General features: G+C 71.8%; 99 protein-coding genes, 1 tRNA gene and 1 pseudogene (1 of these 101 only partly in view). 53 read left to right on the top strand and 48 right to left on the bottom strand.

Annotation, left to right across the window (positions count from 1 at the left end):
• The first annotated feature begins 93 nt into the window (after positions 1–93).
• From EIM47_RS05065 to zupT, 3 genes are read left to right on the top strand one after another with little or no spacing between them, the layout of a single operon-like run.
• Positions 94–438 (top strand): 4a-hydroxytetrahydrobiopterin dehydratase, encoded by a 345-nt coding sequence (locus EIM47_RS05065; RefSeq protein ID WP_125076296.1) that lies wholly within the window; start codon positions 94–96, stop codon positions 436–438.
• Between the two features lie 2 nt (positions 439–440).
• Entirely contained in the window at positions 441–857 is a 417-nt protein-coding gene (locus tag EIM47_RS05060; RefSeq protein WP_019397833.1) for an energy transducer TonB, read from the top strand.
• 32 nt (positions 858–889) lie between these two features.
• On the top strand, positions 890–1,699 hold the full coding sequence (gene zupT, locus EIM47_RS05055) for a zinc transporter ZupT (protein ID WP_019397832.1): 810 nt from the start codon (positions 890–892) through the stop codon (positions 1,697–1,699).
• Positions 1,700–1,715: 16 nt separating this feature from the next.
• Here the strand turns inward: zupT and EIM47_RS05050 are convergent, their stop codons facing one another.
• Entirely contained in the window at positions 1,716–2,675 is a 960-nt protein-coding gene (locus EIM47_RS05050) for an RluA family pseudouridine synthase (RefSeq protein ID WP_026010355.1), read from the bottom strand.
• 426 nt (positions 2,676–3,101) lie between these two features.
• Between EIM47_RS05050 and EIM47_RS05045 the strand changes: the two genes are divergently transcribed.
• On the top strand, positions 3,102–6,341 hold the full coding sequence (locus EIM47_RS05045) for an Rne/Rng family ribonuclease (RefSeq protein ID WP_240626167.1): 3,240 nt from the start codon (positions 3,102–3,104) through the stop codon (positions 6,339–6,341).
• 292 nt (positions 6,342–6,633) lie between these two features.
• Here EIM47_RS05045 and EIM47_RS05040 read toward each other — a convergent pair whose 3' ends face one another.
• From EIM47_RS05040 to EIM47_RS05030, 3 genes are all read right to left on the bottom strand, one after another.
• Positions 6,634–7,287 carry a response regulator gene (locus EIM47_RS05040; RefSeq protein ID WP_026010356.1) on the bottom strand — a complete coding sequence of 218 codons (654 nt, stop codon included), beginning with the start codon at positions 7,285–7,287 and terminating at the stop codon, positions 6,634–6,636.
• A gap of 127 nt (positions 7,288–7,414) precedes the next feature.
• Positions 7,415–7,504: transfer RNA gene (locus EIM47_RS05035), tRNA-Ser, on the bottom strand.
• Between the two features lie 537 nt (positions 7,505–8,041).
• Positions 8,042–9,031, bottom strand: a complete 990-nt coding sequence (locus EIM47_RS05030) for a LysR family transcriptional regulator (protein WP_019399922.1) — start codon at positions 9,029–9,031, stop codon at positions 8,042–8,044.
• 129 nt (positions 9,032–9,160) lie between these two features.
• On the opposite strand from EIM47_RS05030, the gene EIM47_RS05025 reads away from it, so the two are divergent.
• Positions 9,161–9,748, top strand: a complete 588-nt coding sequence (locus EIM47_RS05025; RefSeq protein WP_026010791.1) for an FMN-dependent NADH-azoreductase — start codon at positions 9,161–9,163, stop codon at positions 9,746–9,748.
• Between the two features lie 39 nt (positions 9,749–9,787).
• Here EIM47_RS05025 and serS read toward each other — a convergent pair whose 3' ends face one another.
• On the bottom strand, positions 9,788–11,065 hold the full coding sequence (gene serS, locus EIM47_RS05020) for a serine--tRNA ligase (RefSeq protein ID WP_028914645.1): 1,278 nt from the start codon (positions 11,063–11,065) through the stop codon (positions 9,788–9,790).
• A gap of 117 nt (positions 11,066–11,182) precedes the next feature.
• On the opposite strand from serS, the gene EIM47_RS05015 reads away from it, so the two are divergent.
• Together EIM47_RS05015 and EIM47_RS05010 are read left to right on the top strand one after the other, a co-directional pair.
• Entirely contained in the window at positions 11,183–11,821 is a 639-nt protein-coding gene (locus EIM47_RS05015) for an energy transducer TonB (RefSeq protein WP_019399919.1), read from the top strand.
• 117 nt (positions 11,822–11,938) lie between these two features.
• A complete protein-coding gene (locus tag EIM47_RS05010; RefSeq protein ID WP_051403633.1) occupies positions 11,939–12,427 on the top strand; it encodes an energy transducer TonB in 489 nt (162 codons plus the stop codon).
• A 12-nt stretch (positions 12,428–12,439) separates the two neighbouring features.
• Here EIM47_RS05010 and aroA read toward each other — a convergent pair whose 3' ends face one another.
• The 3 genes from aroA to serC form a co-directional block, all read right to left on the bottom strand.
• Positions 12,440–13,753: a 3-phosphoshikimate 1-carboxyvinyltransferase gene (gene aroA / locus EIM47_RS05005; RefSeq protein ID WP_028914646.1), complete on the bottom strand. Its 1,314-nt coding sequence runs from the start codon at positions 13,751–13,753 to the stop codon at positions 12,440–12,442.
• Positions 13,754–13,825: 72 nt separating this feature from the next.
• A complete protein-coding gene (gene pheA, locus EIM47_RS05000) occupies positions 13,826–15,007 on the bottom strand; it encodes a prephenate dehydratase (RefSeq protein WP_019399917.1) in 1,182 nt (393 codons plus the stop codon).
• Between the two features lie 53 nt (positions 15,008–15,060).
• Positions 15,061–16,146, bottom strand: a complete 1,086-nt coding sequence (serC, locus tag EIM47_RS04995) for a phosphoserine transaminase (protein WP_028914647.1) — start codon at positions 16,144–16,146, stop codon at positions 15,061–15,063.
• A 139-nt stretch (positions 16,147–16,285) separates the two neighbouring features.
• Between serC and msrP the strand changes: the two genes are divergently transcribed.
• Entirely contained in the window at positions 16,286–17,254 is a 969-nt protein-coding gene (msrP, locus tag EIM47_RS04990; protein WP_028914648.1) for a protein-methionine-sulfoxide reductase catalytic subunit MsrP, read from the top strand.
• Positions 17,255–17,304: 50 nt separating this feature from the next.
• Positions 17,305–17,913, top strand: a complete 609-nt coding sequence (msrQ, locus tag EIM47_RS04985; protein ID WP_125076336.1) for a protein-methionine-sulfoxide reductase heme-binding subunit MsrQ — start codon at positions 17,305–17,307, stop codon at positions 17,911–17,913.
• On the opposite strand, the gene EIM47_RS04980 is transcribed toward msrQ, so the two are convergent.
• On the bottom strand, positions 17,882–18,673 hold the full coding sequence (locus tag EIM47_RS04980) for an FHA domain-containing protein (RefSeq protein ID WP_028914649.1): 792 nt from the start codon (positions 18,671–18,673) through the stop codon (positions 17,882–17,884). The genes msrQ and EIM47_RS04980 overlap by 32 nt on opposite strands.
• Before the next feature lie 86 nt (positions 18,674–18,759).
• Between EIM47_RS04980 and EIM47_RS04975 the strand changes: the two genes are divergently transcribed.
• From EIM47_RS04975 to EIM47_RS04965, 3 genes are all read left to right on the top strand, one after another.
• Complete coding sequence (locus EIM47_RS04975) at positions 18,760–19,035, top strand: polyhydroxyalkanoic acid system family protein (protein WP_125076294.1); 276 nt, start codon at positions 18,760–18,762, stop codon at positions 19,033–19,035.
• A gap of 68 nt (positions 19,036–19,103) precedes the next feature.
• Positions 19,104–19,631, top strand: coding sequence for a phasin family protein (locus tag EIM47_RS04970; protein WP_019399911.1), 528 nt, complete (start codon positions 19,104–19,106; stop codon positions 19,629–19,631).
• A 206-nt stretch (positions 19,632–19,837) separates the two neighbouring features.
• A complete protein-coding gene (locus tag EIM47_RS04965; RefSeq protein ID WP_019399910.1) occupies positions 19,838–20,830 on the top strand; it encodes a restriction endonuclease in 993 nt (330 codons plus the stop codon).
• A gap of 84 nt (positions 20,831–20,914) precedes the next feature.
• Here EIM47_RS04965 and gyrA read toward each other — a convergent pair whose 3' ends face one another.
• From gyrA to ligA, 5 genes are all read right to left on the bottom strand, one after another.
• Positions 20,915–23,512 carry a DNA gyrase subunit A gene (gene gyrA / locus EIM47_RS04960; protein WP_026010788.1) on the bottom strand — a complete coding sequence of 866 codons (2,598 nt, stop codon included), beginning with the start codon at positions 23,510–23,512 and terminating at the stop codon, positions 20,915–20,917.
• Between the two features lie 438 nt (positions 23,513–23,950).
• Entirely contained in the window at positions 23,951–25,009 is a 1,059-nt protein-coding gene (gene mtnA / locus EIM47_RS04955) for an S-methyl-5-thioribose-1-phosphate isomerase (protein ID WP_019399908.1), read from the bottom strand.
• A gap of 25 nt (positions 25,010–25,034) precedes the next feature.
• Positions 25,035–25,733, bottom strand: a complete 699-nt coding sequence (locus EIM47_RS04950) for a DUF3011 domain-containing protein (RefSeq protein WP_186828177.1) — start codon at positions 25,731–25,733, stop codon at positions 25,035–25,037.
• 82 nt (positions 25,734–25,815) lie between these two features.
• Positions 25,816–26,793, bottom strand: a complete 978-nt coding sequence (gene epmA / locus EIM47_RS04945; protein ID WP_125076293.1) for an EF-P lysine aminoacylase EpmA — start codon at positions 26,791–26,793, stop codon at positions 25,816–25,818.
• A complete protein-coding gene (ligA, locus tag EIM47_RS04940) occupies positions 26,790–29,261 on the bottom strand; it encodes an NAD-dependent DNA ligase LigA (protein ID WP_125076335.1) in 2,472 nt (823 codons plus the stop codon). Before ligA ends, epmA begins: the two co-directional genes overlap by 4 nt.
• 120 nt (positions 29,262–29,381) lie before the next feature.
• On the opposite strand from ligA, the gene EIM47_RS04935 reads away from it, so the two are divergent.
• Positions 29,382–30,503, top strand: coding sequence for a pyridoxal phosphate-dependent aminotransferase (locus EIM47_RS04935; protein WP_125076292.1), 1,122 nt, complete (start codon positions 29,382–29,384; stop codon positions 30,501–30,503).
• A 313-nt stretch (positions 30,504–30,816) separates the two neighbouring features.
• Here EIM47_RS04935 and zipA read toward each other — a convergent pair whose 3' ends face one another.
• The gene (gene zipA, locus EIM47_RS04930; RefSeq protein WP_125076291.1) at positions 30,817–31,548 is read right to left on the bottom strand and encodes a cell division protein ZipA; all 732 of its coding nucleotides are present in this window, start codon (positions 31,546–31,548) and stop codon (positions 30,817–30,819) included.
• An 83-nt stretch (positions 31,549–31,631) separates the two neighbouring features.
• Positions 31,632–35,135 (bottom strand): chromosome segregation protein SMC, encoded by a 3,504-nt coding sequence (gene smc, locus EIM47_RS04925; RefSeq protein WP_125076290.1) that lies wholly within the window; start codon positions 35,133–35,135, stop codon positions 31,632–31,634.
• A gap of 246 nt (positions 35,136–35,381) precedes the next feature.
• On the opposite strand from smc, the gene ubiM reads away from it, so the two are divergent.
• Positions 35,382–36,611, top strand: a complete 1,230-nt coding sequence (gene ubiM, locus EIM47_RS04920; protein ID WP_125076289.1) for a 5-demethoxyubiquinol-8 5-hydroxylase UbiM — start codon at positions 35,382–35,384, stop codon at positions 36,609–36,611.
• A gap of 3 nt (positions 36,612–36,614) precedes the next feature.
• Here ubiM and EIM47_RS04915 read toward each other — a convergent pair whose 3' ends face one another.
• The 7 genes from EIM47_RS04915 to EIM47_RS04885 form a co-directional block, all read right to left on the bottom strand.
• Positions 36,615–37,172 (bottom strand): NAD(P)H-dependent oxidoreductase, encoded by a 558-nt coding sequence (locus EIM47_RS04915; protein ID WP_125076288.1) that lies wholly within the window; start codon positions 37,170–37,172, stop codon positions 36,615–36,617.
• A 78-nt stretch (positions 37,173–37,250) separates the two neighbouring features.
• The gene (asnB, locus tag EIM47_RS04910) at positions 37,251–39,182 is read right to left on the bottom strand and encodes an asparagine synthase (glutamine-hydrolyzing) (RefSeq protein WP_125076287.1); all 1,932 of its coding nucleotides are present in this window, start codon (positions 39,180–39,182) and stop codon (positions 37,251–37,253) included.
• A 1-nt stretch (position 39,183) separates the two neighbouring features.
• Positions 39,184–41,448, bottom strand: a complete 2,265-nt coding sequence (locus EIM47_RS04905; protein ID WP_028914657.1) for a thiamine pyrophosphate-dependent enzyme — start codon at positions 41,446–41,448, stop codon at positions 39,184–39,186.
• A 178-nt stretch (positions 41,449–41,626) separates the two neighbouring features.
• Positions 41,627–42,175: a GNAT family N-acetyltransferase gene (locus EIM47_RS04900; RefSeq protein WP_026010185.1), complete on the bottom strand. Its 549-nt coding sequence runs from the start codon at positions 42,173–42,175 to the stop codon at positions 41,627–41,629.
• 50 nt (positions 42,176–42,225) lie between these two features.
• Complete coding sequence (locus EIM47_RS04895) at positions 42,226–42,774, bottom strand: GNAT family N-acetyltransferase (protein ID WP_125076286.1); 549 nt, start codon at positions 42,772–42,774, stop codon at positions 42,226–42,228.
• Positions 42,775–42,779: 5 nt separating this feature from the next.
• Positions 42,780–43,943 (bottom strand): acyl-CoA dehydrogenase family protein, encoded by a 1,164-nt coding sequence (locus EIM47_RS04890; protein ID WP_019397093.1) that lies wholly within the window; start codon positions 43,941–43,943, stop codon positions 42,780–42,782.
• A 129-nt stretch (positions 43,944–44,072) separates the two neighbouring features.
• The gene (locus tag EIM47_RS04885; protein WP_019397092.1) at positions 44,073–44,879 is read right to left on the bottom strand and encodes a glycine zipper 2TM domain-containing protein; all 807 of its coding nucleotides are present in this window, start codon (positions 44,877–44,879) and stop codon (positions 44,073–44,075) included.
• A 154-nt stretch (positions 44,880–45,033) separates the two neighbouring features.
• Between EIM47_RS04885 and EIM47_RS04880 the strand changes: the two genes are divergently transcribed.
• Positions 45,034–45,261: a DUF6116 family protein gene (locus EIM47_RS04880; protein ID WP_019397091.1), complete on the top strand. Its 228-nt coding sequence runs from the start codon at positions 45,034–45,036 to the stop codon at positions 45,259–45,261.
• A complete protein-coding gene (locus EIM47_RS04875) occupies positions 45,261–46,055 on the top strand; it encodes a TatD family hydrolase (RefSeq protein WP_125076285.1) in 795 nt (264 codons plus the stop codon). Before EIM47_RS04880 ends, EIM47_RS04875 begins: the two co-directional genes overlap by 1 nt.
• Here EIM47_RS04875 and EIM47_RS04870 read toward each other — a convergent pair whose 3' ends face one another.
• Positions 46,056–46,889 carry a tRNA threonylcarbamoyladenosine dehydratase gene (locus EIM47_RS04870; RefSeq protein ID WP_125076284.1) on the bottom strand — a complete coding sequence of 278 codons (834 nt, stop codon included), beginning with the start codon at positions 46,887–46,889 and terminating at the stop codon, positions 46,056–46,058. It abuts the gene before it with no gap.
• Between the two features lie 80 nt (positions 46,890–46,969).
• On the opposite strand from EIM47_RS04870, the gene EIM47_RS04865 reads away from it, so the two are divergent.
• On the top strand, positions 46,970–47,401 hold the full coding sequence (locus tag EIM47_RS04865) for a cytochrome c (protein ID WP_028914661.1): 432 nt from the start codon (positions 46,970–46,972) through the stop codon (positions 47,399–47,401).
• A gap of 137 nt (positions 47,402–47,538) precedes the next feature.
• Positions 47,539–48,015 (top strand): glycine zipper 2TM domain-containing protein, encoded by a 477-nt coding sequence (locus EIM47_RS04860; protein WP_125076283.1) that lies wholly within the window; start codon positions 47,539–47,541, stop codon positions 48,013–48,015.
• Positions 48,016–48,087: 72 nt separating this feature from the next.
• Here the strand turns inward: EIM47_RS04860 and EIM47_RS04855 are convergent, their stop codons facing one another.
• The gene (locus tag EIM47_RS04855; RefSeq protein WP_019397805.1) at positions 48,088–48,297 is read right to left on the bottom strand and encodes a cold-shock protein; all 210 of its coding nucleotides are present in this window, start codon (positions 48,295–48,297) and stop codon (positions 48,088–48,090) included.
• A 226-nt stretch (positions 48,298–48,523) separates the two neighbouring features.
• Between EIM47_RS04855 and EIM47_RS04850 the strand changes: the two genes are divergently transcribed.
• From EIM47_RS04850 to arsC, 3 genes are read left to right on the top strand one after another with little or no spacing between them, the layout of a single operon-like run.
• Positions 48,524–49,009 carry a DUF456 family protein gene (locus EIM47_RS04850; RefSeq protein WP_125076282.1) on the top strand — a complete coding sequence of 162 codons (486 nt, stop codon included), beginning with the start codon at positions 48,524–48,526 and terminating at the stop codon, positions 49,007–49,009.
• 36 nt (positions 49,010–49,045) lie between these two features.
• Complete coding sequence (locus EIM47_RS04845) at positions 49,046–50,164, top strand: phospholipase A (RefSeq protein ID WP_125076281.1); 1,119 nt, start codon at positions 49,046–49,048, stop codon at positions 50,162–50,164.
• Positions 50,164–50,508, top strand: coding sequence for an arsenate reductase (glutaredoxin) (gene arsC / locus EIM47_RS04840; RefSeq protein ID WP_125076280.1), 345 nt, complete (start codon positions 50,164–50,166; stop codon positions 50,506–50,508). The genes EIM47_RS04845 and arsC overlap by 1 nt, the downstream gene beginning before the upstream one ends.
• An 8-nt stretch (positions 50,509–50,516) precedes the next feature.
• On the opposite strand, the gene EIM47_RS04835 is transcribed toward arsC, so the two are convergent.
• A complete protein-coding gene (locus EIM47_RS04835; RefSeq protein ID WP_125076279.1) occupies positions 50,517–51,155 on the bottom strand; it encodes a glutathione S-transferase family protein in 639 nt (212 codons plus the stop codon).
• A 107-nt stretch (positions 51,156–51,262) separates the two neighbouring features.
• The gene (locus EIM47_RS04830) at positions 51,263–52,777 is read right to left on the bottom strand and encodes a fumarate hydratase (RefSeq protein WP_125076334.1); all 1,515 of its coding nucleotides are present in this window, start codon (positions 52,775–52,777) and stop codon (positions 51,263–51,265) included.
• Between the two features lie 141 nt (positions 52,778–52,918).
• On the opposite strand from EIM47_RS04830, the gene EIM47_RS04825 reads away from it, so the two are divergent.
• Together EIM47_RS04825 and EIM47_RS04820 are read left to right on the top strand one after the other, a co-directional pair.
• A complete protein-coding gene (locus EIM47_RS04825; protein WP_125076278.1) occupies positions 52,919–53,842 on the top strand; it encodes an RNA polymerase sigma-70 factor in 924 nt (307 codons plus the stop codon).
• Positions 53,843–53,876: 34 nt separating this feature from the next.
• On the top strand, positions 53,877–54,317 hold the full coding sequence (locus EIM47_RS04820) for a carboxymuconolactone decarboxylase family protein (protein ID WP_019397812.1): 441 nt from the start codon (positions 53,877–53,879) through the stop codon (positions 54,315–54,317).
• A 7-nt stretch (positions 54,318–54,324) separates the two neighbouring features.
• Here EIM47_RS04820 and EIM47_RS04815 read toward each other — a convergent pair whose 3' ends face one another.
• A complete protein-coding gene (locus tag EIM47_RS04815; protein WP_125076277.1) occupies positions 54,325–55,215 on the bottom strand; it encodes a LytTR family DNA-binding domain-containing protein in 891 nt (296 codons plus the stop codon).
• Positions 55,216–55,369: 154 nt separating this feature from the next.
• Here EIM47_RS04815 and EIM47_RS04810 point away from each other — a divergent pair, with 154 nt between their 5' ends.
• The gene (locus EIM47_RS04810; protein ID WP_125076276.1) at positions 55,370–56,644 is read left to right on the top strand and encodes an acyltransferase family protein; all 1,275 of its coding nucleotides are present in this window, start codon (positions 55,370–55,372) and stop codon (positions 56,642–56,644) included.
• Here EIM47_RS04810 and recJ read toward each other — a convergent pair.
• From recJ to EIM47_RS04760, 10 genes and pseudogenes are all read right to left on the bottom strand, one after another.
• Positions 56,590–58,317, bottom strand: coding sequence for a single-stranded-DNA-specific exonuclease RecJ (gene recJ, locus EIM47_RS04805; protein WP_125076275.1), 1,728 nt, complete (start codon positions 58,315–58,317; stop codon positions 56,590–56,592). The genes EIM47_RS04810 and recJ overlap by 55 nt on opposite strands.
• A gap of 19 nt (positions 58,318–58,336) precedes the next feature.
• Positions 58,337–59,290: a hypothetical protein gene (locus EIM47_RS04800; RefSeq protein WP_019397816.1), complete on the bottom strand. Its 954-nt coding sequence runs from the start codon at positions 59,288–59,290 to the stop codon at positions 58,337–58,339.
• Positions 59,291–59,300: 10 nt separating this feature from the next.
• A complete protein-coding gene (gene greA / locus EIM47_RS04795) occupies positions 59,301–59,777 on the bottom strand; it encodes a transcription elongation factor GreA (RefSeq protein ID WP_026010350.1) in 477 nt (158 codons plus the stop codon).
• Complete coding sequence (carB, locus tag EIM47_RS04790) at positions 59,774–63,016, bottom strand: carbamoyl-phosphate synthase large subunit (protein WP_125076274.1); 3,243 nt, start codon at positions 63,014–63,016, stop codon at positions 59,774–59,776. Before carB ends, greA begins: the two co-directional genes overlap by 4 nt.
• A gap of 73 nt (positions 63,017–63,089) precedes the next feature.
• The gene (gene carA, locus EIM47_RS04785; protein WP_125076273.1) at positions 63,090–64,211 is read right to left on the bottom strand and encodes a glutamine-hydrolyzing carbamoyl-phosphate synthase small subunit; all 1,122 of its coding nucleotides are present in this window, start codon (positions 64,209–64,211) and stop codon (positions 63,090–63,092) included.
• A gap of 180 nt (positions 64,212–64,391) precedes the next feature.
• Positions 64,392–65,117, bottom strand: coding sequence for a 4-hydroxy-tetrahydrodipicolinate reductase (dapB, locus tag EIM47_RS04780; RefSeq protein ID WP_083852389.1), 726 nt, complete (start codon positions 65,115–65,117; stop codon positions 64,392–64,394).
• Positions 65,118–65,202: 85 nt separating this feature from the next.
• A complete protein-coding gene (locus EIM47_RS04775) occupies positions 65,203–65,805 on the bottom strand; it encodes a DUF2058 family protein (protein ID WP_019397821.1) in 603 nt (200 codons plus the stop codon).
• Between the two features lie 55 nt (positions 65,806–65,860).
• Positions 65,861–66,085, bottom strand: coding sequence for a SlyX family protein (locus EIM47_RS04770; protein WP_019397822.1), 225 nt, complete (start codon positions 66,083–66,085; stop codon positions 65,861–65,863).
• An 84-nt stretch (positions 66,086–66,169) separates the two neighbouring features.
• The gene (locus tag EIM47_RS04765) at positions 66,170–67,102 is read right to left on the bottom strand and encodes an FKBP-type peptidyl-prolyl cis-trans isomerase (protein ID WP_019397823.1); all 933 of its coding nucleotides are present in this window, start codon (positions 67,100–67,102) and stop codon (positions 66,170–66,172) included.
• A 102-nt stretch (positions 67,103–67,204) separates the two neighbouring features.
• Positions 67,205–67,747, bottom strand: a pseudogene (locus EIM47_RS04760) (glutathione peroxidase); the annotation flags it as partial.
• Between the two features lie 117 nt (positions 67,748–67,864).
• Between EIM47_RS04760 and EIM47_RS04755 the strand changes: the two are divergent.
• The 7 genes from EIM47_RS04755 to EIM47_RS04725 are packed head-to-tail and all read left to right on the top strand — an operon-like array spanning position 67,865 to position 72,699.
• Entirely contained in the window at positions 67,865–68,113 is a 249-nt protein-coding gene (locus tag EIM47_RS04755; protein WP_019397825.1) for a hypothetical protein, read from the top strand.
• 4 nt (positions 68,114–68,117) lie between these two features.
• Positions 68,118–68,480, top strand: coding sequence for a GntR family transcriptional regulator (locus EIM47_RS04750; protein ID WP_026010354.1), 363 nt, complete (start codon positions 68,118–68,120; stop codon positions 68,478–68,480).
• 1 nt (position 68,481) lies between these two features.
• Entirely contained in the window at positions 68,482–69,369 is an 888-nt protein-coding gene (locus EIM47_RS04745) for an ABC transporter ATP-binding protein (protein WP_028914675.1), read from the top strand.
• On the top strand, positions 69,366–70,370 hold the full coding sequence (locus EIM47_RS04740; RefSeq protein ID WP_019397828.1) for a hypothetical protein: 1,005 nt from the start codon (positions 69,366–69,368) through the stop codon (positions 70,368–70,370). Before EIM47_RS04745 ends, EIM47_RS04740 begins: the two co-directional genes overlap by 4 nt.
• Positions 70,371–70,385: 15 nt before the next feature.
• Positions 70,386–71,210, top strand: a complete 825-nt coding sequence (locus EIM47_RS04735) for a hypothetical protein (RefSeq protein WP_125076271.1) — start codon at positions 70,386–70,388, stop codon at positions 71,208–71,210.
• 14 nt (positions 71,211–71,224) lie between these two features.
• Entirely contained in the window at positions 71,225–71,905 is a 681-nt protein-coding gene (locus EIM47_RS04730; protein ID WP_125076270.1) for a hypothetical protein, read from the top strand.
• Between the two features lie 11 nt (positions 71,906–71,916).
• On the top strand, positions 71,917–72,699 hold the full coding sequence (locus EIM47_RS04725) for a hypothetical protein (protein ID WP_125076269.1): 783 nt from the start codon (positions 71,917–71,919) through the stop codon (positions 72,697–72,699).
• A 59-nt stretch (positions 72,700–72,758) separates the two neighbouring features.
• Here the strand turns inward: EIM47_RS04725 and EIM47_RS04720 are convergent, their stop codons facing one another.
• Positions 72,759–74,240 (bottom strand): class II fumarate hydratase, encoded by a 1,482-nt coding sequence (locus tag EIM47_RS04720; RefSeq protein WP_125076268.1) that lies wholly within the window; start codon positions 74,238–74,240, stop codon positions 72,759–72,761.
• A 781-nt stretch (positions 74,241–75,021) separates the two neighbouring features.
• Here EIM47_RS04720 and purB point away from each other — a divergent pair.
• The 9 genes from purB to EIM47_RS04675 all read left to right on the top strand — a co-directional run bounded on the left by purB (position 75,022) and on the right by EIM47_RS04675 (position 87,257).
• On the top strand, positions 75,022–76,389 hold the full coding sequence (gene purB / locus EIM47_RS04715; protein ID WP_125076267.1) for an adenylosuccinate lyase: 1,368 nt from the start codon (positions 75,022–75,024) through the stop codon (positions 76,387–76,389).
• Positions 76,390–76,635: 246 nt separating this feature from the next.
• Complete coding sequence (locus tag EIM47_RS04710; RefSeq protein ID WP_125076266.1) at positions 76,636–78,042, top strand: cupin domain-containing protein; 1,407 nt, start codon at positions 76,636–76,638, stop codon at positions 78,040–78,042.
• Positions 78,039–78,938, top strand: a complete 900-nt coding sequence (locus EIM47_RS04705) for a GNAT family N-acetyltransferase (RefSeq protein WP_125076265.1) — start codon at positions 78,039–78,041, stop codon at positions 78,936–78,938. The genes EIM47_RS04710 and EIM47_RS04705 overlap by 4 nt, the downstream gene beginning before the upstream one ends.
• A gap of 250 nt (positions 78,939–79,188) precedes the next feature.
• Complete coding sequence (locus EIM47_RS04700) at positions 79,189–82,017, top strand: 2-oxoglutarate dehydrogenase E1 component (protein WP_028914682.1); 2,829 nt, start codon at positions 79,189–79,191, stop codon at positions 82,015–82,017.
• A gap of 60 nt (positions 82,018–82,077) precedes the next feature.
• A complete protein-coding gene (gene sucB / locus EIM47_RS04695; protein WP_028914683.1) occupies positions 82,078–83,283 on the top strand; it encodes a dihydrolipoyllysine-residue succinyltransferase in 1,206 nt (401 codons plus the stop codon).
• 105 nt (positions 83,284–83,388) lie between these two features.
• Complete coding sequence (gene lpdA / locus EIM47_RS04690; RefSeq protein ID WP_019399743.1) at positions 83,389–84,825, top strand: dihydrolipoyl dehydrogenase; 1,437 nt, start codon at positions 83,389–83,391, stop codon at positions 84,823–84,825.
• Between the two features lie 229 nt (positions 84,826–85,054).
• Positions 85,055–85,228 carry a hypothetical protein gene (locus EIM47_RS04685; protein ID WP_019399742.1) on the top strand — a complete coding sequence of 58 codons (174 nt, stop codon included), beginning with the start codon at positions 85,055–85,057 and terminating at the stop codon, positions 85,226–85,228.
• A 55-nt stretch (positions 85,229–85,283) separates the two neighbouring features.
• The gene (locus EIM47_RS04680) at positions 85,284–85,877 is read left to right on the top strand and encodes a TIGR00730 family Rossman fold protein (protein WP_125076264.1); all 594 of its coding nucleotides are present in this window, start codon (positions 85,284–85,286) and stop codon (positions 85,875–85,877) included.
• Positions 85,878–86,258: 381 nt separating this feature from the next.
• Positions 86,259–87,257, top strand: coding sequence for a YhdH/YhfP family quinone oxidoreductase (locus EIM47_RS04675; protein ID WP_019399740.1), 999 nt, complete (start codon positions 86,259–86,261; stop codon positions 87,255–87,257).
• A 97-nt stretch (positions 87,258–87,354) separates the two neighbouring features.
• On the opposite strand, the gene EIM47_RS04670 is transcribed toward EIM47_RS04675, so the two are convergent.
• The gene (locus EIM47_RS04670; RefSeq protein WP_028914684.1) at positions 87,355–88,209 is read right to left on the bottom strand and encodes a glycoside hydrolase family 16 protein; all 855 of its coding nucleotides are present in this window, start codon (positions 88,207–88,209) and stop codon (positions 87,355–87,357) included.
• Between the two features lie 159 nt (positions 88,210–88,368).
• On the opposite strand from EIM47_RS04670, the gene pilH reads away from it, so the two are divergent.
• Positions 88,369–88,773 carry a twitching motility response regulator PilH gene (gene pilH / locus EIM47_RS04665; protein WP_019399738.1) on the top strand — a complete coding sequence of 135 codons (405 nt, stop codon included), beginning with the start codon at positions 88,369–88,371 and terminating at the stop codon, positions 88,771–88,773.
• 213 nt (positions 88,774–88,986) lie between these two features.
• On the opposite strand, the gene EIM47_RS04660 is transcribed toward pilH, so the two are convergent.
• Positions 88,987–89,868 (bottom strand): DnaJ C-terminal domain-containing protein, encoded by an 882-nt coding sequence (locus EIM47_RS04660; protein WP_125076263.1) that lies wholly within the window; start codon positions 89,866–89,868, stop codon positions 88,987–88,989.
• Positions 89,869–90,040: 172 nt separating this feature from the next.
• On the bottom strand, positions 90,041–90,490 hold the full coding sequence (locus EIM47_RS04655) for an Hsp20/alpha crystallin family protein (RefSeq protein ID WP_019399736.1): 450 nt from the start codon (positions 90,488–90,490) through the stop codon (positions 90,041–90,043).
• A 151-nt stretch (positions 90,491–90,641) separates the two neighbouring features.
• Between EIM47_RS04655 and EIM47_RS04650 the strand changes: the two genes are divergently transcribed.
• Positions 90,642–91,124 carry a peroxiredoxin gene (locus tag EIM47_RS04650; protein WP_019399735.1) on the top strand — a complete coding sequence of 161 codons (483 nt, stop codon included), beginning with the start codon at positions 90,642–90,644 and terminating at the stop codon, positions 91,122–91,124.
• Between the two features lie 9 nt (positions 91,125–91,133).
• Here the strand turns inward: EIM47_RS04650 and pbpC are convergent, their stop codons facing one another.
• Both pbpC and EIM47_RS04640 read right to left on the bottom strand, forming a co-directional pair.
• Positions 91,134–93,548, bottom strand: a complete 2,415-nt coding sequence (gene pbpC / locus EIM47_RS04645; protein WP_125076262.1) for a penicillin-binding protein 1C — start codon at positions 93,546–93,548, stop codon at positions 91,134–91,136.
• A gap of 129 nt (positions 93,549–93,677) precedes the next feature.
• Positions 93,678–94,826: an acyl-CoA dehydrogenase family protein gene (locus EIM47_RS04640; protein ID WP_028914687.1), complete on the bottom strand. Its 1,149-nt coding sequence runs from the start codon at positions 94,824–94,826 to the stop codon at positions 93,678–93,680.
• A gap of 156 nt (positions 94,827–94,982) precedes the next feature.
• Here EIM47_RS04640 and EIM47_RS04635 point away from each other — a divergent pair, with 156 nt between their 5' ends.
• The 5 genes from EIM47_RS04635 (at position 94,983) to yeiP (ending at position 101,410) form a co-directional block, all read left to right on the top strand.
• The gene (locus EIM47_RS04635; RefSeq protein ID WP_028914688.1) at positions 94,983–95,912 is read left to right on the top strand and encodes a metalloregulator ArsR/SmtB family transcription factor; all 930 of its coding nucleotides are present in this window, start codon (positions 94,983–94,985) and stop codon (positions 95,910–95,912) included.
• An 8-nt stretch (positions 95,913–95,920) separates the two neighbouring features.
• Positions 95,921–97,018 (top strand): homocysteine S-methyltransferase family protein, encoded by a 1,098-nt coding sequence (locus EIM47_RS04630; RefSeq protein WP_125076261.1) that lies wholly within the window; start codon positions 95,921–95,923, stop codon positions 97,016–97,018.
• Between the two features lie 66 nt (positions 97,019–97,084).
• Entirely contained in the window at positions 97,085–99,772 is a 2,688-nt protein-coding gene (metH, locus tag EIM47_RS04625) for a methionine synthase (RefSeq protein WP_028914690.1), read from the top strand.
• 160 nt (positions 99,773–99,932) lie between these two features.
• Positions 99,933–100,703 (top strand): SDR family NAD(P)-dependent oxidoreductase, encoded by a 771-nt coding sequence (locus tag EIM47_RS04620; RefSeq protein WP_019399729.1) that lies wholly within the window; start codon positions 99,933–99,935, stop codon positions 100,701–100,703.
• Positions 100,704–100,843: 140 nt separating this feature from the next.
• Positions 100,844–101,410 (top strand): elongation factor P-like protein YeiP, encoded by a 567-nt coding sequence (gene yeiP / locus EIM47_RS04615; RefSeq protein ID WP_019399728.1) that lies wholly within the window; start codon positions 100,844–100,846, stop codon positions 101,408–101,410.
• Positions 101,411–101,613: 203 nt separating this feature from the next.
• Here the strand turns inward: yeiP and EIM47_RS04610 are convergent, their stop codons facing one another.
• From EIM47_RS04610 to EIM47_RS04600, 3 genes are all read right to left on the bottom strand, one after another.
• Entirely contained in the window at positions 101,614–103,407 is a 1,794-nt protein-coding gene (locus EIM47_RS04610) for a DUF4105 domain-containing protein (RefSeq protein ID WP_125076260.1), read from the bottom strand.
• On the bottom strand, positions 103,404–103,712 hold the full coding sequence (locus tag EIM47_RS04605; protein ID WP_019399726.1) for a DUF2388 domain-containing protein: 309 nt from the start codon (positions 103,710–103,712) through the stop codon (positions 103,404–103,406). The genes EIM47_RS04610 and EIM47_RS04605 overlap by 4 nt, the downstream gene beginning before the upstream one ends.
• 80 nt (positions 103,713–103,792) lie before the next feature.
• Positions 103,793–105,181 carry an FAD-binding oxidoreductase gene (locus tag EIM47_RS04600; protein WP_125076259.1) on the bottom strand — a complete coding sequence of 463 codons (1,389 nt, stop codon included), beginning with the start codon at positions 105,179–105,181 and terminating at the stop codon, positions 103,793–103,795.
• A 272-nt stretch (positions 105,182–105,453) separates the two neighbouring features.
• On the opposite strand from EIM47_RS04600, the gene serA reads away from it, so the two are divergent.
• The gene (serA, locus tag EIM47_RS04595) at positions 105,454–106,695 is read left to right on the top strand and encodes a phosphoglycerate dehydrogenase (protein WP_019399724.1); all 1,242 of its coding nucleotides are present in this window, start codon (positions 105,454–105,456) and stop codon (positions 106,693–106,695) included.
• A 66-nt stretch (positions 106,696–106,761) separates the two neighbouring features.
• Here the strand turns inward: serA and EIM47_RS04590 are convergent, their stop codons facing one another.
• On the bottom strand, positions 106,762–107,313 hold the full coding sequence (locus tag EIM47_RS04590) for an NUDIX hydrolase (RefSeq protein WP_019399723.1): 552 nt from the start codon (positions 107,311–107,313) through the stop codon (positions 106,762–106,764).
• A gap of 167 nt (positions 107,314–107,480) precedes the next feature.
• Here EIM47_RS04590 and EIM47_RS04585 point away from each other — a divergent pair, with 167 nt between their 5' ends.
• The 5 genes from EIM47_RS04585 to mtnC form a co-directional block, all read left to right on the top strand.
• Complete coding sequence (locus EIM47_RS04585) at positions 107,481–108,971, top strand: amino acid permease (RefSeq protein ID WP_026010748.1); 1,491 nt, start codon at positions 107,481–107,483, stop codon at positions 108,969–108,971.
• A 64-nt stretch (positions 108,972–109,035) separates the two neighbouring features.
• Positions 109,036–110,337 carry an amino acid permease gene (locus EIM47_RS04580; protein WP_125076258.1) on the top strand — a complete coding sequence of 434 codons (1,302 nt, stop codon included), beginning with the start codon at positions 109,036–109,038 and terminating at the stop codon, positions 110,335–110,337.
• A 9-nt stretch (positions 110,338–110,346) separates the two neighbouring features.
• Complete coding sequence (locus EIM47_RS04575) at positions 110,347–110,988, top strand: methylthioribulose 1-phosphate dehydratase (protein WP_125076257.1); 642 nt, start codon at positions 110,347–110,349, stop codon at positions 110,986–110,988.
• Between the two features lie 115 nt (positions 110,989–111,103).
• Positions 111,104–111,658, top strand: a complete 555-nt coding sequence (locus EIM47_RS04570) for an acireductone dioxygenase (RefSeq protein ID WP_019399719.1) — start codon at positions 111,104–111,106, stop codon at positions 111,656–111,658.
• 65 nt (positions 111,659–111,723) lie between these two features.
• A protein-coding gene (gene mtnC / locus EIM47_RS04565) for an acireductone synthase (protein ID WP_019399718.1) crosses the window boundary here: on the top strand, positions 111,724–111,810 show its start. The gene runs 612 nt beyond the window's last position; only the first 87 of its 699 coding nucleotides appear in the window; the start codon lies at positions 111,724–111,726; its stop codon lies beyond the right edge, outside the window.

Raw genomic sequence — 111,810 nt, 5'->3', positions numbered from 1 at the left:
CCGGCCCCCTCCCGCAGCCGGTGTGCCACGCCAGGCTGCAACGCTGCGTGCACGCCGCCACGGGGATCATCGGCCGGCAGATGGAGACCCGGCATGCCAGACCTGATTCCGCTGTCGCGGGCGCACTGCATCCCCCGCAAGGGCATCGAGCACCGCCTTACCCAGGCGCGCCTGGCCGAGCTGCTGCCGGAGGTGCCCGGCTGGGAGCTGGCCGAGGAAGGCCGCGCCCTGGTGCGCACCTTCCGCTTCCGCGACTACCACCACACCATGGCCTTCGTGAACGCGCTGGCCTGGATCGCGCACCGGGAGGACCACCACCCGGACCTGGGCGTGCACTACGACCGCTGCGTGGTGCGCTTCTCGACCCACGACGTCGGCGGCCTGAGCGAGAACGACTTCATCTGCGCCGCCAAGGCTTCCGCCCTGCTCGAGGACTGAACATGACCCGCGCCCTGCCCGTTTCCGCCGCCCTGCTCGGCACGCTGCTGCTGGCCGCTTGCGGCCGCGACGACGCCACCCCGGCCGCGCCGGTGCCGCCGCCGACCGAGATCGCGGCGATCGACACCCCGCCGCCGCAGTACCCGGCCGAGCTGGGCTGCGCCGGGATCGGCGGGCAGAGCGTGCTGCAGGTGGAAGTGGGCACCGAGGGCACGCCTACCCGCATCACCCTGCTGCGCAGCAGCGGCAACGACGAGCTGGACCGCCTGGCACAGGAGGCCGTGCAGGGCTGGAAGTTCCGCCCGGCCACCCGCGGCGGCCAGCCGATCGCGCGGACCATCCAGGTGCCGGTGAACTTCACCCCGCCGCAGGTGCGCCCGGACGAGTGCTTCGCCCTGGACGCCGGCCGCCGCCCCTGAGTCCCCCGCCCCACCTCCCAAGGCCTGCCTGAATGCCCGAGATCGCCCTCTCCCAGGTGCTGGTCGCACTTGGCGTGACCCTGGCCGCCGGCCTGGCCACCGGCCTGGGCAGCCTGCTGGTGATCTTCGCCCGCAACCCGAATCCGCGCCTGCTGGCCTTCGGCCTGGCCTTCGCCGGCGGCGCGATGGTCTATGTCTCACTGTCGGAGATCCTCAACAAGTCGATCGCCTCCTTCAGCCTGGCCTATGGCGACAAGGCCGGCTTCGCCGGGGCGACCTGCGCCTTCCTGGCCGGGCTGGTGGCGATCATGCTGATCGACCGGCTGATCCCCAATCCGCACGACAGCCTCACCAGCGACGACCCGGCGCTGCGCGAGCACAACCGCGAGTACATCCGCCGGGTGGGCCTGATGACCGCGGTGGCGATCACCGCGCACAACTTCCCCGAAGGCCTGGCGACCTTCTTCGCGACCCTGGAGAGCCCGGCCCTGGGCCTGCCGCTGGCCTTCGCCATCGCCATCCACAACATCCCCGAGGGCATCGCCATCGCGGTGCCGGTGTACTACGCCACCGGCAACAAGCGTTACGCCTTCATCGCCAGCCTGCTGTCCGGCCTGGCCGAGCCGATCGGCGCCGGCGTGGGCTACGCCCTGCTGTCGCAGGTGATGACCGACGCGGTGTTCGGCGCGGTGTTCGGGATCATCGCCGGGGTCATGGTGTTCCTGGCGATCGACGAGCTGCTGCCGGCGGCCAAGCGCTACGGCAAGGGCCACGAGACCGTGTACGGCCTGGTCAGCGGCATGGCGGTGCTGGCCGTGAGCCTGGTCCTGTTCAAGCTGTGAACGCCGCGGCGGCGGCCTAGTCGAGCCGGTCCAGCACCTCGCGCAGCTCCGGCGGCAGCGGCGCATTGAGGGTGTACGGGGTGCGGCCGGCGTCCAGGGCGAACTCCAGCGAAGCCGCGTGCAGGAACAGCCGGCGCAACCCGGCCTTGTCGCGCAGGCGGCGGTTGACCTCCGGGTCCCCGTACTTGTCGTCGCCGGCCACCGGGTGGCCGAGGTGGCGGGCATGGACCCGGATCTGGTGGGTGCGGCCGGTCTCGATCCGCACCTCGCAGTAGGAATGCCCGCCGCGCCGCTCCAGCACCCGGAAGTGGCTCAGCGAGGGCTTGCCCGCCGGGGCCACCTGCACGTGGCGCTCGCCGCCCTGGCGCAGGCCCACATGCAGCGGGGCGTCCACGCTCATGGTGCCGTCGGGCATGCGCCCGGCCAGCAGGGCCAGGTAGCGCTTGCGGATGCCGCCGCCGGCGCCGCCCTCGCGCATCAGTGCCTGCAGCTCGGCCAGGGCCGAGCGCTTCTTGGCCACCACCAGGATGCCGGAGGTGTCCCGGTCCAGGCGGTGGGCCAGTTCCAGGGTCTGGCCCGGGCGCAGGGCGCGCAGGGTCTCGATGGCGCCGAAGCTGATCCCGCTGCCGCCGTGGCTGGCCACGCCGGAAGGCTTGTCCACCACGAGGATGCGCGCATCTTCGAAGACGATCGCCGCTTCCATGCGCTGCAGCAGGCCCGGCGCCGGGGTCCCGCGCTCGCCCTCCGGCTCGATCCGCACCGGCGGGATGCGCACCTCGTCGCCGCCGGCCAGCTTGCGCTCGGCCTTGGCGCGGCCGCCGTTCACCCGCACCTGGCCGCTGCGCACCAGCTTGTACACCAGGCTGCGCGGGGCGCCCTTGAGCTGGCCCAGCAGGAAGTTGTCCAGGCGCTGCCCGTCACGGTCTTCTGGCACCGTAACGGTGCGGGCTCCTGCCCGGGGGGATGGGTCGGTCATTGGCGGCTAATTCTGTTAGACTCGGGTGGCGATGTAAGGGTTTGATTCCGCTGGAAGAAGTCACGGGGCCGAAAGCCCGGACTTCCCGCGACCCCGGCACAGTACGCGACCACCGCCCCCGGGGCGGCCATGTTAGCGGCTTGCAGGCAGACCCGGCCATGGCCCGGTGGGTCAGAGCACCGGTAGCTGAACATGTCCCGCGTGGCGTCCGCGCCACCGGCCCGCTGTACCTAAAACCAGACAAGCAGAGCGCTCCCGCGGACCGCCGTGGTGTTGCAGCGCTGGAAACCAGGATCCGCCCGGACGCGCTGTTGCGCGAGGGCGGCGAAGCCCGCCCCGCCGGAACACGGCGGGGCGGGATTCCAGTACGGCGAACGCCCGGCGTTCCGCGCGTCAGAGCGCGATAAGGAACGCACCATGAAGCGAATGCTCATCAACGCCACGCAGGCAGAGGAACTGCGCGTGGCCATCGTGGACGGCCAGACCCTCTACGACATCGACATCGAACAGCCGTCCAAGGAACAGAAGAAGTCCAACATCTACAAGGGCCGCATCACCCGGCTGGAGCCCTCGCTGGAAGCGGCCTTCGTCGACTACGGCGCCGAGCGCCACGGCTTCCTGCCGCTGAAGGAAATCTCCCGCGACTACTTCCAGGCCGGCGTGGACCCGAACAAGGCCGGCATCCGCGAGCTGCTGCGCGAGGGCCAGGAAGTCGTCGTCCAAGTGGACAAGGACGAGCGCGGCAACAAGGGCGCCGCCCTGACCACGTTCATCTCGCTGGCCGGTCGCTACATGGTGCTGATGCCCAACTCCCCGACCGCCGGCGGCGTCTCGCGCCGGATCGAGGGCGAGGACCGGGCCGAGCTCAAGCGCGCCATGGACGCCCTGAACATCCCGGACGACATGGGCGTGATCATCCGCACCGCAGGCGTGGGCCGCGACGCGGAAGAACTGCAGTGGGACCTGGACTACCTGCTGGCGGTCTGGCGCGCGATCGCCGAGGCGGCCCTGAGCAAGCCGGCGCCGTTCCTGATCTACCAGGAGTCGCGGCTGATCATCCGTGCCCTGCGCGACTACCTGCGCAACGACATCGGCGAGATCCTGGTCGACACCGAGGAGATGTACAACGACGCGCGGCAGTTCATCGAGCAGGTGATGCCGCACAACCTGCGCAAGCTCAAGCACTACACCGACGACATCCCGCTGTTCAACCGCTTCCAGATCGAGTCGCAGATCGAGAACGCCTACGAGCGCACCGTGCGCCTGCCCTCCGGCGGCGCCCTGGTGATCGACCAGACCGAGGCGCTGACCGCGATCGACGTCAACTCGGCCCGCGCCACCAAGGGCGGCGACATCGAGGAGACCGCGTTCCAGACCAACCTGGAGGCCGCCGACGAGGTGGCCCGCCAGCTGCGCCTGCGCGACCTGGGCGGCCTGGTGGTGATCGACTTCATCGACATGTCCTCGTCCAAGCACCAGCGCGCGGTCGAGGAGCGGCTGCAGGCGGCGCTCAAGTACGACCGCGCCCGCGTCCAGATCGGCCGCATCAGCCGCTTCGGCCTGCTGGAGATGAGCCGCCAGCGCCTGCGCACCAGCCTGGGCGAGGCCAGCCAGATCGTCTGCCCGCGCTGCGAGGGCCACGGCCGCATGCGCAGCATCGAGTCGCTGTCGCTGTCCATCATCCGCGTCGCCGAGGAGCACGCGATGAAGGAGAACACCGGGCAGGTGCTGGTCCAGGCCCCGGTGGAGATCGCCAACTTCCTGCTCAACGAGAAGCGCAGCGCGCTGCGCGAGATCGAGACCCGCCACGACGCGCCGATCATCATCGTCGCCGACGAGCAGCTGCAGACCCCGCACTACGAGGTCACCCGCCTGCGCGAGAACGAGCTGGGCGAGGAAAGCAGCAAGCCTTCCTACCAGCGCGGCACCCCGCGCAAGCTGCCGGTGCACGCCCTGACCAAGGCCCAGCTGAACATCCCGCCGGCCCCGGCGGTGACCCGCGTGGCCCCGCCGCGCCCGGCACCGGTGCGCGAGGAGCGCGAGGAAGCGCCGGTGCAGCCGGCGGCGCCCGCACCTGCCCCGGCGCCTGCCCCGTCCACTGGCGGCGGCGTGGTCGGCTTCCTCAAGCGCCTGTTTGGCGCGGCGCTGGATCCGGCCCCGGCCCCGGCCCCGGCCAAGCCCGAGCGCACCGCGGCCGCCGGCCAGGGCGAAGGCCGCGGCAACCGCAACGAGCGCCCGCGCCGCGAACGCGGCGAGGCGGCCGGCAGCGGCCAGGCGCAGGGCCAGGGACGCAAGCGCGGCCAGGGCAAGGGCGGCAATGGCCAGGCCCAGCCGAAGCAGGAACGCCAGGACAAGCAGGACAAGCAGGACAAGGCGCAGCAGCAGGGCCGCAATGGCCAGCAGGCCGGCGGCAACAAGCAGCAGCCGCAGAAGCAGCGCCAGCCGAAGCCGGCCGAGGCCACCAGCGCCCCCGCCGCCGAAACCGCTGCCCGTCCGGCGCAGCCGCAGCGCCCGCGCACCGAAGAGCCGGCCCAGGCGGCAGCCGCCGAGCCCGTGCAGCCCGGCACCGCGGCCGTGGCTGCCGCGGCAGCTGCCGCGGTCGCCGCCCCGCTCGACGACACCAGCAATGTCCCCTCGCCCGCTCCGGCCGAGGCCACCGGCAAGGCGACCGCCGTCGCCGAGGCCGCGGCGCCTGGCGAGGAAGGCGCGACCGCGGAGGGCGGCAGCCGCCGTCGGCGCGGCCGTCGCGGTGGCCGTCGCCGCCGTCGCGGTGGTGCCGCGGCCGAGGGTGCCAGCGCCGAGGGCGCGCAGGAACTGGGCGAAGGCCTCGAGGGCGATGACGACGCCGAGGGCGAGGCCGCGGCACAGGTCGCCCCGGCCAGCCAGCCGGAGTTCGACTTCGACGACCTGCCGGCCCCGGTGAGCGCGGCCCCGGCCGCAGACGTGGAATCCCATGGCCCTGCGGCTCCGGTTGCCGCCCCGACGGCCGGGCCGGTCGCCGCTGAGCCGGGTGCCGCCGAAACCGCGGCTGCCCAGCAGGCCGTGCCCGCGACCGAGGCTGTCGCCGAGACCCCTGCCGAGCCCGCGCCGGTGGAGCAGGCGCCCACCGCCACGCCGGATCCGGTGCCGGCGGTCGAACCTGCCGCGCCGGTCGAAGCCGTGGCCGCGGAACAGGCCTCCGCGCCGGTGACGCCTGCCGAGGCCGCCGCCACGGCCGCCGCCACGGCCGCCGCGCCGGAAGCCGCGCCGCAGCCGGCCGAGGCGACCCCGGCCGATGCCGCTGCCGTCGCCCCGGTCAGCGTGGCCGAAGCGGCGCCGGACGCCCCGGCCTCCGAGGCCAAGGCGGAGACGCCGGCGGCCGGGGAAGTTCCGGCTCCGGCCGTGGCAGAAGCGCCGGCCGCGGAAGAGCCGGCAGCCGCCGAGGCGGAGCAGCCTGCCAACCCGGACCCGTTCACCACCGCCGGCCTGTTTGACCAGCTGCCGGAAAGCGGGCAGGTGCCTGCGCCGCAGGCCGATGCGAGCCAGGCTGATGCCGCCCAGGCCGAGCCTGGCGAGGCCGGTGGCGAGGAAGCCACCCGGGCCCCGGAAACCGGTGCGGCCGATGCCGCCGCCGGGGAAGAGGCGAGCGGCGAGGAACAGGCCGATACGCCGCGCCAGCAGGACTGAGTCCGCCGGCCGGCAGCGACGAAGGCCCGCCGTATGGCGGGCCTTCGTCGTTTCAGGGAAGTTTGTTGGCTCCCCGCCCGGGTTCGCGCCAGACATCGACTGTCTGCCTGCAGTGGCCCGCGGACGGCCGAGGTGCTCTGGCGCCAGGTTCACGGCGCGGCCCGAGCCCGCGTCGCACGGCCCGTCCCCTGCTCCTCCGCTGTCCACTGCAGCAACGAGACCCGTGCGCCGCACGGTGGCGGCGCAACGCCAGCCCCATCCGCGGTGCATGGCTGCGACCGGGCGGCGCGGCTTACAGCGAGCGGCCGGGATCCATCAGCCCGTAGCGGGCCGCCAGTCGTGCCAGCGCGATGCTGTCCTGCACGCCGACCTTCTCGAACAGGCGCGACTTGTGCGTGTTGACGGTCTTGGCGCTGAGCTTGAGCCGGCGCGCGATCATTTCCTGGCGCAGCCCCTGGACCAGCAGCATGGCCACTTCCAGTTCGCGCGGCGAGAGCGTGTCGAACGGCGACTCCACCCGTTCCACGCCAGCCAGCGCCATGTTCTGCGCCACGCTGCTGCCAAGGTAGCGCTTGCCTGCGGCGACGTCGCGCACCGCGCGCAGCAGTTCGCGCGCATCGTTGCCCTTGCCGATGTAGCCGTAGGCGCCCACGTCGAGCAGGCGCTTGGGCAGCGGCCCGTCCTCGAGCACGGACACGATCAGCACGTGCCCGTGCACGCCTTCGCGCACGATGCGCTCGGTCACTTCCAGCCCGCTGATGCCCGGCAGGTGCAGGTCGCACAGGACCACGTCCACCGGAGGCGAAAGTGCGCGTAGCTGGCGCAGCGCGTCCTCGCCGCTCTCCGCTTCGCCGGCGACCTGGATGTCCGCTTCGGCGCCCAGGATCATGCGCAGGCCGGTCCTGACCAGCGCATGGTCGTCGATCAGAAATACACGGATGGCCATGCCGTTCCCTCGGTATGCCCCGCGCCGCAGCCTATCGCTCCCTCCATGGCGCGACAAGCGGCGCAAGGAATGTTTGCATAACCCTCGGGTGCAACCAGGCCGTGCCCGGGAACCCCTGTCCTGAAGGTGGCGGAGAGAGTGGGATTCGAACCCACGGTAGTGTCGCCACTACGCCGGTTTTCAAGACCGGTGCCTTAAACCGCTCGGCCATCTCTCCGTTTTACGTTGCATCGCGCCGCTTGCGCGGCGTCGCCGGTTTTGCATCGACTGCGTCGATGCGCCCTCCGGCCTTCGGCCTGCGGGTCAAGACCGGTGCCTTAAACCGCTCGGCCATCTCTCCGTTTTACGTTGCATCGCGCCGCTTGCGCGGCGTCGCCGGTTTTGCATCGACTGCGTCGATGCGCCCCCCGGCCTTCGGCCTGCGGGTCAAGACCGGTGCCTTGAACCGCTCGGCCATCTCTCCGTTTTACGTTGCATCGCGCCGCTTTCGCGGCGCCGCCGTGCGGACCAGGACCACGCACCGCAGTGCCCGGTCCGCGCGCAAGCCAATGCACTGGCGCTGCTACGGACATGGCCGGGCGCGACATGCGTGCCGCCTCGCCCCACCGCACCCCACCGACGTCCATGCCGGGTCCGGCGGCAGCCATGCTGCCGCCGAAGCGCCAGGCAAGGTTGCACACCGTGCAGCGCGGACGGCAATGCGGCGGCAGGCCGCTGGCCGGCCGCCGATTGTCGCATGCCGGTGGGCGCCGAATCAGCCGGCCAGGGCGATTTCGCTGCCGGCCGCGGCCACCGCGCCGCCATCCTTGCGCCCGCAGTTGCCGCAGTCCAGGCGCGAGGCCTCGATCTGCTTCGGCAGGTGCTCGGCCAGGAAGTCGATGAACACCCGCACCGCCGGCAGCAGGCCGCGGCGCGAGGCGAACACCGCGTGGCAGATGCCCTGCGGCAGCGACCACTCGGGCAGCACCACCTCCAGCTCGCCGTTGCGCACGGCCTCGGCGCACACGGTCTCCGGCAGCATGGTGATGCCGAAACCGTCCTTGACCATCGCCAGCAGCAGCGGGAAGTCGAACCCGGCCACCCGCGGCTGCAGGTCGTCCACGCGGCGCACCTCGCCGTTGGGACCGTGCAGTTCCCAGCGCTGGTGCGCTTCATCCTCGTGCATGCTCAGGGTCAGGTGCGAAGCCAGCTCGGACGGATCCTTGGGCCGACCGGCCCGGTCCAGGTACTTGGGGCTGGCCACCATCAGTTCCTGGATCTGGCCGAAGCTGCGCATCACCAGGCTGCCGTCGTCGTCCAGCCGGGTGCGCACGCGCAGGGCCACGTCGAAGCCTTCGTTGATCAGGTCGACGCGGCGGTTGTTGACGTGCAGTTGCAGGCGCACCTTCGGGTACTGCTGCAGGAACTTCGGCAGCAGCTTCGGCAGCTGCTGCTGGGCGATAGCCACCGGCACGCTCACCCGTACCAGCCCGCGCGGCTCGGCGCTCAGGCGGTCCACCACCTCGCGCGCGGCCTGGGCCTCGGCAAGCATGGTCTGGGCGTGGCGGTACACGCTCATGCCCACGTCAGTGACCGCGAAGCGGCGGGTGGAACGTTGCAACAGGCGCACGCCGAGGTCGGTTTCCAGCTGGCTGATACGGCGACTCAGGCGCGACTTGGGAATTCCAAGGGCCCGCTCCGCCGCGGCAAAGCCGCCGTGCTCGACGACCATGGCGAAATAGTAGAGGTCGTTCAGGTCCTGCATGGCGCTGTCTCCACAGACGCAACAGACGGTGTTATCTAACCACCTTTATCCCATAGTTGCAACGATGGACCCTGTGCCCTGCCGGCGGCCCTACCGCCCTTACCACCCTAGAGCAGCGAGAGCACAGCCATGAAACTACTGCATATCGATTCCAGCGCCCTGGGCGCCAATTCCGTGAGCCGCGGACTGAGCGCCGCCATTGTCGCCGAGTGGAAGGCGCACCATCCCGGCCTGCAGGTCGAGTACCGCGACCTGGACGCCGAGCCCCTGCCCCACCTGACCGGCGCCGCGCTGGCCAAGAGCGATCCGGCGCAGGCGGCCGAGGCCGAGCGCGTGCTGGAGCAGTTCCTGTCGGCGGACGTCGTGGTGATCGGCGTGCCGATGTACAACCTGTCGATTCCCTCGACCCTGAAGGCCTGGATCGACCGCATCGTGGTCGCCGGGCGCACCTTCCGCTACACCGCCGAGGGCCCGCAGGGCCTGGCTGGCGGGCGCAAGGTGATCATCGCCAGCGCCCGCGGCGGCCTGCACGCCGGTGCGCCGACCGACTTCCAGGAGCCGTACCTGCGCCAGCTGTTCGCCTTCATCGGCATCCACGATGTGGAACTGGTCCGCGCCGAAGGCGTGGCGATCTCGCCCGAACACCGCGAGCAGGCCCTGGCCGGGGCCCGGGCGCGGATCGACGAACTGGTGCAGCCGCCGGCCGAGGCGGCCTGAGGCAGGAGGGCGGCCGGCGCTGCCGGCCGCCGGGAGGGATCAGGCGATGCGGGCCGCGCCGCCCATGTACGGCCGCAGCACCTCGGGCACGTCGATCGAGCCGTCGGCGTTCTGGTAGTTCTCCATCACCGCGATGAGTGCGCGGCCCACGGCCACGCCCGAGCCATTGAGCGTGTGCACCAGTTCCGGCTTGCCGGTGGCCGGGTTGCGCCAGCGCGCCTGCATGCGGCGCGCCTGGAAGTCGCCGCAGTTGGAGCAGGAGGAGATCTCGCGGTAGGTCTGCTGCGAGGGCAGCCAGACCTCCAGGTCGTAGGTCTTGCGCGCGGAGAAGCCCATGTCACCGGTGCACAGCAGCACGCGGCGGTACGGCAGGCCCAGCTTCTCCAGCACGGTCTCGGCGCAGCGGGTCATGCGCTCGTGCTCGGCGTCGCTGTCCTCCGGGCGGGTGATCGAGACCAGCTCCACCTTCTCGAACTGGTGCTGGCGGATCATGCCGCGCACGTCGCGGCCGCCGCTGCCGGCCTCGGAACGGAAGCACATCGAGTGCGCGGTCATGCGCAGCGGCAGCTGCTCCGGCGCCAGGATCTCGCCGCGGGCGATGTTGGTCAGCGGCACCTCGGAGGTCGGGATCAGGTAGCGCCGGTTCTCGCCCAGCTGGGTGGAGAACAGGTCCTCCTCGAACTTGGGCAGCTGGCCGGTGCCGTACAGCGCGTCGCCGTTGACGACCACCGGCACGTTGGTTTCCTCGTAGCCGTGCTCGCCGGTGTGCAGGTCCAACATGAACTGGGCCAGGGCGCGGTGCAGGCGCGCCAGCTGGCCGCGCAGCACGGTGAAGCGCGCGCCGCTCAGCTTGGCCGCGGTCTCCGCGTCCAGCCAGCCGTTGCGCGCGCCCAGGTCGACATGGTCCTTGGGCTCGAAGTCGAAGCTGCGCGGCGTGCCCCAGCGGTGCTGCTCGGCGTTGGCCGACTCGTCCGGACCCACCGGCACGTCCTCGGCCGGCAGGTTGGGGATGCCCTGGGTAAGCGCTTCGAGCTTGCCACGGATCTCCTCCAGGCGCGCCTCGGAAGCCTTCAGCTCGTCGCCGAAGCCGGCGACCTCGGCCAGCAGCGCGGACACGTCCTCGCCCCTGGCCTTGGCCTGGCCGATCGCCTTGGAGCGGGTGTTGCGCAGGTTCTGCAGCTCCTGGGTGCGCACCTGGATGGCCTTGCGCTCGGCCTCCAGCGATTCCAGCGCCTGGGTGTCGAGGGCGTAGCCGCGCGTGGCGAGGCGCTCGGCGATGGCGGCGGTCTGGGAACGGAGCAGCGAGGGGTCGAGCATTGCAGGGACCGAGAGGACGCGGAAGAGACGTGCATTATCCCCCAACCGGCGCCCCCCCGCGCCCGCGGGCCCGGCCGGGCTGTGCCAGAATCGGCCGCTCCGCCCCCGACACGCCGCATGAGCCGAACCGAAGAACACCCCGCGGACCTCCTGCGCCGCCTGGCCCGCAGCCGCTGGGCCGTGGTCGCCGGTGCCTTCGTGCTGGGCTGGGTGCTGTTCCTGCTGGTGGTGACCCGGCAGTCCGGCGAGCCCGCTCCGGGCGAGGCCGCCCCGGCGGCGGCGCTGGCCGCGCTGCCCAGCGAGCCGCTGCCCGCGCCCATGCCGGCTGGAACCAGCGCGCCGCTGCCGCGCACCGCCGACGGCGAGGAACCGCGCCTGGTGGAGGAAGCGCCCGCGCCGGAGCCGGTGCAGCCGGAGCCGGAAACCGTCGAGCCCGCGCCGGTGGAACCGGCGCCGGTCGCGCCGGTGGCGTCCAGCATCGCCCAGGCACCCGAACTGCTGCCGGGCCAGCCCGCGCCACGCTATCCCGCTTCCGCCCTGCGCCGCGGCGAGAGTGGCACCGTGGTGCTGCGGGTCCAGGTGGATGCCGAAGGCCGCGCCGGCGACGTGGAGATCGTCGAGCGCAGCGGTTCGCGCGAGCTGGACCGCGCCGCGGCCGAGGCGGCACTGCGTTGGCGCTTCCAGCCCGCACGCGACGGCGAAGGCCGGCCGCTCCCGGGCGAAGCCATCGTGCCGGTGGAGTTCCAGACCGAGTGAAGCGGCGCTCACGGCGCTGAACCGTGGCGCGCCGTTGGCACGGGCCTCATCGCCCGATCATCCGGCCGACACACCGGCGTGGCCAGACTCCCCGTGCACCTGCAACGAGGAACCGCCATGGCCACCTACTTCGACACCGGCCGCGCCGGGCTCCGGGCCGCACTGTCCAGGCACGCCCTGGCGCTGCGCGCGGCGATGCTGGGCCTGGCATTGCTCGCCGCGGCCCTGGCGTGGCTGGCCCTGCGCGAGGCAAACCCGGTGGCTGCCGGCGACCAGCCGCAGTATTACGACGGCCTGCCCGCCAGCCCTTCCACAGCGCTGGAAACGGACCGCCCGCCACGCCCGCTGGCCGGCAACCCGGTGCCCAGCTATCCGCGCAGCGCGCTGCGCAACGGCAGCGAGGGCGACGTGGTCGTTGCGATCATCGTCGGCAGCGACGGGCGTCCGGTGGACGTGCAGGTGGTCGCGCGCGGTGGCAGCGAGGACCCGGCATTCGACCGCGCCGCCATGGCGGCGGCGCGGCAGTGGCGCTTCGAGCCGGCCATGCGCGACGGCCAGGCCGTGCCTTCCACCGTGCACCTGCCGGTCGAGTTCCGCCGCGAGTGAGGGCGCGCGTCCTCAGCCGGCCGCCAGGCCGAAACCGCAGCCACGCGCCAGCAGGTCGAACCCCGGGAACGACGTCGCCACGGTGGCGGTGTCGTTGATCCGTACCTGCGCATCCGAGCGCTGCCCGGCGACGGCGAAGGACATGGCGATGCGGTGGTCGTGCTGGCTCTCGATCGTGCCGCCGTGCAGCTGCCCGGGATGGATGGTGGCGCCGTCCGGGGTCTCGTCGACCTGCAGGCCCAGCGTGCGCAGGCCGCTGGCCATCGCCGCCAGGCGGTCGGATTCCTTCACCCGCAGCTCGGCCGCGCCGCGGACCACGGTCGGGCCTTCGGCGCAGGCCGCGGCCACGAACAGCGCCGGGAATTCGTCGATCATGTCCGGCACCAGTGCCTCCGGCACCTCGATGCCGCGCAGCGGCGCATGCCGCACCACCAGGTCGGCCACCGGCTCGCCGCCATGGGTGGAGGGATTCTCCTCGGTGATGTCCGCGCCCATCAGGCGCAGCGCATGCAGCAGTCCGGTGCGGCGCGGATTGAGGCCGACCTGGCGCAGGCGCAGTTCCGAGCCGGGCACGATGCTGGCCGCGACCAGGAAGAACGCGGCAGAGGAGAAGTCCGCCGGCACCGCGATGTCGGTGGCGCGCAGGCGCTGGCCGCCGCGCAGGCGGGCGTAGCCCGGCGAGAACTCGATGTCCACGCCGAACGCGGCCAGCATGCGCTCGGTGTAGTCGCGGGTCGGGTGCGGCTCGGCCACCGAGGTCCCGCCCTCGGCGTACAGCCCGGCCAGCAGCAGCGCCGACTTCACCTGGGCACTGGCCACCGGCAGCGTGTAGTCGATGCCACGCAGCTTCTGCCCGCCGTGGATGCGCAGCGGCGGGGTACCGTCGGCCCCGGTGTCGATCCGGGCGCCCATCTGTGCCAGCGGCACCGTGACCCGGCGCATGGGCCGCTTCGACAGCGAGGCGTCGCCGACCAGCACGCTGTCGAACGCCTGCCCGGCCAGCAGCCCGGCCAGCAGGCGCATGCCGGTGCCGGCGTTGCCGCAGTCCAGCGGGCCGTCGGCGGGCCTGAGCCCGTCCACGCCCACGCCGTGGACGATGCGCCGCGACGCCGTCGGCGTCTCGATGCGCACGCCCAGCCGCTCGAAGATCGCCGCGGTGGCACGGGTGTCCTCGCCTTCGAGGAAGCCATCGATGGTGGAAACGCCATCGGCCAGCGCGGCGAACATCACCGCACGGTGCGAAACGGACTTGTCGCCGGGGATCTCCAGCGTCCCGCGCAGCGGCTGCCCCGCGCTTGCGATCCAGTGTTGCGAAGACTGCGACATCAGCTCTCCATCGTCTGCACGCCCGGCGCCTTCCAGCGCCGCGAACGAATCACCAATCACCAATCACCGCCCTCAAGGCACCGCCACCGGATACGACCCCAGCACCTTCACCTTGGCCACGTGCTTCTCCAGCTCGGCCAGCGCCTTCTTCATCGCCTCGTCCTCGACGTGGCCGGCCAGGTCGATGAAGAACGCGTACTCCCACTTGGCCTGGTGCGAGGGCCGCGACTCGATCCGGTTCATGCTGATGCCGTGGCGCGCGAACGGGCTGAGCACGTCGAACAGCGCGCCGGGCTTGTCGTGGATGAACACCAGGATCGAGGTGCGGTCGTGGCCGGACGGCGGGAACAGGCGCCGGCCGATCACCAGGAAGCGCGTGGTGTTGTCGCGGTCGTCCTGGATCGGCTGCATGATGACCTTCTTCAGGCCGTAGACGTGCGCCGCACTCTCGCCGGCGATGGCGGCCGCGTCGTCGGCGCCGCGCGCGCGGCGCGCGCCCTCGGCGTTGCTGGACACCGGCACTTTCTCCACCTTCGGCAGGTTGGCGCGCAGCCAGCCGGCGGTCTGGGCGAAGGCCTGCGGATGGGCGTAGATGCGCTCGATGTCCTCGATCCGGCCGGTGCGCGAGAGCAGGTACTGGTGCACCTTCAGCTCCACCTCGCCGCAGATCTTCAGTGGCGAGGTCAGGAACATGTCGAGGGTGACCTGGATCGTGCCCTGGCCGGAGTTCTCCACCGGCACCACGCCGAAGTCGGCGTTGCCGGCGTCGACCTCCTGGAACACCTCCTCGATGCTCGCCAGCGGCAGGCCGTGCGCCGAGCGGCCGAAGTGCTTGAGCACGGCCTGCTGGCTGAAGGTTCCTTCCGGCCCCAGGTAGCCGATCTTCAGCGGCTCCTGCTGCGCCAGGCAGGCGGACATGATCTCGCGGAACACGTGCACCAGGACCTCGTCCGGCAGCGGCCCCTGGTTGCGGTCCACCACCATGCGCAGCACCTGGGCCTCGCGCTCGGGGCGATAGTAGTCCACCGCCGCGGCGAGCTTGCCCTTGGCCTTGCCGACCTGCAGGGCGAAGCGCGCGCGCTGCGCGATCAGCTCCTGGATCTGCCGGTCGATGCTGTCGATCTGCGCGCGCACGTCCTCCAGCACCGGCGGCGCGGTCTTCGCTGCCGCGCGGCGCGCCGGGGTCTTGCGGGTCGCGGCCTTGCGGGCGGCGGGCACGGCCTTGCTTGCGCTGGTTTTCTTGCTCGATGCCATCGAAGGGTTCCGTCGTCACTGGCGGCGGCCGCGGCCGCCGCGCAACCGGTGGGTCAGCCGTGGCGGCGCTGGAAGTCGGCCATGAAGTCGACCAGGGCCTGCACCCCTTCCAGCGGCATGGCGTTGTACAGCGAGGCGCGCAGGCCGCCGACGGCCTTGTGGCCCTTCAGCGCCAGCAGGCCGGCCTCGCGCGATTCGGCCACGAAGCGCGCGGTCAGCGCCTCGTCGGGCAGGAAGAACGGGATGTTCATGCGCGAGCGCACCGCCGGCGCGACTTCGTTGCGGTAGAAGCCGCCGGAGGCGTCGATCGCCTGGTACACCAGCGCGGCCTTGGCCGCGTTGCGCCGCGCGAACTCCTCCACGCCGCCCTGTTCCAGCATCCAGCGCACGGTCAGGCCCAGCAGGTACCAGTTCCAGGTCGGCGGCGTGTTGAGCATCGAATCGCGCGCCGCGTGCGAGGCGTAGGTGAAGATGTCCGCGCGCGGCTGGCCGGCGCGCTCCAGCAGTTCGCGGCGCACGATCACCACCGAGATGCCGACCGGGCCCAGGTTCTTCTGCGCGCCGGCGTAGATCAGGCCGTACTTCGATACGTCGATCGGCTCGGAGGCGATCGAGGAACTGAAGTCGGCGAACAGCGGCGCCCCGCCCACGTCCGGCGCCCCGCGGTACTCCACGCCGTGGATGGTCTCGTTGGCGGTGATGTGCACGTAGGCCGCGCCGGGGCTGAGCGCCCACTGCGCGCGCGGCGGGATGTCGCGGAAGCCGCCGGCCTCGCCGTCGGCGACCACGTGCACGTCCACGTACGGCCGCGCCTGCTTGATCGCGGTCTTGCTCCAGTGGCCGGTGACCACGTAGTCGGCGCGCTGGCCCGGGGCGGCGAAGTTCAGCGCCAGCAGCGCCTGCTGGGTGGTGGCGCCACCCTGCATGAACAGCACGGCGTAGTCGTCCGGGATCGACATCAGGGCGCGTAGGTCGGCCTCGGCCTGCGCGGCCACGGCCATGAACTCGGCGCCACGGTGGCTCAGCTCGACGATCGACGCGCCCACCCCGTTCCAGTCCAGCATTTCCGCCTGCGCCTGGCGCAGGACCGCTTCCGGCAACGTCGCAGGGCCGGCACTGAAGTTGTACGCGCGCGTCATGAAGCACCCATAACGAAAGGGCTCGTAGTATGCCGCAGCGCACCAGTTGCGGGCGCAACCAAGACCGGCCCCGCGCCGCCGCGGGGAACCGCGCCGGCATGGACGCTGTCCCACTTCCGTCCGACCTCCGGAACCTGCCATGCGCCCGCCTTCCCTGCCCCGGATCCCCGCCAGCGAAATCACCGACGAGGCGGTCTACCGCGACCGCCGCCGACTGCTGGGCATGCTTGCCGCCAGCCCGGTGCTGGGCCTGGCCGGCTGCGCCGAAGCCGAGCCGCCGCCCCCGCCGCGCGCCCGGACCAGCACCGCCCAGGCGCGCGCCGGTTTCAGCACCGACGAGGAGCCGACCCGCTACGAGGACGCCACCACCTACAACAACTTCTACGAGTTCGGCACCAACAAGGACGATCCCTCGCGCGCGCCCCGCACCCTGCGCACCTCGCCCTGGTCGGTGTTGGTCGACGGCGAGTGCGCCAGGCCCGGCACCATCGGCCTGGAGGACCTGCTGCGCGGGATCGCGGTGGAGGAACGCATCTACCGCCTGCGCTGCGTGGAAGGCTGGTCGATGGTGATCCCGTGGAACGGCGTGCCGCTGGCGGACGTGCTGCGCCGCTTCGAGCCGACCTCGAAGGCCAAGTACGTGGCCTTCACCACCCTGGCCGACCCGCGGCAGATGCCCGGGATCCGCTACCGCTCGATCGACTGGCCGTACCGCGAGGGCCTGCGCATCGACGAGGCCATGCACCCGCTGGCCCTGCTGGCCACCGGCCTGTACGGCAAGCCGCTGCCGCAGCAGAACGGCGCGCCGCTGCGCCTGGTGGTGCCGTGGAAGTACGGCTTCAAGTCGATCAAGTCGATCGTGGCCATCCGCTTCACCGAGCGCATGCCGAAGACCGCCTGGAACGAACTGCAGCCGTCCGAGTACGGCTTCTTCGCCAACGTCAATCCGGCGGTGGACCATCCGCGCTGGAGCCAGAAGACCGAGCGCCGCATCGCCGGGACCAAGAGCAGGCTGTTCGCCGCCCGCATCCCGACGCAGCCGTTCAACGGCTACGCCGAACAGGTCGCCGCGCTGTACGCCGGCATGGACCTGCGCAAGTGGTACTGAGCGGCGCGCCTGCCGCTCCTGCCCGGCCGCGCCGGAGCAGCGGAGCGGGCCTGGTCGCGGCCAAGGCCGCGGCGCATGCGCTGGCCCTGGCGCCGGCCGCGTGGCTGGGCTGGCAAATGGCGCAGGTCTGGCGCACCGGTGGCGACATGCTGGGGGCAGACCCGGTGGCCGAGATCGAGCACCGCACCGGCCTGTGGGCGCTGCGCCTGCTGCTGCTGGCCCTGGCCATCACCCCGTTGCGCCGGCTCAGCGGCCAGCCGGTGCTGCTGCAGTTCCGGCGCATGCTGGGGCTTTACGCGTTCTTCTACGCCTGCCTGCACCTGTGCGCGCACCTGATGCTGGACCTGGGCGGCTACTGGACGCAACTGTTCGGGGAAATCGCCAAGCGCCCGTACATCACCGTGGGCTTCCTCGCCTGGCTGCTGCTGGTGCCGCTGGCGGTCACCTCCACCCGCGGCTGGATGCGCCGCCTGGGCCGGCGCTGGGGCCAGCTGCACCGCGCCGTCTACGCCATCGGCGTGCTGGCGGTGCTGCACTTCTGGTGGCTGGTGAAGTCCGACATCCGCGAGCCGGCGCTGTACGCCGGCATCCTCGCACTGCTGCTCGGCTGGCGCCTGGTGTTGCGGCTCAGGGCGAACCGAACCACAGCAGCGCACTGAGCGCTCCGGCCAGCAGGATCGCCGCCAGCAGCAGCCAGGGCACGCGCACGCCGCTGCGCGGCGGCGCTGCCGGCGCCGCCGCCGGCTCGGCCGTGTCGCCCGCGCCGCGGGGGGCCAGGTCGGGCAGCGCCGGGGCTTCGACCACGAAACGATGCTGGCCCTCGAACACGACCTGGTCCCCGGCCGCCAGCACCGCGTCGCGCACCGGCATGCCGTTGACCACGCTGCCCTCGGCCGAGCCCAGGTCGCGCAGCAGGACCTGCCCACCCTGGCGCTCGAGCATGGCGTGGCGCGGCGCGAATGCCGGGTCGTCGATGCGGATGTCGGCCTCGTGCACCGAACCCACCAGGCGCGGCTGGGCCAGGGTGAAGCAGCGCCCGTGGTGGGCGCCGCCAACCCCGCGCAACACCACGCAGGCCTCGTGCGCCGCCGCGTCCGCGGGCTCCTGCGCGGCCTCCGGCGCACGCGGCCCGGCCCGTACCAGCAGTTCGACGCCGTCGGCATAGACCGCGTCGCCGGCGCGCAGCAGGGCCATGCGCCGCACCGGGCGGCCGTTGACGTGGATGCCGCGCGCGCCGTTGGCCACCTGCAGCCACAGCCCGCGCCGGTCCAGGCAGAACTGCGCCAGCAGCGCGCCGGCCGCCTCGCCCAGGCCAAGGGTGCCGTTGGCCTGGCGGACCAGGCGCAACACCCCCGCGGCCAGCGGATGGTCGGGTTGCTGGCGGTTGCTGAAGTGCAGGTGCAGTGCGTGTTCTTGCATGCGTGGCAGACTATCAGCGCGCTTGCACCAGCCGCCAGTTCCGCGTGCGCACGCGCGCCCTTCCCGCAGCCAACGGAGTCCGACGCTTGTCCCGCATCGATATCGAACACGCCCATTCGCGCACGCCCGAGCAGGTCCGCCAGGCGGTGGAGGGCATCGCCGCCCGGCTGCAGGAGCGGCATGGCCTGAGCAGCCGCTGGGAAGGCGACAGCCTGGCCCTGGGCGGCCCCGGCATCGACGGGCGCATCGAGCTGCTGCCCGGCAAGGTGCGGGTGCAGGCCGAACTGGGCTTCGTGTTCTCGGCCCTGCAGGGGCTGGTGGAATCGGAGATCCGCCGGGTGCTGGCGGAAAAGCTCGGCTGAGGATCACGCCGCCTTTGCGGGCCGGCCGTGAAACGCGCGTGTGTTTCCCACGACGCGAGGACCCGGCCATGACCGTTGAAAACCGCTATCGCGAGACCCCCAGCGCCGCCGACATCCAGGCCCAGGCCGGGCGCTTCGCCCGCGAGCTGGGTGAATCGGCGCAGCAAGTGTGGCTGGCGGGCATCGGCGCGCTGGCGCGGGCCCAGGCCGAGGGCAGCCGTTTCTTCGAGCAGCTGGCCGAGGAAGGACGCGCGGTCGGCGAGGGCCAGGGCCCGGCCGGCGAGAACAGCGCCGCCGCGCGCCTGGAAGGGCTGCGCCAGGCCGTGGACGGCGCCCTGGGCCGGGCCACGGCCAAGGCCAACGAGGCCTGGGACAGCGTCGGCCGCGCCTTCGAGCACCGCGTCCAGCAGGCCCTGCGGCAGATGGACGTGCCCACCCGCGAAGACCTGGACGCGCTGGGAGCGAGGATCGACGCCCTGACCCGGGAACTGCAGCTGCGCACCACCGTGGCGCCGGAACCGTCCGTGCCGCCGACCCCGGGCCCGGCGCCGGCCGCCGGCGGCCCCGGTCCGCGCCCGGATGCCGGAATCAGCTAACGCAGCATTCCATCGGTGGTACCACTGCATTGTTGCAAAGCACAAATCGCTTCGGCAGAATCGAAACCGGCCCGCCAGTCCTCTCGCCGTTTGCTCCCCTCCCCTCTCGGCTTCTGGACTGGCGGGCCTTTTCGTGCCCGCGACCGGTGGCGTCCCGGGCCGTGTACCATCGGTCCGATGCTGTTTGGGGAGCCACGAGGAAGTTGATGTCTGCCTGGATCCTGGGGGGGAGCCTGGCCCTGCTCACGGCTGCCGTGGGCCTGCCTTATGTCTGGTTCGTACGTCGCGGCACGCACCGCGCGACCGCCGGCCTGCGCGCGATCGCGGCCCTGCGCTGGCGCGAGCTGTCGACCCTGGTCGGCCAGGCCATGCAGCAGCGCGGCCTGCGCCACGCCGGCCGCGGCCACGGCGAAGCCGCCCCTCCCGGCGACGGCAGCCGCCTGCTGATGACCGACGGCAGCCAGCGCTGGCTGCTGGCGTGCAAGCACGGCAGCGCCTACCGCCTCGGCTCCCACCACGTGACCGAGCTGGCCGCCGAGATGGAGCTGGCCGAGGCCCGCCACGGCATCCTGCTGACCGAGGGCCGCGCGCGCGCCGGCGCGCTGGCGGCGGCCGCACGCCACGACATCGAGGTGATCGACGGCCGCCGGCTGTGGACCCTGCTGCGCCCCTACGTGGGCCCGGAAACCCGCACCCAGGTGGAAGCGGCGGCCGAGGCCCGCTCGCGGACCGAGGCCTTCTGCGTGGCCGGCCTGGCACTGGCCCTGGGCGCGCTGGGGGTGGTGTCGGGGGATGCCCTCGTGGACGGCCTGGCCACGCTGCGCGCCCCGCGCGGCAACGTCGAGCCCCAGGCGCTGGCCGCCGCGGCCGCGCCGGCCGCCAGCCCCGCCGTCGCCCCGCGCGAGCCGGAACGGCTGCCGGAGGACGCGGGCATCGAGGACTTCCCCGACGAAGCCACCCTGCAGCATTACCGCAACGAGGTGGTGCGCGGGGTGTCGCTGCAGCCGGGCATCGGCCGCGTGTTCTGGCTGACCCACAACACCCTGGTGGTGGACCGCACCGGCACCATCGAGGCGATCTGGCCGCTGGTCTGCGCCGAGCTGGAGCGCTACCCGGCGCTGCGCACCGTGCGCGTGCAGCTCAATCCGCGGCCGGGCCGCGAGGAACAGGTGCGCTGGCGCCAGTGCCGCGTGCAGTAAGGCGCCACGCCGGCAGCGGATACGACGCGGGCGGCCACTGGCCGCCCTCGGCGCTTGTGCCTGGGGTGTTGCCCGCGGCCGGGCTCAGCCGGCCGGCGGGGCCTCGGCGCCGGCCGGCTCCGCCGCGGCGGGCTGCACGCCCTCCTCGGCATCGTCCAGCGAGGCGTCCACGCGCTCGACCGCCTGCAGCGACTCGCCCTCGGCCAGGCGGATCAGGGTCACGCCCTGGGTATTGCGGCCGACCTGGGAGATCTCCGCGGCGCGGGTACGCACCAGGGTGCCGGCGTCGGAGATCAGCAGCACCTCGTGCTGTTCGGACAGCTGGATCGCGCCGACCAGCCTGCCGTTGCGCTCGCTGGTCTGGATCGCGATCACGCCCTGGGTGCCGCGCCCCTTCTTCGGGTACTCCGACAGCGGGGTGCGCTTGCCGTAGCCGCGCTCGGACGCGGTGAGGATGTCGCCCTCGCCGTCCGGCACCACCAGGCTGACCACGTGCTCGCCCTCGGCCAGGCGGATGCCGCGCACGCCGGTGGCGGTGCGGCCCATGGCGCGCACCTCCGACTCGTCGAAGCGCACGGCCTTGCCGTTGGAGGCGAACAGCATGACGTCGCGGCCGCCGTCGGTGAGCGCGACGCCGACCAGGGCATCGTCCTGGTCCAGGTTGATCGCGATCTTGCCGCGCGCCAGGCGGAAGGCGAACTCGGTCAGCGGGGTCTTCTTCACCGTGCCGTTGCGGGTGGCGAAGAACACGTACTGGCCTTCGGCGTACTCGCGCACCGGCAGCACCGCCTGCACGCGCTCGCCTTCCTCCAGCGGGATCCAGTTGATGATCGGGCGGCCGCGGGCGTTGGAGCCTGCCTCCGGCAGCTGGTGCACCGGCAGCCAGAACACCTTGCCGCTGCTGGTGAAGGTCAGCAGGGTGTCGTGGGTGTTGACCAGCCACAGCCGGTCGATGAAATCCTCGTCCTTGGTCGCGGCGGCGGCGCGGCCGCGGCCGCCGCGCTTCTGCGCGCGGTAGGCCGACACCGGCTGGCGCTTGGCGTAGCCGGCGTGCGACAGGGTCACCACCACGTCCTCCGGCGCGATCAGGTCGAGGATGTCCAGGTCCTCCTCGCTGGCGCGGATCTCGCTGCGGCGGTCGTCGCCGTACTCGGCCTTCAGCTCGTTGAGCTCGGTGCGGATCACCTGGCGCAGCACTTCCGGATCCTCGAGGATCTCGATCAGGCCGCGGATGGTCTCCAGCAGCTGGCGGTATTCCTCGGTCAGCTTCTCCTGCTCCAGGCCGGTCAGGCGGTGCAGGCGCATCTCCAGGATCTGCTGGGCCTGGACCTCGGTCAGGCGGTACATGCCCTCGACCAGGCCCACGCCGGCCGGCAGGTCGTCCGGGCGCGAGGCCTCGGCGCCGGCGGCGGCCAGCAGCGCGCCGACCAGGCCCGGCTCCCAGGTGCGGCCGAGCATGCGCTCCTTGGCCACCTGCGGGTTCTCCGAGGTCTTGATCAGCTCGATCATCTCGTCGATGTTGGCCAGCGCGACGGTCAGGCCTTCCAGCACGTGGGCGCGGGCGCGCGCCTTGCGCAGCTCGAAGATGGTGCGGCGGGTCACCACCTCGCGGCGGTGGCGCAGGAAGGCCTCGAGGATCTGCTTGAGGTTGACCAGCTGCGGGCGGCCGTCGACCAGCGCCACCATGTTGATGCCGAACACCGATTCCAGCTGGGTCTGCTGGTAGAGGTTGTTGAGCACCACCTCGGCGGACTCGCCGCGCTTGACCTCGATGTAGATGCGCATGCCGTCCTTGTCGGACTCGTCGCGCAGCTCCGAGATGCCCTCGATCTTCTTTTCCTTGACCAGCTCGGCGATCTTCTCGATCAGCCGCGCCTTGTTCACCTGGTACGGGATCTCGGTGACGATGATCGACTCGCGGCCGTTGTCGGCCACCTCGATCTCGGCGCGGGCGCGGATGCGCACGCGGCCGCGGCCGGTGCGGTAGGCCAGCTGGATGCCGCCGACGCCGTTGATGATGCCGGCGGTGGGGAAGTCCGGGCCGGGGATGTGCTGCATCAGCGCGTCGACGTCCAGCTCCGGGTCGTCGATCAGCGCCAGCAGGCCGTTCACCACCTCGGTGAGGTTGTGCGGCGGGATGTTGGTGGCCATGCCCACGGCGATGCCGGCCGAACCGTTGACCAGCAGGTTCGGGAACCGGGTCGGCATGACCGACGGCTCCAGCTCCTTCTCGTCGTAGTTGGGCTGGAAGTCGACGGTTTCCTTGTCGATGTCGGCCAGCAGCTCGTGGGTGATGCGGGCCATGCGCGCCTCGGTGTAGCGCATGGCCGCGGCGGAGTCGCCGTCGACCGAACCGAAGTTGCCCTGGCCGTCCACCAGCAGGTAGCGCAGCGAGAACGGCTGGGCCATGCGCACCAGGGTGTCGTACACCGACTGGTCGCCGTGCGGGTGGTACTTACCGATGACGTCGCCGACGATGCGCGCGGACTTGTAGTACGGCTTGTTGCTGTGCGCGCCCAGTTCGTTCATCGCGTACAGCACGCGGCGATGCACCGGCTTCAGGCCATCGCGCACATCCGGCAGCGCGCGGCCGACGATCACGCTCATGGCGTAATCGAGGTAGCTGCGGCGCATTTCGTCTTCTAGGTTGACCGGAATGATTTCTTTGGCGAGATCGGTCATCGGGTGCTTTGCGTCCTGTGGTGCCGGGCTTCCCCGTGGCTGCGAGCAGCGGCCCGTAAACATGGCGGCGGAGCCAGTTGGCTCCGCCGGAATCAACCTGCGGATGGTATCACGGAAAGGCCTTGCCCGGCCAGCTTATCCAACGGAAAAACAAGGACTTGCACCATGCAGGCGGCGTTTTTCCCGCGCTTCGGGCCGGTCCGGACGCAAGCGGCCGGGTGATTGGCCGGCGTTGGGTGCGGCAGGTTGCTGCAGCGTGGCCCGTAGGGACGCGGCGGATGCGGGTGCGGTCGCCGCGGCAGGCCTGGCGGCGAGGGTCGACGCAATGGCGCCCTGCCCTTCTGCCTGCCCCGTGTCATTCCGCCGGCGCTGCGGCCCGCCCGCTTGCCGGGGATGGGCGCGCCTCGCCAGCGACGGGGACGCCCCACCCGCAAAAGGTCAGCCCGCGAACAGCGCGCGCATCCCCGCCTCGGCCGGGCGCTCGACCACGCCGCGCTCGGTCACGATGGCATCGATCAGTTCCGCCGGGGTCACGTCGAACACCGGGTTCCAGGCGGCGATCCCCTCGGCCACGGTGCGCACGCCGCCGACGCCGTGCAGTTCGCCCGGGTCGCGCTGCTCGATCTCGATCGCCTCGCCGCTGGCGGTGTCCAGGTCCACGGTCGAGGACGGCGCCACGACCATGAACTTCACCCCGTGGTGGCGGGCGGCGATGGCCAGCTGGTAGGTACCGATCTTGTTGGCGGTGTCGCCGTTGGCGCAGATGCGGTCGGCGCCGACGACCACCCACTGCACCGCGCCGGTCTTCATCAGGTGGGCGGCGGCCGAGTCGGCGATCAGGGTGGCGTCGATGCCGTCCTGCTGCAGTTCCCACACGGTCAGGCGCGCGCCCTGCAGCCACGGCCGGGTCTCGCCGGCGAACACCTTGGCGATGCGGCCTTCGGCCATGCCGGCGCGGATCACGCCCAGCGCGGTGCCGAACCCGGCGGTGGCCAGCGAGCCGGTGTTGCAATGGGTCAGCACGCCGCTGCCCGGCGCGATCATGGCCGCACCCAGCGCACCCATGCGGCGGTTGGCGGCCAGGTCCTCGTCGGCGATGGCCTGCGCTTCGCGCGCGGCCACCTGGCGCCAGTCCGCGCCGGCCGTGGCCAGCACGCGGCGCATGCGCGCCAGCGCCCAGGCCAGGTTGACCGCGGTCGGGCGCGCCGCGTTGAGCCGCTGCAGCGCGGGCTCGAGCTTCTGCAGCGCCTGCGCGCCGTCGCCGGCCTCGACCATGCGCGCCGCCAGCACCACGCCCCAGGCCGCGGCGATGCCGATCGCCGGCGCGCCGCGCACCGCCAGGTCGCGGATCGCCTGGGCGACCTCGTCGCTGTCGCGGCAGGTGACGTGTTCCACCGCGAACGGCAGCTTGCGCTGGTCCAGCAGCTCCAGCGCCTCGCCGGTCCACAGGATCGGGCGGATATGGTCGTAACGGTCGAAATCGAAGGCGGTATCCATCGCGCCATTCTACCGGCGCGCGCGGCTACTCCACCGCGAACTCGGCGCGGCAGCCCTCGTCCACCCAGACCCGGCCGGCGTCCCAGCCCCAGCTGACGCCCTCCACGCAGGCGGCGGAGGACAGCTGGCGCACCAGCTCGACCCCGCGCTCGACCGTGGTGCCGCAGCTGCGGCGGCGATGGTCGCGCGAGGCGCATTCCAGCAGCCGCGGCCCCGGCGGGAAGCCGGTTTCCGGGTCGCCGATCTCGAATTCGCCCTTGCAGCCGCGCGAAACCCGGATCTCGTTGCGGCCCAGCTCCCAGCTCTCGCCGTACCGGCACGGCGCCAGCGCCAGTTCGCGCAGCAGCCGCACCGGGGCACCGCGCAGGATCACCGGGCAGCTCTCGACCCGGCCGCGGCGCGATTCGCAGCGGACCACCCGGCGGGTGGCGACATCGGCCGCCGGAGGCGCGCGGAACTCGGCGCGGCAGCCGCGCGCCACCCACACGCCGTGCGCATCCACGCCCCAGTCCGACTCGCGGATGCAGGCGTTCTGCGACAACTGGCGCACCAGCACCACGCCGCGGGAGGTGTCCATCGGGCAATGCACGCGCCGCGCGTCGTGCGACGCGCAGCGCACCTGCTCCGGCAGCGTGGACGCCGGCGCGGGCAGCGGCGCCAGCCAGGCCGCGCCCGCGAGCAGGGCGAGGATCCAGGCGGCAACGGCACGGTTCCCCTCAACCATCGTGTTCCGATTCCCGTCCAGGCATTGCCCCGGGATTGTGGCCTTGCAGGCGAAATGCGCGGTGAACGGCATGCGCGGACGTTCAGGCTCGCGCGAAGTCGAAGGCGAGCACGTCGGCGATGCGGCCGGTGCCGGCCAATGCCATCAGCAAGCGCTCGATGCCCAGGGCCACGCCCGCGCAATCGGGCATGCCCGCCTGCAGCGCGGCCAGCAGGCGCTCGTCCAGCGGCGGCTGCGTGGCGCCGCGGCCGGCGCGCACCCGGCCGTCGCGCTGGAAACGGGCGCGTTGTTCGGCCGCGTCGGTCAACTCGTGGTAGCCGTTGGCCAGCTCCAGCGGGCCCAGGTACAGCTCGAAGCGCTCGGCCACCGGCGGGTCGCCGGGGCGGATCCTCGCCAGCGCGCACTGGCTGGCCGGCCAGTCGTGGACCACGGTGATGCGGTCGGCGGCGAACGACGGCTGGATGCGGTGGGTCATCACCAGGTCCAGCCAGTCGTCGCGGCCAAGCCCATCCGGATCGATGGCGATTCCATCCAGGCAGGCGCGCAGTTCGGCCTCGCTGGCCAGGAATGGGTCCACCCCGGCCAGGTCCAGGTACAGCTGGCGGTAGGTGGTGCTGCGCACTTGGGCATCGCGCCCGGCCAGGGCCAGGGCCGCGCGCACCAGCTCCACGGTCTCCTCGGCCAGGCGCAGGTGGTCCCAGCCCACCCGGTACCACTCCAGCATCGAGAACTCGGGATTGTGGCGGCCGCCGGCCTCGCCGTTGCGGAATACCCGGCCCAGCTCGTAGCAGTCGCCGATCCCGGCCGCGAGCAGGCGCTTGAGCGGGTACTCGGGCGAGGTACGCAGCCAGCGCAGGTCGGCACCGGCCGAACGGTGGCCGCTGAAGCGGGTGGTGAAGCTCTCGATGTTCGGTTCGGTGTTGCCGGCCTCGGACAGGATCGGGGTCTCCACCTCGAGCACGCCGCGCTCGGCGAAGAACGCGCGCACCAGCGCGTACAGCCGCGCGCGCAGGCGCAGCGCCTCGATCTGCGCGCTGGGGCGCCAGTCGTCCGCGCTCATGCGTGCTCCGCCAGGAAGGCCTGCAGGCGCGCCTCGTCCCATACCTCGATGCCCAGTTCCCCGGCCTTGGCCAGCTTGGAGCCGGCGGCCTCGCCGGCGACCACGAAGCTGGTCTTCCTCGACACGCTGCCGGCGACCTTGGCGCCCAGCGCCTCCAGCTTCTCCTTGGCCTCGTCGCGGCTCATCGCCGCCAGGGTCCCGGTCAGCACCACGGTCTTGCCCTCCAGCGGGCCCGCGCCCTGCCCGGCCTGGTGCGGCACCAGGGCCAGCAGTTCGGCCTGGGCCTGCGCGCTGCGCAGCAACAGTGCGGCATTGGCCTCCTGCTCCAGCCATGCCACCAGGGCGTTGGCGCTCTCCGCCGGCAGGCCGGCAGTGACCAGGGCGTGCACCGGGGCATCCAGCAGCGCCTGGGCGTCGGCGAAGGCGGCCGCCAGCTGCGCGGCACGCACCGCGGTGACCTTCGGGATCTCCAGGTCCACCAGCAGCGTGGCCAGGTCCAGGCCCTCGCGCAGCTTCGGCGAGGGCGGGTGCGCGTCGCCGATGCGCACGCCACGTTCCAGCAGGCGGTCGATCACCTCCTGGTTGGCCGGCTGGTCGAGGAAGTGGCCGATCGCGCGCGCCACCTCGCCGCCGATGTCCGGCACCCGCTTGAACAGGGGCCACGGCAGGCGGCGCACCAGCTGCAGGTCGCCGAACCACTGCGCCAGCGCCTTGGCCGTGCTCTCGCCCACGTGCTGGATGCCCAGCGCGTAGAGGAACCGCGCCAAAGTGGTGTCGCGGCTGTGTTCGATGGCCGCGACCAGGTTCTCGGCCCAGCGGGTGGCGATCTTCTTCCGGTTCCAGGCAAAGGCAATCGGCAGGCCCAGGGCGCGCATGCGCCAGCCCTCGTCGCCGCCGTCCAGGGCCAGCAGCGCCGCCAGCGCGGCGCCGCTGCCCTCGCCCGGCTGCAGGTGCGGCTGCACCGCGCCGGCCAGGGCCTCGGGCGACTCTGCGTCCAGCACCAGCTTCAGGTACAGCAGCTGGTCGCGGCCCAGGCCGTAGAGGTCGGCGATGCCGCGGATGATGCCGGCATCGACCAGGGTCTCGACGTACTTGTCGCCCAGGCCGTCGATGTCCATCGCCCGGCGCGAGGCGAAGTGGTTGATGGTTTCCTTCAGCTGCGCCGGGCAGGCGGCTTCGCCGCTGCAGCGCCATACGGCCGCGCCTTCCTCGCGCACCAGTTCCGAACCGCATACCGGGCAGTGGCTTGGCATGGTCCAGGGCTGCGTGCCGTCCGGGCGGTGCTCGGGCACCACCTGCACCACCTCGGGGATCACGTCGCCGGCGCGGCGCACGATCACGGTGTCGCCCACGCGCACGTCCAGCCGCGCCACGTGGTCGGCGTTGTGCAGGGTGGCATTGGTCACCACCACGCCGGCCACGTGCACCGGCTTCAGCCGCGCCACCGGGGTGGCGGCGCCGGTGCGGCCAATCTGGATCTCGATCGCCTCGACCGTGGTGGACTGTTCCTGCGCCGGGAACTTGTGGGCGATGGCCCAGCGCGGCGCGCGCGCGACGAAGCCCATCTCGCGCTGGCCGGCGTAGTCGTCCAGCTTGTAGACCACCCCGTCGATGTCGAACGGCAGGCCGTCGCGGGCCTCGCCAATCCCGCGGTAGTAGCCCAGCAGGCCGTCGGTGCCGCGCACCACCTGCACCAGGTCGCTGACCGGGAAGCCCCACTCGCGCAGCTTCGCCAGGGTGCCCGAATGCGTGTCCGGCAGGCTGCCACCCTCGACCTGGCCCACGCCATAGGCGTAGAAGCTCAGCGGGCGGCTGGCGGTGACCTGGGGATCGAGCTGGCGCAGCGAGCCGGCGGCGCCGTTGCGCGGGTTGGCCAGCACCTTGCCGCCGTGCAGGCGCGCCTGCTCGTTCCAGCGCTCGAACGCGGCGCGGGCCATGTACACCTCGCCGCGCACCTCGAGCACCTTCGGCCAGCCGCGGCCGGCCAGGCGCTGCGGGATGTCGGCGATGGTGCGCAGGTTGGCGGTCACGTCCTCGCCGGTGGCGCCGTCGCCGCGGGTGGCGCCGCGCACGAACGCGCCATCCTCGTAGCGCAGGCTGATCGCCAGGCCGTCCAGCTTGGGCTCGGCCGAGAACACCAGCTCGGGGCGGTCCAGCTGCTCGGCGATGCGGCGCACGAAATCCGCCACCTCCTCGTCGCTGAAGGCATTGCCCAGCGACAGCATCGGCACCGCGTGCACCACCGGGGCAAAGCGCGCCGAGGGCGCGGCACCGACCCGGCGGGTCGGCGAATCGGGCGCGGCCAGTTCCGGGTGCGCGGCCTCCAGCGCTTCCAGCTCGCGCACCAGGGCGTCGTATTCGGCGTCGGTGATGCTGGGCGCATCCAGCTCGTGGTAGCGGCGGTTGGCGTCTTCGATCCTGCGCCGCAGGTCGGCGGCACGTTCGGCGGGGGCCGGGCTGGAAGTCATCTGCACGCGACGTGGTTCGGGGGCACGATCTTACCCGCCGCGCGGTGAGCGCCGACAGACGCTTGCCGCCGCGCCGGCGGCGGCGCTAGCGTGCGGGGACCGCCACTGCATCTTCCGTCGATGAGCCCACTGTCCCGTCGATCCTTCCTCCGCGGCAGCAGCCTGGCCGCCGCGGGCCTGGCCGCCGGGGCGCTCCCGGCCGCGCTGCAGGCGGCCGCGCCGGCGGCGGCCACCGCCGGTGCCGGGCCGGTGCTGCTCAACTTCAACGAATGCCCGTTGGGTCCCTCGCCCGCCGCGCAGGAGGCGGTGCGCGCGATCCTGCCCGCCAGCGGCCGCTACCTGTTCGGCCTGCGCGGGGGGCTGGCCGCCGAGTTCGCGCACCAGCACGGGTTGCCGGTCGACCACGTGGCCGTCTACGCCGGCTCCAGCGACCCGCTGGACCGCGCCGCGCTGGCCTTCACCGGCCCGCAGCGGCCGCTGGTGCTGGCCGACCCGACCTTCGAGGCAGTGGCCGACACCGCCGCCGCGCAGGGCGCGGCCGTGCACCGGGTGCGGCTGCGCGCCGACGGCAGCCACGACGTGCGCGCCATGGCCGCGGCCGCGCCGCAGGCGGGCCTGGTCTACGTGTGCAACCCGAACAACCCGACCGGCTCGGTGACCGCGCGTGCCGAGCTGGACTGGCTGCTGGCGAACAAGCCCGCCGGCAGCGTGCTGCTGGTGGACGAGGCCTACATCGAGTACAGCCAGGAGCGCTCGATGCTGGACCACGTGCGCGCCGGCGCCGACGTGGTCGTGCTGCGTACCTTCTCCAAGATCTACGGCATGGCTGGCCTGCGCCTGGGCCTGGCCCTGGGCCGCCCCGACCTGCTGGCGAAGCTGGCGGCGTTCGGCAGCAATCCGCTGCCGGCCACCGCCCTGGCCGCCGGCCTGGCCAGCCTGCGCGATCCGGGCCTGGTGCCGGAACGGCGCCGGGCCAATGCACTGGTGCGCGACCAGACCATCGCCTGGCTGCAGGCGCGCGGCTATCCCTGCCTGCCCTCGCAGGCCAACTGCTTCATGGTCGATGTCGGCACCGACGGCAGGGAGTTCGCCGCGGCGATGGCCGGACACGGGGTGCTGATCGGCCGCAGCTGGCCGGTGTGGCCCAGCCGGGTCCGGGTCACGGTGGGTACCGGGGAGGAGATGGCGCGCTTCCGCGAGGTGTTCGCCCTGCTCGCGCCGGCGCGGGCGGCGGCGGCGTAGGCGCCGGGCAGGCTGCAGGCTGCCGGGGCGCGAGGCCCGTCGTTCCGGCAGGCGTCGGAATCCACGCGCATGCACGGTTGCGGACGCGGTGCGGGCATGCGCGGGTCCGCTTCACAGTCACGGCCACGCGACAGCCAGCGCTCCGGGGCGAAAGCATCGGGTGCGCGGGCTCCGGACGGGGCCCAGGCGCAACGACCCGGTCCACAAACCGCCCACGCCCTCGCGGGACAGGCGCCAGGTGTGCTCCAGGCAGGGGACGACGAAGGGTGGCGTGGCCCGGGCCGGGATGGCCATGGCGGCACGCCGGCGCCGCCTACCAGCGCGGCGCCTTGGTCAGCGGCGGCGCTTCGTGCTGGCGGTCGTAGGCGCGCAGCTCGTCGCGGATATGGGCGATGCGCTGGCGGCCCAGGGCGTTGCGGTTCTCGTCCAGGACCACGCCGTCCAGCAGTTCGGCCATGCGCTGCACGGTCGGCAGCATCTTCTCCCAGGCGTCTAGCGCCGGGACCGGCGCGGGCAGGGTCAGGAAGAACGCGATCGCCGGGGTCTCCAGCTCGCGGATGTTGGCCATGTCGAAGCTGCCGGGCTTGATGATGCTGGCCATGCTGAACACCGGACCGCGGTCCGGATGGCCCTCCAGCAGGCGGTGGAACACGTTCATGTGGCCGAAGACCATGCCGGTCTTCTCCGCGGCCACCACGATGTCCTCGCCACGCAGCACGCTGCCGGCACGGGCGGCCACGTACAGCGACACGATCTTGTCGAAGTCCTGGATCTCGCGCTTGCCCAGGGTGCTGGTCGACGCCGCCGCCGGCTCCTCCAGGCCCAGCTCGGGCTGGCTGACCTCGCCACCCGCGGCTTCGGCGCCCTCGCCTTCCCCATCGTCGTCCAGCTGCGGCTCGCGGCGCGCGGCGGCGGCCGGCGCGGGCGATTCGCGGCGCCGGCCCTGCTGCTCCTTGCGCGGGCGGGAGCCGAAGTACCAGATCGCCAGCATCAGCAACGCGCCGGCAACGAGGATGCCGATGCGCAGCAGGTCTCTGTCGTCCATGGATTCAGTTCTCCGCCGTATGCCAGTCAGGGTGCAAGCATGTCATGCCGCCAGCGCCGGAAAAACCCCGGCGCCAGGCCTGCTCAGGCGGCGCCGGCCAGGCGCGCGGCCTCCTCCAGGTCCACGCTCACCAGGCGCGACACGCCCGGCTCGCGCATGGTCACGCCGGACAGCTGGTGCGCGGCCTCCATCGTCGCCTTGTTGTGGGTGACGAACAGGAACTGCACCTTCTCGCTCATTTCCTTGACCATCGCCGCCAGGCGGCCGACGTTGGCCTCGTCCAGCGGCGCGTCCACCTCGTCCAGCAGGCAGAACGGCGCCGGGTTGAGCTGGAAGATGGCGAACACCAGGGCCACCGCGGTCATCGCCTTCTCGCCGCCGGACAGCAGCGAGATGTTGGACACGCGCTTGCCCGGCGGGCGCGCCATGATCGCCACGCCTGTATCCAGCAGGTCGTCGCCGGTCAGCTCCAGGTAGGCGTGGCCGCCGCCGAACAGGCGCGGGTACAGCGCCTGCACGCCGGCGTTGACCCGGTCGAAGGTGTCCTTGAAGCGGCCGCGGGTCTCGCGGTCGATCTTGCGGATCGCCTCCTCCAGGGTCTCCAGCGCCGCGGTCAGGTCGGCGTTTTGCGAATCCAGGTACTGCTTGCGCTGCTCGGCCTCGCCGCATTCCTGGATCGCGGCGAGGTTGACCGGCTCCAGGCGGCGCATGCGCGCGTCGATCTGCACCACCGCCTGCTCCCACTCGCGCGGGTCGGCGACCTCGGGCAGGGTGTTGAGCACGTCATCGACGGCCTGGCCGTCCTCGCCGATCGCCTGCACCAGCTGCTCGGCCTTCAGCTGCAGCGCCTGCTGCTCCAGGCGCAGCTGGGAAATGCGCTCGCGCTGGGCCAGCGACTGCTGGTCGCGCTCCTGGCGCGACTGCTCGTGGCTGCGCAGCTCGTGGTCGATCGCCTCCAGCACGGCGCGGGCCTCGCCCAGCGCGCGCTCGACCCGCACGCGTTCAGCCAGCGCCGCCTGGTGCTCGGCCTCCAGCGCCTGCACCGGCGAATCGCCGGTCTCCAGCTGGGAGCTGATCTCGCCCAGGCGCGACTCCAGCTGCGCGCGCTGCGCCGACATGCGCTGCAGCGACTGGGTCAGCGAGGCGATCTGGGTGCGCTGCGACTCCAGGCCCAGGGCCAGGGCGTGGGTGGCGTCGCGGCTGGCGCGCGCGGCCTCGCGCGCCAGGTCGCGGGCCTCGGTGCGCTGGCGGCGCTCGGCTTCCAGGGCCTGGCGCTCGGCTTCGAGGTCGCCCATGGCCACCACCGCTTCCTCCAGCCGCGCGCGCGCCTCGCGCGCCTGCTCGCGGCTGGCCTCCAGGGTCTGGGCCAGCTGCGCCAGCTCGGCCTCGATGCGTTCGATGCGCTGGCGCGCGCTGTCCATCCGGCCCTGCTGGCTCTGCAGCTGGCCGGCCAGCTCGGACACGGCGCGGTGCGCCAGGTACAGCTGGCGCTGGGCGTCCTCGCGCGCCTGCTCGGCGGCCAGCAGGCGCCCGCGCAGGTCGGCCAGGTGGGCCTCCAGATCGGCCTCGCGCGCCTGCAGTTCCTCGATGGTGGCGCGCAGGGCCTGGATCTCGCGCTCGCGCAGCAGCGCACCCTGCCGGGCGGCGCCCTGGCGCGAGACCCGCACCCAGCCCTCGCCCAGGCGCTCGCCGGCGCGGGTGATGACCGAGTCGCCTTCCGCCAGCTGCGGCAGCAGGGCGCGCGCGGCGGCCAGGTCCTCGGCTGCGTGCAGGCGCGCCAGCAGGCGCCGGATCGCCAGCGGGCCGCGTACCTTCGCCGCCAGCGAGGTCGGCGCGAAGCCGGCCTCGCCCTCGCCGTCGGCGACCAGGGCGATGCGGCCCTCGCCGAGATCGGCCAGGGCCTCGACCAGCTGCTCCGGGGCGTCGACCAGCACGCCTTCGATCAGCTGGCCCAGGGCGGTCTCGACCGCGTTCTCCCAGCCGTCCTCGACCACCAGGCGCTCGCCGACGCGGGCCGCCGAATCCAGGCCGCGGGCCTTGAGCCAGGCCACCGCGGCGCCCTGCTCCTGGCCCAGCGCGGCCTGCTGCAGGGTCTCCAGCGAGGACAGGCGGCCGCGCGCGGCCTGGGCCTGCTTGCGCACCTCGGCCAGCTCGGCCTGGGCGGCGCGCTGCTGGTCCTGCACCGTCGCCACGTCCTGCTTGCGCGCCTCCAGCAGCTCGTTGAGCCCGTCCAGCTCGGTCTTGCGGGTCTCGTGCTCGATCTGCGCCTGCTCGAAGGCTTCGGCCAGCGATTCGACGTCCAGCCCGGCGCGTTCGGCCTGCAGGGCCTCGCGGCGGCGCTCGGCTTCCAGTGCCTGGCGGTCCAGGTAGTCGACGCGGGTGCGCTCGACCTCGCCTGCGCGCGACGCCTCGGCGGCCTGGCGGCCATGCACTTCCCAGCGCTGCTGCCAGTCGGCCAGCGCCGCCTCGGCCTCGCGCAGGGCCTCCTGGCGGAACACGTCGTCCTCGCGCAGCTGCTCCAGGCGCGGCTCGGCCTCCTCGACCGAGGCCTGCAGCGCCTCCAGCTTCTCGCGGTCGCCGCCGATGTGGCGGTCCAGCTCCTCCAGCGCGGTGGCGGTCTCGTCGCGGGCCTGGTTCAGGCGGTTGGCCAGCTCGCGCTGGTGCTGGATCTGCTGCTCGATCCGGGCCAGCACGCCGCCGACCTTGTAGACCTCGGCCTGGGCGGCGTTGAGCGCCTCGGCAGCCTCCTCGCGACGCACGCGGCCGGTCTCGATCTCGCGCTCGGCCTCGCGCTGGCCGGCGATGATCCGCTCCAGCCTGGTCTCTTCCTGCGCCAGCTTCTCGCGCAGGGCCTGCAGCTGCTGGTCCAGCAGCCGGTACTGCAGCGCCTTCCACTGCGCGTCCTTGACCTTCCGCTCCGCGGCCAGGGCCTGGTACTGCTCGGCCTGGCGCGCCTGGCGGCGCAGGTGTTCGAGCTGCTTGTCGACCTCCTCGCGCAGGTCGTTGAGGCGGTCCAGGTTCTCGCGGGTGTGGCGGATGCGGGTCTCGGTCTCCTTGCGCCGTTCCTTGTACTTGGAGATGCCGGCGGCCTCCTCCAGGTAGACGCGCAGGTCCTCGGGCCGGGCCTCGATGATCTGGCTGATCATGCCCTGCTCGATGATCGAATAGCTGCGCGGGCCCAGGCCGGTGCCGAGGAACAGGTCGGTGATGTCGCGGCGGCGGCACTTGGTGCCGTTGAGGTAGTAGCTGCTCTGGCCGTCGCGGCTGACCGTGCGCTTGACCGAGATCTCGTTGTAGGCGGCGTACTCGCCGGAGATGGTGTGGTCGGAGTTGTCGAAGATCAGCTCGACCGTGGCCTGCGACACCGGCTTGCGCGCGGCCGAGCCGGAGAAGATCACGTCGGTCAGCGAGTCGCCGCGCAGGCGGCTGGCCGAGCTCTCGCCCATCACCCAGCGCACCGCGTCGATGATGTTGGACTTGCCGCACCCGTTGGGACCGACGATGCCGGTCATGTTGGTGGGCAGGTGCAGCGTGGTCGGATCGACGAACGACTTGAATCCGGACAGCTTGATGGTGGACAGGCGCATGCGGCAGTCGCTTCCCGTGGTGGAACCGGGCGCCGCCCTGGCCCCACCGATTGATGTGGTTTATCCGGAACTTCCCCCAAATGGCTGATCCACAATGGCGGAAACGCCGGGAAACCGGCGCCGGACGGGGCAGTATAGCCGCCGCGGCCGGGATCCCTGCAGGCCCTGCGCCCGGTTTGACCAGGATCAGGGCCGGGGCCGCCGGGCCCACCTAGACTCGCGCACGGTCCCTGGCAGGAGAAGCGCATGCAGTACGACGTGGTGATCGTGGGTGCCGGCCCGGTCGGGCTGAGCCTGGCGCGGGCGTTGGCACCGCTGGGCCTGGGCGTGGCCCTGGTCGAGCGCCAGCCGCGGGCGGCGCTGGCCGAGCCGGCCTTCGACGGCCGCGAGATCGCCCTGACCCACGCCTCCATGCGCCTGCTGGGCGAGCTCGGCATCTGGGAGCGGATCCCGGCCGGGCACGTCCACCCGCTGCGCCAGGCCCGGATCATGGACCGCGACCTGGCCGAAGCCATGGTGGTCGACCCCGATCCCGGCCACGACCGCCTCGGCAACCTGGTGGCCAACCACCTGATCCGGCGCGCGGCCTGGGACGCGGTCCAGGCCACGCCGGGCATCGAGCTGCACGACCAGGCCCGGATCGCCGCCCTGCACGCCGGCCCCGACGCGGCCTGGGTGCAGCTGCAGGACGGCCCGCGCCTGCATGCACGCCTGCTGGTGGCGGCCGACAGCCGCTTCTCCGAGACCCGTCGCGCGCTGGGCATCGACGCCGACCTGCACGACTTCGGCAAGAGCATGCTGGTGTGCCGGATGCGGCACGAGCACCCGCACCACCACGCTGCCTGGGAATGGTTCGGCACCGGCGCCACCCGCGCCCTGCTGCCGCTGGACGAGCACCTGGCCTCTGCCGTGCTGACCCTGCCCGGCGAGCAGGCCCGGGCCCTGGCGGCGATGGACGAGGCCGGCTTCAACGCTGCGGTGGAGCGGCTTTACGACGGCCGCCTGGGCAGGATGGAACTGGCCGGCAGCCGCCACGTCTATCCTCTGGTGGCGACCTGGGCACGGCGCTTCGTGGGCCCGCGCCTGGCCCTGGCCGGCGACGCCGCTGTGGGCATGCACCCGGTCACCGCGCACGGCTTCAACCTTGGCCTGGCCGGCGTTGAGCGCCTGGCCGCCGTGCTGCGCATCGCCGTACGGCAGGGCCGCGACCCGGGCGACCCGGCGCTGCTGGCCATGTACCAGCGCCGCCACCGCCAGGGCTGCTGGCCGCTGTTCCAGGCCACGCGTGCGGTAGTCGGGCTGTACACCAACGACCGCCCGGCCGCGCGCGTGCTGCGTGCCGCGACCCTGCGCGTAGGTGCGGCACTGGCACCCTTCCGGCGGCTGGTCGCGGCCTCGCTCACCGATGCCGGCCCGGTGGACGCCAGCCCGCTGCAACGCCTGCGCTCGGGCCTGGCGCAGTTGCTGCCGGGCTGAGCCTCAGCCCTCGCGCTGGCGGTCGATCCAGGCCACGAAGCGGTCGACGAAGTCCTCGAGGAACTCACGGGTATCCGCGCTGGACACCCGGCCGTCTTCCTCGACCAGGCCCTCCTGGAACTGGATGAAGGCCTCCGGCTGCGGCAGCACCGCCATGTCCAGGTAGGAAAGGATGTTGCGCAGGTGCTGCTGCGCCAGCGCGGTGCCGATCGCGCCCGGCGAGGCGCCTATCACCGCCGCCGGCAACCCGGCGAAGGCGCTGTCGCCATAGGGACGCGAGGCCAGGTCGATCGCATTCTTGAGCACCCCCGGCACCGAGCGGTTGTACTCGGGGGTGACGAACAGCACCGCGTCGGCGCCGCGGATCTGCTGCTTGAGCGCGTTGCCCTCGGCCGGGTAGTCGCCGTCGAAGTCCTGGTTGTACAGCGGCAGGTTGCCGATCTGCACATGGTCGAACTGCAGCCGGTCCCCGCCCAGCCGCTCCAGCGCCCGGGCCAGCTTGCGGTTGATCGAATCCTTGCGGAGGCTGCCGACGATGACCGCCACCTTGCGCCTGTTCATGGGCCTGCTCCTGGAAGGAAAGGTCCGATCCTAGGAAGCACCATGCGTGGCCGGGGTGAAGGCCCGGCGCGGCCTGCCTCAGCCGCCGCGGCTGGCCCGCCAGCAGGCGTGCCAGGCCTGGAACATCAGCACGTTCCACAGGTGCGTGTGCCACTTGCGCTGGCCGCGGCGGAAGCCGCGCCAGATCGCGTCCACCCGCGCCGCGTCGAACAGGCCTTCGCGGCGCATCGCCACCGGATCCAGCAGGTCGCCAGCCCATTGCGCCAGGTCCCCGCGCAGCCATTGCCCGACCGGCGCGCCGAAGCCGCGCTTGGGGCGGTCGACCATGGCATCCGGCAGGTAGCCGCGCAGCACCCGCTTGAGCAGGTACTTGCTGGTGTCCCCGCGCAGCTTCATGTGCTGCGGCAGCGACCAGGCCAGCTCCACCACCCGCCAGTCCAGCAGCGGCGCGCGCGCCTCCAGGCCCACCGCCATGCTCGTGCGGTCGACCTTGCACAGCAGGTCGTCAGGCAGGTAGGCCATGAAGTCGGCCAGCATCATCGCCTCGGCCTCGCGCCCGGGCAGGCCCAGCGGATCGGCCTCGTGGTAGATGGTCTGCGGCTCGCGCGCGCCGGTCACCACCGCGGCCGGGTTGCGCCAGCGCGAGACGCGGTTGCGGTAGACGTCGCCGATGCCCTGCACGCCGGACTCGGCCAGCAGGGTCGCCACGCCGCCGGTGCGCGCCGATTCCCCGCGCGCCCCGGGGAGGCGGGCCAGGCCGTGGCGCAGCAGGCGTGGCAGGGTCCGCGCCATGCGCCAGTTGCGCAGCGCGCGCTGGTAGCGGCCATAGCCGAAGAACAGCTCGTCGCCGCCGTCGCCGGAAAGCACCACCGTCACCTCCTGGCGCGCCAGGCGGCTGACCATCGCGGTGGGGATCTGCGAGGCATCGGCGAACGGCTCGTCGAACATCGCCGGCAGCCGCGGCACCACCGCCAGCGCGTCGGCGCCGTCGACCTCGAACTCGGTGTGCGCCGTGCCCAGGTAGTCGGCCACCTCGCGCGCCAGCGGCGCCTCGTCGTGGTCCGAGCCGCGGAAGCCGATGGTGAAGCTGCGCACCGGCTCCGCGCTCTGCGCCTGCATCAGCGCGGCCACGGTGGACGAATCGGTGCCGCCGGACAGGAACACGCCCACCGGCACGTCGGCGACCATGCGCAGGCCCACCGCGTCGCGCAGCACCGCATCCAGCGCCGCGGCGGCTTCGCCGTCGCCGCCGACGAACGGGGTGGCGATGGCCTTGCGCATGCGTTCGCGCGGGTCCCACCAGCGCTGCTGCGCGCGCTGCGGGTCGTGCGCGGCGGCGCCGGCGGCCGCCGCCGCCGCGTCCAGCCGCAGCAGGCTGCCGGGCATCAGCTTGAACGCGCGCTCGTGGATGCAGTACGGCGCCGGGATGTAGTTGAAGCGCAGCAGCAGGGCCAGCGCGTCGCGGTCCACGCCGTTGTCGAAATCCGGGTGCCGCCACAACGCCTTCAGCTCGGAGCCGAACACCAGGGCGTCGCCGGCCCAGCCGTAGTACAGCGGCTTCTTGCCGACCCGGTCGCGGGCCAGCCACAGGCAGCGTTCGCGGCGGTCCCACAGGGCGATGGCGAACATGCCGTTGCAGCGCTGCAGGGCGTCCTCGATGCCCCACTCGGCCACCGCCGCCAGCAGCACCTCGGTGTCCGAGTGACCGCGGAAGCGGTGCCCCACCGCCGCCAGCGCGGCGCGCAGCGGGGCGAAGTTGTAGACCTCGCCGTTGTAGGCCAGCACGTAGCGGCCGTCGGCCGATTCCATCGGCTGGTGGCCCAGCGGCGACAGGTCGAGGATGCTCAGGCGCTGGTGCGCCAGGGCGATGCCGGCCTGGGCATCGACCCAGGTACCGGCGTCGTCCGGTCCGCGGTGCACCAGCGCGCCGCCCATCTCCCGGGCGCGCGCCGCCAGCACGTCGCCGTGCAGCCGCGGCTGCGCCATCAGGAATCCTGCAAGTCCACACATCTCAGCTGTCCAGCTCCGCGGCCGCGGCGACGATGTCGTCCTCGCCCGGGATGACCAGGAACGCGGCGCCTGCCAGCGGAGTGTACGTGTCCGCGCCCACCACGCGGCGGAACGGGCGCGCGCCGAAGCCGCCCTCGATGATCGCGGTGACCACGCCTTCGCCCACGCCGGCGCTGCGCCGGCCCTCGTCCACGACCAGCAGGCGCCTGGCGCTGGCCGCCTGCTCGCGGATGAACTCCTCGTTCAGCGGCACCAGCCAGCGCAGGTCGACCACCCGCACCTTCCAGCCCTGGCGTTCCTCGATCCGGCGCGCGGCGCGCAGGCTCATGGGCACGCCGTTGCCGTAGGTGATGATCACCAGGTCGTCGTTGCCCTCGCCGTAGACCCTGCCCTCGCCCAGCGGCATGGCCCGGCCCTGCTCCGGGTACGGGAACAGCCACTGGCCGTCGCCGGCCTCGTGCAGGTCCTTGGCCATGTACAGCGCGATCGGCTCCAGGAACACGGCCACGCGGCCGTCGACCTTCGCCAGCGCGGCCAGGGTGCGCAGCATCTCCACCGCGTCGTCGCCGCGGCTGGGGCAGCCGACCACCAGGCCGGGGATGTCGCGCAGGGCGGTGATCGAGTTGTCGTTGTGGAAGTGGCCGCCGAAGCCGCGCTGGTAGCCCAGGCCGGCGATGCGCACCAGCATCGGGTTGGCGTACTGGCCGTTGCTGAAGAACTGCAGCGAGCAGGCCTCGCCGCGAACCTGGTCGCAGGCGTTGTGGAAATACGCCAGGTACTGGATCTCCGGGATCGGCAGCATGCCCATGTTGGCGTAGCCCTGGGCCAGGCCGAGGATCATGGTCTCGTCCAGCAGGGTGTTGAACACGCGGTTCCCGCGGAAGGCCTTGTACAGGCCCTTGGTCACCGTGTACACGCCGCCCTTCTGCGCCACGTCCTCGCCGAACAGCAGGCTTTCCGGGTACTTGGCCAGCAGCTCGTGCAGGGCCTGGTTGATCTGGACCGCCAGGTGGCGCGGCGCCTGCTTCTCCGGCAGCCTGTCGGCGCCGCCGTAGGCGGCGATGCGCGCATCTTCCGGCGCCGGGCGCGTGGCCTCGGCCGCCACCGCGTCGGGCGAGTATGGCGCCAGCGGCGCCATCACCTGCTCCAGGCTGGCGAGCTTGGGCCGGCGGTCGGCTTCCTCCGCGGCGGCGAAGCAGCGGCGGCGGATGGACTCGTACAGCTCCAGCAGTTCGTCCTTCGAGTAAAGCCCCGACTCCAGGGCGATGGCCGCGCTGCGCAGCAGCGGATCGCTGGCCTCCACCGCGCAAAGCTCTTCGATGCTGCGCCACTCGATCTCGAAGTCGGTGCCGGCGTGGCCCATGATCCGGGTGGTGCGCAGGTGCAGGAAAGTCGGCCGGCGGGTGCTGCGGCAGTGCTCCACCGCCGCCTGCACCTGGGCGTAGCCTGCGGCCAGGTCGAGGCCGTCGGCGTGGAAGTAGTCCAGGCCCGGCATGTTGCGGAAGCGGTTGCCGATCCAGCCGTCAGGGGTCTTCACCGAGATGCCGATGCCGTTGTCCTCGCACACGAACAGCACCGGCGCCGGCAGCTTCTGGTAGGCGGTCCAGGCCGCGGCGTTGAATGCGGTCTGCGCGGTGGCGTGGTTGGCCGATGCGTCGCCGAAGGAACAGATGGCGATGCTGTCGGCCGGCACCGGCAGGGCGTGGCCGATGCGCCGCGCCTGCTCGATGGCGATGGCCGTGCCCAGCGCCTTGGGCAGGTGCGAGGCGATGGTCGAGGTCTGCGGCAGCACCCACAGTGGCTTGCTGCCCCAGACCTTGTGGCGGCCGCCGGAGGCCGGGTCCTCGGCGCTGGCGGCGAAGCTCAGCGCCGAATCCATCACCGGGTCCATGCCCGGCAGCTTGCGGAAGCGCTCGGCCATGAAGCCGCCGCTGCGGTAGTGCAGGAACGCCGGATCGGTATGGCGGGCCAGCCGCGCGACCATGGCGTTGCCCTCGTGGCCGCTGGAGCCGATGGTGTAGAAGACCTTGTTCTGCACCCGCAGCACGCGCGCCATCAGGTCCAGGTGGCGGCTGACCAGCTGCGACTCGAACAGTTCGCGGAAGCCGCGCGCGTCCAGCGCGCTGCCCGGCAACACCGGTTCGTCGTCACGCGGGCGCGGCCGCGGGCTGCCCTCCCAGGCGCGCACGGCCTCGGTGAAGTTGCGGTCGCAGATCTCGGCGCGGTTGATGCCCTTCTTCCAGGCGGGAATGGCGGCTGCGTTCATGCGTCGGCGGGTCGGTGTCCTGTGCGGGGCGGCGTGCGCCCCGGTGTTGTCGGGATCCAGCGGCGGCCAGTCCGCGCCCGCGCATGCGCGCGCCGGTGCCGGATGGCCTGGGTAGTGTGGACCGTCTGGGCGCCGGGGGCGGCATCGCGGCGGCGTTCGGGCAAGGCGCGCAAGGGATTCACCCGCGCGCGGCGCGGAACGCGCGCCATTCGTCGCGGGTCTGGCCCCAGATCTCGGCGGTGGCATCCAGCGGCGGCGGCAGCTGCCCCATGCGCAGGTAGCGCGAGCCGAGCTTGGTGGCCACCACCTTCGACCTTTCGTTGGCCGGTTCGATGGTGTGGATCACCTCCTCCCAGCCCAGCACGTCGAATACCCAGTCCATGCACGCGGCCGCCGCTTCCGGCGCATAGCCACGGCCCCAGTGGCTGCGGACGATGCTCCAGCCCACCTCCGGGCCCGGCCAGCCCTCCGGCTGCCACGGGCCGACGCGGCCGATCCACTGCCCGCTGGCCTTCTCGATCACCGAGAACATGGCATGGCCCTGCAGGTGCCAGCAGCCGAGCATCGCCGCCAGCCCGCGCCAGGCCACCGGGCGCGGCTGCACGCCGCCGATATGGCGGGTGGCTTCCTCGTCGGCCACGAACGCCGCCCAGGCCTCGAAGTCTTCCCTGCGCGGCACCCGCAGCAGCAGGCGCGGGGTTTCCAGTTGCAGCCGTTCCAGGTCCATCAGCCAGGCTCCTGTGCGATCGTTCGGGTGGCGGTCCGCGGCGGCCGGGCTCAGGCGACGGCTGCGCGCCGCGCCAGCCATTGCGCGCGGGTCTGGCCCCAGATGTCGATCCGCGCTCCGGCGAAGGGCTCGGGCAACCGGCCGGGTCCCTGGTTGCGCGAACCCAGGCGCTGGGCCACCCGCTGCGAGGGGAGGTTCTCCGGGTCGATGCAATGGATGACATGGTCCCAGCCCAGTTCCGCGAACGCCCAGTCGATCGCCGCGGTGGCCGCCTCGGTGGCGTAGCCCCGGCCCCAGGCCTGGGGATGGAAGCTCCAGCCGACCTCGTTGCCCGGCCAGCCCTCCGGCCGCCACGGGCCGGACTGGCCCAGCCACAGGCCGGTGGCCCTGTCGATCACCGAGAACATGGCGAAACCCTGCACCATCCACGCGCCGGGCATCTGCAGGAACTTGCGCCAGGCCGCGGCGCGGCTGGCGCTGCCGCCGATGAAGCGGCAGGCATGTTCGTCGGTCAGCAGCTCGGCGTAGCGCTCGAAGTCGGCCGCCTGCGGCGGACGCAGGACCAGCCGCTCGGTCTCGATGACGGGGCCCTGCGGCATGCCGGTCAGAACGCGTTGATGCCGGTCAGCTCGCGCCCGATCACCAGCTGGTGCACGGTCTCGGTGCCCTCGTAGGTGATCACCGATTCCAGGTTCAGGGCGTGGCGGATCGCGGCGTGCTCGGTGGTGATGCCGGCGCCGCCCAGCAGGTCGCGGCACTCGCGGGCGATGTCGATGGCCATGCGGCAGTTGTTCCACTTGGCCAGCGAGACCTGCTGCGGCTGCATCCGGCCGGCGTCCTTCAGCCGCCCCAGCTGCAGCACCAGCAGCTGCGCCAGGGTGATGCGGCGGGCCATGTCGGCCAGCTTGATCTGCGCGCTCTGGGTCGCCGCGACCGGGCGGCCGAACAGGATGCGTTCCTTGCTGTAGTTCAGCGCCTCGTCCAGGCAGGCGATGGCGGCGCCGATCGGACCCCAGGTGATGCCGTAGCGGGCCTGGGTCAGGCAGCCCAGCGGGCCCTTGAGGCCCTTGACGTTGGGCAGGCGGTTGGCCTCCGGCACGCGCACGTTGTCGAAGAACAGCGACGAGGTCACCGAGGCGCGCAGCGACATCTTGTGCTTGATCTCCTGGGCGGTGAAGCCGGGCATGCCCTTCTCCACGATGAAGCCCTGGATGCCCTCCTCGGTCTGCGCCCAGACGATGGCGATGTCGGCCAGGTTGCCGTTGGTGATCCACATCTTCGAGCCGTTGAGCACCCAGTCGCCGCCATCCTTGCGGGCGTGGGTCTTCATGTTGGCCGGGTCGGAGCCGCCGTGCGGCTCGGTCAGGCCGAAGCAGCCGATCACCTCGCCGGCGGCCATGCGCGGCAGCCACTGCCGCCGCTGCTCCTCCGAGCCGTAGGCGTAGATCGGGTACATGCACAGCGAGGACTGCACGCTGACGAAGCTGCGCAGGCCGCTGTCGCCGCGCTCCAGCTCCTGGCAGATCAGGCCGTAGCTGACCGCGTTGAGGCCGGCGCAGCCGTATTCCTCCGGCAGCGAGGAACCGAGCAGGCCCAGCGACGCGATCTCCGGGACCAGCTCCTTCGGGAAGCGGCCCTGGTCGAAGCACTCGCCGATGATCGGCAGCACCCGCTCGTCGGTGAACCGGGCTACCGCCTCCTGCACGGCACGCTCCTCTTCGCTGAGCATGGAACGCACGTCGTACAGGTCGTAGGCGGAAAGGGCCATGGCGGATACCGGTTGGGGAAATGGTTGCGATTGTATCCACCGCCCCCGGTGCGCGGGCAATGCGCAGCGCGGCAAAAAAGAAGGCCGCCCCCGGGGGAGCGGCCTTCGGTGCTGGCAACGGGCCCGCGCTTACTGGCGGTTGGCGCCCTGCGCGCCGACGTCCACGCCGGCGGTGACGATCTTGCCGTCGACCACCGGCAGGCGGTCGGACTGCGGCTCCTGGTCCAGGCGCAGGGTGCCTTCCTGGCCCTGGTAGCGGTAGGTCACGTCGTAGCCGACCACCTTGTCCTCGGTGCCCAGGGCGATGCGCTCGCCGGGCTTCTTGTCCATGCGCTTGGTGCCGGTGGTGCCGTCCGGGTTGCGGAAGGTCACGGTGTAGCCGATCACCCGGCTGGACTCGGAGGTGGCGTACTCGGTGCGGCACTGGCGCTCGGTGCGGCTGACGACCTTGCCGCCGACGTGGCGCTTGTCGACCTGGTTGCCGATCACGCCGCCGGCCACGGCGCCGGCCGCGGTGGCGACCTTCTTGCCCTTGCCGCCGCCGACCTGGTTGCCGATCAGGCCACCGATGACCGCGCCGGCCACGGTGCCGCCGACGTTGCCGTCGCGCTCGGGCAGGCGCTCCTGCACCACCACGTCCTCGCACACTTCATGCGGGACCGACTGGGTGGTGGACTCGCGCACCGGCTCGGTGCCGATCACGGTGGCGTAGCGCTGTTCCTTCTCGGTCACCGGGGTGACGGAAAGGATCTCGGCAAACTCCAGCGCCGGGGTCTCCGGCAGCGCATCGCTGGCGGCGACATCGCCGTCCTGGGCCGGAGCGGTGATGGCAGCGACGTCGGAGCCGCCGTCACGGTTGTTCATGTAGGCGGCAGTGGCGATGCCGCCGACCAGCAGGGCACCTGCTGCGATGAGAACGGTGGTGGCTTGTTTCATGGCCGTTGGCTCCTGCGGGACCCATCCCGCTGTTTGACGGGCGCATTCCATCACGGCGAAGCTGAACAGGACCCCGAACAATTTTCCAACATCGCCACGAGCCGGCGCGGACGCGGCATGCTGGTATCCGGATCTTCCCCACGGAGCCGCCGCCATGGCCAACCCCCTGTTGCTGCCCCTGCTGGAATGGGCGCGCCGGTTGCGCTTCCCGACCCTGTTCAAGCTGACCGCCGCGGTGTTCGTGCTCAGCGTGCTGCTGCCCGATCCGGTGCCGTTCATCGACGAGGTCGCGCTGGGCCTGGGCACCCTGCTGCTGGCCAACTGGAAGCGCCGCAAGGATCCGCTGCCGGCGCGATCGCAGGTGCTGCCACCCGGACGCTGATGGACCTGGTCGACAGCCACTGCCACCTGGACGTACCCGAGTTCGACCCCGACCGCGCGCAGGTGGTCGCGCGCGCGCGCGATGCCGGCGTACGCCGCCAGGTGGTGCCTGCGATCCATGCCGCCGGCTGGCCCGGCCTGCGCGACACCTGCCGCGCCGCGCCGGGACTGTTCCCGGCCTACGGCCTGCATCCGCTGTTCCTGGCCGAACACCAGCCCGCGCACCTGGAACGCCTGCGCGAATGGGTCGAGCGCGAGCAGCCGGTGGCGGTCGGCGAATGCGGGCTGGATTTCTTCGTCGAGGACCTGGACCGCCAGGCCCAGGCCGGCTACTTCGAGGCGCAGCTGCGCCTGGCGCGCGATGCCGGCCTGCCGGTGATCGTGCACGCGCGGCGCGCGGTGGACGCGGTGATCGCCGCGATCCGCCGCATCGGCGGCGCCAAGTCGGGCCAGCCTTCGCGCCTGCGCGGCGTGGTGCACAGCTTCGCCGGCAGCCCCGAGCAGGCGCGCCAGCTGTGGGACCTGGGCTTCCTGGTCGGCCTCGGCGGCCCGGTCACCTACGAGCGCGCGCAGCGCCTGCGCCGGCTGGTGGCGGAGATGCCGCTGGAATTCCTGCTGCTGGAAACCGATGCGCCGGACCAGCCCGATGCCGCGCACCGCGGCCAGCGCAACGAACCGGCGCGGCTGCGCACGGTGCTGGACACCATCGCCATGCTGCGCGACGAGGACCCGGCCGCGATCGCCGCGGCCACCACCGCCAACGCCGAACGCCTGTTCGGCCTGCCGCCAGCCTGACTAGCCGGCGACGGCGCAGGCGAAGCCCGCGCCTGCGGGCAGCGCCGGGCGGTTCCGGAGCAGCATCTCCAGCGCCTTGCCCGCCGCGGCGAAGGCGAAGGCCCCGGTGATGTGGGTGGCCGCGCCCAGGCCGCCGCCGCAGTCGAGCTTGAGTGCCGCCTGCGCGTCCAGCTTCGGGCGCACGCCGCTGACGCTGCCGTCGAACTGCGGGTACTTCACGTTCTCCAGCGAGTACACCGCCGGCACGCCGAAGAAGCGCTGCGGATTGCGCGGGAAACCGAACTCGGCGCGCAGCTTCTTGCGCACCAGGGCAAGCATGGCGTCGTGCTCGGTGCGCGACAGGTCGCGCACCCGCACCAGGGTCGGGTCGGTGCGGCCGCCGGCCGAACCGACCGTCAGCACCGGCTGCTTGCGCCGCCGGCACCAGGCGATCGCCTCGACCTTGGTGCGGAAGCTGTCACAGGCGTCGACCACCAGGTCGAAACCCTCGCCCAACAGGCTTTCCAGGTTGCCTGCGGTGAGGAACTGCGCCACCGGGCGCGCCTCCACCCGCGGATTGATCGCGCGGCAGCGCTCGGCCAGGACCTGGGCCTTGCCGCGGCCGTACTGGCCCTCCAGCGCCGGCAGCTGGCGGTTGGTGTTGGACACGCACAGGTCGTCGGCGTCGACCAGCACCAGGGTGCCCACCGCCGAGCGCGCCAGCGCTTCGACCAGCCACGAGCCCACCCCGCCGAGCCCGACCACCGCCACCCGGCGCCCGGCCAGCCATTGCGCCGCGCCCACGCCGTACAGCCGGTCGATGCCGGCAAACCGTTCCTGCAGGAATGCGTCCATGGGCGCGCATTCTACCGGTGCGGCTGCAAGCGTCGCCGCCGGCGCCTTATGATGTGCGCCCTTCCAACGGAGCCCGCCGCATGGCCAGCCAGCCGAACCGCCCCTCGCCCGCCGCCCGCTACCTCGTCGTGTTTGCCATCGGCCTGCTGGTGGGCGTGGTCGCCGCGGTGATGGCGCTGCGCGCGCTGAAGGAGCGGCAGGATCCGTTCCCGGACGCGCTGATGAACGTGATGGCGCGCCAGACCCAGGAACTGAAGGCCACCGCCGCGGCCAACCGCTGCGCCGTGCACGATGCATTGCCGCGCCTGCAGTCGCTGCGGGCGATGGCCAATGACCTGGAAACCGCCTTCCCGGGGCTGCGCGACGACCAGCGCTTCGCCGGTGCGGCCTCCAGCCTGCGCGCCAACCTCGACCAGGCGCTGGCCGCGCCGCCGTCGGACTGCGCGCAGATCACCGCCACGCTGGAGAAGATCGGCGGCGATTGCCGCGCCTGCCACCAGGATTTCCGCTGAACCGCGGCTGATGCCAGCCGCCGGCGTCATGCGCGGGCGGGCGCCGGGTTGCCGCGCCGTTCACGAGCATGGCGCAAGGATGCAGCCACGGAAGCGGCCCGGCCGCATCCGCCGGACCACACTTCAGGAGATGCACGATGAAGTCCCGCCTGCTCTGCGCCGCCGTCCTCGGCTCCCTGGCCCTGGCCGCCTGCAGCACCACCTCGCCCAACTACGGCTATGGCTCGTCCTATCCGTCCGGCGGCAGCTATCCGGCCCCGCAATCGTGCCTGGACTGCGGCATCGTCACCCGTATCGACGTGATCGGCTCCAACCGCAGCGCGCCCGCCGCGACCGGCGCGATCCTGGGCGGCATCGTCGGCGCGGTCGCCGGCCATGAGATCTCCGACAAGACCGGTGGCAGCAAGGGCAACCAGAACGTCTCCGCCGTGGCGGGCGCGGCCGCCGGCGCGATGGCCGGCAACGCCATCCAGGGCCGCGTCACCGGCGATACCTACAACATCCACGTGCGCATGGACGACGGCCGCACCGTGGTGATCAACCAGCGCGACCTCGGCGGCATCCGCGAGAACACCTACGTGCGCGTGGTCAACGGCAAGGTCGTGATCCGTTGATCGCCGCCACGACCGGCAAAAAGAAACGGCCCGCATCGCGGGCCGTTTCCGTTTGTAGCCGATGGCTCTGGATCAGGCGGTCTGCACCGCGTCGGCCTGCAGGCCCTTCTGGCCCTGGACGACGGTGAAGGTGACCTTCTGGCCTTCCTTCAGGCTCTTGAAGCCCTGCATCTGGATGGCGCGGAAGTGGACGAACACGTCCTCGCCATTCTCACGGCTGATGAAGCCAAAGCCCTTGGCATCGTTGAACCATTTGACGGTCCCGGTCTCGCGCTCTGCCATTACTGCTTACTCCTGGAACTTTGCTGGGTGGTGGTTACGCCGTGGCCAACGGCGGCTGGTTGCAAGGAGTACGCGAGGTGTAACGATGTAGCAGACCATCACCAAGGACCTACCGCATCAGGTCACGGTTCACGGTGACCTTGCCAAGCGCAGCGGCCCAAACTTACCGCCGGCCCATGGCGAATGCAATCATGCCCGGGCCGCCCCAGGAGCCCCCCCGCCCCCGATGGATACGACCACCCTGTGGTACCTGCTCGCCGGCCTGCTGATGCTGGTCGGCCTGGCCGGCGTGGTGCTCCCGGCCCTGCCTGGCCTGCCCCTGGTGTTCGCCGGCATGGCGCTGGCCGCCTGGGCGGATGGTTTCATCCGGATCAGTGGCTGGACCCTGGCCGCCCTCGGCCTGCTCACGCTGCTTTCCATCGCGATCGACATCATGGCCGGCGCCTTCGGTGCGCGCCGCTTCGGCGCCGGGCGGATGGCCGTGGCCGGTGCCACCCTGGGCACCGTCATCGGCCTGTTCTTCGGCCTGCCCGGACTGTTGCTGGGCCCGTTCATCGGCGCGGTGCTGGGCGAGCTGTGGCATACCCGGCACCTGCCACAAGCCGCGCGGGTCGGCGCGGCCACCTGGGTAGGCCTGCTGCTGGGCGCCGCCTTGAAGCTGGCCCTGGCCTTCGCCATGCTCGGCCTGTTCGTGCTGGCGTGGTTTTTCTGAATACGCACCGCCTCCCTGGAGCTCGACTTGAACCGGATGTCCCCCCTGCCCCTGGCGCTGTGCGCCGCGCTCGCCGCCACCGCCCCGGCGCTGGCGGCGCAGGAAATCACCGCGCGCCCGGCCAGCGCCGACGCCTGCCTGGCCATCGCCTCCAACGCCCAGCGCCTGGCCTGCTACGACGCAGCCCTGGGCTATGTCGCGCCCTCGCCGCAGGAAGCGGACCTGGCCGCCGACGTCGCCGAGCGCGCCGCGGAGGAGGCCGCGGGCGAACAGCCCGCCACCGAGCTGTTCCAGCGCGACCTGCAACCGGCCGCGCGCGCGGCGATCGCCAACGCCGGCCGCGGCTCGCTGCTGGACAACCGCTGGGAACTGGCCAAGGACTCCAAGCTGGGCATCTTCCAGCTGCGCGCCTACAAGCCGGTGTACGTGCTGCCTGGCTTCTGGACCAGCCGGACCAACACCACCCCCAGCTCGCCCAACCCCAACAACACCGTCACCACGCCCGAGCAGCTGGACAGCATCGAGGCCAAGTTCCAGCTGAGCTTCAAGACCAAGGTCGCCGAGGACCTGTTCGGCGACAACGGCGACGTCTGGGTCGGCTACACCCAGAGCTCGCGCTGGCAGGCCTACGCCTCGGAGACCTCGCGCCCGTTCCGCGAGACCAACTACGAGCCGGAGGTGATGCTGGTGTTCCGCAACAACTACAGCCTGTTCGGCTGGAAGGGGCGGATGACCGGGATCAGCCTCAACCACCAGTCCAACGGCCGCAGCGATCCGTTCTCGCGCAGCTGGAACCGGGTGATCCTCAACCTCGGCCTGGACCGCGACAACTGGGCCTTCGTGCTGCGCCCCTGGTACCAGGTCGGCGAAAGCGCGCGCGACGACAACAACCCGGACATCGAGGACTACATCGGCCGCGGCGACGCCCTGCTGGTATACAACCGCAACGGCCACGAGCTGAGCCTGACCGCGCGCCACTCGCTGCGCGGCGGCGACCGCGCGCACGGCTCGCTGCAGCTGGACTGGGGCTTCCCGATCAACAACCTGCTGCGCGGCCACGTGCAGGTGTTCGACGGCTACGGCGAGAGCATGATCGACTACAACCACAAGGCCACCTACATCGGCGTCGGCTTTGCCCTGCTGGAGTGGTTCTGATGCAGCGCGCGACGATCTGGCACAACCCGCGCTGCTCGAAGTCCCGCGCGGTGCTGGAGATCCTGCGCGAACGCGGGATCGAGCCGGTGATGTTCAACTACCTGGCCCATCCACCCGATCGCCAGAGCCTGCGCCGCGTCGCCGAGTCCTGCGGCGGCGTGCGCGTCCTGGTCCGCAGCAGCGAACCGCTCTACGCCGAACTGGGCCTGGATTCGGCCGACGACGAGGCCCTGCTGGACGCGATGCTGGCGCACCCGCAGCTGATCAACCGCCCGGTGGTGATCACCCGCCGCGGCGCGCGCCTGTGCCGGCCGCCCGAGGAAGTGGTCGCCCTGCTCGACTGAGCGGCGCCTCAGGTCCAGTCGGTGATGCCCTCGCGGCGGTAGACCTCGGCGAAGCTGGGCAGCGACTTCATCCGCCTGGCGTAGTCCTGCAGCACCGGCCAGCTGTCGGTGGGCCTGGGCATGTTGCGCGACCAGCGCATCAGCATGGTCAGGACGAAATCCACCGCCGTGCGCTGCCCGCCGAGCATGTACGGGCCGCCGTTGCGCTGCAAGTGGTCGGCCACCTGCTGCCACGCCGCCTCCAGCGCGGCGCGGGCGCGTTCCTTCACCGCCTCCACGTGCTCCGGCCCGGCCGGTTCGTCCGGGTAGAACCAGGCGCGGTACTGCGGCATCAGCGTGTACACGCAGAAGCAGATCCAGCGGTAGTAGTCGCCGCGCGCCGGGGTGCCCGGCGCCGGCGCCAGCCCGGCCTGCGGATGCAGGTCGGCCAGGTGCATGGCGATGGCGGCCGACTCGGTCAGCACCTGCCCGTCGATCACCAGGGTGGGCACGCGGCCGGCGGGATTGAGCGCCAGGTACTCCGGCGACTTCTGCTCGCGCCGGTCGAAGTCCAGCTGGCGCAGCTCGTGCCCGATGCCCAGCTCGATCAGCAGCCAGTGCACCACCAGCGACGCGGTGCTTTGCGAACCATAGAGGACGACAGGCATCGCGCGGCTCCCTGGAATGGACGTGGCGATTATCGCCCTGGCGCGGGGGCAAAAAGAACGGGCCGGCATCGCTGCCGGCCCGCCCGTGTGCGGCGATGGCGCCTGGCTCAGGCCACGACCACCGGGATCTTGCCGATCCGGGCCTGCCACTGCTTCGGGCCGGTCCTGTGCACCGACTCGCCGGTGGAGTCCACGGCGACGGTCACCGGCATGTCCTTGACCTCGAACTCGTAGATCGCCTCCATGCCCAGGTCCTCGAAGGCGACCACGCGGCTGGCCTTGATCGCCTTGGACACCAGGTAGGCCGAACCGCCGACCGCCATCAGGTACACGGCCTTGTTGTCGCGGATGGCCTCGATCGCCGCGTCGCCGCGCTCGGCCTTGCCGACCATGCCCAGCAGGCCGGTCTGCTCCAGCATCTGCCGGGTGAACTTGTCCATGCGGGTGGCGGTGGTCGGACCGGCCGGGCCGACCACCTCGTCGCGCACCGGATCGACCGGACCGACGTAGTAGATGAAGCGGTTGGTGAAGTCCACCGGCAGCTTCTCGCCGCGGCCCAGCATGTCGACCATGCGCTTGTGCGCGGCGTCGCGGCCGGTCAGCAGCTTGCCGTTGAGCAGCAGCACCTCGCCCGGCTTCCAGCTGGCCACTTCCTCGCGGGTGACCGTGTCCAGGTCCACGCGGCGGGCGTTGTGCGGGCTGTAGGTCAGCTTCGGCCAGTCCTCCAGCGAGGGCGGGTCGAGGGCGACCGGGCCGCTGCCGTCCAGGGTGAAGTGCGCGTGGCGGGTGGCGGCGCAGTTGGGGATCATCGCCACCGGCAGGTTGGCGGCGTGGGTCGGATAGTCCTTGATCTTGATGTCCAGTACCGTGGTCAGGCCGCCCAGGCCCTGGGCGCCGATGCCCAGCGCGTTGACCTTCTCGTAGATCTCCAGGCGCAGTTCCTCGATCCGGTTGGACGGGCCGCGGGCGACCAGGTCCTGGATGTCGATCGGCTCCATCAGCGCTTCCTTGGCCAGCAGCATCGCCTTCTCGGCGGTGCCGCCGATGCCGATGCCGAGCATGCCCGGCGGGCACCAGCCGGCGCCCATGGTCGGCACGGTCTTGAGCACCCAGTCGACGATGGAGTCGGAGGGATTGAGCATCACGAACTTGCTCTTGGCCTCCGAGCCGCCGCCCTTGGCCGCGACGATCACGTCCACCTTGTTGCCCGGCACGACCTTGACGTTGACCACGGCCGGGGTGTTGTCGCGGGTGTTCAGGCGCTTGCCGGCCGGGTCGGCCAGGACCGAGGCGCGCAGCTTGTTGTCCGGGTGGTTGTAGGCGCGGCGCACGCCCTCGTTGACCATGTCCTCCACGCCCATGGTCGCGTCGTCCCAGCGCACGTTCATGCCGATCTGCAGGAACACGGTGACGATGCCGGTGTCCTGGCAGATCGGGCGGTGGCCTTCGGCGCACATGCGCGAGTTGATCAGGATCTGCGCCATCGCGTCCTTGGCCGCGGGCGATTCCTCGCGCTCCCAGGCGGCGGCGAGGTTGCGGATGTAGTCGACCGGGTGGTAGTAGCTGATGTACTGCAGCGCGTCGGCGACGGACTGGATCAGGTCCTCCTGGCGGATGGACACCGGGATGTTCGACGGGCTGGACGAAGCGGAAGCGGTCACGGCTGGCTCATGGCAGGCGGAAAACCCGCCCATTTTAGGCCAAAGTGGCGGCGCGGCCGGGGCCCCTGTCACACCGGCAAGCGCTGTTCCGTCCTGGAATCCATGGAACCTGTTGATCATTTCCATCGACACCAGCCGCGCCTGCTGGCCCTGGCCTACCGGCTGCTGGGCAGCCGCGCCGACGCCGAGGACGTGGTCCAGGACACCTGGCTGCGCTGGCACCGGGCGGACCGGGCCGCCATCGCCGACCCGGAGGCCTGGCTGGTGACCACCGCCACCCGGCTGGGCATCGACCGCCTGCGCGCCGCCCGGCGCCGGCGCGAAACCTATCCGGGGCCCTGGCTGCCGGAACCGGCCCGGGTCGATCCCGACGCCCCCACCGCGGCCGCGTCCGAGCCGGCCGACGAGGCGCCCGGACCGGCGCGGGCGCTGGAACGGGCCGAGGAAGTCTCGCTCGCGTTCCTGGCGGTGCTGGAACGGCTCGGGCCCGAGGAGCGCGCGGCGTTCCTGCTGCGGGAAGTGTTCGACCACGACTACGCCGCGATCGCCCGGCTGCTGGAACGCAGCGAGGCGGCCTGCCGGCAGATGGTGCACCGCGCCCGCACGCGCATCGCCGGGGCACGGCCGCGCTTCGGGGTCGATCCGCGCCACCACCGGATCCTGCTGGAGAAGTTCATGCACGCCGCGCGCGAGGGCGACCGCGAGGCGGTGCAAGCCCTGCTGCACGCCGATGCACAGCTGGTTTCCGACGGCGGTGGCAAGGCACTGGCGGCGATCCGTCCGTTGCACGGGGCCGAGCGCATCGCCCGCCTGTTCTGGGCGGTGGCGCGGCGGCGCGATCCGGCGGTGCGCTGGCAGCTTGGCCTGGTCAACGGCGAGCCGGCGATCCTGCGCTACCGCGACGGGCGGCTGGTGGGGGTCACCGTGGCCGCCAGCGCGGACGGCCGCATCACCGCGCTGTACACCGTCGCCAATCCGGACAAGCTGGCTGTCACGGATGCGTCGCCCGGGACGTCCTGGTGGTGAAGGCGGCCATGGTGGCCCGCCGGAGCAGACCCGCATGGACTACCGTCGCGTCGAATATCCCAGGCACGTCCCGGATGCCTTCAAGGCGCTCTACACCGCCAGCAACGCCGTGCACGACGGCGTGCTGGAGCCCCCCCTGGTCGAGCTGGTGTTCCTGCGGGTGTCGCAGATCAACGGTTGCGCGTTCTGCATGGACATGCACGCCACCGCCCTGCGCCGGGCCGGGGTCGACCCGCGCAAGCTCGACACCCTGCCCGGCTGGCGCGACAGCCGCTTCTTCGATGCCCGCGAGCGCGCCGCCCTGGACTGGGCCGAGGCCCTGGCCAGGCTGCCCTCCGGCGCCCCGGCCGACGCCACCTACGAGGCGCTGAAGGCGCACTTCGACGATGCCGGCATCGCCACCCTGACCATGGCCGTGGCCCTGATCAGCGCCTGGAACCGGCTGGGCGTGGGCCTGCAGCCGGAACTGCCCTGAGCGCCGCTCAGGCCCCGGCGTCGAAGCGCTCGCGCAGGGCCTGGCGGTAGCGCCGGCTGCACGGCAGCACGCTGCCGTCCTTCAGGTGCACGCGGGCATCGCCGCTGTCCAGCGGCTCGATCGAGGCGACCTGGGCCAGGGCGACCATGTAGCTGCGGTGGATCCGCGCGAAGGCGCGCGGGTCCAGCTGCTCCTCCACCCGCGCCAGGGTGCTGCGCAGCGGATAGTCGCGGCCGCCCACGCGCAGGTTCACGTAGTTGCCGGAGGCCTGCAGCCACTCGATCTCGCCGGTCGGGACCAGGAACTCGCGCCCCAGTTTGCGCACCAGGAAGCGCTCCGGGCGCGCGGGCTCGGCGTCCGCCGGCCCGGCGTCCGGCGCCGGCGGCGCCGCTTCCGGCAGGCTGGCCTCGCCCTGCCAGCGGCGCAGCAGGGCGCGGTAGCCCTCCATCACCACCACGATCAGGAAGAAGGCACGGACGTCCTTCAGGTACTCGTACACCAGCCCGCGCAGCCAAGGGCCGAACTGGTAGTCGCTGCCCAGGGCGCGGTAGACCAGTTCGCGCGGGGCCACCATGGCCAGCACGTGGACCACGCACAGCACCACGCTGGCAGCCGCGTACAGGGCCAGGCGCCGGCGCCACAGGTGCCAGTACAGCGGGAAGCGGCCCGTGAACCAGGCCAGCACCGGCACCAGCAGCAGCAGGACCAGCGCGCTGCTGCCTTCCCACACCAGCGGTTCCCAGGTCGGGATCCCGGCCCCCCGCCGCCACAGCTCCATCAGCTCGGTCAGGCTGTTGCCTGCGAAGTTGCCCAGGATCAGGAGGGTCCACAGGCCAGCTTCGACCCAGGTCTTCCAGGGGGCGTAGCGCTGGTAGGGAAACGGTTCCGGCGGAGTCATCGACGCATTCTAGCCAACGCCACCGTCGCACCGCCCCATCCGTCCCCGCGTGCCCGCGGTTCGTCCCCGCCGGCGTGCCGGTCGTCATCCGGAGCCCCACCGGCGCGGCGTGCCGTGCCAGTTTCCCGGGCCACCGACACGTCCGGAATACGCCATGCCGCGCGACGCCAGCCTACCGCCCGCCTCCACCGCCACCCGCCGCCACGACCTGGACTGGGTCCGGGTCTGCGCCTTCGGCCTGCTGGTCCTGTACCACGTGGGCATGTATTACGTGAGCTGGGACTGGCACGTGAAAAGCCCGCACGCCGGCCCCCTGCTGGAGCCGGCGATGCTGCTCACCGGTCCCTGGCGGCTGTCGCTGCTGTTCCTGGTATCCGGTGTGGCCACCGCGTTCCTGCTGGCGCAGGCCCAGCGCCAGGCCGCGGCCGGGGACGGCCGGGTACGCTTCCTCGGCAACCGCTCCTGGCGGCTGCTGCTGCCGCTGCTGTTCGGCATGGCGGTGGTGGTGCCGCCGCAGTCCTACTATGAGGTGGTCGAGCAGCTGCCCGGCGGCTACCACGACGGCTTCCTGGCTTTCTGGGCGCGCTACCTGCGCGCGGACGGTTCGTTCTGCGATGCCGGTGGCTGCCTGATCCTGCCGACCTGGAACCACCTGTGGTTCGTGGCCTACCTGTGGGTCTACACGGTGGCGCTGTGGCTGCTGTGGCGGCTGGCGCGGCCGCTCCTGGACCGCGCCGGCGGCGCGCTGGAACGCGCCCTGTGCGGCTGGGGGCTGCTGCTGTGGCCGGCGCTGGCCCTGGCCCTGGCGCGGCTGCTGCTGATCGGCCGCTACGGTTCGACCCACGCCCTGGTCGGCGACTGGTACAACCACGTCCAGTACTTCGGGGTGTTCCTGCTCGGCTTCCTGGCCGCGCGCCGCGACGGGTTCTGGGACGCGGCCGTGCGCCTGCGCTGGCCGGCCCTGCTGCTGTGGCTGGGCAGCTGGGCCGTGCTGGCCGGCTACACCGTTTCCTACGCCGGCAGCGAGCCGCCCCAGGCCCTGCGCCTGGCCATGCGCGCGGTGTGGGGCGTGGACCAGTGGTGCGCGATCATCGCCGTGCTCGGCTTTGCCCGGCGGCTGTCGCCGGGCGACGGCCCGCTGCTGCGCTACCTGGTGCCGGCGGTTTTCCCGGTCTACATCCTGCACCAGACCGTCACCGTGGTCGCCGCGCACAACCTGCAACCGCTGGACCTGCATCCGGCGCTGGAGGGGCCGCTGCTGGTGCTGCTGACCTTCGCCACCTGCTTCGCCGCCTATGAGGTGGTCCGGCGGGTGCCACTGCTGCGGCCGCTGTTCGGACTGCAGTACCGCGAGCGGTCCGCGCCGGCCGCCGCTCAGGCCGGGACGGCGTGCTCGACCACCAGCTGCACCGCCGAGCCGCCACGGTAATCGTCCGGCTGCAGGCGGTAGGCCAGGTGCAGGTGCGGGGCCGGCGCACTGCCCTGCCAGCCGCCGAAGTGGATTGCCGCCAGCGGCTCACGCCGGTCCGGGTGGCGCAGCCGCAGGCGCAGGTGGCGCTCGCCGACCGGGCGGTAGTCCAGGACCTCGAAGCAACCGTCGAACAGCGGCTCCGGGAAGCCCTGCCCCCACGGCCCGCCGTCGCGCAGCGCCTCGGCGTGGAAGCGGTCGAACTCCTGCGGCAGCAGCTCGCCGTCGCTGAGCAGTTCGGCCTGCAGCAGTGCATCGTCCAGGGTGGCGCGGGCGTGTTCCTGCCAGGCCTGCTCGAACGCCGGCAGCTTGGCCAGTTCCAGGGTCAGGCCGGCGGCCATGGCATGGCCGCCGAAGCGCTGCACCAGTCCCGGATGGCGCGCGTCCACCGCGGCCAGGGCGTCGCGGATGTGGAAGCCGGCGATCGAGCGCGCCGAGCCGCGCAACACCTGCGCGCCGGGCTCGGCCGGAGCGAAGGCCAGCACCGGCCGGTACAGGCGCTCCTTCATCTTCGAGGCCACCAGCCCGACCACGCCCGGATGCCACTCCGGGTCGAACAGGCACGGCGCCAGCGGCGGCGTGCCGTGGTCGACCTGCGCGCGCGCCAGGGCCGCCTCGGCGTCGTCGGTCATCGCCTGCTGCACGGCGCGGCGCTCGGCGTTGATCTCGTTGAGGATGCCGGCCAGTTCGCGCGCGCGCTGCGGGTCGTCGGTGAGCAGGCATTCGATGCCCAGGGCCATGTCCTCCAGGCGCCCGGCGGCGTTGAGCCGCGGGCCCACGGCAAAGCCGATGTCGGCCGCGGTCAGGCAGGCCAGGTCGCGGCCGCAGACCTCGACCAGGGCGCGCAGCCCGGCGCAGGCCTGGCCGGCGCGCAGGCGGCGCAGGCCGGCCGCGGCCAGGGCGCGGTTGTTGGCGTCCAGCGGCACCAGGTCGGCGATGGTGCCGACCGCGACCAGGTCCAGCAGGCTGGACAGGTCTGGTTCGCCGGCCGGGAACGCGCCGGACTGGCGCAGGTGCCGGCGCAGCGCGAGCAGGACGTAGAAGATCACGCCCACGCCGGCCAGGCACTTGCTCGGGAAGGCGTCGCCGGCGCAGTTCGGGTTGACGATGGCGTCGGCCGGCGGCAGCTGCTGGCCCGGCAGGTGGTGGTCGGTGACCAGTACCTGCCAGCCGCGCGCGCGCGCGGCGGCGACGCCGGCATGGCAGGCGATGCCGTGGTCCACGGTGACCAGCAGTTCCGGCTGCAGCGCCGCCAGTTCCTCCACCAGCGCAGGCGACAGGCCGTAGCCGTGGACCATGCGGTTGGGCACCGCGTGCGAGACCCTGCGCGCGCCGAGCATGCGCAGGCCGCGCACGCCCACCGCGCAGGCGGTCGCGCCGTCGCAGTCGAAGTCGCCGACCACCACGATGTGGCGGTCGTCGCGGATGGCCGAGGCCAGCAGTGCGACCGCCGCCGGCAGGCCGCCCAGCGCGTCCGGCGGCAGCAGGTCGGACAGGCGCGGCCGCGCCAGTTCGAAGCGGTCGGCGCCGCGCGCGGCGTACACCCGGCGCAGCAGCGGCGGCACGTGGCCGGGCCAGGCGCCGCCCACTACCACGGGCTCGCGGCGGCGGATCCGGGGAGCGGCGGGACTCATGCGCGCGGCGCGGGAGAGTTCATGCGTCCAGCGAACGCAGCGGGCTGCGCCAGAAGCGCCAGCGCTGGCCGCGGCGCAGGTGCAGGCGGGTGCCGTCCTCGAAGTCCAGCAGCAAGGTGTCGAACTCGTCGCGTGCCATCGAAGCCAGCAGCGGCGGCAGCACCTGGTTGCCCAGCACCTCCAGCGAACGCAGGTGGCGCAGGTCGACCAGGCTGTCGCCCACCGCGCCCGGCGGCGTGTCGGCGGCGGTGGCCGGGGTCGCGGTGGCGGCGCCGGCCTCGCCGGCCAGGGCCTGCACCAGCGGATCGGGGCTGCGCACGTTCATGTAGCTCGACTGCACGCTGTCCGGGGCCACGCCGGCGCCCCAGAACCACAGCGAGTTGACCGCGGGCCGGCCATGGTCGGTGCGCGCGCGGTTCCAGGGGTGGTGGTGCAGCGCGACCTGGACCTCGGTGATCAGCGCGCGCCAGCGCCGCGACACCGGGTCCTCGCCCAGCGGCAGCGCGTTGAACAGGTCGTCGCCGAGCGCGTCCTCGGGCGCGATGAACTCCGGCAGCGGGGTGCCGGCAGGCAGGCGCAGGTACCAGCGTGCCGGATGCGGCGCATCCAGCTGGTAGCCGGCGTCGCCGAACAGCGGTTTGAGCACCGGCAGCAGCGCCTGCGCGTCCAGGGTGTCCAGGCCCAGGCCTTCGCCCCAGCCGAGCAGGCGCGCGCCGTTGAGGTCCGGCGCCACGTGCGCCGGATCGGCGCGCAGCCACAGTGCGTCGCCGGCATCGCTGCCGGCATCGGCGCGGCGGGTGAGCGCGGCCACCGGCCAGTGGTCCGGGGTCAGGCGGAAGTGGCGGCGCAGCTGGGCGCGGCCGCCGGGCTCGAGCTGCTCGCGGTCGGCGCGCCCGAAGGCGCGCGCGGCCGCCTGCGGCAGGGGCCCGGGCAACCTGTCCCGGGCCGGCAGCAGCAGCGCGATGGCGGTCATCGCCGGCCTCTCAGCCCACGTACTCGACGCTGACGATCTCGTATTCGCGCTTGCCGGCGGGGGCCTCGATCACGATGGTGTCACCCTCCTCCTTGCCGATCAGCGCGCGGGCCACGGGCGAGGAGATCGCGATCAGGCCCTGCTTGATGTCCGCCTCCAGGTCGCCAACGATCTGGTAGCGGACCTCCTCGTCGGTCTCCACGTCGGCCAGGGTCACGGTGGCGCCGAACACCACCTTGCTGCCGGCATTGAGCTTGGTCACGTCGATCAGGTCGGCGTGCGACAGCTCGCTCTCCAGCTGCTTGATCCGGCCTTCGATGAAGCCCTGCTGCTCGCGCGCGGCGTGGTACTCGGCGTTCTCCTTCAGGTCGCCGTGGCCGCGCGCTTCGGCGATGGCGGCGATCACTTCCGGACGCTTCACCGTCTTGAGGTGCTCCAGCTCCTCGCGCAGGCGCTGGGCGCCTTTAAGGGTCAGGGGGGCTCTCACGATTGCAGCTCCTTGTGCAGCTCCTGCAGGGACCAGACCGGGCCGGTCCCGCGGTATTCAAGCGAATGCACCAGCGCCTTGGCGCCGGCGACGGTGGTCGAGTAGGTCACGCGCTGCTGCAGCGCCTCGCGCCGGATGGAGAACGAGTCGGCGATGGCGGCGCGGCCCTCGGTGGTGTTGACGATGTAGGCGATCTCGCCGTTCTTGATCGCGTCGACGATGTGCGGGCGGCCCTCGGCGACCTTGTTGACCACGGTGCACTCCACGCCGTGGTCCTGCAACCACTGCGCGGTGCCGCGGGTGGCGACGATGCTGAAGCCGCGCTCGACCAGGGCCTTGGCCACCGGCACCACGCGCTTCTTGTCCGGGTCGCGCACCGACACGAACGCCTTGCCCGGCTGCGGCGCGCGGATGCCGCCGGCCTCCTGGGCGCGCGCCATGGCCGCGCCGAAGCTGCGGCCCACGCCCATCACCTCGCCGGTGGAGCGCATCTCCGGGCCGAGGATCGGGTCCACGCCCTGGAACTTGGCGAACGGGAAGATCGCTTCCTTGACCGAGTAGTAGCTGGGCACGACCTCGCGGGTCGCGCCCTGCTCGGCCAGGGTGCGGCCGGTCATGCAGCGGGCGGCGATCTTGGCCAGCTGCACGCCGGTGGCCTTGGACACGAACGGCACCGTGCGCGAGGCGCGCGGGTTCACCTCCAGCAGGTAGACGGTGTCGGTGCCGTCCTCGTTGGACTGGATGGCGAACTGGGTGTTCATCAGGCCGACCACCTTCAGCGCCTTCGCCAGCTCGCGCACCTGCCGGCGCAGCTCGTCCTGGGTGGCCTGCGACAGCGAGTACGGCGGCAGCGAGCAGGACGAGTCGCCGGAATGCACGCCGGCCTCCTCGATGTGCTCCATCACGCCGCCGATCAGGGTGGCGCCGGTGGCGTCGGCGATCAGGTCGACGTCGACTTCCACGGCGTTGTCCAGGAAGCGGTCCAGCAGCACCGGCGAGTCGTTGGAGACCTTCACCGCGTCGCGCACGTAGCGGGCCAGGTCGGCCTCGCCGTACACGATCTCCATGGCGCGGCCGCCCAGCACGTAGCTGGGGCGCACGACCAGCGGATAGCCGATCTCGCGGGCCAGGGCCAGCGCCTCGTCGGCGGTGCGCGCGGTGCGGTTCGGCGGCTGCTTCAGGCCCAGCTTCTCGACCAGCTGCTGGAAGCGCTCGCGGTCCTCGGCCAGGTCGATGGAGTCCGGGCTGGTGCCGACCACCGGCACGCCGTTGGCTTCCAGCGCGCGCGCCAGCTTCAGCGGGGTCTGGCCGCCGTACTGCACGATCACGCCCTTGGGCTGCTCCAGCTCGACGATCTCCAGCACGTCCTCGAGGGTGAGCGGCTCGAAGTACAGGCGGTCGGAGGTGTCGTAGTCGGTGGAGACCGTCTCCGGGTTGCAGTTGACCATGATGGTCTCGTAGCCGTCCTCGCGCAGGGCAAGGGCGGCGTGGACGCAGCAGTAGTCGAACTCGATGCCCTGGCCGATGCGGTTGGGGCCGCCGCCCAGGATCATGATCTTGTCGCGGTTGCTCGGATTGGCCTCGCACTCGTCCTCGTAGGTCGAGTACAGGTAGGCGGTGCTGGTGGCGAACTCGGCGGCGCAGGAGTCCACGCGCTTGTAAACCGGGCGCACCTTGTGCGCGCGGCGCAGGGCGCGGACCGCGGCCTCGTTGGTGCCGGTCAGCTGCGCCAGGCGCGCGTCGGAGAAGCCGTCGCGCTTGAGCTTGCGCAGGCGCTTGCCGTCCAGCGAATCCAGCCCCTCGGCGGCCACCCGCTTCTCCTCGGCGATGATCTCCTCGATCTGGTCCAGGAACCACGGGTCGATGAACGACAGGGCGTGGATCTCCTCCACGCTCATGCCGGCGCGGAAGGCGTCGGCCACGTAGAACAGGCGCTCCGGGCCGGGAGCCTTGAGCTCGCGGCGCAGGGTCGCCAGGTCCTCCTCGTCCGCCAGGTCCAGGCCGGTCGGGTCGAAGCCGACCTTGCCGGTCTCCAGGCCGCGCAGGGCCTTCTGCACCGACTCGCGGAAGGTGCGGCCCATGGCCATCACCTCGCCCACCGACTTCATCTGGGTGGTCAGGCGCGAATCGGCCTGCGGGAACTTCTCGAAGGCGAAGCGCGGGATCTTGGTGACCACGTAGTCGATCGCCGGCTCGAACGAGGCCGGGGTCTTGCCGCCGGTGATCTCGTTCTTCAGCTCGTCCAGGGTGTAGCCCACCGCCAGCTTGGCCGCGACCTTGGCGATCGGGAAGCCGGTGGCCTTGGAGGCCAGCGCCGAGGAACGCGACACGCGCGGATTCATCTCGATCACCACGACGCGGCCGGTCTGGGCGTTGACGCCGAACTGCACGTTGGAGCCGCCGGTGTCCACGCCGATCTTGCGCAGCACCGCGATGGAGGCGTCGCGCAGGCGCTGGTATTCCTTGTCGGTCAGGGTCTGCGCCGGGGCCACGGTGATCGAGTCGCCGGTGTGCACGCCCATCGGGTCGAGGTTCTCGATCGAGCAGACGATGATGCAGTTGTCCGCCTTGTCGCGGACCACCTCCATCTCGAACTCCTTCCAGCCCAGCACCGACTCCTCGATCAGGACCTCGTGCACCGGCGACAGCTCCAGGCCGCGCTTGACGATCTCCTCGAACTCCTCGCGGTTGTAGGCGATGCCGCCGCCGCTGCCGCCCAGGGTGAAGGACGGGCGGATGATGGTCGGGTAGCCCACCTTGGCCTGGATCTCCACCGCCTGCTCGAAGCTCTTCGCCACCTCGGCCTTCGGGCACTCCAGGCCGATCTCCTGCATGGCCACGCGGAACAGCTCGCGGTCCTCGGCCATGCGGATGGCCTCGCGCGAGGCGCCGATCAGCTCGACGCCGTACTTCTCCAGCACGCCGTGGTCGGCCAGGTCCAGGGCGCAGTTGAGCGCGGTCTGGCCGCCCATGGTCGGCAGCAGCGCGTCCGGGCGCTCCTTGGCGATGATCTTCTCGACCGTCTGCCAGTTGATCGGCTCGATGTACACCGCGTCGGCGGTGTCCGGGTCGGTCATGATCGTGGCCGGGTTGCTGTTGACCAGCACCACCCGGTAGCCCTCCTCGCGCAGCGCCTTGCACGCCTGCGCGCCCGAGTAGTCGAACTCGCAGGCCTGGCCGATGACGATCGGGCCGGCGCCGATGATGAGGATGGTCTTGATGTCGCTGCGCTTGGGCATTTCGTTCTCTGGATTGCGGGGAGCGCGCCTTGGGCTGCGGCTCCCGGGCCGGTGGGCGTGCCGCGGCGGCCGGTCAGGCCGCCATCGAGGCCACGAAACGGTCGAACAGGGGCGCCACGTCGTGCGGGCCCGGCGAGGCTTCCGGATGGCCCTGGAACGAGAACGCCGGGGCGTCGGTCAGCTCGATGCCCTGGTTGGTGCCGTCGAACAGCGAGCGGTGTGTGACGCGCACGTTCGCCGGCAGGCTGGCCTCGTCGACCGCGAAGCCGTGGTTCTGCGAGGTGATCAGCACGCGGCCGCTGCCCAGCTCCTGCACCGGGTGGTTGGCGCCGTGGTGGCCGTTGGCCATCTTGATGGTACGCGCGCCGGCAGCCAGGGCCAGCAGCTGGTGGCCCAGGCAGATGCCGAACAGCGGCACCTTCTTGGCCAGGAACTCGCGGATCGCGGCGATGGCGTAGCCGCACGGCTCCGGGTCGCCCGGGCCATTGGACAGGAACACGCCGTCGGGATTCAGCGCCAGCACCTCGGTGGCCGGGGTCTTCGCCGGCACCACGGTGACCTCGCAGCCGCGCTCGGCGAGCATGCGCAGGATGTTGGTCTTCACGCCGAAGTCATAGGCGACGACGCGGTACTTCTTCTCCGCGCCGACGAAGGCGTTGCGGTCCAGGTCCAGCTGGCCCTCGGTCCAGGCGTAGCGCTCGGTGGTGCTGACCACCTGGGCCAGGTCCATGCCCTTCAGGCCCGGGAACTTGCGCGCCGCTTCCAGCGCGGTGTCCACGTCGATGCCCTCGCCCGCCATCAGCGCGCCGTTCTGGGCGCCGCGCTCGCGCAGCAGGCGGGTCAGCTTGCGGGTGTCGATGCCGGCGATGGCGACCACGCCGCGCACGGCCAGCCAGTCCTGCAGCGGGGCTTCGCTGCGCCAGTTGCTGGGGCGTCGCGGCACGTCGCGCACGATCAGGCCGGCCGACCAGACCTTGCCGGCCTCGTCGTCCTGGCCGGTGCAGCCGGTGTTGCCGATGTGGGGATAGGTCAGGGTGACCAGCTGCCGCGCATAGGACGGGTCGGTCACGATCTCCTGGTAGCCGGTCATGGCGGTGTTGAACACCACTTCGCCGACGGCGAGGCCACTTGCGCCTACGGATTCGCCCTCGAACACGGTGCCGTCTTCGAGGACGAGGATTGCGGGATGGGTCACGTCGTTCGCCTTCAGGTGGAGGAGCCCTGTCGCCGGCCCAGCCAGAGGCGGGCTGCAAAAAACCGCGGACTGGCATCTCTCCGGTCCGGGCATGGGGGTAACAGGCGAGCGGGAATTGTACCGGCGACGCCCCCAAAAGGGAACGCCGCCGTTCACGCGGCGAATGGTTTCGCGCGTCGTTCAGCCCTGGCCGAAAAGCAGGTCGCGCAAGGTGTACAGGCCCGGTGGGCGGCCCGCCAGCGCGGTGGCCGCCTGCAGCGCGCCGCGGGCGAAGATGTCGCGGCTGGTGGCGCGGTGCACGAGTTCGACGCGCTCGCCCTGCCCGGCGAACTGCACCGTGTGCTCGCCGACGATGTCGCCGGCGCGCAGGCTGGCATACCGCGGCTCGGCGCCGCCGCGGACGGCCGCCTCGCCCAGGGTCAGGGCGGTGCCCGAGGGGGCATCCTTCTTGTGCACGTGGTGCTGTTCGACGATGTCGCAGTCCCAGCCGGCCAGCGCGCGCGCGGCCTGCTCGACCAGTTCGTTCAGCACCGCCACGCCCACACTGAAGTTGGAGGCCCAAAGCACGGGGATCGTGGCGGCGGCCTGCTCCAGCGCCTGGCGCTGCCCGGCGGAGATGCCGGTGGTGCCCGAGACCAGCGGCCGGCGCCGCTTCACGCACTGCGCCAGCACCGGCTCGAAGCCTTCCGGCAGGCTGAAGTCGATGGCCACGTCGAAATCCGGGACCCCGGACAGTTCGGCCGCGGCGAACTGCGGGATGCCGTCGACCACCCGCTGCAGCGGCGCGCGGCCGGCCACCGCGGCGACCACCTGCCAGCGTTCGGGGGCGTCGGCGGCAAGCCGCAGCAGGGCCCGGCCCATGCGCCCGGAAGCGCCGTGAATGAGGATCCGCAGGGGCTTGTCCATAGGCCTCGCAGGCTAGCCGGGCGGCGGGTCCGCCGGCAAGCGCGGAAGCGGAATGCAGGGTGCGGCGCGGCGGGTGCCGCGCGGCTCACCAGACCAGGTCGTCGGGGACCTGGTAACGCGGGTCGGCGTAGGGATCCTCCTCCGCCGTGGCGTCGGGGTCGACCTTCAGCGCGACCGCCTGCGGGAAGATCTGCTCGGCCTGGGCCAGCACCTGGGCATCCACCAGCAGGTAGCGGCCATTGAGCTGGACCACGCCCAGCTGCCCGGCGTTGAGTTCGCGCAGCTGCGCGGCGGTGACGTAGATGCGCTTGATCTTGCCGCCGTACTCGAAGTGCCGGGCGATGTCGGCCGCCTCGTCGTTGAGGACCTTGTCCTTGAGCAGCTCCTCAAGCTTCGCGCGCGCCTCGCGGCGCTGGCGCGCCTCTTCCTGGCGGCGCTGCTCGGCTTCGATCCGCTCCTGCTTTTCCTGCTGCGCGCGCAGCGCCCAGGCCTTGCCCAGGTCGATCTCGCCCTCGTGGCGGCGCTTCGGCGCGGCCTCGCCCTTGCGCTGCGGGGCACCCTTGCGCGGCGCCCCGCCCTGCGGCGGACGCGGCTTGCCGCCCCCGTCCTTGCGCGGTGGCTGGCGGCGTTCGGGCGCGGGCGCCTTGAACCCTAGGTTGAGGAGCTGGTCGCGGAGGCTGTCGGTCATGGCATCAACGGGCCGCAGGCCCATGGGATCGGTGGCGGCGCGGGAGCGCCGGCGGTCAGTAGTGCGGCGGCGGCGGTTCGCTGCCCGGATCGGCGTAGAGCGCCCCGCGCAGCCCGCGCAGGTCGGCCAGCACCGCCTGCAGGATGGCGTCGGTGCGGGCGCGCTCCAGGCGCGCCTCGGCCAGCGCCTCGCTCAGCTCCGACAGCGCCTGCTCCTGGAACGCCAGGCGCGTTTCCAGCTCGACCAGCCGCTGTTCCAGATCGTCCTGACCGTACTGCATGGTGTTTCGTTCCTTGCCGCAGGGGCGGCACGCGGCGTGGCGGGCCGCCCGCTTCCCGGACGGCGCCGCCGTGCCCTGCCCGCCTCAGCGGGCGATGTCGAGCAGCTCGACGTCGAAGGTCAGGGTCGCATCCGGACCGATCACGCCACCCGGCGCGCCGTTGGCACCGTAGGCCAGGTCGGACGGGATCCAGAAGCGGTACTTGGCGCCCACCGGCATCAGCGACACGCCCTCGGTCCAGCCGGCGATCACGCTGCCCAGCGGGAACTCGGCCGGCTGGCCGCGCTGGTAGGAGCTGTCGAACACGGTGCCGTCCAGCAGCTTGCCCTCGTAGTTGACGCGCACGGTGTCGCTGGGGGTCGGACGCGCGCCGCTGCCCTGGCGCAGGACCATGTACTGCAGGCCCGACGGGGTGGTGATCACGCCCTTCTGCTTCTTGTTCTCGGCCAGGAAGGCGGCACCCTCTGCGCGGTTCTTCTCGGCCACGGCCTGCTGCTTGCGGGCCATGTAGGACTGCAGCGCGGCGCCGGCCTCCTGCTGGTTCAGCAGCGGTGTGCCCTTGGCGAACGCGGTGCGCACGGCCTGCATCAGCACGGCCAGGTCGATGTCGTCCTTGAGCGGGGCCAGCGACGGGCCGATCATGCGGTCGCCGATCAGCAGGCCGACCTGCTCGGCCGGCGGGGCCGGCGGCTCGGCGCCGGGCGCCATGCCCGGGACGCGCTGGCCCTGGCGGGCCGCCAGCGCGGCGCGCAGGGCGGCGTCGGTGGCGCGCGCCTGCTCCTCGGACTGCAGCGGCTGGCCGCCGGCGAAGGCGTTGGCGACGGCACGCTGCATCGCGTCCAGGTCCACGTGCGGGGCCAGCGGCTCGAACGAGCTGGCCACGTCCAGGCCGATCGCGTAGCTGACCTTGTCCTTCTCCGTGGCCAGCGAGGCCTTGTCCTGGGCCATCGCCGCGCCGGTCATCACGCTCGCTCCCATCACCAGCGACGCCAGGGCGCCGCGCATGCGGTTGTTCATTCGTTACGGTTCCAATGAGGTGGATCGATCGCCGGCCCGGGGCCGGTCCGCGCGCATTGTCGCATGCGCCGCGGCGGCGGTCAGCGCGTGCCGGCGGCGCGCCAGCTCGCGCTCGATCGCCGCCACCAGGGCCGGGTCCAGCGGCTCGACCTTGCTTGGCCAGTTGCCGACCACCCGCCCGTCCCGGGAGACCAGGTACTTGTGGAAGTTCCAGCCCGGCTGCACCCCGGTGGCGGCGGCCAGGCGCCGGTACAGCGGCGTGGCTTCCTCGCCGATCACCTGGACCTTCTCGTACATGGGGAACTTCACTCCGTAGGTCAGGGTGCAGAACTCCTGGATCTGGGCCTCGTCGCCCGGCTCCTGGCCGCGGAAATCGTTCGAGGGGAAACCGATCACCGCGAAGCCGCGCCCGGCGTAACGCTGGTGCAGCGCCTCCAGGCCCTCGTATTGCGGGGTGAAGCCGCACTTGCTGGCGGTGTTGACCACCAGCAGGACCTGGCCGGCATGGCGTTCGGCCAGGTTCACCGGGGTGCGCGAGGCCAGCGGGCGGTACTCCAGATCCAGCAGGTCGCTGCCGGCAGCCGCGGCCGGCGCCGCGAGTCCCAGGGAAATACCGATTGCCATCAACCACTTGGATGCTTTCATCATGTTCTCCGGGATTCCGGCCGGGATAGGCCATCAGTTGGGTTGGCGGGGATTTGACATGCCGTGTGTAGGTGTTATAGTTGAATACAACACCAGTCACCCAAAGCAGGACGCCCCATGAACCGGATTACCTACGCAGGCCGCCGCTTCTGGCTGATCGCGTCGGGCCTTGGCATGGCCCTGTGCTTCGTGGCCTGGTTGCCCGCCCAGGAAGGACGCGCGGGGGATTATGGCGCCGCCGAGGCCGCGATGGAGCGGGCCGAGGCGGGCCTGGAGGCGGCGACCGAACGCCCGGCCCACCGGCTGCGGGCCTCGCTGTCCATGCCCTATTTCTCCTTTGCGCACGCGCTGCGCACCCGGAGCTGACCGAATGAGCGACATCCAGTGGAGCGACGGCGCTCCGATCTACCGTCAATTGAAGGAGCGCGTGATCGCCATGATGCTCGACGGAATCCTCAAGCCGGGCGAAGCCCTCCCCTCGGTGCGCCAGGTGGCGGCCGAGTACCAGCTGAACCCGATCACCGTCTCCCGCGCCTACCAGGAGCTGGCGGATGAAGGCCTGGTCGAGAAACGCCGCGGCCTGGGCATGTTCGTGACCGAGGAGGCCTCGCGGAAGCTGCGCAGCAGCGAGCGCGACCGCTTCCTCAACGAGGAATGGCCCGCCGTGGTCGAGCGCATCCGGCGCCTCGGCCTGTCGCTGGAGGAACTGCTGCATGCCCTTGGGAACAACTGACATGACCGCCCTCGCCCCCGAAACCGCCGCCACCCCGGTCGTCACCGCCCGCGGCCTGCGCAAGGCCTACAAGCACAAGCTCGCGGTGGCCGGCGCCGACTTCGACATCGGCCCCGGACGCATCGTCGGCCTGATCGGCCCCAACGGCGCCGGCAAGACCACCGCGCTGAAAGCCATCCTCGGCCTGACCCCGTTCGACGGCCAGCTACGGGTGCTGGGCCTGGACCCGCGCACCCAGCGCGACGAACTGATGAACCAGGTGTGCTTCATCGCCGACGTGGCGGTGCTGCCGCGCTGGATGCGGGTGCGCGAGGCGGTCGACTTCGTGGCCGGGGTGCACCCGCGCTTCGACCGCGCCAAGTGCGAGCGCTTCCTGGCCAACACCCAGCTCAACCCGAAGCTGCGGGTGCGCGAGATGTCCAAGGGCATGATCGTGCAGCTGCACCTGGCCCTGGTGATGGCGATCGATGCGCGCCTGCTGGTGCTGGACGAGCCGACCCTGGGCCTGGACATCCTCTACCGCAAGCAGTTCTACCAGCGCCTGCTGGAGGACTACTTCGACGAGGACAAGACCATCCTGGTCACCACCCACCAGGTCGAGGAGATCGAGCACATCCTCACCGACGTGCTGTTCATCCGCGACGGCCGGATCGTGCTGTCGGCGGAGATGGAGCACCTGGCCGAACGCTACTGCGAGGTGCTGGTCGGCGCCGACCGCGTCGCCGAGGCGCGCGCCCTGGCCCCGGTCGACGAACGCGCCCTGCCCTTCGGCAAGAGCGTCTTCCTGTACGACGGCCTGGCGCCGGAGCGCGCCGCCGCCCTCGGCGAGGTCCGTACCCCCGGCCTGGCCGACCTGTTCGTGGCCCTGATGAAAGGAACCTACGCATGAATGCCCTTGCCGCCAACACCGCCGGCAACCGCTGGACCCGGACCTTCGCCTGGCTGCTGCGCCGCGAGTTCTGGGAAAACCGCGGCGGCTTCCTCTGGGCCCCGGTGATCACCGGCGGCATCGCCGTGGCCATGGCCACGCTGCTGGCCCTGGCCGGCGCCGTGCAGGCCCGCCGCCAGCTCGGCGGCGGCGAAGCCGAATCCATCGACGACCTGGGCGCCTACCTGAGGATCGTCGGCGCCGCCGGCGACGGCCTGCTGATGGCCGGCTGCAGCATGCTCAGCGCGGTGCTCGCCTTCGTGGTGTTCTTCTACGCCCTGGGCAGCCTGTACGACGACCGCCGCGACCGCAGCGTGCTGTTCTGGAAGTCGCTGCCGGTGTCCGATGCGCAGACCGTGCTGTCCAAGGCCGCCTGGGCCCTGCTGCTGGCGCCGCTGCTGTCGGTGCTGGTGGGCCTGGCCGTCGGCATCGCCCTGTGGCTGGTCGCGGCCGTGGCCATGCTGGTCGGCGGCCTGCCGCATCCGGGCGCGCTGTTCACCCACAGCCATCCCTTCAGCGTCGCCGGGCGCCTGCTGGCCACCGTCCCGCTGGGCCTGCTGTGGTCGCTGCCGACCGTCGGCTGGCTGATGTTCTGCTCGGCCCTGGTGCGCAGCAAGCCGTTCCTGTGGGCCGCGCTGGTGCCGGTGCTGGGCTGCGTGATGCTCAGCGTGTTCGGCGCGGTGCCCGGCCTGGACCTGCCCTACGGCAAGATCTGGTACGTGGCGGTCTACCGCGGCCTGATGAGCGTGATGCCCGGCTCCTGGAGCGTGCACGGCATGGGCAGCCGGCTGCAGTCCGGCGAGATCCACGATCCGTCGCAGCTGGTCGCCGCGATCCTTGACCAGACCAGCAACTGGCAGCTGTACGCGAGCTGGGACCTGTGGATCGGCGCGGCCGTGGGCGCCGCCCTGGTCGCCGCCGCCATCCCCCTGCGCCGCTGGCGCGACGAAGCCTCGGCCTGAGCCGGGAGGAGCGACATGCGCAACCTGTTCCCGATCCTGCTGGTCCTGGCCGCGCTGCCGGCCGCCGCCGGCGCCGACGAGCGCCGCTGTGCGCACGAAGCCCAGCGCGCGGTGCAACTGGACCTGGACGGCGTCCGCACCGTGCGCCTGGTGACCGGCCAGCACACGGTGCGGGCCAAGGCCGCCGCGGGCGCCAGCCATCGCATCGCCGGGCGCGCCTGCGCATCCAGCGCCGCCCTGCTGCAGCAGCTGGAGCTGGTGCAGGAGAAGCAGGGCGACACCCTGGTGGTGGCCACCCGCGGTCCGGCCCAGCGCGGCGGCCTGGGCATGGGCGCCTACGCCCGGCTGGACGTGGCCGGCACCGTGCCCGATGACGTCCTGGTGCAGCTGGTGGTCGGCTCCGGCGACGGCTTCGTCGAGGGCGTGGCCAGCGCCGGAGCCGACGTCGGCTCCGGCGATGCCAGCCTGCGCGGCGTGCGCGGCGCGGTCACCGCCAAGGTCGGCTCGGGCGACCTGGAGGTCGCCGGCAGCGGCCCGCTGAAGCTGCTGTCGCTCGGCTCGGGCGACGTGGTGGCGCGCGACGTGCGCGGCGAGGTCGAGGTCGGGGACATCGGTTCCGGCGATCTGGTCCTGGCCGACGTGCGCGGCGGCGTGCGCATCGACGGCATCGGTTCCGGCAACGCCCGCCTGCAGCGCGTCGGCGGCCCGGTGCGGGTCGGTTCGATCGGCTCCGGCGACCTGGACGTGCGCGGCGCCCCCGCCCTGGAGGTGCGCCACGTCGGCAGCGGCGACATCAGCCACCGCGACGTGGGGCGCGTCGAACTGCCCCGCCGCGATTGACGAAGGAGGACACCATGAACGCACCTGCTTCCCTTGCCCGCCGCACCCGTCCGCTGCTGCTGGCCGCGCTGCTGGCCGCGCTGCTGCCGCTGGCCGCGGTGGCCGCCCCCGCCGGCGGCGGGCCCGACGCCGACCTGGCCTCCGAACTGGCCGGCGCGCGCGCGGAGGTCGAGCGCGAGCTGGCCGCGGCCCGCGCCGAGCTGCAGTCCGGCAACCTCGAGCTGGGCGTCGGTGCGTACGTCGGCCCCAACAAGCACAAGGACGCGCGCAACGACCTGCCGCGCGGCGAAATCACCCCGGCCGGCGACCTGCTGGTCGACGGCAAGGCGGTGGCGATCGACGACGCCCAGCGCGCGCTGCTGCTGGCCTACCGCAGGCAGGCGATCGACGTGGCCGTGGCCGGGATCGAGGTCGGTGAGAAGGCGGCCAACGCCGCGCTGGATGTCGTCGACCGAGGCCTGCTGGGGCTGATGGCCAGTGCCATGACCGGCCGCCTGGAGCGCCAGCTGGAGTCCAGCCTGCGCTCCACCCTGGAACCGGGCATCCTGCAGCTGTGCCGCAACCTGCCCGGGCTGTACGCCTCGCAGCAGGCGCTGGCCGCGGCGGTGCCGGAGTTCCGGCCCTACGCCAGCATGACGCCGGAAGACGTCCACAACTGCGAAGCGGAAGTGCGGCGCGAATTCGCCCGACTCTGAGGAGCCCCAGCATGCGCATCCACGCCCCCATCCTCGCCCTCGCCCTGGCCGCGCTGCTGCCGCTGGCCGGTTGCAACAAGGAAGCACCCGCGCCGGCAGACGACGATCCGGCCAGCGCCGCGCCGGGCGAGTCGTTCGTCACCCGCAGCGTGCGCGCGGCGATGGACCGCGCCGCGCGCCGGCTGGAGGAGGAGAACATCAGCATCGGCGGCCGCCACCGCAACTGGGTGCAGTACGGCAAGGACACCAGCGACCTGCCGCGCGCCGAGATTACCCCGGCCGGCGACCTGCTGATCGAAGGCAAGGCGGTGGCCATCGACGAGACCCAGCGCCAGCTGCTGCTGGCGCACCGCCGGCAGCTGGTCTCCGTCGCCCAGGCCGGCCTGGCCCTGGGCTCGCGCGGCGCCGAACTGGGCGTGCGCGCCGCGACCGGCGCGGTCAAGGCCGCCCTCACCGGCAAAACCGGGGAACTGGAGAAGCGCATGGAGGCCGAGGGCAAGCGCATCGAGGCCGAAGCCAGCGCACTGGTGTGCGGGCGCCTGCCGGGCCTGCTCGCCACCCAGCAGGCGCTGGCCGCGGCGCTGCCCGAGTTCCGGCCCTATGCGCGGCTGGAGCCGGAGGACGTGGAGTCCTGCGGCCAGGACGGCCAGCGCAAGCGCAAGCTGCAGGTGCAGGCCGGGCTGGTCGGCGTCGGCGCCGAGATGAGCGCCGGCGGCGACGATCCGGCAGGCTTCGAGCTGGATGCCGCCGCCGAGGCGGACGCCGCCGCACGCGACGCCTCCTTGCGGATGTAATCCCCACGTCGCGGCCGGCGCCACGGCGATTCCAGGGCCGCCCGCGCGGCCCTCTTTTTTTAGCCGCCGCCCCCGCCGGGTTTGCCGTGGATGCCGCCGCGCGCCAGCAGCGCCGGATCCAGCAGCGGGGCCAGGGTCTTCTCCGGCAGCCCGGTGACCTCCATCGCCACCTCCAGCACCGGACGACCTTCCTTGTAGGCCTGCTTGGCGATGGCCGCGCCCTTCTCGTAACCGATCACCGGGTTGAGCGCGGTGACCAGGATCGGGTTGCGGTCCAGCGCCTGCCTCACCACGTCGGCGCGCACCCTGAGTCCGGCGATGCAGCGGTCGGCCAGCAGCCGCGACACGTTCGACAGCAGCTGCACGGATTCGAGCAGGTTGGCCGCGACCAGTGGCAGGGTCACGTTGAGCTGGAAGTTGCCGGTCTGGCCGGCCACGGTGATCGCGGTATGGTGGCCGATCACCTGTGCGGCGGCCATCACCGTGGCCTCCGGGATCACCGGGTTGACCTTACCCGGCATGATCGAGCTGCCCGGCTGCAGCGCCGGCAGCTCCACCTCGCCCAGGCCGGCCAGCGGCCCGGAGTTCATCCAGCGCAGGTCGTTGGCGATCTTGATCAGGGCCACCGCCAGCGCGTTGAGCTGGCCGGACAGTTCCACCGCGTCGTCCTGGGAGGCCAGGCCCTCGAACTTGTCGGCCGCGCTCTCGAAGCGGGTGCCGGCCAGGCGCGACAGCGCGCGCGCGGCACGTTCGCCGAAGCGCGGGTCGGCGTTGATGCCGCTGCCGATCGCGGTGCCGCCCAGCGGCAGCCGGCGCAAGCGCTTGAGCGCGTCCTCCAGGCGGCCTTCGGCGGAGGCCAGCTGCGAGGCCCAGGCCCCGAATTCCTGGCCGAAGGTGAGCGGCATCGCATCCATCAGGTGGGTGCGGCCGGTCTTGACCACCTTGCGCAGTTCGCGGGCGCGTTTCTCGATGGTGCGGCGCAGGTGGCGGATCGCCGGCAGCAGGTCCTCGACCACCGCCAGCTGGGCGGACACGCGGATCGCGGTGGGCACCACGTCGTTGGAACTCTGACCCAGGTTGACGTGGTCGTTGGGATGCACGGCGCGCTTGCCGGCCTTGCCCGAGGCATTGGCCAGGCTGGCGATCACCTCGTTGGCATTCATGTTGGACGAGGTGCCCGAGCCGGTCTGGTAGATGTCCACCGGGAAGTGGGCGTCGTGCAGGCCTTCGGCCACCTCCAGCGCCGCTGCGCGGATCGCGCCGGCCACGTTCTTGGGCAGCAGGCCCAGGCCGGCGTTGACCTCGGCCGCGGCGGCCTTGACCAGGCCGAGGGCGCGGATGAAGCCGCGTGGCATCGGCCGCCCGGACACCGGGAAGTTCTGCACCGCGCGCTGGGTCTGCGCGCCCCACAGGGCGTCGGCGGGAACCTGCAGCTCGCCCATGCTGTCGTGCTCGACCCGGGTGCGCCGGGCCGGCGCGGTGGTACCGGGCCGCGCCGGGGACTTCCTGGCGCGGGGGGAACGTGCGGGGGATGGACTCATGGCCGTCTCCGGCGTTTGGGGATCGCGGCGAGCATACCCCCGCCGGTGTCCATGGCTGTCGCCACTCCGCGGCCCCGGTCTGTTCCGGTCATGCAACTGTGCTGCGTACTCCCCGCGGCACGGACAAGCGAAGCGCCCAAAGCGGGCGCGATCGCCTGGGTGGTGGCGTGCATGCCCCCAGGACTCCGGCCGCTTGCCGTGGCGGGCTCCGGTCGGAGCCGCGGCAGTGCGGGGGGATGGGGCATCGCGCGACTCCGCGTCCTGCTCCAACGCGCGACCGCGGCACATCAATGTGCCGCTTGCCCCATCCCCCCGCACTGCCACGTCTTCGGGAGCTTCCGGCTCGCGGCTTCGCTCTTGTTCTTCCCCTTTCCCTCCGGGAAAGGAGCCGGGGTGATGGTCCGGTGCCTGGCCACGCCGGAAATGCCGCCCCCATCCTCCTTCCGTGTCATCAAGGGGGGCGGAGCGGAGCCGCGACCCGGACGTGCCCGAAGACGCGGTGGTGCGTGGGTGCGGCGCAAGCAGGCCATGGATGGCCTGCGGTCGCGCGTTGGAGCCAGGATGGCGGAGTCGCGCGATGCGCCGCACCCACGGAGCGCCGCGGCTCCGCCCGAAGCCGGCCAGCTGGCCGAGGGGCCCCAACCAGGCCAGGTTCTCGCCCCAATGCGCTGTGCTGCGCCAGAATCGCCGGCGCGTGGCGACGCGCCAGGCGCCCCGCCCGGCACGTCCCGCGTGCACGCCTTAAACTATGCGGCCCTGTTTCCCAGCCAGCCGCCTTCCAATGACGGATTCCGCCCTGCTCGCCCTGTCCCCGCTCGACGGCCGCTACGCCGGCAAGGTCGACGCCCTGCGCCCGATCTTTTCCGAGTACGGCCTGATCCGCGCCCGCGTGCGGGTGGAGATCGAGTGGCTGCTGGCCCTGGCCGCCGAGCCGGGCATCGCCGAGCTGCCGGCGTTCTCCGAAGACGCGCGCCAGCGCCTGCGCGCACTGGCCGACGGCTTCTCGGTGGCCCATGCCGCGCGGGTCAAGGAAATCGAGCGCACCACCAACCACGACGTCAAGGCGGTGGAGTACTTCATCAAGGAGCAGCTGCGCGACGACGCCGAGCTGGGCCCGGCACTGGAGTTCGTGCACTTCGCCTGCACCAGCGAGGACATCAACAACCTGTCCTACGCCCTGATGCTGCGCCAGGCGCGCGACGAGGTGCTGCTGCCGGCGCTGGACGGCGTCACCGCCACCCTGCGCAAGCTGGCCCACGAGCAGGCCGGCCAGCCGATGCTGTCGCGCACCCACGGCCAGACCGCCTCGCCCACCACCCTGGGCAAGGAGATCGCCAACGTGGTCGCGCGCCTGGAGCGCCAGCGCAGGCAGATCGCCGCGGTCGAGCTGAGCGGCAAGATCAACGGCGCGGTCGGCAACTACAACGCCCACGCCATCAGCTACCCGGACGTGGACTGGCCAGCCTTCGCCCGCCGCTTCGTCGAGTCGCTGGGCCTGCCGTTCAACCCCTACACCACCCAGATCGAGCCGCACGACAACGTCGCCGAGCTGGGCGACGCGGTGCGCCGCGCCAACACCGTGCTGGTCGACCTGGCCCGCGACATCTGGGGCTACATCTCGCTGGGCTACTTCAAGCAGAAGCTCAAGGAAGGCGAGATCGGCTCCTCGACCATGCCGCACAAGGTCAACCCGATCGACTTCGAGAACGCCGAGGGCAACTTCGGCATCGCCAACGCCCTGTTCGAGCACTTCTCGGCCAAGCTGCCGATCAGCCGCTGGCAGCGCGACCTCACCGACTCCACCGTCCTGCGCGCCCTGGGCACCGCCTTCGGCCACACCCAGGTGGCCCTGGACTCGCTGGCCAAGGGCCTGGGCAAGCTGGAAGTGAACCCGCAGCGCCTGCAGGCCGACCTGGACGCGGCCTGGGAAGTGCTGGCCGAGGCCGTGCAGACGGTGATGCGCCGCCACGGCCTGCCCAACCCGTACGAGCAGCTCAAGGCCCTGACCCGCGGCCATGGCATCGACGCCGAAGCCATGCGTGCCTTCATCGCCTCGCTGGACCTGCCGGAGGAGGCCCGCGCCCGCCTGGCCGCGCTGACCCCGGCCGGCTACACCGGCCTGGCCGAACGCCTGGCGCGCGAGATCTGATCCACCCTCCCGGCCCGCAACAGCGGGCCGGGCCTTTTCCGGGGGCGCCCCACATCCGCTTGAGCCTGCTCAAGGCCGGCTCCGCCCCCTGCGCTATCCTGCCGGCCGAGGCCACCGCCCGCCCGTGCCGCGGCCCCGGGCTGCGCGCCAAGCCGATTCCATGCCCACCCACATCGACGTCGCCGCACCGCACCGCGCAAGCGCCTACGCGCGCCGCGGCCCCCGCGTGCCCGACCGGAACACCCCATGACCTCCAAGCACCCCGCGAAATCCCCCAAGACCACCAAGGCCAGCAAGACCACGAAAGCCGCCAAGGCTGCCCGGACCATCAAGCCCGCCAGGAGTGCCCGGGCGGCCAGGGCCGCCACTCCGGCCCGCCCCGCACGCAAGCCGGCCGCCAAGGCCGCCCCGCGCGCCCGCGCCCTGCCGTTCGAGGTCGATGCCACCGCCAACCAGCCACTGGGCATGTCGCCGCAGGCCTTCCTGCGCGACTACTGGCACAAGCGTCCGCTGCTGGTCCGCAACGCCTTCCCCGGCTTCCAGACCCCGGTGATGCCCGAGGACCTGGCCGGACTGGCCTGCGAGGAAGGCGTGCTGGCGCGGCTGATCAGCCACGACCGCGGCAACGACGCCTGGGACGTGCGCCACGGCCCCTTCCAGGAGGAGGACTTCCCGGGCATGCCCGACCACGACTGGACCCTGCTGGTCCAGGACGTGGACAAGTGGGACCCGGACGTGGCCGCCCTGCTGGAGCACTTCCGCTTCCTGCCGCGCTGGCGCATCGACGACATCATGATCAGCTTCGCCGCCACCGGCGGCTCGGTCGGCGCCCACGTCGACCACTACGACGTGTTCCTGCTGCAGGCCCACGGCCACCGCCGCTGGATGATCGACGCTTCGGTGGCGATGGGCCGCCCGGCGCCGGACCTGTCCTTCCGCGAGGACGTGGCGATCAAGCTGCTGCGCCAGTTCAACCCGACCCACGACTGGGTGCTGGCCCCGGGCGACATGCTCTACCTGCCGCCGCTGGTGCCGCACCACGGCGTGGCCGAGGATCCCTGCCTGACCTTCTCGGTGGGCATGCGCGCCCCCTCGGCCGCCGAGCTGATGGGCGACTGGCTGGACGAGGTGCTGCTGGACGCCGACGAGGCGATCCGCTACCACGACGAGGACCTGGCCCTGCCGGCCGACCCCAACGAGATCGACGTGGCGGCGATGAACCGCGTGGTCGAGGCGCTCAACGCCATCCGCATGAACGACCCGGACCGGCTCGGCGACTGGTTCGGCCGCTTCATCACCACCTACCGTGCCGCCGGCGAGGTCATGCCCTCCGGCCGCGAACTGCCACGCGAAGGCGTGGAGGAAGTGCTGGCCCAGGGCGGCGCCCTGCACCGCCACCCGGCTTCGCGCCTGGCCTGGCGCCGCCGCCACGACGGCGGCAACGCCAGCCTGTACTGCAGCGGCCAGACCCTGGAGCTGCCGCTGGCCGACGCCCGCTACCTGGCCGACGCCAGCATGCTGGACCTGGGCGCCTGGCAGCGCCTGTCGGCCGCCGGCCGCGATGCCGCCTTCGCCCTGTACCAGGCCGGCCATTACGGCCTGGACACCGGTGCCGGCGGGGACGACGCCGGGGAAGAGGCCGAAGGCGAATGAGCCCGGCCGCCGTCGCCCTGGCCGACTACGCCCGCGAGCACGCCGCCGTGCACGCGGTGCGCACCACGGTGTTCGTGGAAGGCCAGGGCGTGCCGGCGGAACTGGAGCGCGACGCGCTGGACCCGGTCAGCATCCACGTCCTGGCCCGGGACGCCGACGGCACCCCGGTCGGCACCGCGCGCCTGACCCCGGACCGCCGCATCGGCCGCATGGCGGTGCTGCCCGGCCACCGCGGCCGCGGCATCGGCGAGGCCATGCTGGCAGCCCTGGTCGCCCATGCCCGTGCCCAGGGCTGGGCCGAGGTGGGCCTGCACGCGCAGCTGCACGCCCTGGCGTTCTACGCCCGCGCCGGCTTCGTGCCCTGCGGGCCGGTATTCACCGAAGCCGGGATCGAGCACCGGCGCATGGCCCGGCGCCTGCCCGGGGCCAGTCCGGTGGAAGACGCCGAGGCCGCCGCCGCGGTCCTGCTCGGCCTGGCCGCCCATGCCCGCCGCGGGCTGGGCATCTACAGCCGCGCCCTCGACCCCGGCCTGCTGGACCGGCGCGAGGTGGTCGACGCCCTGCGCCGCTTCGCCACCCGCCCCGGTCGCCGCCAGGTGCGGATCCTGCTGCAGGATGCCGCCGCCCCGCAGCGCGAGGACGCGCCGCTGCTGGCCCTGGCCCAGCGCCTGCCCAGCGTGTTCGAGCTGCGCGAGGTCGCCGACCCGGTGGACGCGCGCTATCCCTCGGCCTATGCCTTCAACGACGCCGGCGGCGCGCTGTTCCGGCCGCTGGGGCAGCGCTTCGAGGGCGAAGGCGGGATCGAGGACGGCCCGGCCGCACGCCGCCTGGCCCATGCCTTCGAACCGGTGTGGGAGCGCTCGCGACCGTGCACTGAACTGCGCGCGCTGGGCTGACCGGCACGTAACCGGTTCCAGCGCGGCGCCCGTGCGCGGCGTCACGTTGCGGTGCAGGCCGCCGGCCGGCGTCGCATCCGGCGAGTGTGAACAGGACCAGACGATACACAGCTGGAACAGGCCATCCACCCTTTGGATAAGGCCCCCCGCGAATGAATGGGGGTTATACTTTTGCGGCTTTCCGGGCCGGCCAAGGGGCCAGGTTCCGGGGTCAGCGGCGCGCCCGCCCATCCTCCAGACGCGACATATCGTGGACAACCTACTCAAGCAGTTTGCGCAGTCTTCGCAGCTCGGCAGCAATGCCGCCTTCATCGAGGACCTGTACGAGCAGTACCTGGTCTCCCCCGACAGCGTGGACCCGAAGTGGAAGGCCTACTTCGACGGGTTCAAGGGACGCGAAGCCGGAGACGTGCCGCACTCGGCGGTCATCGCCCACGTGGCCGAGGCCGCCCGCAACGCCGCCAATGCCGCGCCGGTGGCGCAGGGTGCCGGCGACGAGCGCGAGCGCAACGTCGGCCGCCTGATCACCGCCTACCGCTCGCGCGGCCACCTCGGCGCGAAGCTCGATCCGCTGGGCCTGACCCCGCCGATGAACCCGCCGGACCTGGGCCTTGAGTTCCACAACCTGTCCGAGCGCGACCTGGACGCCGAGTTCAGCACCGGCGGCCTGGCCGGCCAGCCGCGGATGAAGCTGCGCGACCTGCTGGCGCGCCTGAAGGCGACCTACACCGGCTCGATCGGCGCCGAGTTCATGCACATGGCCGAGGTCGAGCAGCGCCAGTGGCTGTACCAGCGCCTGGAGCTGGCCGGCGGCGACTACAACCTCAGCGCCGAGACCCGCAAGCGCGTGCTGGAGCGGCTGACCGCCGCCGAGGGCCTGGAGCGCTACCTGCACACCAAGTACGTCGGCCAGAAGCGCTTCTCGCTGGAAGGCGGCGAATCGCTGATCCCGCTGCTGGACACCGTGGTCCGCCAGGCCGGCGTCGACAAGGTCAAGGACATCGTCATCGGCATGGCCCACCGCGGCCGCCTGAACGTCCTGGTCAACACCCTCGGCAAGAACCCGCGCAAGCTGTTCGACGAGTTCGAGGGCAAGTTCGAGCACGACGCCGTGGCCCACGCCGGCGACGTGAAGTACCACATGGGCTTCTCGGCCGACATCGCCACCCCGGGCGACCCGGTCCACCTGGCCCTGGCCTTCAACCCCTCGCACCTGGAGATCGTCGACCCGGTGGTCGCCGGCTCCGCCCGCTCGCGCCAGGAGCGCCGCGGCGACACCGAGCGCAGCAAGGTCCTGCCGGTCCTGATCCACGGCGACGCCGCGTTCGCCGGCCAGGGCGTGGTGATGGAGCTGTTCCAGATGTCGCAGGCGCGCGGCTTCGCCGTCGGCGGCACCGTGCACATCGTGGTCAACAACCAGGTCGGCTTCACCACCAGCAACAAGGAAGACGCCCGCTCCACGCTGTACTGCACCGACGTGGCCAAGATGGTCGGCGCCCCGGTGTTCCACGTGAACGGCGACGACCCGGAGGCGGTGGTGTTCGTGGCCAAGCTGGCCTACGAGTTCCGCCAGAAGTTCAAGAAGGACGTGGTCATCGACCTGGTCTGCTACCGCCGCCACGGCCACAACGAGGCCGACGAGCCGGCGGCGACCCAGCCGGTGATGTACCAGACCATCCGCAAGCACCCGACCACCCGCGAGCTGTACGCCAGCAAGCTGGAGAAGGAAGGCGTGATCGCCCCCGACGAGGGCAAGGTGCTGGTCGACGGCTACCGCAACAAGCTCGACGCCGGCGAGGTCACCACCGAGCTGGCGCCCTCCAAGCCCGAGGACTACGAGCTGACCATCGACTGGTCCAAGTACCTGTCGGGCAAGGTTTCCGATCCGGTCGATACCCGGGTCAAGAAGGGCACGCTGCAGCAGCTGGCCAAGCTGATCAACACCATCCCGCAGGGCGTGGTGCTGCACCCGCGCGTGGCCAAGATCTACGACGACCGCCTCAAGATGAGCGCCGGCGAGCTGCCGGGCGACTGGGGCTTCGCCGAGAACCTGGCTTACGCCACCCTGCTGGCCGAGGGCCATGGCCTGCGCCTGGTCGGCCAGGACGCCGGCCGCGGCACCTTCTTCCACCGCCACGCGATCCTGCACGACCAGAAGACCGACGCGTACTACATGCCGCTGCGGCAGCTGGTCGAAAGCCCCGAGCGCTGCACCGTGATCGACTCGCTGCTGAGCGAGGAGGCGGTGATGGCGTTCGAGTACGGTTTCTCCACCACCGACCCGAACACCCTGGACATCTGGGAAGCCCAGTTCGGCGACTTCGCCAACGGCGCCCAGGTGGTGATCGACCAGTTCATCGCCGCCGGCGAGGCCAAGTGGGGCCGCATCTCCGGCCTGACCCTGCTGCTGCCGCACGGCTACGAAGGCCAGGGCCCGGAGCACAGCTCCGCGCGCCTGGAGCGCTTCCTGCAGCTGTGCGCGCTGGAGAACATGCTGGTCTGCGTGCCCACCACCCCGGCCCAGTGCTTCCACATGCTGCGCCGGCAGATGAAGATGAGCACCCGCAAGCCGCTGGTGGTCATGTCGCCGAAGTCGCTGCTGCGCCACAAGCTGGCCGTGTCCACCCTGGACGAGCTGGCCAACGGCGAGTTCCAGCACCTGATCCCGGACGCCTCCGCCGACCCCAAGAAGGTCAAGCGCGTGGTGCTGTGCTCGGGCAAGGTCTACTACGACCTGCTGGAGGACGCGCAGAAGCGCGGCCAGGACGACGTGGCCATCATCCGCGTCGAGCAGCTGTACCCGTTCCCGCGCGCCCTGCTGTCGGCCGAACTGCAGAAGTACGGCAAGGCCGCCGATGTCATCTGGTGCCAGGAAGAACCGCAGAACCAGGGCGCCTGGTACCAGATCAAGCACCACCTGCAGGCCTGCCTGGCCAAGGGCCAGGCGCTCAGCTACGCCGGCCGCAGCCGCTCGCCCTCGCCCGCCGTCGGCCATTTCGCCGACCACGTGGCCGAGCAGCAGCAGCTGGTCGCCGACGCGCTGGTCAACCCGCCCGGCAGCCAGATCGTCGCCGAATAATCGGCGGCACCACAAAACACCGCCTTTCCGCCCTACCGACATACGCCCCAAGGACGCCCCATGGCCACCGAAGTCAAAGTTCCGGTCCTCCCCGAATCCGTCTCCGACGCCACCATCGCCAGCTGGCACAAGAAGGCCGGTGACTCGGTCAAGCGCGACGAGAACCTCGTGGACCTGGAGACCGACAAGGTCGTGCTCGAGGTCCCCTCGCCGGTCGACGGCGTGCTGAAGGAGATCAAGTTCTCCGAGGGCGACACGGTGACCAGCCAGCAGGTGCTGGCGATCATCGAGGAAGGCGCGGTGGCCGCCGCGGCCCCGGCGGAAGAGAAGAAGGCGGAAGAGCCCAAGGCCGAGGCCCCGAAGGCCGAAGCCCCGGCCAAGGCGGCGGCCCCGGCCCCGGCCGCCAAGGCCGCCGGCGGCGAACTGCCCCCGGGCGCCCGCGCCACCGCCATCCGCGAGGGCGTGGACCCGTCGCAGGTCGAGGGCACCGGTCGCCGCGGCGCGGTGACCAAGGAGGACATCCTCAACTACGCCCGCACCGGCGGCGCCGGCAAGGCCGGCGGCGCGCGCCCCGAGGAGCGCGTGCCGATGACCCGCATCCGCAAGCGCATCGCCGAGCGCCTGATGCAGTCCAAGGACTCCATCGCCATGCTGACCTCGTTCAACGAGGTCAACCTGGCCAAGGTCTCGGCCGCGCGCAAGGAACTGCAGGAGGACTTCCAGAAGACCCACGGCATCAAGCTGGGCTTCATGAGCTTCTTCGTGAAGGCCGCCGCCAACGCCCTGCAGCGCTTCCCGATCATCAACGCCTCGGTCGACGGCGACGACATCATCTACCACGGCTACTCGGACATCTCGATCGCCGTGTCCACCGACAAGGGCCTGGTCACCCCGGTGCTGCGCAACGTCGAGCGCATGTCCTTCGCCGACATCGAGAAGGGCATCGCCGAGTACGCCAAGAAGGCGCGCGACGGCAAGCTGGGCCTGGAGGACCTCCAGGGCGGCACCTTCACCATCACCAACGGCGGCACCTTCGGCTCGCTGATGTCGACCCCGATCGTCAACCCGCCGCAGAGCGCCATCCTGGGCATGCACGCCATCAAGGAGCGCCCGATCGCCGAGAACGGCCAGGTCGTGATCGCGCCGATGATGTACATCGCCCTGTCCTACGACCACCGCATCATCGACGGCAAGGACGCGGTGCAGTTCCTGGTGGACATCAAGAACCAGCTCGAGAATCCGAACCGCATCCTGTTCGGTCTGTAAGAGCCGAGAGTCGGGATTCGGGATTCGGGACCGGCGGCGCCGCTGCGCGCCGCTTCCCGCTTTTCGAATCACTAATCACCAATCCCGAATCACAGAGCGAATCAAATGAGCGAACAGTTCGACGTCGTCGTCATCGGTGCCGGCCCCGCCGGCTACCACGCCGCGATCCGCGCCGCGCAGCTGGGCCTGAAGACCGCCTGCATCGACGCCGCGCTGGGCAAGGACGGCAAGCCGGCCCTGGGCGGCACCTGCCTGCGCGTGGGTTGCGTCCCGTCCAAGGCGCTGCTGGACTCGACCCACCAGTACGAGAACATGCTGCACAAGTTCGACCAGCACGGCATCAGCTTCAAGGACGCCGCGATCGACGTGCCGAAGATGATCGCCCGCAAGGACGGCATCGTTAAGCAGTTCACCGGCGGCATCGCCATGCTGTTCAAGGCCAACAAGGTCGCCCCGTACTACGGCTTCGCCCAGCTGCAGCCGGGCAACGTGGTCAAGGTCAAGCAGCACGACGGTTCCGAGGTCGAACTCAAGGGCAGCAACGTGATCCTGGCCGCCGGCTCGGATTCGATCGAGCTGCCGTTCGCGAAGTTCGACGGCGAGAACATCGTCGACAACGTCGGCGCGCTGGACTTCACCGAGGTCCCGAAGCGGCTGGCCGTGATCGGCGCCGGCGTCATCGGCCTGGAACTGGGCAGCGTGTGGAAGCGCCTGGGCGCCGAGGTCACCATCCTCGAGGCGATGCCGGAGTTCCTGCCGGCCGCCGACGCCGAGGTCTCCAAGCTGGCCGCGCGCGAGTTCAAGAAGCAGGGCCTGGACATCAAGCTGGGCGCCAAGGTCTCCAAGGCCGAGGTCACCGGCAAGGGCAAGAAGAAGGAAGTCGCCATCACCTTCGCCGACGACAAGGGCGAGCAGACCCTGGTGGTCGACAAGCTGCTGGTGGCCGTGGGCCGCCGTGCCGCCACCCGCGGCCTGCTGGCCGAGGGCACCGGCGTGCAGGTCAACGAGCGCGGCCAGATCGTGGTGGACGAGCACTGCCACACCGGCGTGGACGGCGTCTGGGCGGTCGGTGACTGCGTGCGCGGCCCGATGCTGGCGCACAAGGGCTTCGAGGAAGGCATCGCCGTGGCCGAGCTGATCGCCGGCCTGCCGGGCCACGTCAACTTCGACACCATCCCCTACGTGATCTACACCTCGCCGGAGATCGCCTGGGTCGGCAAGACCGAGCAGCAGCTCAAGGCCGAGGGCGTGCCCTACAAGGCCGGCAGCTTCCCGTTCGCCGCCGTCGGCCGCGCCGTGGCCATGGCCGAGGCCACGGGCTTCGTGAAGGTACTGGCCCACGCCGAGACCGACCGCGTGCTGGGCCTGCACATCATCGGCCCGAACGCCTCCGAGCTGGTGCACGAGGGCGTGCTGACCATGGAGTTCAGCGGCTCGGCCGAGGACCTGGCGCGCATCTGCCACGCCCACCCGACCCTGTCGGAGGCGATCCACGATGCCGCCATGGCGGTGGACAAGCGCGCCATCCACAAGGCGAACTGAGCTCGCCCTCGTGGAGGCAGGCATCCGCGCGGCGGATGCCTGCATGCGTACTGCCATCCCGCCGTTCCGCGCCGTTGGCGCGGGCCGCCCCCAACCTGGGGTTACGGCACGACGCCGGGCTGCCTCGGGCAGCCACGGCGCCAGCCAGGCTCTCCCGAGCCATGGCACGAAGCCGGGCCAATGCCCGGCTTCGCGTTTTTCCGGTTCCGGCCAAACCAGGAGCTGAGCGATGGAAAACAAGGGACTTCCACCCCGCGCCACCGCCGCCCTGTACGGCGCCGCCGGCGTGCTCTTCATCCTCGGCGCCGTCCATGGGGGACGCCCCGGCTTCAGCGCCGTCGGCGTGGCCTTCCTCGCCCTGGCCGTCCTGGTCTGGCTGCGCCGCGACCGCGGCAACGGCTGAACAGCGCCCCATGCGCCCCGGCATTCCCCCATCCCTCCCCCAACGGAACTGATCCATGCGTTCTATCTGCGTCTATTGCGGCTCCAATGCCGGTTCCAAGCCCGCCTACGCCGAGCGCGCCATCGCCCTGGGCGAGCGCATCGCCCGCGACGGCCTGCGCCTGGTCTACGGCGGCGGCAACGTCGGCCTGATGGGCACCGTCGCCAACGCGGTGCTGGCCGCCGGCGGCGAGGTCACCGGCGTGATCCCCCGGCAGCTGGCCGACTGGGAAGTGGCCCACCGCGGCCTGACCGAGCTGGAGATCGTCGGCTCCATGCACGAGCGCAAGATGCGCATGTTCGAGCTCTCCGACGCCTTCGTCGCCCTGCCCGGCGGCTTCGGCACCATGGAGGAGATCTTCGAGATGCTGACCTGGCGCCAGCTGGGCATCGGCAACAAGCCCTGCGCCTTCCTCGACATCGAGGGCTTCTACGCCCCGCTGATCGGCATGATCGACCGCATGGTCCAGGAGCGCTTCCTGCACCCGGACCAGCGCGCCGACCTGTGGTACGGCAGCGACATCAACCAGATGCTGGCGTGGATGCGGGATTACCAGCCGGCGCAGGCGAGCAAGTGGATCGACGAGAAGCGCCGCAGCGTCATGAAGTAAACCGCCGTGATGGCGGCCAGGCCGCTGGCGCGTGGCGACGCGCCACACGTCGCCAGCGCCTTGGCGCTTTCCCGGCGCGGATCGACGAGAAGCGCCGCAGCGTGATGAAGTAAACCGCCGTGATGGCGGCCAGGCCGCTGGCGCGTGGCGACGCGCCACACGTCGCCAGCGCCTTGGCGCTTTCCCGGCGCGGATCGACGGGAAGCGCCGCAGCGTCATGAAGTAAACCGTCGCGCCTCGCCGCGCACGCTGCCTGCAGTGCATGGATGGGCCTGTGCTCCCATGCCACGCCCCGGCCACGGCGCCGCTTTGCTTTCACGCGTCCGCTCGCGAAAATCCGGGGACTGGTCCCGGCGGCACCGGGACGACGGAGGACCAACCATGTCGCTTGCCGCTCCCTTCCCCGCGTTCCGCATCCACAACGACGAGGCCGGCTACCGCAGCGGCATCGAGCAGGTCACGCTCGACGACCTGTCCCCGGGCGAGGTCGTGGTCAAGGCCGCCTGGTCCTCGGTCAACTACAAGGACGCGCTGGCCGGCACCGGCAAGGGCAAGATCCTGCGCCGCTTCCCGCTGGTGGGCGGGATCGACGTGGCCGGCCACGTGGTTGCCTCCACCGATCCGAAGTTCCGCGAGGGCGACGAGGTGCTGGTCACCGGCTGCGGCCTCAGTGAGACCCGCGATGGCGGCTACTCGGCCTACGTGCGGCTGCCGGCCGAATGGGTGGTCGCCCTGCCCCGCGGCCTGGACCTGCGCCAGAGCATGGTCCTGGGCACGGCCGGCTTCACCGCGGCCCTGGCCTTGTACCGCATGCGCGAGAACCGCCAGCGCCCGGAGCTGGGCCCGCTGGCGGTGACCGGCGCCACCGGCGGCGTCGGTTCGATGGCGGTGGCGATCTTCAGCAAGGCCGGCTACGAGGTGCACGCGGTCAGCGGCAAGGCCGACCAGGCCGGATACCTGAGGTCGCTGGGCGCCAGCCAGGTGCTGGGCCGCGAGGCGCTGGAGGCCAGCCGTCCGCTGGAGTCGGTGCGCTTCGGCGGCGGCCTGGACAACGTCGGCGGGCCGATGCTGGTCAGCCTGCTGGCGCAGACCGCGCCCTACGGCAACGTTGCCGCCGCCGGCCTGGCCGCCAGCCCGGGGCTGGACGCGCTGACGGTGATGCCCTTCATCCTGCGCGGGGTGTCGCTGCTGGGCATCGGTTCGGCAGGCACGGCGCGCGACATCCGCGACGACATCTGGGCGCTGCTGGCGGACGAGTGGAAGCCGGCACGGCTGGACGCCATCGCCACCGCCGAGGTCACCCTGGAGGAGCTGCCGCAGGTGTTCGGACGCATGCTGGCCGGGCAGTCGCTGGGCCGCACGGTGGTGCGGATCGGGTAAGGGCGCGGCGCGGGCGCCCGGTGCGCTACCCGCCGCGCCGGCCGGCCTCCGGCGGCCGGCGCCGGGACCCGCCAGGCCCCGGCGCCGCGCCGCGGGCCTACTGCGGCGCATCCTCCAGCGGGTAGACCCGCACGTAGTCCACCTCCAGCCAGATCGGGAAGGCGGCATCGTCCACGCCCTGCACGCCGCCCCAGTTGCCGCCCACGGCCAGGTTCATCACCAGGTGGAAGCGCTGGTCGAACGGCCAGGCGTCCGGGCCGGTGCCCTCGTTGGCGAACTCGAACACCTTCTCGTCGTCGATGTAGCCGTGGATGTAGTCCGGGGTCCAGTCGACCCGGTAACGGTGGAACCTGGTGTCCACCTCTTCCACCCGCTTCTGCGCCGCCCGCTGCGTGCCCTTGGTGTGGTTGTAGGCCTGGGTGTGCACGGTCTGGTGGACCACGCCGCGGTCGAAGCCGACGTGCTCCATGACGTCGATCTCGCCCGAGCGCGGCCAGTTGCCGTACTTGTTGTCGGTCGGCAGCATCCACAGCGCCGGCCAGCTGCCGCGCGCCACCGGCAACCGCGCGCGGAACTCGATCCGGCCATAGCGGAAATCGCCCTTGCCGCGCGAGACCAGGCGCGCGGAGGTGTAGCGCAGCTTCCCGGCGCGCTGCTTGCGGGCCACGATCGTGAGCAGGCCGTCGGCGACGAAGGCGTTGGCCAGCTGGTCGGTGTAGTACTGCAGTTCGTTGTTGCCCCAGCCGTGGCCGCCGATGTCGAAGCTCCAGCGCGCCGGGTCCGGCGGGCCTTCCCCTTCGAACTCGTCCTGCCACACCGGCGTGCTGCCGAAACGCCACTGCCGGGCGCCGGCGGCGTCCGGTTCCTGCGCGGCCGCCGCGGCGGCTGCAAGCGGGAAAACCAACAGCATGGCGCAGGCGGCCCGCGCCAGGGTCATGCGGATCGTTGCCATTCCTTCCCTCCCCGAAAGGTCCGGCCGCCGGCTGCGGCCGGTCGCCGATTCTAGGCCCGGCCCAGCCCGCACGCGCTACCGCCCGTCCGGCGGCGGCTTCCGACAGGGGCCACCACCGACTACACTCGCCGGCAAAGGGGAAAACAACGGGGATTCCGCATGGCCCGCATCCTGATCGTGGACGATTCGCCCTCCCAGCTCCTGGGCATCCAGCGGATCGTCGAGAAGCTAGGCCACCAGACGCTCACCGCCGAGGACGGCGCTGCCGGGGTGGAAGTGGCCAAGGCCGAGCTGCCGGACCTGATCCTGATGGACGTGGTCATGCCCAACCTCAACGGCTTCCAGGCCACCCGCACCCTGTCGCGCGAGGCTTCGACCCGCGACATCCCGGTGGTGCTGGTCACCACCAAGGACCAGGACACCGACCGCATGTGGGGCATGCGCCAGGGCGCGCGCGCCTACCTGACCAAGCCGTTCTCCGAGGCCGAGCTGGCCGAGGTCATCAACCGGCTGCTGGGCCAGGGTGCCGCCGCGCCGGCACAGCCTTCCGACGGCTCGGCCTGACCCGCCTGGTCGCCGGCGTTGCGCGCGCCGGCCTGTCGCCGTCGTGCCGCGCAAGCGGAGCAGTGACGTTCACACCCGCGACGACACGGAGCTCCCGGGGCGGGACGAGCCGCCGGGAGCCTGCGGCCTCGGCACCGGCGGCGGTGGAAAGCTGGAGGCGCCCCCTTCCGCGGACGGCGGGCATGGATGCGCGGCGCGCCGGGGCCGCGCCCGTTACTCCCCGAACGCGCGGCCCAGGTCGCGGTAGGCCTTGCGCTGGGCCTCGGTGGTCGGCGCCGGCGCCTGCACTTCCAGCTCCACGATCTGGTCGCCCGGCGGGGTGCCCGGCAGGCCGCGGCCGCGCAGGCGCAGCTTGCGCCCGCTGTCCGAATCCGGCGGCACGCGCAGTTCCACCGGGCCGCCCAGGGTCGGCACCGTGACCGTGGTGCCCAGCGCCGCCTGCCACGGCGGCAGCGGCAGGGTGTAGAGGATGTTGCGCCCGTCCACCTCGAACTGCGGGTGGGCCTGGTACTCGATCTCCAGCAGCAGGTTGCCGCCGCCGTTGCCCTGGCCGGCCAGCCGGATCGACTGCCCGGCGCGGATGCCCCTGGGCACCTTCACGTCCAGCTGGCGGCCGTTGAGGGTGATGCGCACGCTGTCGCCGCGGTAGACCGCTTCCAGCGGCACCGCCAGCTTGGCGCGGGTATCGCCGCGCGGCTGCGCGCCACCGGCCGCGCCAGGGCCGCGCGCACCGGCACGCTGGCGCGCGAACAGGCTCTCGAAGAAATCGCTGAAGCCGCCGCCGGGGCGGCCGCCGATGTCGCCGAAGATCTCGTCGAAGTCGAAGCCGGCGCCGTCGGAGCCGCCCGGCGGCGGATGGAACTCCTGGCCGGGGCGGTAGCCGCGCGCGCGCAGCTGGTCGTAGGCCGCGCGCTTCTGCGGGTCGCGCAGCGCCTCGTAGGCCTCGCCCACGGCCTTGAACTTCTCCTCCGCGTCCGGCTCCTTGCTCACGTCCGGGTGGTACTTGCGGGCCAGCCGGCGGTAGGCCGAGCGGATCTCGGCCTCGCCCGCGCCGGGCTCGACCCCGAGGATCGCGTAGTAATCCTTGAACTCCATGCAACTACCCTGCTGGCGCCCCGGCGTCGCCCGGGGCTGGAAACACGACGGCCCGCGGCGCGGACGCCACGGGCCGGAATTCTAAGGCCTGCCGTCGCCGCGCCGCGGCGCGGCGACCGGACGCCGCTCCCGGTTCCGTCCGCCCGCGCGGGCGGACGGCCGGGGCGCGGCCTCAGTTCACCTCGATGCGGCGCGGCGTGGTCTCCGGGCGCTTGGGGATGTCGATGCGCAGCACGCCGTTGCGGCCGGTGGCGGTGATGCCGTCCGGGTCGGCGCTGTCCGGCAGCGCGAAGCGGCGGTAGAAGCTGCCCCACGCGCGCTCGCGGCGGGTGTAGCGCTCGTTCCCGTCCTCCTGCTCGCTGGCGCGCTCGCCCTTGAGGGTGAGCATGCCGCGGTCCATCTGCACCTCGATGTCCTTCGGGTCCACGCCGGGGATGTCGGCGAAGATCACGAAGCGGTCGTGTTCTTCCTTGATGTCCACGCGCGGCGCCCACTGGCTGGTCACCACGTCGGACTGGTCGCCGGCCACGTCGCCGAAGAAGCGCTCGAAGACCTGCTTGAACTCCTCCTGCAGGTTGCGCGCCGGCAGGGCGTTGAGGGTGTTGTAGCGAACGATGGTCATGTCGTCACTCTCCTGTCTGCGGGGCCGCCTGGCGGCCATGCCCGCAAGATGGGAGCCGCGGCCGCGGTTTCAACACCCGTGCACGGACGCCCCACCCGCGTGCGGCTAGACTGCGTTCAGCCACCGCATCCGCCCCGCGCGAGGAACCACGATGACCATCCAGATCGGCGACCCCATCCCCGAAGTCGTGCTCAAGCGCATCCGCGAAGGCGTGGAGAACATCGACACGCCCTCCCTGTTCGAGGGCCGCAAGGTGGTGCTGTTCGCGGTGCCGGGGGCGTTCACCCCGACCTGCTCGGAAAAGCACCTGCCCGGCTTCATCAAGCGCTTCGACGACTTCCGCAGCCGCGGCATCGAGGTGGTGTGCATGGCGGTCAACGACCCGTTCGTGATGCAGGCCTGGGGCCGCACCCTGGACGCGCCGGAAGGGCTGCAGCTGGTGTCCGACGGCAACGCCGACCTGACCCGCGCCCTGGGGCTGGAGATGGACGCCAGCGGCTACGGCATGGGCCTGCGCGCACGCCGCTTCGCGCTGTACGCGGAGGACGGCGTGGTCCGGGCGCTGTTCGTGGAGGCGCCGGGCGAATTCAAGGTGTCCTCGGCCGACTACGTGCTCGAGCACCTGCCCGGCTGAGCGCGGCCGCTACTGCGCCGCGGCGGGCGCGCGCCCGTCCTCCAGCCCCGCGATGCGGAACCGCACCTGCGCCCAGGCGCCGTTGTCGGCCAGGGCCGAAAGCACGTGCGTGCCCGCGCCGGCGCGGGCGAAGTCGTAGGCGAACGGGCGCCCGCCCCCGCTGCGCCCGATCCAGCGTCCGTCCAGCAGCCACTGCACCGGCGCCTCGGTGCCGAGCGCGCGCAGCTGCAGTTCCAGGCGGCCGCCGCCGCCCGGCGCGGGGGCCAGGGTGGCGCGGTCGGCGATGCCTTCCACGTGCAGGCCCGCGACCGCCTCGCGGCCGTCGTCGGCGCAGTCCGGCGCCAGCGGCGGCAGCGCCGAGGCCCGGCGCTGGGCCGCGCTGAGCCAGGGCGAGAGCAGCGCCGGCCAGCGTGCGATCTCGGCCTCGCGGGCCACGTGCGGCCGCCGGCAACTGGCCGACAGGCGCTGGCCGCTGCGTGCGTCGACCAGGAAGCGCTCGCGGCCCGGGCTCCACAGCCGTGCCCCGCGCTCGGGGAAGGTCGGCGGCACCGCTCCGTCCAGGGTCCAGGCGCGCAGCCGGCGCTGGCACAGCGGCCCGGGGGTCTCGGCCGCGGCCAGGCCCAGCGGCCAGCACACCTCCACCGCGGCCACCGTGTCCGGGCGTGGCAGCGGGTCGGCGTCGCCGGGCTGGTGCGGCAAGCCGTCGAGGGTGTCCAGCAGCAACGGCAGCGCGGTCACCGCCCCGTACTGGCCCGGCAGCGGCGTTCCGTCCGGCCGCCCCACCCACACCCCCACGGTATAGCGGCGGGTGCCACCGATCGCCCAGGCGTCGCGGAAGCCGTAGCTGGTGCCGGTCTTCCACGCCACCGGCGGGGTGCGCGAGCCGAACGCGCCGCTGGCATGGCCCGGGCGCGGCGCCGCCTGCAGCACCTCGCGCACGATCCAGGCCGCGCCGGGCGAGAGCAGGCGGCGCTGCAGCAATGGATCCTCCTCGCGGTAGCGCACCTGCCCGGCCACGCCGCCGCGCTGCAGGGCGGCGTAGGCGCCGACCAGGTCCTCCAGCCGCGCCGAGGTGCCGCCGAGGATCAGCGGCAACCCGGGCCGGCTGCCGCGCGGGAAGCGCAGCGGCAGCCCGGCGTGCTCCAGGCGCGCGGCAAAGCGCGCCGGACCGACCCGGTCCAGCAGGTCCACCGCCGGCACGTTGAGCGACAGGCGCAGCGCCGCGGCCGCGCCGACCGGGCCATTGAAGGCCTCGCCGAAGTTGCCCGGGCGGTAGCCGGCGAAGTCCTGCGGCGCGTCCACCAGCAGGCTCTCCGAATGGATCAGGCCATCGTCCAGGGCCATGCCGTACAGGAACGGCTTGAGCGTGGAACCGGGCGAGCGCCAGGCGCGGACCATGTCGACGTGGCCCAGGCGCTCGGCATCGCCCAGCCCGGCCGAGCCGACGTAGGCCAGGGCCCTGAGGCTGGCGTTGTCCACCACCAGCACGGCGGCGGAGGTGCGCGGCGGCAGCGCCGCCAGCCAGGCGACGACGCGCTCCTCCAGGGCACGCTGCAGGTTGGCGTCCACCGTGGTGGCCAGGCGGTGCGCACGCGGATGCTGCTGGCGCAGGCGCTGCGCCAGCAGGGCCGCGTGCTGCGGCACCCGCAGCGAGCGCGCCACCACCGGCTCGATCCTGGCGTCCTCCACCTGCTGCGGGGTCCAGCGCCCCAGCGCCTGCATCCGCTCCAGGACCTTGTCGCGCGCCGCGCGCGCGGCTTCCGGGTGGCGGTCCGGGCGCAGCCGGCTGGGTGCCTGCGGCAACACCGCCAGCAGCGCCGCCTCGGCCGGCGACAGCGCCGCGGCCGGCTTGCCCAGGTAGGCCCAGCTGGCCGCCTCCACGCCCTCGATGGTGCCGCCGAACGGCGCCCGCTCCAGGTAGATCCGCAGGATCTGGTCCTTGGACAGGCGCGCCTCCAGCTGCAGCGCGCGCGCCATCTGCCGCAGCTTGCCCAGGCCGCTACGGGTGTCGTGGCCGTCGAGGATGCGCGCCACCTGCATGCTCAGGGTCGAGCCGCCGGAGACGATGCGGCCGCTGCGCAGCCACTGCCAGGCGGCGCGCGCCAGCGCCACCGGATTGATCCCGGGGTGGTAGCGGAACCAGCGGTCCTCGTAGGTCAGCAGCGCCTCCAGGTACAGCGGCGAGACCGACTCCGGCGTGGCCGGATGGCGCCAGATGCCGTCGCGGTCGGCGAAGGCGCGCAGCGGCGTGCCGTCGGCGGCGGTGACCACGGTGGCGACGCCGGCCGCGCCGGGCAGCGGCGGCGGGAAGAGCAGGTCCAGCAGCAGCAGGGCGACGAGCACGGCGGCCAGGCCCCAGCGCAGGCACGCCAGTACGCGCCCGGTACGGCGCGGTGCTGCTGCGTTTGCGTCGGGCTGCCCCATCGTCCTTCCTGCCCCTCGGCCTGCCATTTGAAGCGATCCGGACGCCGCGCGGAAGCACGCCGGCCATCCATGCAAAGCAAAGGGGCCGGTTGCCCGCCCCCCCTGGGGTGTCGCCTCGCTGGCCGTGGATCAGCGCAGGCCGGTCTCGCTGCGCGCGATGACCAGGCGCTGGATCTCCGAGGTGCCCTCGTAGATCTCGGTGATCTTGGCGTCGCGGAAGTACCGCTCCAGCGGCATCTCCTTGGAGTAGCCCATGCCACCGTGGATCTGCACCGCCTGGTGGGTGATCCACATCGCCGCCTCGGAGGCGACCAGCTTGGCCATCGAGGCCTCGGCCGAGAACGGCTTGCCCTGGCTCTTCAGCCACGCCGCGCGCAGTGTCAGCAGCAACGCCGAGTCCAGCTTGCACTTCATGTCGGCGATCTTGGCCTGGGTCATCTGGAAGGCGCCGATCGGCGAGCCGAAGGCCTTGCGCTCCTTCACGTACTCGATGGTCTTCTCGTACGCGGCGCGGGCGATGCCGATGGCCTGCGAGGCGATGCCGATGCGGCCGGCATCCAGCACGCTCATGGCGATCTTGAAGCCCTGGCCTTCCTCGCCCACCACTTCCTCCGGGCGCGCCACGTAGTCGGCGAACTCGATCTCGCAGGTGGCCGAGGCGCGGATGCCCAGCTTCGGCTCGGTCTTGCCGCGGTGGAAGCCCTCGCGGCTGGTGTCGACCATGAACGCGGTGATGCCGCGCGCGCCCTTTTCCGGGTCGGTGACCGCGAACAGGATGATGTAGCGGGCGACCGGGCCGGAAGTGATCCAGCTCTTCTTGCCGTTGATCACGTAGGTGCCGTCGGCCTGGCGCACGGCGCGGCAGCGCATGTTCGAGGCGTCGGAGCCGGACTGTGGCTCGGTCAGGGCGAAGGCGCCGATCTCGCGGCCCTCGGCGATGGCGCGCACGTACTTCTGCTTCTGCTCCTCGTTGCCGTTCTTGAGGATGCCGGTGCAGAACAGCGAGTTGTTGACCGACATGATGGTCGAGTGCGCGGCGTCGCCGGCGGCAATCTCGATCATGGCCAGGGCGTAGGCGATGGGGTCCATGCCGGCGCCGCCGTATTCGGCCGGCACCTCGATGCCCATGAGGCCGTTCTCGCCGAGCAGGCGGATGTTCTCCAGCGGGAACTCGCCGGTGCGATCGAAATGCTCGGCGCTGGGCGCAATCACTTCCTGGGCGATGCGGCGCGCCACGTCCTGCAGCATCAGTTGTTCTTCGGTGAAGCTGAAATCCACGGGGGACCCCTCCGGTCGGTACTTGTCGCGATTGTAACCACTACGCCATTCGCTGGCGTATGCCGGACGCCCTGCTGACCCGGGTCCGTGGCCGCGGTTGACCGCGGCACCCCGTCGCGCGGACAATTATCGCTATATCGCGATAGGAAGATATTTATGGATCTGGAGGACTGGTCGGCCCGGCTGAAGGTGTTCGCGGACGCCACCCGGGTACGCCTGCTGGCCCTGCTGGAACTGGAAGAACTGACCGTGGCCGAGCTTTCGGCCATCACCCGCCTGGCGCAGCCGCGCGTGTCCACCCACCTGGCACGGCTCAAGGAGGCCGGCCTGGTGCGCGACCGCCGCGCCGGCGTGTCCGCCTACTACCGCTTCGACGAGGCCAGCCTGGACCCGGCGCAGCGCGCATTGTGGCAGGCCTTGAGCACCGGAAGCGACGACCCGCTGCTGCGCCAGGACGCCGAGCGCCTGCCGGCGGTGCTGGCCGCGCGCGCGGCCGACCAGAACTGGGCCGACTCGGTGGCCGGCGACATGGAGCGCCACTACTCCCCCGGCCGCACCTGGGAAGCACTGGCGCGCAGCGCGCTGCCGCTGCTGCACACCGGCGACGTGCTGGACATCGCCTCCGGCGACGGCGTGCTGGCGGAGCTGCTGGCGCCGCACTCGCGCCGCTACGTGTGCGTGGACACCAGCGCGCGGGTGGTGGCCGCCGCCAGCGAACGCCTGCGCCGGCTGGAGAACGTCGAGGTGCGCGAGGGCGACATGCACGCCCTGCCCTTCGGCGCCGGCAGCTTCGACCTGGTGGTGCTGATGCACGCCCTGACCTACGCCAACCGCCCGGCGGTGGCGGTGGCCGAGGCCGCGCGCGTGCTGCGCCCCGGCGGCCGCCTGCTGCTGACCAGCCTGGCCCGCCACGAACACAAGGCCGTGGTCGAGACCTACGGCCACGTGAACCTCGGGTTCACCGCCCGCGAGCTGCGCAAGTTCGCCGAGAAGTCCGGGCTGGTGGTCACCAGCCTGGAGACGGTGACCCGCGAACGCCGCCCCCCGCATTTCGAAGTGATCTCGCTGATCGCGCACAAGCCCTGAGGCCGACCATGTCCCGCTCCCTCCCCTGGCTCCATCCCGAACGCGTCGCCCTGCTCGAACAGGCCCTGCGCGAACGCATCCTGGTGATCGACGGCGCCATGGGCACCATGATCCAGCGCCACGGCCTGGACGAGGCCGACTACCGCGGCGAGCGCTTCGCCGAGGGCTACGACCGCCAGCACCACCCCCAGCACGAGGGCCACGGCCCGCATTGCGGCCACGACCTGAAGGGCAACAACGACCTGCTGCTGCTGACCCGGCCGGAGGTGATCGAGGGCATCCACCGCGCCTACCTGGAGGCAGGCGCCGACCTGGTGGAGACCAACACCTTCAACGCCACCGCGATCAGCCAGGCCGACTACCACCTCGAGCACCTGGTGTACGAGCTCAACCGCGCCGGCGCCGCGCTGGCGCGCAAGGCCTGCGACGCGGTGGAGGCCGCCACCCCGGGCAAGCCGCGCTTGGTGATCGGCGTGCTCGGCCCGACCAGCCGCACCGCCTCGATCAGCCCGGACGTCAACGACCCCGGCTTCCGCAACACCAGCTTCGACGAGCTGCGCGCGACCTACCGCGAGGCGGTCGAGGGCCTGGTCGACGGCGGCGCCGACACGCTGATGATCGAGACCATCTTCGACACGCTCAACGCCAAGGCCGCGCTGTTCGCGATCGAGGAGGTGTTCGAGGCGCGCGGGGCGCGCCTGCCGGTGATGATCTCCGGCACCATCACCGACGCTTCCGGCCGCACCCTGTCCGGGCAGACCGCCGAGGCCTTCCACACCTCGCTGGCGCATGCCAGGCCGCTGTCGATCGGGCTGAACTGCGCGCTGGGCGCGCGCGACCTGCGCCCGCACATCGAGGCCCTGGCGCGGGTGTCGCCGTACTACGTCAGCGCCCATCCCAACGCCGGCCTGCCCAATGCCTTCGGCGGCTACGACGAGACCCCGGAGGAGATGGCCGAGGTGCTGCGCGGCTTCGCCCGCGACGGCCTGCTCAACCTGGTCGGCGGTTGCTGCGGCACCAGCCCGGACCATATCCGCGCCATCGCCGAGGCGGTGCGCGGGCTGCCGCCGCGCGTGCCCGCCGGCGCGCTGGAGCAGGCCGCGTGAGCGCCGCCGCCGATCGTTCCGCCGTCCAGGCCGGACGCGTTCCCCATGCCCACTGACCACGCCGCCATGTCCGCACCGCTTCCCCGCTACACCCGACTGTCGGGCCTGGAACCGCTGGTCATCACCCCCGAGCTGCTGTTCGTCAACATCGGCGAGCGCACCAACGTCACCGGCAGCGCCCAGTTCCGCAAGCTGATCAAGGAAGAGCGCTACGCCGAAGCGGTCGAGGTTGCGCGCCAGCAGGTGGAGAACGGCGCGCAGATCCTCGACGTGAACATGGACGAGGGCCTGATCGACTCGGAAAAGGCGATGACCCGGTTCCTCAACCTGATCGCCGCCGAGCCGGACATCGCCCGCATCCCGATCATGGTCGACTCCTCGAAGTGGAGCGTGATCGAAGCCGGCCTGAAGTGCCTGCAGGGCAAGGGCGTGGTCAACTCGATCTCGCTCAAGGAAGGCGAGGAGGTGTTCGTCGAGCACGCGCGCAAGGTGCTGCGCTACGGCGCGGCGGTGGTGGTGATGGCCTTCGACGAGCAGGGCCAGGCCGATACCTGCGCGCGCAAGGTCGAGATCTGCACCCGCGCCTACCGCATCCTGGTGGACGAGGTCGGGTTCCCGCCCGAGGACATCATCTTCGACCCCAACATCTTCGCCATCGCCACCGGCATCGAGGAGCACGACAACTACGCGGTGGACTTCATCGAGGCCACCCGCATCATCCGCCAGACCCTGCCGCACTGCCACGTGTCCGGCGGTGTGTCCAACGTGTCGTTCTCCTTCCGCGGCAACGAGACCGTGCGCGGGGCGATCCACTCGGTGTTCCTGTACCACGCGATCAGGGCCGGCATGGACATGGGCATCGTCAACGCCGGCGCGCTGCCGGTGTACGACGAGCTGGACCCGGAGCTGCGCGAGCGGGTCGAGGACGTGGTCCTCAACCGCCGCCGCGACGCCACCGAGCGCCTGCTGGAGATCGCCGAGCGCTACAAGGGCAGGAAGGGCGAGAAGAAGGCCGAGGACCTGGCCTGGCGGCAGAAGCCGGTGCGCGAGCGCCTGGCCCATGCCCTGGTCCATGGCATCGATGCCTACGTCGAGCAGGACACCGAGGAGGCGCGCCAGCAGGCCGGCCGCCCGCTGGACGTGATCGAAGGCCCGCTGATGGACGGCATGAACGTGGTCGGCGACCTGTTCGGCGCCGGCAAGATGTTCCTGCCGCAGGTGGTCAAGTCCGCGCGGGTCATGAAGAAGGCGGTGGCCTACCTGCTGCCCTTCATCGAGGCGGAGAAGGCGCGCACCGGCGACGCCGGCAAGCCCAACGGCCGGATCGTCATGGCCACGGTCAAGGGCGACGTGCACGACATCGGCAAGAACATCGTCGGCGTGGTCCTGGCCTGCAACAACTTCGAGGTGATCGACCTGGGGGTGATGGTGCCGGCGCAGAAGATCCTCGACGCTGCGCGCGAGGCCAACGCCGACCTGATCGGCCTGTCCGGCCTGATCACGCCCTCGCTGGAGGAGATGGGCCACGTGGCGCGCGAGCTGCAGCGCCAGGGCTTCGCCACCCCGCTGATGATCGGCGGCGCCACCACCTCGCGCGCGCACACCGCGCTGAAGATCGACCCGCACTACCAGGCCCCGGTGGTCTGGGTGAAGGATGCATCGCGCGCGGTGGGCGTGGCCCAGTCGCTGATCTCGCCGGAACTGCGCGGCCCGTTCGTGGCCGCCAACGAGGCCGACTACGCCGAGATCCGCGCCCGCCATGCCAACCGCGGCGACGCCAAGCGCCTGGTATCCCTGGAGAAGGCGCGCGGCCAGCGTTTCGACGGCGGCTGGGGCAGCTACGCGCCGCCGGCGCCGAACCGCCCTGGCGTGCACGCCTTCGACTGGCCGCTGGAAGACCTGCTGCCCTGCATCGACTGGACCCCGTTCTTCCAGGCCTGGGAGCTTGCCGGCAAGTACCCGGCAATCCTGCAGGACCCGGTGGTCGGCCCCCAGGCCAGCGAGTTGTTCCGCGACGCCCAGGCGATGCTTGCGCGCATCGTGGCGGAGAAGTGGCTGGCCGCGCGCGCGGTCTACGGGCTGTGGCCGGCCGCCAGCCATGGCGACGACGTGGTGCTGCAGCACGCCGATGGCCCGGCCACCCTGCATTTCCTGCGGCAGCAGGTGGACAAGCCGGCCGACCGCCCGGACTTCTGCCTGGCCGACTTCATCGCCCCGGCCGGCAGCGGCGTGCAGGACTGGATCGGCGCCTTCGCGGTGACCGCCGGCATCGGCATCGACGCGCACGTGGCCCGCTTCGAGGCCACGCACGACGACTACAACGCAATCCTGCTCAAGTCGCTGGCCGACCGCCTGGCCGAGGCCCTGGCCGAGCGCCTGCACCAGCGCGTGCGCACCGAATTCTGGGGCTACGCGGCGGACGAGGCGCTGGACAACGAAGCGCTGATCGCCGAACGCTACCGCGGCATCCGCCCGGCCCCGGGCTATCCGGCCTGCCCGGACCACAGCGAGAAGGCCACCCTGTTCCGCCTGCTGGACGCGCCGGGCAATGCCGGCATGGCGCTGACCGAGAGCTTCGCCATGCTGCCCACCGCGGCGGTGTCCGGTTACTACTTCAGCCACCCGGGCAGCCAGTACTTCGTGGTCGGCCGGGTCGGCAAGGACCAGGTGGCCGACTACGCCCGGCGCAAGGGCGTGGACAAGGCCCAGGTGGAGCGCTGGCTGGCCTCCAACCTGGACTACGACCCGGAGTAACCGCAGCGGGCCGCGGCTGCGCCCGGCCCACGCAGGCGCGCAAGCGGCGCCGTGCCCGTGCCCGGACGCGCCGCGTCGCGGTGCGGCACGTGCGCCCCCGGCTGCACCGGGGGCCAGCCAGCCCCTACAATGCCGCCCCTGCCCTGCTTCGGAGTCCCGCATGCAAGCCGATCACGTCCGCGCCGTCGTCACCGGCGGCGTCTCCGGCCTCGGCCTGGCCGTGGCCCAGCGCATCGTCGCCGATGGTGGCAAGGTCGCCCTGCTCGACGTCAACGACGACAAGGGCGCGGCCGCGGTCGCGGCGCTGGGTGCCGGCAACGCGCGCTACTTCCGCGCCGACGTCAGCGACGAGGCCGGCGTGGCCGCCACCCTGGAAGCCGCGCGCGAGTTCCTCGGCGGGCTCAACGTGGCGGTCAACTGCGCCGGCATCCTCGGCGCCGGCCGCGTGCTGGGCAAGGAAGGCCCGATGCCGCTGGACGGCTTCACCCGCACGGTGATGGTCAACCTGGTCGGCAGCTTCAACGTGGCCAAGGCCGCGGCGGCGCTGATGCAGCACAACGAACCGGGCGAGGACGGCGAGCGCGGCGTGATCGTCAACACCGCCTCGGTCGCCGCCTACGAGGGCCAGATCGGCCAGGCCGCGTACTCGGCCTCCAAGGGCGGCGTGGTCGGCATGACCCTGCCGATGGCGCGCGAACTGGCGCGCTTCGGCATCCGGGTCATGACCATCGCCCCGGGCGTGTTCTGGACCCCGATGGTCGACGGCATGCCGGAAAGCGTGCAGCAGTCCCTGGCCGCGACCATCCCGTTCCCGGCGCGCCTGGGCCAGCCGGCCGAATTCGCCGACACCGTGGCCTTCATCCTGCGCACCCGCTACCTCAACGGCGAGACCATCCGCCTCGACGGCGCGACACGGTTGGCGCCGAAGTGAGGCCGTGATTGCTGATTGGTGATTCGTAATTGGCAAAAGCCACGGCCGCGACCACCTCATGCCGAAGCGCCAACCATCGAATCACGAATGACAAATCACGCCCCCTTACGAATCACCAATCACGAATCACGGATTCACCCATGAAAGCCAGCGAAATCAAGAAGGGCAACGTCGTCGAGTACAACAACGGGGTCTACCAGGTCCGCGACATCGAGCGCAGCTCGCCGCAGGGCCGCGGCGGCAACGTGCGCTACCGCTTCATCATGTACTCGGTGCCCGGCGGCACCAAGCTGGACGCCAGCTTCGACGCCGAGGACAACCTGGTCGAGGTCGAGCTGCTGCGCCGCCAGGCCAGCTTCTCGTACAAGGACGGCGACGCCTTCGTGTTCCTCGACGACGAGGACTACACCCCCTACACCCTCGACCCGGACGCGCTGGGCGACGCGGTCGGCTACATCACCGAGGGCCTGACCGGCTGCTACGTGCAGGTGATCGACGAGCAGCCGGTGGCCGTGCAGCTGCCGCAGCACGTGGTCCTGGAAGTGGTGGAGACCCCGCCGGAACTGAAGGGCGGCACCGCGACCAAGCGCCCGAAGCCGGCCAAGCTCAGCACCGGGATCGAGATCATGGTCCCGGAGTACATCGCCAACGGCGAGAAGATCCTGGTCAACACCACCACCGGCGAGTTCGGCGGGCGGGCCGATTGAGGGGCCCTTCCCGGCCGCGCGCAGGCGCGGCCGGGAAGGCGGGATTCGGGATTCGGGATTGGTGATTCGCAAGAGCGGACACGGGTCCCGTGTTCACCGGGCGGCCTTCGCGTAGCCCGCAGCCGAGCGCTTTCGGGATGCCGCACCCCACGGATCCGGGTTGCCCCGGGACGCAGCCAACCCCGGATGCGGCCTCATGCGGGCTACGAGCCTGCGCCCGCCAGCTCCCGCAGCCGCTCACCTAGCCGCGCGACATTCGCCTCGGCCCCGTCCAGAGCCTCGCGCCGCGCGGCGGGCAGCAGCGCCCTGATCTTCGCTTCCAGTGCCCGTGCGTCGGCCCTGCGGCCTTCGGCCGACGTGACCGCGGTGGCCTCCAGCCTCCCGCGCTCTTCCCGCTGCGGCAGGCCATAGCCGTCCACGCCCTGCAGCCATGCCGCCGGGCGGCTGAAGGCGTCGCCCACTTCCAGGAACAGGCGCACATCGCCGGCGACGCCGGCATCGGCAGCAGCGATGCGGCCCAGCCAGCGGCGCTTGAGCTGGTCACGGGCCAGCGCCTCCTCGCGCCGCAGCGCGGCCGATTCCAGCACCAGCAACGCCGCCGCGCCCTTCAGCCCGGCCTGTTCCAGCGCCGGCCGGCGCCGCGCCGGCGGCAGCGCGATCCATTCGCGGGCATCGCGCGCCTGCAGGCCCAGTTCGTCGCGGGCGACCGCGTACATGGCCTGGTAATGGGTGCTGGCGGCCTCGAAGCGGAAGCCCAGGCGCACCTGCTCCACCGGATCGGCCGGCACCGCCGGCACGTCGACCACGCCGTGCCGGCGCAGGCGCCGCGCCAGCCCGTTCGGGAACACGGTGCGCAGCGGCAGTGCCGCCAGCCGTGGCACCGCGTCGTGCAGCAGCTTCCAGGTCTCCACCGCGCAGTTGTTGCCGAGGAACAGGTAGCGGCCGTCGTAACTCCAGTGCAGCTGCGCCGCGCGCGTGGCCACCGCCTGCACCTCCTGCGGCGACAGCGCCAGCGGGATCGCATGCAGGTCGCGCAGCTCCACCCGGGTGTATTCGTCCACCACCTGCTCCAGCGGCAGGGCGAACAGGCGCGAGGGATAGCCACCCGTGAGGCCGCGCCAGCTGGAGATCTGCAGGTCGTCGACGAAGGCGCGGAAGGACAGCACCAGGTGGTGCTGCAGGTCCAGGCGGCAATCCGGCCCGGGTTCGCGCCCGGGCGCGCAGACCACCAGGCGCAGCATGGCGTGGCCCCAGCGGCTGGCGAGGCCATCGCCGTCCCCGGCCAGCAGGTAGTCCACCGCGTACACGCGTTCCGGCGCGAGCAGGCGCAGCGGCTCGGCGCCGGCGGCCGGGTCCTGGACGAAGGCCAGGCCATGGGCGCAGTCGCTCCCGCCGCCGCGTTCCTCGCCGAACCGGTGGTCGAAATACTCCGCCAGCGCCGGGCGCCGGCAGGCGTAGTCCGGGTCCAGCAGGTAATGCTCGAGGTTGACCGCCACGTACTCGCGCGGGGAGGCCAGTTCGTAGGGGTCGGGGCTGCGGTCGCGGAAATCGTTGCGGCCGCGCCGGCCCGGGTGCAACGCCGAGCGCTGCCAGCCGGCGAGGTCGAGCAGGCGCGGATCGCGCGACAGGCCGCCGGCGGCGGTGCGGTCGTACAGGTGCGCCAGTTCGTGCAGCAGCGCGGCCAGCGCCGCCCTGGCGGCGGCGGGTTCCTGTGCGCGCCGCTTCCAGTCCTCCAGCAGGCGCCGCTGCAGCAGGATGCGCCAGTGGCGGGCACGGCCGTGCACCTGCTGCGGCAGGTCGTCGCGCCATTCCAGCGTGATCGGCCGTTCCAGCGCGGACGCCCAGGGCCGTGGCAGCCGCGCCGTGGCCGCGTCAAGCAGTTCGCGCGTGGCCGCTGCGTCGGCGTGGTCCAGGCCCGGGGGAAGTTCGAAGCGCGGAGCCGCGGAGGCCGCGGCGCTGGCCAGCAGCAGGGCCGCCAGCGCCAGCGGGCGGATCATCCGGCGGCGAGGATCTTCCGCGCCAGCTCCAGGTCGCTGGCCTGGCGCGCGGCGGCGTCGCGCTCGCGCAGCACGCGCAGGGCCGCCTCCAGGCGGGCGCTGCGCACCCGGCCCTCGCTGGCGACGAAGCCAGCGGCATCCTCGCGCGCGGCCTGGACCAGCTTGTCGTCGCCGGAGGTGCTGCCGGAGGACGCCGAGCTACCGGCCGAGGAGGCGCCGGCCGAGGTGCCGGCGAAGCTCGAGGCCTGGGCCGGCAGGGCGCAGGCGAACAGCAGGGCGGCGAGGGTCAGGGAGGAATGCTTCATGGGCAGGTGGCGGGCGTGGTCAGGAATACGTGAAGCCTACCCTGCCGCCCGCCCCGCCTGCACCTGCCGCCGGCAACCGGTCAGGCGTCGAACAGCTTGCCCGGGTTGAGGATGCCGTTGGGGTCGAACGCCTGCTTGATCCCGCGCATCAGCGCGATCTCGGCCTCGCTGCGGGTGCTGGACAGGTAGGGCTTCTTGACCAGGCCGATGCCGTGCTCGGCGGAGATGCTGCCGCCGCATTCCTGCAGCGCCTGGGCCAGCAGCTTGGTCACGTGCTCGCACTGGCCGACGAAGTCGGCGTCGGAGGTATCGTCCGGCTTGAGCACGTTGATGTGCAGGTTGCCGTCGCCGATATGGCCGAACCAGACCACGTCGAAGTGCGGATAGGCCTGCCCCAGCAGCGCCTGGGTCTTCGCCAGGAACGCCGGCATGGCGGAGATGCGCACCGAAACGTCGTTCTTGTACGGCTTGTACCTGGCCACCGATTCGGTGATGCCCTCGCGCAGGCGCCAGATCTGCTGGGCCTGGGCCTCGGACTGGCTGATCACGCCGTCGGCCACCCAGCCCTGCTCCATGCAGTGCTCGAACGCGGCCATGGCCGCGGCCTCGGTGGCCTCGTCGTCGCTGGCGAACTCGGTGACCACGTAGAACGGGTACTCGTCCTCCAGCGGCTTCTGCGCGCCGTGGGCCACCACGTGGCGCAGGGCGCGGTCGGTGAAGAACTCGAACGCCTCCAGGCGCAGGCGGCCGCGGAACTCGGCGAACACGTCCATCAGCACCTCGAACGAGGGCAGCGCCAGCAGCATCACGTTGGTCGGCGGCGGCGGGTCGGTCAGGCGCAGGATGGCCTCCACCACGATGCCCAGGGTGCCCTCCGAGCCGATCATCAGCTGGCGCAGGTCGTAGCCGCTGGAGTTCTTCACCAGGCCGCGGTTGAGGTGCAGCACATCGCCCGCACCGGTGACCACGGTCAGGCCGGCGATCCATTCGCGGGTATTGCCGTAGCGGATCACGCGGATGCCGCCGGCGTTGGTGGCGATGTTGCCGCCGATCGAGCACGAGCCGCGCGCGGCGAAGTCCACCGGATAGATGAGGCCGTGCTCGGCCGCCGCGTTGTGCACCGCCTCCAGCGGCATGCCGGCCTGCACGGCCAGGGTGCGGTCGACGCGGTTGAACTCCAGCACCTTGTTCATCCGCTCCAGGCTCAGCACCAGCTCGCCGTTGGCGGCCACCGCGCCGCCGGACAGGCCGGTGCGGCCGCCGGAGGGCACGATCGCCACCCTGTGGCGGTTGGCCCAGCGCACGATGGCCTGGACTTCCTCCACCGTGCCCGGCAGGGCAATGGCCAGCGGCGCCGGGGTCCAGCGGCGGGTCCAGTCGCGGCCGTAGTGCTCCAGGTCGGCGGCGTCGGTCTTCAGGCGCAGGTCGGGCACCGACGCGAGCAGGTCGGCAAGGCGGGGATCGGTCATGGGAACGGTGCGGGCAAGGCGGAGCGGGAGCCGGCAAGCGTGCCAGCCCCGGGGCGGTCGCGTCCAGCGCGGGACGCGCCCTGCCCCGGCGGCCCGCCGCCGCGGACAAGCCCTTGTTTCATCGGCAACTTTGCACGCGTGCAACTGCCACCACCACGGGCACGCGGTGTTGCGCGCAAACCGGGCAAATGCCAATGACGCGGTGCGGAAAACAGGGGGCGCTTCTGGCATAGTTGGCGGCTCCCGCCACACCCGAACCGGAAGCCGCGCGCATGTCGCCCAAGAAGACCTCCTTCCCGAAATCGGACATCCGCGTGCTGCTGCTGGAGGGCGTCAGCCAGACCGCGGTGGAGACCTTCCGCGCCGCCGGCTACACCCAGATCGAGTTCCACGACAAATCGCTGCCGGAGGACGAGCTGAAGGCGCGCATCGCCGAGGCCCACATCATCGGCATCCGCTCGCGCACCCAGCTCACTGCCGACGTGCTGGCCCATGCCAAGCGCCTGATCGCGGTGGGCTGTTTCTGCATCGGCACCAACCAGGTCGACCTGGACACCGCCGAGCTGGCCGGCATCCCGGTGTTCAACGCGCCCTACTCCAACACCCGCTCGGTGGCCGAACTGGTGGTGGCCGAGGCGGTGATGCTGATGCGCGGCATCCCGCAGAAGAATGCGCAGTGCCACCGCGGCGGCTGGTCCAAGTCCGCCGCCGGCAGCCGCGAGGTGCGCGGCAAGACCCTGGGCATCGTCGGCTACGGCCACATCGGCACCCAGGTCGGCGTGCTCGCCGAGGCGCTGGGCATGAACGTGGTCTTCCACGACATCGAGACCAAGCTGTCGCTGGGCAATGCGCGCGCCGCGCAAAGCCTGGAGGACCTGCTGGCGCACGCGGACGTGGTCACCCTGCACGTGCCGGAGACCCCGGCGACGAAGAACATGATCGGCGCTGCCCAGATCGCGGCGATGAAGCGCGGCGCGCACCTGATCAACGCCTCGCGCGGCACCGTGGTCGACATCGACGCGCTGGCCGCGGCGCTGGAATCGGGCCATGTCGGCGGCGCGGCGGTGGACGTGTTCCCGGTCGAGCCCAAGGGCAACAGCGAACCATTCGTCTCGCCGCTGACCCGCTTCGACAACGTGATCCTGACCCCGCACATCGGCGGCAGCACGCTAGAGGCGCAGGAGAACATCGGCGTGGAGGTGGCGGCCAAGCTGGTGCGCTACAGCGACAACGGCAGCACCCTGTCCGCGGTCAACTTCCCCGAGGTCACCCTGCCCGAGCACGAGGGCAGCCTGCGGTTGCTGCACATCCACCGCAACGTGCCGGGCGTGCTGTCGAAGGTCAACGAGATCTTCAGCCGCCACGCGGTCAACATCGACGGCCAGTTCCTGCGCACCGACCCCAAGGTCGGCTACGTGGTGATCGACGTGGCCGCCGACGAGGCCAAGGTCAGCCAGCTGCGCGAGGAACTGGCCGCGATCCCGGGCACCCTGCGCACCCGCGTCCTGTACTGAGCCGGCGCAGGCCTGCGCCTGGCCATGCGACGGGCCGGCATCGCCGGCCCGTCGCGTTTCCGGCGCTCAACCCCGCGCGGCCAGCCAGCGCGCGGCCATGCGCCGCATCGAGGGGTCGCAGCGCGGGTCGTCCACCAGTTCGTCGATCCGGCGCCAGGCCAGGGCGTGGGATTCGGCGCTGACCACGAAACGCTCGTCCGCGCCGGCGCGCACCACGTAACGCACGTCGTAATGCCAGTGTCCCGGGACCTCGCCGCGCTCCGGGATCCAGTGCCGGTCCAGGTCGAAGATGCGGCCGTCCTCCAGGCGCAGGCCCGGCACCCCGGTTTCCTCCTCCGCTTCCTTCAAGGCCACCTGCGCCAGGTCGCGCTCGCCGTCGGCATGGCCGCCCGGCTGCAGCCAGCGGTCGAGCTTGCGGTGGTGGGTCAGCAGGGTGCGCTGGCCATCGGCGCTGACCACCCAGGCCGAGCCGGTGAAATGCCCCTCCAGGCGCTGGCGGATGAACGGGTCAGCCGCATCCTCCAGCAGGGCCAGGAAGGCATCGGCCAGTCCCGCCTGCATCGGCTCGCGCGTGCGGTATTCGGCCAGCTGGGCGGCCAATGCCTGCACTTGCACCATGGTGGTTCCCGTCGTCATGGATTGGCACCCGGATTATGCACGGGCCTTGCTGCAGTGCGGCACCGCATTGCCAAGCGACCCGGGCATTTGGCAAGGTACGGCGCTCATGTGGCCTCCGGTGGCCGCTCTTCATACCCGGCGCTCGAAGCCACCAGGGGGAACGTCATATGTCCAGCCGTCTATTCAGCACCAAGCCCATGGAACCGGCACCGCACGTGGATGCCGGCGAGCCGGTGGAAGGCTCACTCCAGGGCGAGGCAACCCTGCGCCGCACCCTCACCGCCCGCCAGCTGATCCTGCTGGGCGTGGGCGCGGTGATCGGCGCCGGCATCTTCGTGCTGACCGGCCAGGCCGCGGCCAACCACGCCGGCCCGGCGATCATGCTCAGCTTCGTCCTGGCCGGCTTCGCCTGCGCCATGGCCGGCCTGTGCTACGCCGAATTCGCCTCGATGATGCCGGTCTCCGGCAGCGCCTATTCCTATGCCTACGCCACCCTCGGCGAGGGCGTGGCCTGGTTCATCGGCTGGTGCCTGGTGCTGGAGTACCTGTTCGCCTCGGCCACCGTGGCCGTGGGCTGGTCCGGCTACCTCACCAGCTTCCTGACCACCACCCTGCACCTGCCCTTCCCCGCCGAGCTGGCCGCCGCGCCACTGGCCTGGAACGGCACCGAGTTCGTGGCCACCTCCGGCATCGTCAACCTGCCGGCGATCCTGATCGTGGCCGCGGTCAGCGCCCTTTGCTACGTCGGCATCACCCAGTCGGCCTTCGCCAACGCGATCGTGGTGGCGATCAAGATCGCGGTGATCGCGGCCTTCCTCGGCTTCGGCATCCAGTACATCGATCCGGGCAACTGGACCCCGTTCGTCCCCGAGAACGCCGGGCCGGGCAAGTTCGGCATGGAAGGCGTGTTTCGCGCCGCGACCATCGTGTTCTTCGCCTACATCGGCTTCGACGCGGTCTCCACCGCCGCCGGCGAGGCGAAGAACCCGCAGCGCGACATGCCGATCGGCATCCTCGGCTCGCTGGCGATCTGTACCCTGGTCTACATCGCCGTGTGCGCGGTGCTGACCGGCATGACCCACTACTCGCTGCTCAACACCGCCAAGCCGGTGGCCACCGCGCTGGAGGAAGTGCTCAAGGCCGACCCCACCGCCAACGTAACCTGGCTCAAGACCGCGGTGGAGATCGGCGCCATCGCCGGCCTGTCCTCGGTGATCCTGGTGATGCTGATGGCGCAGCCGCGCATCTTCTATTCGATGTCGCGCGACGGGCTGATGCCGCGCCTGTTCGGCAAGGTCCACCCGCGCTACCAGACCCCGCACGTGGGCACGGTCATCGTCGGCGTGATCGCCTGCCTGCTGGCCGGCTTCATGCCGCTGAGCGTGCTCGGCGAGCTGGTTTCGATGGGCACCCTGCTGGCCTTCGCCACCGTGTGCCTGGGCGTGTTCGTGCTGCGCTTCAGGCGCCCGGACCTGCCGCGCCCGTTCCGGGTGCCGTTCTTCTGGCTGATCTGCCCGCTGGGCTTCATCGCCTGCCTGGGCCTGTTCTGGCAGTCGTTCGCCGAGCACTGGAAGGTATTCGTGGGCTGGACGGTGCTGGGGCAGCTGATCTACTTCGGCTACGGCTACCGCCACAGCAAGCTGCGCCAGCGCGGCTGATCCCCCTCCCGATCGCGGCCGGCCATGTGCCGGCCGCTCCAGTTTCCTTTTCCAGGATCGGCGCATGAGCGCAAGCGTTCCCCGCAAGATCGGGCCGGTGCTGGCGACCTTCGTGGTTGCCAACAACATGATCGGCTCGGGTTTCTTCCTGTTGCCCGCCACCCTGGCCAAGTCCGGCGGCGTGACCGCGTTGAGCTGGCTGCTGGGCACGGTGCTGGCGATGATGCTCGGCGGCGCCTTCGCCCGGCTGGCGCGCCACCATCCGGACCTGGAGTCGCAGGACGACTACGTGCGCCCCTCGCTGGGCCGCGACGCCTCGTTCCTCGCGACCACCATGTACTGGGTGTCCTCCTGGATCGGCAACAACGCCATCGCCGTGGCCGCGTTCGGCTACCTGGTGATCCTGTTGCCGATCGAGGACAGCACCGGGGTGCGCCTGGCCGGGCAGGTCGCGCTGATCTGGCTGATGTTCGCCCTGAACCTGATGGGCCCGCGGCCGATCGCGCGCTTCCAGTCGATGTGCGTGGTGCTGGGCCTGCTGCCGGTGGCGGCGATCCTCACCGCCGGCTGGGCGTACTTCGACCCGGAGGTGTACCGCACCGCCTGGAACGTGTCGGGCACCTCGGACACCGCGGTGGTGCTGCAGTCGCTGGCCCCGATCTTCTGGGCTTTCGTCGGCCTGGAGACCGGCGCGATGGTCGCCGGCGTGGTCGACGACCCGGACCGCAACGTGCCGCGCGCGACGCTCGGCGGCATCGCCATCGCCGGCGTGGTGTACCTGACCTCCTCGGTGCTGATGATGGGCATCGTGCCGGCCTCGCAGCTGGCCCAGTCCAGCGCCCCGTTCGCTATGGTCGCCGGCGAGATGTTCGGCCCGTGGGCGGTGCCGGTGATCGCCGCGGCGGCCGCGCTGAAGGCCACCGGCACCCTCGGCGGCTGGATGCTGGTGAGCGGCGAGTCCGGTGCGCGCGCGGCCCAGCGCGGCTTCCTGCCGGCCGTGTTCGGTCGCCTGCAGCCCAATGGCTCGGCCCGCACCGGCCTGTTCATCATCGCCCTGTCGATGACCCTGCTGGCCGTGCTGACCCTGTCGCCGACCGTGTCCGGGCAGTTCGAGGTCCTGATCGAGATGGTCGTGGTGCTGGTGGTGATGGCCTACGCCGCCGCCGGCCTGAGCCTGCTGCTGGGCACGCCGGAACGCGCGCCGACCCCGCGCGAGCGGCTGCTGGGCATGGGTGCGCTGGTCGCCTGCGGCCTGCTGGTGTACTCCACGCCGGTCCGGACCCTGGTCGGCGGGCTGGTGATCGCCGGCCTGGCCTGGGCCGCCTACCGCGGCTTCGGGCACCGGAGCCAGGTGCCTGCACGGTAGACTTCGCGCATGGATAACACCGAGCTCCCCTACGACCCGGCGCTGCTGCGCGAACGGGCCCAGTCCCTGATCTCCAACGTGCGCGAGCTGGCCCAGCTGGGCTGGACCCCGGCCACCAGCAGCAACTTCTCCGAGCGCCTGGACGCCGGGCACGCCGCGATCACCGTCTCCGGGCGCGACAAGGGCCGCCTGGTCGAGGACGACATCATGGTCGTGGACCTGGAAGGCCGCGCCGTCGGCCGCCAGCTGCGGCCCTCGGCCGAGACCCTGCTGCACACCCGGCTGTACCGGCGCTTCCCGAAAGTCGGCTGCGTGCTGCACACCCACTCCCTGACCCAGACCGTGGCCTCGCGCCTTTACGCGCGCCAGGGGCGGATCCGCCTGGAGGGCTACGAGCTGCTCAAGGCGTTCGAGGGCAACAGCACCCACGAGACCGCGATCGAGGTCCCGGTGTTCGCCAATACCCAGGACATGACCGTCCTGGCGGCGCAGGTGGACGAGGTCCTGGACCGGCAGCCGCTGTGGGGCTACCTGATCGACGGCCATGGCCTGTACGCCTGGGGCCGGACCATGGCCGACGCCCGCCGCCACCTGGAAGCGTTCGAGTTCCTGCTCGGCTGCGAACTGGAGCTGCGCCGGCTCGGCGCCTGAGCCTCATTCCGTCCCCGTCGCGCCTGGAAACCGGGTGTCATGAGCGCCGCGGCGCACAGCTGGTAATCTTTCCGGTCCACGCGGTTTCCCGCGGCTTGAGCAAAAGGTGACCCCCATGAGCCGACTGCGCATCTTCGAAGAGAACCGCCCCGAACAGCCGCTGTTCGAGAGCACCGACGGCAATGCCATCGCCGCCGAGCTGGCGCGCATCGGCGTGACCTTCGAGCGCTGGCACGCGACCAAGCCGATCGAACCCGGCGCCAGCCCCGAGGAGGTGATGGAGGCCTACCGCGCCGACATCGACCGCCTGGTGGCCGAGCGCGGCTTCAGGACCGTGGACGTGGTCAGCATCGCCCCGGACAACCCCAACCGCGAGGAGATGCGCAGGAAGTTCCTCGACGAGCACTTCCACAAGGAGGACGAGGTGCGCTTCTTCGTCGCCGGCTCGGGCCTGTTCACCCTGCACGTGGACGACAAGGTCTACGAGGTGGAGTGCGTGAAGGACGACCTGATCGCCGTGCCGGACGGCACCCGCCACTGGTTCGACATGGGCCCGCAGCCGAACTTCGTCGCCATCCGCTTCTTCACCGAGCCGGACGGCTGGGTCGGCCACTTCACCGGCACCGACATCGCCCAGCGGTTCCCGCGCTACGAACCGCAGGTGCACTGAAAGCCCGCCGGCACGTCCCGCCGCCCCTCGCCCGCGCGAGGGGCGCTCCGTTTCAAGGATCCCGAATGACCCGCGCCATCGTCACCGACATCGAAGGCACCACCAGCAGCATCTCGTTCGTGCGCGACGTGCTGTTCCCGTACGCCCGCCGC

The sequence above is a fragment of the Pseudoxanthomonas sp. SGT-18 genome (assembly GCF_003931645.1).
Taxonomy (GTDB): domain Bacteria; phylum Pseudomonadota; class Gammaproteobacteria; order Xanthomonadales; family Xanthomonadaceae; genus Pseudoxanthomonas.
The sequence above is the reverse complement of the archived record's forward strand: the minus strand, read 5'-3'. Positions and strand labels throughout refer to the sequence as shown.

Coding starts and splice junctions, on each gene's coding strand:
- pheA (WP_019399917.1), bottom strand. CDS start 15,007: ATGGCATCGAGCAAGAAAACCAGCGCAAGCAAGGCCGTGCCCGCCGCC.
- EIM47_RS05040 (WP_026010356.1), bottom strand. CDS start 7,287: ATGGCCATCCGTGTATTTCTGATCGACGACCATGCGCTGGTCAGGACC.
- EIM47_RS04605 (WP_019399726.1), bottom strand. CDS start 103,712: ATGAAGCATTCCTCCCTGACCCTCGCCGCCCTGCTGTTCGCCTGCGCC.
- EIM47_RS05025 (WP_026010791.1), top strand. CDS start 9,161: ATGAAACTACTGCATATCGATTCCAGCGCCCTGGGCGCCAATTCCGTG.
- yeiP (WP_019399728.1), top strand. CDS start 100,844: ATGAAAGCCAGCGAAATCAAGAAGGGCAACGTCGTCGAGTACAACAAC.
- EIM47_RS04855 (WP_019397805.1), bottom strand. CDS start 48,297: ATGGCAGAGCGCGAGACCGGGACCGTCAAATGGTTCAACGATGCCAAG.
- serC (WP_028914647.1), bottom strand. CDS start 16,146: ATGACGCGCGCGTACAACTTCAGTGCCGGCCCTGCGACGTTGCCGGAA.
- EIM47_RS04750 (WP_026010354.1), top strand. CDS start 68,118: ATGAGCGACATCCAGTGGAGCGACGGCGCTCCGATCTACCGTCAATTG.
- EIM47_RS04635 (WP_028914688.1), top strand. CDS start 94,983: ATGGATCTGGAGGACTGGTCGGCCCGGCTGAAGGTGTTCGCGGACGCC.
- EIM47_RS04580 (WP_125076258.1), top strand. CDS start 109,036: ATGAGCGCAAGCGTTCCCCGCAAGATCGGGCCGGTGCTGGCGACCTTC.
- ubiM (WP_125076289.1), top strand. CDS start 35,382: ATGCAGTACGACGTGGTGATCGTGGGTGCCGGCCCGGTCGGGCTGAGC.
- EIM47_RS04810 (WP_125076276.1), top strand. CDS start 55,370: ATGCCGCGCGACGCCAGCCTACCGCCCGCCTCCACCGCCACCCGCCGC.
- EIM47_RS04765 (WP_019397823.1), bottom strand. CDS start 67,102: ATGAACAACCGCATGCGCGGCGCCCTGGCGTCGCTGGTGATGGGAGCG.
- EIM47_RS04590 (WP_019399723.1), bottom strand. CDS start 107,313: ATGGTGCAAGTGCAGGCATTGGCCGCCCAGCTGGCCGAATACCGCACG.
- EIM47_RS04775 (WP_019397821.1), bottom strand. CDS start 65,805: ATGACCGACAGCCTCCGCGACCAGCTCCTCAACCTAGGGTTCAAGGCG.
- EIM47_RS04770 (WP_019397822.1), bottom strand. CDS start 66,085: ATGCAGTACGGTCAGGACGATCTGGAACAGCGGCTGGTCGAGCTGGAA.
- EIM47_RS04865 (WP_028914661.1), top strand. CDS start 46,970: ATGGCCAGCCAGCCGAACCGCCCCTCGCCCGCCGCCCGCTACCTCGTC.
- zupT (WP_019397832.1), top strand. CDS start 890: ATGCCCGAGATCGCCCTCTCCCAGGTGCTGGTCGCACTTGGCGTGACC.
- lpdA (WP_019399743.1), top strand. CDS start 83,389: ATGAGCGAACAGTTCGACGTCGTCGTCATCGGTGCCGGCCCCGCCGGC.
- EIM47_RS04950 (WP_186828177.1), bottom strand. CDS start 25,733: ATGGTTGAGGGGAACCGTGCCGTTGCCGCCTGGATCCTCGCCCTGCTC.
- EIM47_RS04980 (WP_028914649.1), bottom strand. CDS start 18,673: ATGCAAGAACACGCACTGCACCTGCACTTCAGCAACCGCCAGCAACCC.
- EIM47_RS04685 (WP_019399742.1), top strand. CDS start 85,055: ATGGAAAACAAGGGACTTCCACCCCGCGCCACCGCCGCCCTGTACGGC.
- EIM47_RS04670 (WP_028914684.1), bottom strand. CDS start 88,209: ATGGCAACGATCCGCATGACCCTGGCGCGGGCCGCCTGCGCCATGCTG.
- pilH (WP_019399738.1), top strand. CDS start 88,369: ATGGCCCGCATCCTGATCGTGGACGATTCGCCCTCCCAGCTCCTGGGC.
- EIM47_RS04815 (WP_125076277.1), bottom strand. CDS start 55,215: ATGACTCCGCCGGAACCGTTTCCCTACCAGCGCTACGCCCCCTGGAAG.
- EIM47_RS04585 (WP_026010748.1), top strand. CDS start 107,481: ATGTCCAGCCGTCTATTCAGCACCAAGCCCATGGAACCGGCACCGCAC.
- EIM47_RS04820 (WP_019397812.1), top strand. CDS start 53,877: ATGGACTACCGTCGCGTCGAATATCCCAGGCACGTCCCGGATGCCTTC.
- EIM47_RS04730 (WP_125076270.1), top strand. CDS start 71,225: ATGAACGCACCTGCTTCCCTTGCCCGCCGCACCCGTCCGCTGCTGCTG.
- EIM47_RS04755 (WP_019397825.1), top strand. CDS start 67,865: ATGAACCGGATTACCTACGCAGGCCGCCGCTTCTGGCTGATCGCGTCG.
- msrP (WP_028914648.1), top strand. CDS start 16,286: ATGCGCCCGCCTTCCCTGCCCCGGATCCCCGCCAGCGAAATCACCGAC.
- epmA (WP_125076293.1), bottom strand. CDS start 26,793: ATGAGCGCGGACGACTGGCGCCCCAGCGCGCAGATCGAGGCGCTGCGC.
- EIM47_RS04825 (WP_125076278.1), top strand. CDS start 52,919: ATGGAACCTGTTGATCATTTCCATCGACACCAGCCGCGCCTGCTGGCC.
- EIM47_RS04965 (WP_019399910.1), top strand. CDS start 19,838: ATGTCTGCCTGGATCCTGGGGGGGAGCCTGGCCCTGCTCACGGCTGCC.
- EIM47_RS04970 (WP_019399911.1), top strand. CDS start 19,104: ATGACCGTTGAAAACCGCTATCGCGAGACCCCCAGCGCCGCCGACATC.
- EIM47_RS05060 (WP_019397833.1), top strand. CDS start 441: ATGACCCGCGCCCTGCCCGTTTCCGCCGCCCTGCTCGGCACGCTGCTG.
- EIM47_RS04890 (WP_019397093.1), bottom strand. CDS start 43,943: ATGGCCCTTTCCGCCTACGACCTGTACGACGTGCGTTCCATGCTCAGC.
- EIM47_RS04680 (WP_125076264.1), top strand. CDS start 85,284: ATGCGTTCTATCTGCGTCTATTGCGGCTCCAATGCCGGTTCCAAGCCC.
- EIM47_RS04620 (WP_019399729.1), top strand. CDS start 99,933: ATGCAAGCCGATCACGTCCGCGCCGTCGTCACCGGCGGCGTCTCCGGC.
- sucB (WP_028914683.1), top strand. CDS start 82,078: ATGGCCACCGAAGTCAAAGTTCCGGTCCTCCCCGAATCCGTCTCCGAC.
- EIM47_RS04885 (WP_019397092.1), bottom strand. CDS start 44,879: ATGAAACAAGCCACCACCGTTCTCATCGCAGCAGGTGCCCTGCTGGTC.
- zipA (WP_125076291.1), bottom strand. CDS start 31,548: ATGGACGACAGAGACCTGCTGCGCATCGGCATCCTCGTTGCCGGCGCG.
- EIM47_RS04850 (WP_125076282.1), top strand. CDS start 48,524: ATGGATACGACCACCCTGTGGTACCTGCTCGCCGGCCTGCTGATGCTG.
- EIM47_RS04575 (WP_125076257.1), top strand. CDS start 110,347: ATGGATAACACCGAGCTCCCCTACGACCCGGCGCTGCTGCGCGAACGG.
- ligA (WP_125076335.1), bottom strand. CDS start 29,261: ATGACTTCCAGCCCGGCCCCCGCCGAACGTGCCGCCGACCTGCGGCGC.
- recJ (WP_125076275.1), bottom strand. CDS start 58,317: ATGAGTCCCGCCGCTCCCCGGATCCGCCGCCGCGAGCCCGTGGTAGTG.
- EIM47_RS04880 (WP_019397091.1), top strand. CDS start 45,034: ATGGCCAACCCCCTGTTGCTGCCCCTGCTGGAATGGGCGCGCCGGTTG.
- pbpC (WP_125076262.1), bottom strand. CDS start 93,548: ATGGGGCAGCCCGACGCAAACGCAGCAGCACCGCGCCGTACCGGGCGC.
- EIM47_RS04915 (WP_125076288.1), bottom strand. CDS start 37,172: ATGAACAGGCGCAAGGTGGCGGTCATCGTCGGCAGCCTCCGCAAGGAT.
- EIM47_RS04735 (WP_125076271.1), top strand. CDS start 70,386: ATGCGCAACCTGTTCCCGATCCTGCTGGTCCTGGCCGCGCTGCCGGCC.
- smc (WP_125076290.1), bottom strand. CDS start 35,135: ATGCGCCTGTCCACCATCAAGCTGTCCGGATTCAAGTCGTTCGTCGAT.
- mtnA (WP_019399908.1), bottom strand. CDS start 25,009: ATGGATACCGCCTTCGATTTCGACCGTTACGACCATATCCGCCCGATC.
- EIM47_RS04740 (WP_019397828.1), top strand. CDS start 69,366: ATGAATGCCCTTGCCGCCAACACCGCCGGCAACCGCTGGACCCGGACC.
- EIM47_RS04870 (WP_125076284.1), bottom strand. CDS start 46,889: ATGGACGCATTCCTGCAGGAACGGTTTGCCGGCATCGACCGGCTGTAC.
- EIM47_RS04720 (WP_125076268.1), bottom strand. CDS start 74,240: ATGAGTCCATCCCCCGCACGTTCCCCCCGCGCCAGGAAGTCCCCGGCG.
- EIM47_RS04710 (WP_125076266.1), top strand. CDS start 76,636: ATGACCTCCAAGCACCCCGCGAAATCCCCCAAGACCACCAAGGCCAGC.
- EIM47_RS04875 (WP_125076285.1), top strand. CDS start 45,261: ATGGACCTGGTCGACAGCCACTGCCACCTGGACGTACCCGAGTTCGAC.
- EIM47_RS04800 (WP_019397816.1), bottom strand. CDS start 59,290: ATGACCGCCATCGCGCTGCTGCTGCCGGCCCGGGACAGGTTGCCCGGG.
- EIM47_RS04610 (WP_125076260.1), bottom strand. CDS start 103,407: ATGATCCGCCCGCTGGCGCTGGCGGCCCTGCTGCTGGCCAGCGCCGCG.
- EIM47_RS04905 (WP_028914657.1), bottom strand. CDS start 41,448: ATGAACGCAGCCGCCATTCCCGCCTGGAAGAAGGGCATCAACCGCGCC.
- EIM47_RS04895 (WP_125076286.1), bottom strand. CDS start 42,774: ATGCCGCAGGGCCCCGTCATCGAGACCGAGCGGCTGGTCCTGCGTCCG.
- metH (WP_028914690.1), top strand. CDS start 97,085: ATGTCCGCACCGCTTCCCCGCTACACCCGACTGTCGGGCCTGGAACCG.
- EIM47_RS04655 (WP_019399736.1), bottom strand. CDS start 90,490: ATGACCATCGTTCGCTACAACACCCTCAACGCCCTGCCGGCGCGCAAC.
- arsC (WP_125076280.1), top strand. CDS start 50,164: ATGCAGCGCGCGACGATCTGGCACAACCCGCGCTGCTCGAAGTCCCGC.
- dapB (WP_083852389.1), bottom strand. CDS start 65,117: ATGGACAAGCCCCTGCGGATCCTCATTCACGGCGCTTCCGGGCGCATG.
- aroA (WP_028914646.1), bottom strand. CDS start 13,753: ATGTCGCAGTCTTCGCAACACTGGATCGCAAGCGCGGGGCAGCCGCTG.
- EIM47_RS04675 (WP_019399740.1), top strand. CDS start 86,259: ATGTCGCTTGCCGCTCCCTTCCCCGCGTTCCGCATCCACAACGACGAG.
- purB (WP_125076267.1), top strand. CDS start 75,022: ATGACGGATTCCGCCCTGCTCGCCCTGTCCCCGCTCGACGGCCGCTAC.
- EIM47_RS04570 (WP_019399719.1), top strand. CDS start 111,104: ATGAGCCGACTGCGCATCTTCGAAGAGAACCGCCCCGAACAGCCGCTG.
- carB (WP_125076274.1), bottom strand. CDS start 63,016: ATGCCCAAGCGCAGCGACATCAAGACCATCCTCATCATCGGCGCCGGC.
- EIM47_RS04900 (WP_026010185.1), bottom strand. CDS start 42,175: ATGGACCTGGAACGGCTGCAACTGGAAACCCCGCGCCTGCTGCTGCGG.
- EIM47_RS05015 (WP_019399919.1), top strand. CDS start 11,183: ATGAGCCGAACCGAAGAACACCCCGCGGACCTCCTGCGCCGCCTGGCC.
- EIM47_RS04705 (WP_125076265.1), top strand. CDS start 78,039: ATGAGCCCGGCCGCCGTCGCCCTGGCCGACTACGCCCGCGAGCACGCC.
- EIM47_RS05050 (WP_026010355.1), bottom strand. CDS start 2,675: ATGACCGACCCATCCCCCCGGGCAGGAGCCCGCACCGTTACGGTGCCA.
- EIM47_RS04660 (WP_125076263.1), bottom strand. CDS start 89,868: ATGGAGTTCAAGGATTACTACGCGATCCTCGGGGTCGAGCCCGGCGCG.
- EIM47_RS04845 (WP_125076281.1), top strand. CDS start 49,046: ATGTCCCCCCTGCCCCTGGCGCTGTGCGCCGCGCTCGCCGCCACCGCC.
- EIM47_RS04630 (WP_125076261.1), top strand. CDS start 95,921: ATGTCCCGCTCCCTCCCCTGGCTCCATCCCGAACGCGTCGCCCTGCTC.
- EIM47_RS05010 (WP_051403633.1), top strand. CDS start 11,939: ATGGCCACCTACTTCGACACCGGCCGCGCCGGGCTCCGGGCCGCACTG.
- EIM47_RS05065 (WP_125076296.1), top strand. CDS start 94: ATGCCAGACCTGATTCCGCTGTCGCGGGCGCACTGCATCCCCCGCAAG.
- serA (WP_019399724.1), top strand. CDS start 105,454: ATGTCGCCCAAGAAGACCTCCTTCCCGAAATCGGACATCCGCGTGCTG.
- EIM47_RS05045 (WP_240626167.1), top strand. CDS start 3,102: ATGCTCATCAACGCCACGCAGGCAGAGGAACTGCGCGTGGCCATCGTG.
- gyrA (WP_026010788.1), bottom strand. CDS start 23,512: ATGACCGATCTCGCCAAAGAAATCATTCCGGTCAACCTAGAAGACGAA.
- EIM47_RS04725 (WP_125076269.1), top strand. CDS start 71,917: ATGCGCATCCACGCCCCCATCCTCGCCCTCGCCCTGGCCGCGCTGCTG.
- EIM47_RS04860 (WP_125076283.1), top strand. CDS start 47,539: ATGAAGTCCCGCCTGCTCTGCGCCGCCGTCCTCGGCTCCCTGGCCCTG.
- EIM47_RS04745 (WP_028914675.1), top strand. CDS start 68,482: ATGACCGCCCTCGCCCCCGAAACCGCCGCCACCCCGGTCGTCACCGCC.
- asnB (WP_125076287.1), bottom strand. CDS start 39,182: ATGTGTGGACTTGCAGGATTCCTGATGGCGCAGCCGCGGCTGCACGGC.
- EIM47_RS04835 (WP_125076279.1), bottom strand. CDS start 51,155: ATGCCTGTCGTCCTCTATGGTTCGCAAAGCACCGCGTCGCTGGTGGTG.
- serS (WP_028914645.1), bottom strand. CDS start 11,065: ATGCTCGACCCCTCGCTGCTCCGTTCCCAGACCGCCGCCATCGCCGAG.
- EIM47_RS05030 (WP_019399922.1), bottom strand. CDS start 9,031: ATGCAGGACCTGAACGACCTCTACTATTTCGCCATGGTCGTCGAGCAC.
- EIM47_RS04935 (WP_125076292.1), top strand. CDS start 29,382: ATGAGCCCACTGTCCCGTCGATCCTTCCTCCGCGGCAGCAGCCTGGCC.
- EIM47_RS04600 (WP_125076259.1), bottom strand. CDS start 105,181: ATGACCGATCCCCGCCTTGCCGACCTGCTCGCGTCGGTGCCCGACCTG.
- EIM47_RS04650 (WP_019399735.1), top strand. CDS start 90,642: ATGACCATCCAGATCGGCGACCCCATCCCCGAAGTCGTGCTCAAGCGC.